Origin of the sequence: Kitasatospora sp. NPDC001540 (assembly GCF_042894345.1) — a bacterium.
Lineage (GTDB): Bacteria > Actinomycetota > Actinomycetes > Streptomycetales > Streptomycetaceae > Kitasatospora > Kitasatospora phosalacinea_C.
This window is the reverse complement of the sequence record NZ_JBIAVO010000007.1, coordinates 88,541-199,449: the sequence shown is the minus strand read 5'-3', so window position 1 is coordinate 199,449 and position 110,909 is coordinate 88,541. Positions and strand designations below refer to the sequence as shown.

The 110,909-nt window shown below is 75.1% G+C and carries 104 protein-coding genes, 6 pseudogenes and 1 riboswitch (2 of these 111 running past the window's edge); of the genes and pseudogenes, 58 read left to right on the top strand and 52 right to left on the bottom strand.

Translation table 11 applies throughout. The annotated features are described in order from the left end of the window. Positions 1-224, top strand: partial view of a cytochrome b/b6 domain-containing protein gene (locus ACFY00_RS12265; protein WP_388030197.1) — the final stretch only. 424 nt of this gene lie to the left of the window's left edge; 224 of the gene's 648 nt are visible here — the last part of the coding sequence; the start codon falls outside the window, past its left edge; it ends in the stop codon at positions 222-224. A gap of 57 nt (positions 225-281) precedes the next feature. Here the strand turns inward: ACFY00_RS12265 and ACFY00_RS12260 are convergent, their stop codons facing one another. From ACFY00_RS12260 to ACFY00_RS12250, 3 genes and pseudogenes are all read right to left on the bottom strand, one after another. After that, complete coding sequence (locus tag ACFY00_RS12260; protein ID WP_388030195.1) at positions 282-992, bottom strand: methyltransferase domain-containing protein; 711 nt, start codon at positions 990-992, stop codon at positions 282-284. Next, complete coding sequence (locus ACFY00_RS12255; RefSeq protein ID WP_388030239.1) at positions 989-1,444, bottom strand: DUF2064 domain-containing protein; 456 nt, start codon at positions 1,442-1,444, stop codon at positions 989-991. Before ACFY00_RS12255 ends, ACFY00_RS12260 begins: the two co-directional genes overlap by 4 nt. A 147-nt stretch (positions 1,445-1,591) precedes the next feature. After that, positions 1,592-2,299, bottom strand: a pseudogene (locus tag ACFY00_RS12250) (glycosyltransferase family 2 protein); the annotation flags it as partial. Positions 2,300-2,480: 181 nt separating this feature from the next. On the opposite strand from ACFY00_RS12250, the gene ACFY00_RS12245 reads away from it, so the two are divergent. Next, a complete protein-coding gene (locus tag ACFY00_RS12245) occupies positions 2,481-3,332 on the top strand; it encodes a response regulator transcription factor (protein ID WP_388030193.1) in 852 nt (283 codons plus the stop codon). Next, positions 3,329-4,477: a sensor histidine kinase gene (locus ACFY00_RS12240; protein WP_388030190.1), complete on the top strand. Its 1,149-nt coding sequence runs from the start codon at positions 3,329-3,331 to the stop codon at positions 4,475-4,477. The genes ACFY00_RS12245 and ACFY00_RS12240 overlap by 4 nt, the downstream gene beginning before the upstream one ends. Before the next feature lie 149 nt (positions 4,478-4,626). On the opposite strand, the gene ACFY00_RS12235 is transcribed toward ACFY00_RS12240, so the two are convergent. Further along, complete coding sequence (locus ACFY00_RS12235) at positions 4,627-5,682, bottom strand: NAD-dependent epimerase/dehydratase family protein (protein WP_388030187.1); 1,056 nt, start codon at positions 5,680-5,682, stop codon at positions 4,627-4,629. Positions 5,683-5,863: 181 nt separating this feature from the next. Between ACFY00_RS12235 and ACFY00_RS12230 the strand changes: the two genes are divergently transcribed. The 3 genes from ACFY00_RS12230 to ACFY00_RS12220 all read left to right on the top strand — a co-directional run bounded on the left by ACFY00_RS12230 (position 5,864) and on the right by ACFY00_RS12220 (position 9,232). Continuing rightward, positions 5,864-6,187 (top strand): putative quinol monooxygenase, encoded by a 324-nt coding sequence (locus ACFY00_RS12230; protein ID WP_388030185.1) that lies wholly within the window; start codon positions 5,864-5,866, stop codon positions 6,185-6,187. Between the two features lie 126 nt (positions 6,188-6,313). Further along, entirely contained in the window at positions 6,314-8,611 is a 2,298-nt protein-coding gene (locus ACFY00_RS12225) for a molybdopterin-dependent oxidoreductase (RefSeq protein WP_388030184.1), read from the top strand. Positions 8,612-8,680: 69 nt separating this feature from the next. Beyond that, complete coding sequence (locus ACFY00_RS12220; protein WP_388030182.1) at positions 8,681-9,232, top strand: EF-hand domain-containing protein; 552 nt, start codon at positions 8,681-8,683, stop codon at positions 9,230-9,232. Positions 9,233-9,430: 198 nt separating this feature from the next. Here the strand turns inward: ACFY00_RS12220 and ACFY00_RS12215 are convergent, their stop codons facing one another. Together ACFY00_RS12215 and ACFY00_RS12210 are read right to left on the bottom strand one after the other, a co-directional pair. Continuing rightward, positions 9,431-10,138, bottom strand: a complete 708-nt coding sequence (locus ACFY00_RS12215; RefSeq protein ID WP_388030179.1) for a response regulator — start codon at positions 10,136-10,138, stop codon at positions 9,431-9,433. Continuing rightward, entirely contained in the window at positions 10,135-11,391 is a 1,257-nt protein-coding gene (locus tag ACFY00_RS12210) for a sensor histidine kinase (protein ID WP_388030177.1), read from the bottom strand. Before ACFY00_RS12210 ends, ACFY00_RS12215 begins: the two co-directional genes overlap by 4 nt. 148 nt (positions 11,392-11,539) lie before the next feature. On the opposite strand from ACFY00_RS12210, the gene ACFY00_RS12205 reads away from it, so the two are divergent. After that, a complete protein-coding gene (locus ACFY00_RS12205; RefSeq protein ID WP_388030176.1) occupies positions 11,540-12,307 on the top strand; it encodes an ABC transporter ATP-binding protein in 768 nt (255 codons plus the stop codon). Next, entirely contained in the window at positions 12,304-14,679 is a 2,376-nt protein-coding gene (locus ACFY00_RS12200; RefSeq protein WP_388030173.1) for an ABC transporter permease, read from the top strand. Before ACFY00_RS12205 ends, ACFY00_RS12200 begins: the two co-directional genes overlap by 4 nt. Positions 14,680-14,695: 16 nt before the next feature. Here ACFY00_RS12200 and dnaE read toward each other — a convergent pair whose 3' ends face one another. Beyond that, complete coding sequence (gene dnaE / locus ACFY00_RS12195; protein WP_388030171.1) at positions 14,696-18,247, bottom strand: DNA polymerase III subunit alpha; 3,552 nt, start codon at positions 18,245-18,247, stop codon at positions 14,696-14,698. Positions 18,248-18,608: 361 nt separating this feature from the next. Here dnaE and ACFY00_RS12190 point away from each other — a divergent pair, with 361 nt between their 5' ends. Next, positions 18,609-19,265, top strand: coding sequence for a DUF4232 domain-containing protein (locus tag ACFY00_RS12190; RefSeq protein ID WP_388030169.1), 657 nt, complete (start codon positions 18,609-18,611; stop codon positions 19,263-19,265). A 178-nt stretch (positions 19,266-19,443) separates the two neighbouring features. On the opposite strand, the gene ACFY00_RS12185 is transcribed toward ACFY00_RS12190, so the two are convergent. Next, positions 19,444-20,595 (bottom strand): PP2C family protein-serine/threonine phosphatase, encoded by a 1,152-nt coding sequence (locus ACFY00_RS12185; protein WP_388030167.1) that lies wholly within the window; start codon positions 20,593-20,595, stop codon positions 19,444-19,446. A 91-nt stretch (positions 20,596-20,686) separates the two neighbouring features. Beyond that, positions 20,687-21,040, bottom strand: coding sequence for a hypothetical protein (locus tag ACFY00_RS12180; RefSeq protein WP_388030165.1), 354 nt, complete (start codon positions 21,038-21,040; stop codon positions 20,687-20,689). A gap of 224 nt (positions 21,041-21,264) precedes the next feature. Between ACFY00_RS12180 and ACFY00_RS12175 the strand changes: the two genes are divergently transcribed. From ACFY00_RS12175 to ACFY00_RS12165, 3 genes and pseudogenes are all read left to right on the top strand, one after another. Continuing rightward, positions 21,265-21,873, top strand: a complete 609-nt coding sequence (locus ACFY00_RS12175; protein ID WP_388030164.1) for a TetR/AcrR family transcriptional regulator — start codon at positions 21,265-21,267, stop codon at positions 21,871-21,873. A gap of 35 nt (positions 21,874-21,908) precedes the next feature. After that, positions 21,909-23,555 carry an acyl-CoA dehydrogenase family protein gene (locus tag ACFY00_RS12170; protein WP_388030162.1) on the top strand — a complete coding sequence of 549 codons (1,647 nt, stop codon included), beginning with the start codon at positions 21,909-21,911 and terminating at the stop codon, positions 23,553-23,555. 72 nt (positions 23,556-23,627) lie between these two features. Next, positions 23,628-23,762 (top strand): annotated as a pseudogene (locus ACFY00_RS12165) (ArsR family transcriptional regulator); the annotation flags it as partial. An 87-nt stretch (positions 23,763-23,849) separates the two neighbouring features. On the opposite strand, the gene ACFY00_RS12160 reads toward ACFY00_RS12165, so the two are convergent. Beyond that, positions 23,850-25,967: a cellulose binding domain-containing protein gene (locus ACFY00_RS12160; protein ID WP_388030160.1), complete on the bottom strand. Its 2,118-nt coding sequence runs from the start codon at positions 25,965-25,967 to the stop codon at positions 23,850-23,852. Between the two features lie 424 nt (positions 25,968-26,391). Then, positions 26,392-27,750, bottom strand: a complete 1,359-nt coding sequence (locus ACFY00_RS12155) for an FAD-dependent oxidoreductase (protein ID WP_388030157.1) — start codon at positions 27,748-27,750, stop codon at positions 26,392-26,394. Between the two features lie 124 nt (positions 27,751-27,874). Here ACFY00_RS12155 and ACFY00_RS12150 point away from each other — a divergent pair, with 124 nt between their 5' ends. Next, entirely contained in the window at positions 27,875-28,234 is a 360-nt protein-coding gene (locus ACFY00_RS12150; protein ID WP_388030154.1) for an ArsR/SmtB family transcription factor, read from the top strand. Between the two features lie 13 nt (positions 28,235-28,247). Here the strand turns inward: ACFY00_RS12150 and arsB are convergent, their stop codons facing one another. Both arsB and ACFY00_RS12140 read right to left on the bottom strand, forming a co-directional pair. Beyond that, positions 28,248-29,357 carry an ACR3 family arsenite efflux transporter gene (gene arsB, locus ACFY00_RS12145; RefSeq protein ID WP_388030152.1) on the bottom strand — a complete coding sequence of 370 codons (1,110 nt, stop codon included), beginning with the start codon at positions 29,355-29,357 and terminating at the stop codon, positions 28,248-28,250. After that, entirely contained in the window at positions 29,357-29,662 is a 306-nt protein-coding gene (locus ACFY00_RS12140; RefSeq protein ID WP_388030151.1) for an ArsR/SmtB family transcription factor, read from the bottom strand. Before ACFY00_RS12140 ends, arsB begins: the two co-directional genes overlap by 1 nt. A gap of 77 nt (positions 29,663-29,739) precedes the next feature. Here ACFY00_RS12140 and ACFY00_RS12135 point away from each other — a divergent pair, with 77 nt between their 5' ends. Then, positions 29,740-30,156, top strand: coding sequence for an arsenate reductase ArsC (locus tag ACFY00_RS12135; RefSeq protein WP_388030149.1), 417 nt, complete (start codon positions 29,740-29,742; stop codon positions 30,154-30,156). 43 nt (positions 30,157-30,199) lie between these two features. Here the strand turns inward: ACFY00_RS12135 and ACFY00_RS12130 are convergent, their stop codons facing one another. From ACFY00_RS12130 to thpR, 4 genes are all read right to left on the bottom strand, one after another. Further along, positions 30,200-31,117, bottom strand: coding sequence for an RNA polymerase sigma-70 factor (locus ACFY00_RS12130; RefSeq protein WP_388030146.1), 918 nt, complete (start codon positions 31,115-31,117; stop codon positions 30,200-30,202). Then, positions 31,114-32,304: an NAD(P)/FAD-dependent oxidoreductase gene (locus ACFY00_RS12125; protein WP_388030144.1), complete on the bottom strand. Its 1,191-nt coding sequence runs from the start codon at positions 32,302-32,304 to the stop codon at positions 31,114-31,116. Before ACFY00_RS12125 ends, ACFY00_RS12130 begins: the two co-directional genes overlap by 4 nt. A 100-nt stretch (positions 32,305-32,404) precedes the next feature. After that, positions 32,405-34,393 carry a hypothetical protein gene (locus ACFY00_RS12120; protein ID WP_388030141.1) on the bottom strand — a complete coding sequence of 663 codons (1,989 nt, stop codon included), beginning with the start codon at positions 34,391-34,393 and terminating at the stop codon, positions 32,405-32,407. A gap of 33 nt (positions 34,394-34,426) precedes the next feature. Continuing rightward, entirely contained in the window at positions 34,427-35,065 is a 639-nt protein-coding gene (thpR, locus tag ACFY00_RS12115) for an RNA 2',3'-cyclic phosphodiesterase (RefSeq protein WP_388030138.1), read from the bottom strand. Positions 35,066-35,164: 99 nt separating this feature from the next. Between thpR and ACFY00_RS12110 the strand changes: the two genes are divergently transcribed. Then, positions 35,165-35,698, top strand: coding sequence for an NADPH-dependent FMN reductase (locus ACFY00_RS12110; RefSeq protein WP_388030136.1), 534 nt, complete (start codon positions 35,165-35,167; stop codon positions 35,696-35,698). A gap of 48 nt (positions 35,699-35,746) precedes the next feature. Here the strand turns inward: ACFY00_RS12110 and ACFY00_RS12105 are convergent. From ACFY00_RS12105 to ACFY00_RS12095, 3 genes and pseudogenes are all read right to left on the bottom strand, one after another. Continuing rightward, positions 35,747-35,890, bottom strand: a pseudogene (locus tag ACFY00_RS12105) (IS5/IS1182 family transposase); the annotation flags it as partial. Between the two features lie 230 nt (positions 35,891-36,120). Continuing rightward, complete coding sequence (locus tag ACFY00_RS12100; RefSeq protein WP_388030134.1) at positions 36,121-37,095, bottom strand: hypothetical protein; 975 nt, start codon at positions 37,093-37,095, stop codon at positions 36,121-36,123. After that, positions 37,092-37,439: a PadR family transcriptional regulator gene (locus ACFY00_RS12095; RefSeq protein WP_388030131.1), complete on the bottom strand. Its 348-nt coding sequence runs from the start codon at positions 37,437-37,439 to the stop codon at positions 37,092-37,094. The genes ACFY00_RS12100 and ACFY00_RS12095 overlap by 4 nt, the downstream gene beginning before the upstream one ends. A gap of 169 nt (positions 37,440-37,608) precedes the next feature. Here ACFY00_RS12095 and ACFY00_RS12090 point away from each other — a divergent pair, with 169 nt between their 5' ends. Then, a complete protein-coding gene (locus ACFY00_RS12090) occupies positions 37,609-38,376 on the top strand; it encodes a hypothetical protein (protein WP_388030129.1) in 768 nt (255 codons plus the stop codon). A 120-nt stretch (positions 38,377-38,496) separates the two neighbouring features. Here the strand turns inward: ACFY00_RS12090 and ACFY00_RS12085 are convergent, their stop codons facing one another. Next, positions 38,497-38,865: a hypothetical protein gene (locus ACFY00_RS12085; RefSeq protein ID WP_388030127.1), complete on the bottom strand. Its 369-nt coding sequence runs from the start codon at positions 38,863-38,865 to the stop codon at positions 38,497-38,499. A 334-nt stretch (positions 38,866-39,199) separates the two neighbouring features. Next, positions 39,200-39,868, bottom strand: a complete 669-nt coding sequence (locus tag ACFY00_RS12080) for a hypothetical protein (protein ID WP_388030124.1) — start codon at positions 39,866-39,868, stop codon at positions 39,200-39,202. Between the two features lie 332 nt (positions 39,869-40,200). Here ACFY00_RS12080 and ACFY00_RS12075 point away from each other — a divergent pair, with 332 nt between their 5' ends. Further along, a complete protein-coding gene (locus tag ACFY00_RS12075; RefSeq protein ID WP_388030122.1) occupies positions 40,201-41,553 on the top strand; it encodes a hypothetical protein in 1,353 nt (450 codons plus the stop codon). A 101-nt stretch (positions 41,554-41,654) separates the two neighbouring features. On the opposite strand, the gene ACFY00_RS12070 is transcribed toward ACFY00_RS12075, so the two are convergent. Further along, complete coding sequence (locus ACFY00_RS12070; RefSeq protein ID WP_388030120.1) at positions 41,655-41,888, bottom strand: GlsB/YeaQ/YmgE family stress response membrane protein; 234 nt, start codon at positions 41,886-41,888, stop codon at positions 41,655-41,657. Between the two features lie 297 nt (positions 41,889-42,185). Between ACFY00_RS12070 and ACFY00_RS12065 the strand changes: the two genes are divergently transcribed. The 5 genes from ACFY00_RS12065 to ACFY00_RS12045 all read left to right on the top strand — a co-directional run bounded on the left by ACFY00_RS12065 (position 42,186) and on the right by ACFY00_RS12045 (position 46,464). Then, the gene (locus tag ACFY00_RS12065; RefSeq protein ID WP_388030117.1) at positions 42,186-43,199 is read left to right on the top strand and encodes a hypothetical protein; all 1,014 of its coding nucleotides are present in this window, start codon (positions 42,186-42,188) and stop codon (positions 43,197-43,199) included. A gap of 136 nt (positions 43,200-43,335) precedes the next feature. Beyond that, positions 43,336-44,124 (top strand): hypothetical protein, encoded by a 789-nt coding sequence (locus ACFY00_RS12060; RefSeq protein ID WP_388030115.1) that lies wholly within the window; start codon positions 43,336-43,338, stop codon positions 44,122-44,124. A gap of 141 nt (positions 44,125-44,265) precedes the next feature. Continuing rightward, entirely contained in the window at positions 44,266-44,778 is a 513-nt protein-coding gene (locus ACFY00_RS12055) for a MarR family winged helix-turn-helix transcriptional regulator (RefSeq protein ID WP_388030112.1), read from the top strand. Next, the gene (locus ACFY00_RS12050; RefSeq protein ID WP_388030110.1) at positions 44,775-45,641 is read left to right on the top strand and encodes an ATP-binding cassette domain-containing protein; all 867 of its coding nucleotides are present in this window, start codon (positions 44,775-44,777) and stop codon (positions 45,639-45,641) included. The genes ACFY00_RS12055 and ACFY00_RS12050 overlap by 4 nt, the downstream gene beginning before the upstream one ends. Next, the gene (locus ACFY00_RS12045; RefSeq protein WP_388030108.1) at positions 45,601-46,464 is read left to right on the top strand and encodes an ABC transporter permease; all 864 of its coding nucleotides are present in this window, start codon (positions 45,601-45,603) and stop codon (positions 46,462-46,464) included. Before ACFY00_RS12050 ends, ACFY00_RS12045 begins: the two co-directional genes overlap by 41 nt. 324 nt (positions 46,465-46,788) lie before the next feature. Here ACFY00_RS12045 and ACFY00_RS12040 read toward each other — a convergent pair whose 3' ends face one another. Then, the gene (locus ACFY00_RS12040; protein ID WP_388030107.1) at positions 46,789-47,262 is read right to left on the bottom strand and encodes a hemerythrin domain-containing protein; all 474 of its coding nucleotides are present in this window, start codon (positions 47,260-47,262) and stop codon (positions 46,789-46,791) included. Between the two features lie 129 nt (positions 47,263-47,391). Between ACFY00_RS12040 and ACFY00_RS12035 the strand changes: the two genes are divergently transcribed. Both ACFY00_RS12035 and ACFY00_RS12030 read left to right on the top strand, forming a co-directional pair. Beyond that, positions 47,392-48,618 carry an MFS transporter gene (locus ACFY00_RS12035; protein ID WP_388030106.1) on the top strand — a complete coding sequence of 409 codons (1,227 nt, stop codon included), beginning with the start codon at positions 47,392-47,394 and terminating at the stop codon, positions 48,616-48,618. A gap of 233 nt (positions 48,619-48,851) precedes the next feature. After that, complete coding sequence (locus ACFY00_RS12030) at positions 48,852-52,313, top strand: carbohydrate binding domain-containing protein (protein ID WP_388030105.1); 3,462 nt, start codon at positions 48,852-48,854, stop codon at positions 52,311-52,313. Between the two features lie 51 nt (positions 52,314-52,364). Here ACFY00_RS12030 and ACFY00_RS12025 read toward each other — a convergent pair whose 3' ends face one another. Then, positions 52,365-52,718 (bottom strand): ester cyclase, encoded by a 354-nt coding sequence (locus ACFY00_RS12025; RefSeq protein WP_388030102.1) that lies wholly within the window; start codon positions 52,716-52,718, stop codon positions 52,365-52,367. An 89-nt stretch (positions 52,719-52,807) separates the two neighbouring features. Next, positions 52,808-53,671 carry an NAD(P)-dependent oxidoreductase gene (locus ACFY00_RS12020; RefSeq protein ID WP_388030100.1) on the bottom strand — a complete coding sequence of 288 codons (864 nt, stop codon included), beginning with the start codon at positions 53,669-53,671 and terminating at the stop codon, positions 52,808-52,810. A 139-nt stretch (positions 53,672-53,810) separates the two neighbouring features. On the opposite strand from ACFY00_RS12020, the gene ACFY00_RS12015 reads away from it, so the two are divergent. Both ACFY00_RS12015 and ACFY00_RS12010 read left to right on the top strand, forming a co-directional pair. Further along, the gene (locus tag ACFY00_RS12015) at positions 53,811-54,359 is read left to right on the top strand and encodes a CGNR zinc finger domain-containing protein (RefSeq protein WP_388030099.1); all 549 of its coding nucleotides are present in this window, start codon (positions 53,811-53,813) and stop codon (positions 54,357-54,359) included. A 43-nt stretch (positions 54,360-54,402) separates the two neighbouring features. Continuing rightward, the gene (locus tag ACFY00_RS12010; RefSeq protein ID WP_388030097.1) at positions 54,403-55,191 is read left to right on the top strand and encodes a helical backbone metal receptor; all 789 of its coding nucleotides are present in this window, start codon (positions 54,403-54,405) and stop codon (positions 55,189-55,191) included. Here ACFY00_RS12010 and ACFY00_RS12005 read toward each other — a convergent pair. Further along, complete coding sequence (locus ACFY00_RS12005) at positions 55,169-55,651, bottom strand: hypothetical protein (RefSeq protein ID WP_388030096.1); 483 nt, start codon at positions 55,649-55,651, stop codon at positions 55,169-55,171. The two genes, ACFY00_RS12010 and ACFY00_RS12005, sit on opposite strands and share 23 nt — an antisense overlap. 199 nt (positions 55,652-55,850) lie before the next feature. Here ACFY00_RS12005 and ACFY00_RS12000 point away from each other — a divergent pair. After that, positions 55,851-55,982: pseudogene (locus ACFY00_RS12000) on the top strand (4-hydroxy-2-oxovalerate aldolase); the annotation flags it as partial. Here the strand turns inward: ACFY00_RS12000 and ACFY00_RS11995 are convergent. Further along, positions 55,983-56,657 carry a (2Fe-2S)-binding protein gene (locus tag ACFY00_RS11995; protein WP_388030095.1) on the bottom strand — a complete coding sequence of 225 codons (675 nt, stop codon included), beginning with the start codon at positions 56,655-56,657 and terminating at the stop codon, positions 55,983-55,985. It lies immediately after the preceding pseudogene. Then, on the bottom strand, positions 56,654-57,466 hold the full coding sequence (locus ACFY00_RS11990) for an amidase family protein (protein WP_388030093.1): 813 nt from the start codon (positions 57,464-57,466) through the stop codon (positions 56,654-56,656). The genes ACFY00_RS11995 and ACFY00_RS11990 overlap by 4 nt, the downstream gene beginning before the upstream one ends. A 122-nt stretch (positions 57,467-57,588) precedes the next feature. Here ACFY00_RS11990 and ACFY00_RS11985 point away from each other — a divergent pair, with 122 nt between their 5' ends. From ACFY00_RS11985 to ACFY00_RS11975, 3 genes are all read left to right on the top strand, one after another. Continuing rightward, positions 57,589-58,560: an aldo/keto reductase gene (locus ACFY00_RS11985; RefSeq protein ID WP_388030092.1), complete on the top strand. Its 972-nt coding sequence runs from the start codon at positions 57,589-57,591 to the stop codon at positions 58,558-58,560. Between the two features lie 553 nt (positions 58,561-59,113). Beyond that, on the top strand, positions 59,114-59,548 hold the full coding sequence (locus tag ACFY00_RS11980; RefSeq protein ID WP_388030089.1) for a hypothetical protein: 435 nt from the start codon (positions 59,114-59,116) through the stop codon (positions 59,546-59,548). Between the two features lie 201 nt (positions 59,549-59,749). Beyond that, the gene (locus ACFY00_RS11975; RefSeq protein ID WP_388030086.1) at positions 59,750-60,493 is read left to right on the top strand and encodes an SOS response-associated peptidase; all 744 of its coding nucleotides are present in this window, start codon (positions 59,750-59,752) and stop codon (positions 60,491-60,493) included. 7 nt (positions 60,494-60,500) lie between these two features. On the opposite strand, the gene ACFY00_RS11970 is transcribed toward ACFY00_RS11975, so the two are convergent. After that, positions 60,501-60,701 (bottom strand): hypothetical protein, encoded by a 201-nt coding sequence (locus ACFY00_RS11970; protein ID WP_388030083.1) that lies wholly within the window; start codon positions 60,699-60,701, stop codon positions 60,501-60,503. A gap of 105 nt (positions 60,702-60,806) precedes the next feature. Between ACFY00_RS11970 and ACFY00_RS11965 the strand changes: the two genes are divergently transcribed. Both ACFY00_RS11965 and ACFY00_RS11960 read left to right on the top strand, forming a co-directional pair. Continuing rightward, positions 60,807-62,054 carry an ADP-ribosylglycohydrolase family protein gene (locus ACFY00_RS11965; protein ID WP_388030080.1) on the top strand — a complete coding sequence of 416 codons (1,248 nt, stop codon included), beginning with the start codon at positions 60,807-60,809 and terminating at the stop codon, positions 62,052-62,054. A gap of 22 nt (positions 62,055-62,076) precedes the next feature. After that, on the top strand, positions 62,077-62,826 hold the full coding sequence (locus ACFY00_RS11960) for an HAD family hydrolase (protein WP_388030077.1): 750 nt from the start codon (positions 62,077-62,079) through the stop codon (positions 62,824-62,826). A 51-nt stretch (positions 62,827-62,877) separates the two neighbouring features. On the opposite strand, the gene ACFY00_RS11955 is transcribed toward ACFY00_RS11960, so the two are convergent. The 5 genes from ACFY00_RS11955 to ACFY00_RS11935 form a co-directional block, all read right to left on the bottom strand. Then, the gene (locus tag ACFY00_RS11955; RefSeq protein ID WP_388030074.1) at positions 62,878-63,399 is read right to left on the bottom strand and encodes a hypothetical protein; all 522 of its coding nucleotides are present in this window, start codon (positions 63,397-63,399) and stop codon (positions 62,878-62,880) included. Then, positions 63,384-63,521, bottom strand: a complete 138-nt coding sequence (locus ACFY00_RS11950; RefSeq protein ID WP_388030072.1) for a hypothetical protein — start codon at positions 63,519-63,521, stop codon at positions 63,384-63,386. Before ACFY00_RS11950 ends, ACFY00_RS11955 begins: the two co-directional genes overlap by 16 nt. Positions 63,522-63,629: 108 nt before the next feature. After that, complete coding sequence (locus ACFY00_RS11945) at positions 63,630-64,028, bottom strand: DUF302 domain-containing protein (protein ID WP_388030069.1); 399 nt, start codon at positions 64,026-64,028, stop codon at positions 63,630-63,632. A 127-nt stretch (positions 64,029-64,155) separates the two neighbouring features. Beyond that, positions 64,156-65,145 (bottom strand): cytochrome c oxidase assembly protein, encoded by a 990-nt coding sequence (locus tag ACFY00_RS11940; RefSeq protein WP_388030068.1) that lies wholly within the window; start codon positions 65,143-65,145, stop codon positions 64,156-64,158. A 122-nt stretch (positions 65,146-65,267) separates the two neighbouring features. Then, positions 65,268-66,014: a metallophosphoesterase gene (locus ACFY00_RS11935; protein ID WP_388030067.1), complete on the bottom strand. Its 747-nt coding sequence runs from the start codon at positions 66,012-66,014 to the stop codon at positions 65,268-65,270. A gap of 114 nt (positions 66,015-66,128) precedes the next feature. Between ACFY00_RS11935 and ACFY00_RS11930 the strand changes: the two genes are divergently transcribed. Continuing rightward, positions 66,129-66,764 carry a CGNR zinc finger domain-containing protein gene (locus ACFY00_RS11930; RefSeq protein WP_388030065.1) on the top strand — a complete coding sequence of 212 codons (636 nt, stop codon included), beginning with the start codon at positions 66,129-66,131 and terminating at the stop codon, positions 66,762-66,764. 171 nt (positions 66,765-66,935) lie between these two features. Here ACFY00_RS11930 and ACFY00_RS11925 read toward each other — a convergent pair. The 4 genes and pseudogenes from ACFY00_RS11925 to ACFY00_RS11910 all read right to left on the bottom strand — a co-directional run. Beyond that, positions 66,936-67,513 (bottom strand): annotated as a pseudogene (locus ACFY00_RS11925) (IS5 family transposase); the annotation flags it as partial. A 44-nt stretch (positions 67,514-67,557) separates the two neighbouring features. Beyond that, positions 67,558-68,949: an FAD-dependent oxidoreductase gene (locus ACFY00_RS11920; protein ID WP_388030062.1), complete on the bottom strand. Its 1,392-nt coding sequence runs from the start codon at positions 68,947-68,949 to the stop codon at positions 67,558-67,560. Between the two features lie 199 nt (positions 68,950-69,148). Further along, positions 69,149-69,274: a hypothetical protein gene (locus ACFY00_RS11915; protein ID WP_388030061.1), complete on the bottom strand. Its 126-nt coding sequence runs from the start codon at positions 69,272-69,274 to the stop codon at positions 69,149-69,151. Positions 69,275-69,413: 139 nt separating this feature from the next. Then, entirely contained in the window at positions 69,414-69,662 is a 249-nt protein-coding gene (locus ACFY00_RS11910) for an SCO4226 family nickel-binding protein (protein ID WP_285739875.1), read from the bottom strand. Positions 69,663-69,813: 151 nt separating this feature from the next. Beyond that, a riboswitch (FMN riboswitch) is annotated at positions 69,814-69,941 on the top strand. A gap of 186 nt (positions 69,942-70,127) precedes the next feature. On the opposite strand from ACFY00_RS11910, the gene ACFY00_RS11905 reads away from it, so the two are divergent. The 9 genes from ACFY00_RS11905 to ACFY00_RS11865 all read left to right on the top strand — a co-directional run bounded on the left by ACFY00_RS11905 (position 70,128) and on the right by ACFY00_RS11865 (position 77,694). Further along, a complete protein-coding gene (locus ACFY00_RS11905; RefSeq protein ID WP_388030059.1) occupies positions 70,128-70,787 on the top strand; it encodes a riboflavin synthase in 660 nt (219 codons plus the stop codon). Positions 70,788-70,843: 56 nt separating this feature from the next. Continuing rightward, a complete protein-coding gene (locus ACFY00_RS11900; RefSeq protein WP_388030237.1) occupies positions 70,844-71,425 on the top strand; it encodes a nicotinamide riboside transporter PnuC in 582 nt (193 codons plus the stop codon). Next, positions 71,422-72,720 (top strand): bifunctional 3,4-dihydroxy-2-butanone-4-phosphate synthase/GTP cyclohydrolase II, encoded by a 1,299-nt coding sequence (locus tag ACFY00_RS11895; RefSeq protein WP_388030057.1) that lies wholly within the window; start codon positions 71,422-71,424, stop codon positions 72,718-72,720. The genes ACFY00_RS11900 and ACFY00_RS11895 overlap by 4 nt, the downstream gene beginning before the upstream one ends. Positions 72,721-72,798: 78 nt before the next feature. After that, positions 72,799-73,290 (top strand): 6,7-dimethyl-8-ribityllumazine synthase, encoded by a 492-nt coding sequence (gene ribH, locus ACFY00_RS11890; RefSeq protein ID WP_388030056.1) that lies wholly within the window; start codon positions 72,799-72,801, stop codon positions 73,288-73,290. 83 nt (positions 73,291-73,373) lie between these two features. Continuing rightward, positions 73,374-73,646 (top strand): phosphoribosyl-ATP diphosphatase, encoded by a 273-nt coding sequence (locus ACFY00_RS11885; protein WP_388030054.1) that lies wholly within the window; start codon positions 73,374-73,376, stop codon positions 73,644-73,646. A gap of 42 nt (positions 73,647-73,688) precedes the next feature. Further along, positions 73,689-74,537: an ATP phosphoribosyltransferase gene (gene hisG, locus ACFY00_RS11880; protein WP_033250628.1), complete on the top strand. Its 849-nt coding sequence runs from the start codon at positions 73,689-73,691 to the stop codon at positions 74,535-74,537. Positions 74,538-74,612: 75 nt separating this feature from the next. Continuing rightward, complete coding sequence (locus ACFY00_RS11875) at positions 74,613-75,074, top strand: PH domain-containing protein (RefSeq protein ID WP_388030052.1); 462 nt, start codon at positions 74,613-74,615, stop codon at positions 75,072-75,074. 236 nt (positions 75,075-75,310) lie between these two features. Further along, entirely contained in the window at positions 75,311-76,648 is a 1,338-nt protein-coding gene (locus ACFY00_RS11870) for a hemolysin family protein (RefSeq protein ID WP_388030049.1), read from the top strand. Next, positions 76,645-77,694, top strand: coding sequence for a hemolysin family protein (locus tag ACFY00_RS11865; RefSeq protein WP_388030048.1), 1,050 nt, complete (start codon positions 76,645-76,647; stop codon positions 77,692-77,694). Before ACFY00_RS11870 ends, ACFY00_RS11865 begins: the two co-directional genes overlap by 4 nt. A gap of 44 nt (positions 77,695-77,738) precedes the next feature. On the opposite strand, the gene ACFY00_RS11860 is transcribed toward ACFY00_RS11865, so the two are convergent. The 4 genes from ACFY00_RS11860 to ACFY00_RS11845 form a co-directional block, all read right to left on the bottom strand. Further along, positions 77,739-78,368, bottom strand: coding sequence for a DUF4230 domain-containing protein (locus ACFY00_RS11860; protein WP_388030045.1), 630 nt, complete (start codon positions 78,366-78,368; stop codon positions 77,739-77,741). Between the two features lie 134 nt (positions 78,369-78,502). Further along, on the bottom strand, positions 78,503-80,344 hold the full coding sequence (locus ACFY00_RS11855) for an AAA family ATPase (protein WP_388030043.1): 1,842 nt from the start codon (positions 80,342-80,344) through the stop codon (positions 78,503-78,505). 306 nt (positions 80,345-80,650) lie between these two features. Further along, complete coding sequence (locus ACFY00_RS11850; protein ID WP_388030042.1) at positions 80,651-81,274, bottom strand: uridine kinase; 624 nt, start codon at positions 81,272-81,274, stop codon at positions 80,651-80,653. A 125-nt stretch (positions 81,275-81,399) separates the two neighbouring features. Beyond that, positions 81,400-81,801, bottom strand: a complete 402-nt coding sequence (locus ACFY00_RS11845; RefSeq protein ID WP_388030040.1) for a hypothetical protein — start codon at positions 81,799-81,801, stop codon at positions 81,400-81,402. Between the two features lie 208 nt (positions 81,802-82,009). On the opposite strand from ACFY00_RS11845, the gene ACFY00_RS11840 reads away from it, so the two are divergent. The 5 genes and pseudogenes from ACFY00_RS11840 (at position 82,010) to fxsA (ending at position 88,138) form a co-directional block, all read left to right on the top strand. Beyond that, entirely contained in the window at positions 82,010-82,450 is a 441-nt protein-coding gene (locus ACFY00_RS11840) for an Lrp/AsnC family transcriptional regulator (protein WP_176185772.1), read from the top strand. A 31-nt stretch (positions 82,451-82,481) separates the two neighbouring features. Beyond that, positions 82,482-84,095, top strand: coding sequence for an amidohydrolase (locus ACFY00_RS11835; protein WP_388030037.1), 1,614 nt, complete (start codon positions 82,482-82,484; stop codon positions 84,093-84,095). 95 nt (positions 84,096-84,190) lie between these two features. Further along, a pseudogene (locus tag ACFY00_RS11830) lies at positions 84,191-85,489 on the top strand (amidase); the annotation flags it as partial. A gap of 262 nt (positions 85,490-85,751) precedes the next feature. After that, positions 85,752-87,413, top strand: a complete 1,662-nt coding sequence (lnt, locus tag ACFY00_RS11825) for an apolipoprotein N-acyltransferase (RefSeq protein WP_388030034.1) — start codon at positions 85,752-85,754, stop codon at positions 87,411-87,413. 137 nt (positions 87,414-87,550) lie between these two features. Then, positions 87,551-88,138, top strand: coding sequence for an FxsA family membrane protein (gene fxsA, locus ACFY00_RS11820; protein ID WP_388030234.1), 588 nt, complete (start codon positions 87,551-87,553; stop codon positions 88,136-88,138). Positions 88,139-88,241: 103 nt separating this feature from the next. On the opposite strand, the gene ACFY00_RS11815 is transcribed toward fxsA, so the two are convergent. The 3 genes from ACFY00_RS11815 to ACFY00_RS11805 form a co-directional block, all read right to left on the bottom strand. Beyond that, positions 88,242-88,616: an RNA polymerase-binding protein RbpA gene (locus ACFY00_RS11815; RefSeq protein ID WP_380241989.1), complete on the bottom strand. Its 375-nt coding sequence runs from the start codon at positions 88,614-88,616 to the stop codon at positions 88,242-88,244. 246 nt (positions 88,617-88,862) lie between these two features. After that, positions 88,863-90,464 carry a hypothetical protein gene (locus ACFY00_RS11810; protein WP_388030031.1) on the bottom strand — a complete coding sequence of 534 codons (1,602 nt, stop codon included), beginning with the start codon at positions 90,462-90,464 and terminating at the stop codon, positions 88,863-88,865. A 133-nt stretch (positions 90,465-90,597) separates the two neighbouring features. Next, positions 90,598-90,792: a hypothetical protein gene (locus ACFY00_RS11805; RefSeq protein WP_014134294.1), complete on the bottom strand. Its 195-nt coding sequence runs from the start codon at positions 90,790-90,792 to the stop codon at positions 90,598-90,600. A gap of 350 nt (positions 90,793-91,142) precedes the next feature. Between ACFY00_RS11805 and ACFY00_RS11800 the strand changes: the two genes are divergently transcribed. The 5 genes from ACFY00_RS11800 (at position 91,143) to ACFY00_RS11780 (ending at position 95,560) form a co-directional block, all read left to right on the top strand. Beyond that, entirely contained in the window at positions 91,143-91,562 is a 420-nt protein-coding gene (locus tag ACFY00_RS11800; protein WP_388030029.1) for an ankyrin repeat domain-containing protein, read from the top strand. Between the two features lie 58 nt (positions 91,563-91,620). After that, positions 91,621-92,127 carry a GNAT family N-acetyltransferase gene (locus ACFY00_RS11795; RefSeq protein WP_388030026.1) on the top strand — a complete coding sequence of 169 codons (507 nt, stop codon included), beginning with the start codon at positions 91,621-91,623 and terminating at the stop codon, positions 92,125-92,127. A gap of 281 nt (positions 92,128-92,408) precedes the next feature. Then, positions 92,409-93,881, top strand: coding sequence for an endo-1,4-beta-xylanase (locus tag ACFY00_RS11790; RefSeq protein WP_388030023.1), 1,473 nt, complete (start codon positions 92,409-92,411; stop codon positions 93,879-93,881). 241 nt (positions 93,882-94,122) lie between these two features. Then, positions 94,123-94,998, top strand: coding sequence for a nucleotidyltransferase domain-containing protein (locus tag ACFY00_RS11785; RefSeq protein ID WP_388030021.1), 876 nt, complete (start codon positions 94,123-94,125; stop codon positions 94,996-94,998). A gap of 28 nt (positions 94,999-95,026) precedes the next feature. Beyond that, entirely contained in the window at positions 95,027-95,560 is a 534-nt protein-coding gene (locus ACFY00_RS11780) for a GNAT family N-acetyltransferase (protein WP_388030019.1), read from the top strand. Positions 95,561-95,574: 14 nt separating this feature from the next. Here the strand turns inward: ACFY00_RS11780 and ACFY00_RS11775 are convergent, their stop codons facing one another. Together ACFY00_RS11775 and ACFY00_RS11770 are read right to left on the bottom strand one after the other, a co-directional pair. Continuing rightward, positions 95,575-96,363, bottom strand: coding sequence for an alpha/beta fold hydrolase (locus ACFY00_RS11775; protein WP_388030016.1), 789 nt, complete (start codon positions 96,361-96,363; stop codon positions 95,575-95,577). Further along, positions 96,360-96,896: a MarR family winged helix-turn-helix transcriptional regulator gene (locus ACFY00_RS11770; RefSeq protein WP_388030013.1), complete on the bottom strand. Its 537-nt coding sequence runs from the start codon at positions 96,894-96,896 to the stop codon at positions 96,360-96,362. The genes ACFY00_RS11775 and ACFY00_RS11770 overlap by 4 nt, the downstream gene beginning before the upstream one ends. Positions 96,897-97,027: 131 nt before the next feature. Here ACFY00_RS11770 and ACFY00_RS11765 point away from each other — a divergent pair, with 131 nt between their 5' ends. The 3 genes from ACFY00_RS11765 to ACFY00_RS11755 all read left to right on the top strand — a co-directional run bounded on the left by ACFY00_RS11765 (position 97,028) and on the right by ACFY00_RS11755 (position 104,039). Then, positions 97,028-97,843 (top strand): SDR family NAD(P)-dependent oxidoreductase, encoded by an 816-nt coding sequence (locus ACFY00_RS11765; RefSeq protein ID WP_388030010.1) that lies wholly within the window; start codon positions 97,028-97,030, stop codon positions 97,841-97,843. A 141-nt stretch (positions 97,844-97,984) separates the two neighbouring features. Beyond that, positions 97,985-102,673 carry a tetratricopeptide repeat protein gene (locus ACFY00_RS11760; protein ID WP_388030008.1) on the top strand — a complete coding sequence of 1,563 codons (4,689 nt, stop codon included), beginning with the start codon at positions 97,985-97,987 and terminating at the stop codon, positions 102,671-102,673. Beyond that, on the top strand, positions 102,660-104,039 hold the full coding sequence (locus tag ACFY00_RS11755; RefSeq protein WP_388030005.1) for a hypothetical protein: 1,380 nt from the start codon (positions 102,660-102,662) through the stop codon (positions 104,037-104,039). Before ACFY00_RS11760 ends, ACFY00_RS11755 begins: the two co-directional genes overlap by 14 nt. Positions 104,040-104,107: 68 nt before the next feature. Here ACFY00_RS11755 and ACFY00_RS11750 read toward each other — a convergent pair whose 3' ends face one another. From ACFY00_RS11750 to ACFY00_RS11740, 3 genes are all read right to left on the bottom strand, one after another. Further along, complete coding sequence (locus ACFY00_RS11750; protein WP_388030003.1) at positions 104,108-104,710, bottom strand: vitamin K epoxide reductase family protein; 603 nt, start codon at positions 104,708-104,710, stop codon at positions 104,108-104,110. A 4-nt stretch (positions 104,711-104,714) separates the two neighbouring features. Continuing rightward, positions 104,715-105,551 (bottom strand): DsbA family protein, encoded by an 837-nt coding sequence (locus ACFY00_RS11745; protein ID WP_388030000.1) that lies wholly within the window; start codon positions 105,549-105,551, stop codon positions 104,715-104,717. 143 nt (positions 105,552-105,694) lie between these two features. Continuing rightward, entirely contained in the window at positions 105,695-106,333 is a 639-nt protein-coding gene (locus tag ACFY00_RS11740) for a hypothetical protein (RefSeq protein ID WP_388029999.1), read from the bottom strand. A gap of 434 nt (positions 106,334-106,767) precedes the next feature. Here ACFY00_RS11740 and ACFY00_RS11735 point away from each other — a divergent pair, with 434 nt between their 5' ends. The 3 genes from ACFY00_RS11735 (at position 106,768) to ACFY00_RS11725 (ending at position 110,641) form a co-directional block, all read left to right on the top strand. Continuing rightward, on the top strand, positions 106,768-108,360 hold the full coding sequence (locus ACFY00_RS11735; protein WP_388029997.1) for a hypothetical protein: 1,593 nt from the start codon (positions 106,768-106,770) through the stop codon (positions 108,358-108,360). Between the two features lie 165 nt (positions 108,361-108,525). Next, entirely contained in the window at positions 108,526-109,806 is a 1,281-nt protein-coding gene (locus tag ACFY00_RS11730) for a cytochrome P450 (RefSeq protein ID WP_388029995.1), read from the top strand. A gap of 61 nt (positions 109,807-109,867) precedes the next feature. Beyond that, a complete protein-coding gene (locus tag ACFY00_RS11725) occupies positions 109,868-110,641 on the top strand; it encodes an SDR family oxidoreductase (RefSeq protein WP_388029993.1) in 774 nt (257 codons plus the stop codon). Here ACFY00_RS11725 and ACFY00_RS11720 read toward each other — a convergent pair. Next, positions 110,601-110,909, bottom strand: the end of a protein-coding gene (locus ACFY00_RS11720) for a hypothetical protein (RefSeq protein WP_388029992.1). It continues 462 nt past the right edge of the window; 309 of the gene's 771 nt are visible here — the last part of the coding sequence; its start codon lies beyond the right edge, outside the window — the gene reads right to left on this strand; its stop codon occupies positions 110,601-110,603. The genes ACFY00_RS11725 and ACFY00_RS11720 overlap by 41 nt on opposite strands.

Sequence of the window (110,909 nt, the reverse complement as noted above, 5' to 3'; positions counted from 1 at the left end):
CGGTGTGGCGCACCGGCGCGACCTTCGTGCACGACTGGTTCGCGTTCGCCGTCGCCGCGGTGGTGCTCGGCCACCTGCGGATGGCGTACCTGGACCCGGAGGCCCGGCGCGGCATGCGCACCGGCACCGTCGACCGCGCCTGGGCCGAGCGCGAGCACCCGCAGTGGGCGGAGCGGGACCGGCCCGCCGTCCGGGACGGGGCCGACCTGACGCCGGGGAGGTGACCGGCCCGCCGCCGGGAAGCGGCCCGACCCGCCGTCAGGGGCGGGGCCGGCCCGCCGTCAGGGACGCTCCAGTGCCAGGAACGAGCGGCCGTGCGAGACCCAGCGCTCGGCCTGCTCCAGGCCGGCGGCCCGGGCGTGCCGCAGCGTCGCGGCGGGCCCGCAGCGGGCCCAGCGGAACGGCGGCCCGGCGCCGTCCGGGCCCTCCACCCGGACGTCCGCCACCTCGTCCACCTCCTGCGCCGCGGTCTCCACCAGCAGCAGGCCGCCCGGGGCCAGCAGGGCGCCCGCCCGGGCCAGCAGGGCGGCCGGGGCGCCGCCGATGCCGAGGTTGCCGTCGGCCAGCAGCACCCCGCCCCAGCGGCCCTCGGCGGGCAGCCGGTCGAACACCGAGCGGCGCAGCGCGAGACCGCCCAGGTGGGCGGTGTGCTCCACCGACGCCGCGCAGACGTCCACCCCGAGCGCGGGCACGCCCGCCCCCAGCAGCGCCGCCACCAGCCGCCCGGGGCCGCACCCCAGGTCCAGCACCGGCGCGGACAGGCCCAGGCAGCGCAGCACCAGCCCGTGGTCCGCCCCGGCGGCGGGCGCGCACCAGCGCTCCACCTCCAGCACCAGCCGCGAACCGTCCGGCCGCCGCAGCCACAGCGGCCCCCGCCCGGCCCGCACCGCCCGCCCGAACGGGTCGTCCACCCAGGGCTCGGCGGCCCGGGATTCGGTGGCCCGGGGCGCGGCGGTCCGGGGCTCCGAGGGCTCCGTGCGGAGGGCGTTCACTCGGCCGCGGGCTGCGCGGCGCGCAGCCGTCCGTGCCGGGCGGCGAAGAGCGTGCCGGGCGCCAGCGCCGCGACCCGGGCGGCGTCGTCCGGCCCGTCCACGTCCAGCAGCGTCGGCAGCTCGCGGACCGCCAGGCCGTGCGCGGCCAGCCGCTCCCGGACGCGGCGGCCGGTCTCGGCGGTCGACATCGGTACGTCGTGCAGCAGCCGGGCGGCCAGGTCCCCGTCCGGGCGGGCCAGGCCGAGGGCCCAGAAACCGCCGTCCTCGGCCGGGCCGAACCAGGCGTCGGCGCCCGGGCGCTCGGCCGCGGACAGCGGCGCGGCGAGGGCCGCCGGGTCCAGCTGCGGGGTGTCCGAGCCGACCAGCAGCGCCGGGGCGTGCGGGGCGAGCCGGGCGGCGTGGGCGAAGGCGGCGGCGATCCGGCGGTCCAGACCGCCCCCGCACTGCGGCACCACCTCCCAGCCCGGCGGCAGCCAGCGGCCCGGGACGCCGTCCAGCACCAGCAGGCGCCGACCGGCCGGGACGCGGGCCAGTGCGGCCAGGGTGTCGGCCAGGGCGGCCTCGGCCAGGTCGGCGGCCTGCTCGGGGGTGAACGCCGGGGTCAGCCGGGTCTTCGAGCGGCCCGGCGCCGGGGCCTTGGTGAGCAGCAGCAGGGTCGGCGGCGGGGCCGCGAGCACCGCGCGCATGTCGCGCACCGCCTGCCGGGTGCCGCGCACCGTCCCGGTCACCTTCGAGCGGCCCGCCCGCGGCCGGTAGTCGACCGGCACCTCGGCGATCCGCATCCCCACCGCCGACGCCGAGAGCACCGCCTCCAGCGGGTAGCCCGAGCGCCGGTCGCCCAGTCCGAGGGCCAGCAGCCGCTCCCGGCGCGCCGCCCGCATCGGCCCCAGGTCGTGCAGGTCGGCGCCGGTCACCGCGCGCAGCCGCCGGGCCAGCAGCAGGTTCGCCAGCCGGGCGTGCGGCGGCCACGCCCCGAACGAGGTCGGCCGCCGCCGCCCCAGCACCAGGTCGGCCGTCCCCGCCGCCACCGGACCGACCACCCGCGGCAGCTGCGCCGGGTCCAGCGACCCGTCGCAGTCCAGGAAGCACACGAACTCGGCGTCGGCCGCCAGCAGTCCGGCGTGGCAGGCCGCGCCGAACCCGCGGCGCGGCTCCGCCACCACCGTCGCGCCCAGGTCGGCCGCGATCCGCGCCGAACCGTCCCGCGAACCGTTGTCGACCACGATCGGCCGCCAGCCGGCCGGCACCCGGCCCAGCACCCAGGGCAGCGCCCGCGCCTCGTCCAGGCAGGGCAGCACCACGTCCACCGAGGACGGGAGAAGAGGAGGAGTCACGACCGCCACGCTAACCACGCCCGCCCCCGCCGCGGCCGAGCCGCGCCCTTACGGAAGTCGTACGGCACGCCCGCCCGGGCGGCGAACCTTACGGAACCCGAACGCGGGCCCGGACCGGGACCGCCGACGCCCCCGCGCTCGTATCCTCGGGCGGGTGAACCCCAGCCCCGCCCCCGCCGAGCCACCGGAACCCGCGCGCATCCTGGTCGTCGACGACGACCCGACCGTCGGCGAGGTCGTGGCCGGCTACCTCACCCGGGCCGGCCACCTGGTCGAGCGCGCCGAGGACGGGCCGCGCGGACTCGACCTGGCCGAACGCCACCGCCCCGACCTGCTCGTCCTCGACCTGATGCTGCCCGGCCTCGACGGCCTCGAAGTGCTGCGCCGCCTGCGCGCCCGCCCCGACCGCGCCGACCTGCCGGTGGTGCTGCTCACCGCCAAGGGCGACGAGGCCGACCGCGTCCTCGGCCTCGAACTCGGCGCGGACGACTACGTCACCAAGCCGTTCAGCCCGCGCGAACTCGTGCTGCGCGTCCAGTCGATCCTGCGCCGCGCCCGCAGCGCCGCCTCGGCCGCCGCCTCCGCCGCCCCGGCGCGGCCGCTGCGCTCCGGCGACCTGGCGCTCGACCCGCGGGCCCGCCGCGCCCACCGGGCCGGTCGCGAACTCCAGCTCACCAGCCGGGAGTTCGACCTGCTCGCGTTCCTGCTCCGGCACCCCGGGACGGTGTTCTCCCGGCAGGAGCTGATGCAGCGGGTGTGGGGCTGGGACTTCGGCGACCTGTCGACCGTCACCGTCCACGTCCGCCGCCTGCGCGAGAAGATCGAGGACGATCCCGGCGCGCCCGAACTGATCAGCACCGTCTGGGGCGTCGGCTACCGCTACGACCCGGCGGGCCCTGCGCAGGCCGACCCGACCGACCCGACCGACCCGGCAGGCCCGGCGTCGGCCGACCCGGCGACGGACGGTACGGCGCCGGGCGGCGCGGGACGGGACGGTGCGGCGTGAAGGACCTGCTGCTGATCGCGCTGTTCGCCGCGCTCGGCGCCGCCGCCGCCGGACTGCTCGGCCTGGCCGCGCTGCGGCTGCTGCGCCGCCGCTCGCTGGCGCTCACCCTGTTCGCCGTCGCCGTGGTCAGCGTCCTCGCCGTCACCTCCGGGACGTTCGCGGTGGCCCGGGCGATGTTCCTCTCCCCCCACGACCTCGGCGTGGTCGTCACCGTCCTGGCGATGGCCTCGGTGGTCGCGCTGCTCACCGCCGCGCTGCTGGGCCGCCAGGTCACCGCGGGCGGCCGGGCCCTGGCGGTGGCCGCCCGCACCGTCGGCGGCGACACCGGGTTCACCCCGCCCGACCGGCCGCTCGGCCGGGAACTCGCCGCCGTCAGCGCCGAACTCGCCGCCACCAGCGCCCGGTTGGCCGAGTCCCGGGACCGCGAACGGGCACTGGACGCCTCCCGGCGCGAACTCATCGCCTGGATCTCGCACGACCTGCGCACCCCGCTGGCCGGACTGCGCGCGATGGCCGAGGCGCTGGAGGACGGTGTCGCCGAGCAGCCCGAGCGCTACCTCGCCCGGATCCGCACCGAGGTGGAACGGCTCACCGGCATGGTCGACGACCTGTTCGAACTCTCCCGGATCCAGGCCGGTGCGCTCTCGCTCAGCCTCTCCCGGGTCTCCCTGCACGACCTGGTCGACGACGCGCTCGCCGGGGCCCACCCACTGGCGCGGCAGCGCGGCGTACGCCTGGAGGGCCGCCGGATCGAACCCGCGCCGGTCGAGGCCGACCCCCGGGAGATCACCCGGGTGATCGGCAACCTGCTGGTCAACGCGATCCGCGCCACCCCGCCGGACGGCGTGGTCGCCGTCTCCACCCACCGGGAGGACGGCGCCGTCGTGCTCGCCGTCACCGACGGCTGCGGCGGCATCCCGGAACCCGACCTCCCCCGGGTCTTCGAGACCGGCTGGCGCGGCACCCCCGCCCGCACCCCCCGCCCGACCGCCCCCGGAACCCCCGCCACGGCCGACAGCGGCGCCGGCCTCGGCCTCGCCATCGTCCGCGGCATCGTGGAGGCCCACGCCGGACGGGCCCGGGTCCGCAACGTCGACGGCGGCTGCTGCTTCGAGATCACCCTCCCGACGGCCCGCCGGGCCTGACGACACGGAGCGCCGAGCAGCGGGGCCGAGGAGGGCGGAACCGACCGGGGCCACCGCCCGGCCTCCCCGGCACCCGTCGCCCGGCCCGGCCGGTGTGCCGGTCCGGTGCCGTCGTCGGTTGCGGGCGGGTCCGTTCCGGGCGGTGGCCGTCAGGTGCGCTGCGGGGCGAGGGCGAACTCGGCCATCCCGATGTCGAACGCGACCCGGGGCCGCCAGCCCAGTTCCGCGCGCAGCCGGCTCGAATCGGCGGTCACGTGGCGGACGTCGCCGAGCCGGTACTCGCCCGTCACCACCGGGGCCGGGCCGCCGTGCGCCGTCGCCAGGGCCTGCGCCAGGTCGCCCACCGTGCGGACCTCCCCGCTGCCCACGTTGTAGGCCCGGGCGCTGCCCGCCGGACGGTCGGGGAGGGCCGCCAGGGCCGTCGCGTTGGCGGTGGCCACGTCCGTGACGTGCACGAAGTCGCGGCGCTGGCCGCCGTCCTCGAACACCAGCGGGGCCTGGCCGCGGGCCAGCGCCGAACGGAACAGCGAGGCCACCCCCGCGTACGGGGTGTCCCGGGGCATGCCCGGCCCGTACACGTTGTGGTAACGGAGCGTCAGGACCCGTCCCCCGCAGGCCCGGGCCCAGGCGGACGCCAGGTGTTCCTGGGCGAGCTTGGTGGCCGCGTACACGTTGCGCGGGTCGGCCGGGGCGTCCTCCGCGACGAGCCCGGGCAGCAGGGGTTCGCCGCACCGCGGGCAGGGCGGCTCGAAGCGCCCCGCGTCGAGGTCCGCGGCCCGCCGCGGGCCGGGGGCCACCGGGCCGTGCGCCCCGCAGCGGTAGGCGCCCTCGCCGTAGACCACCATCGACCCGGCCAGCACCAGCTGCCGCACTCCGCGCCGGGCCATCGCCGACAGCAGCACCGCCGTGCCCAGGTCGTTGCACCCGGCGTACGCGGGGGCGTCGTCCAGGTCGACGCCCAGGCCGACCATCGCCGCCTGGTGGCAGACCGCCGACACCCCGTCCAGGGCGTCCTCCACCGCGGCCGCGTCCCGCACGTCGGCGTGCCGGAACTCCGCGCCCGCCGGGACGGCCGACGGCAGCCCCGACGGGTGCACCGCCGGGAGCAGCGCGTCCAGCACCCGCACCTCGTGGCCGCCCGCGAGCAGCTCTCGCACCACCGCGGAGCCGATGAAACCGGCCCCGCCCGTCACCAGGATCCTCATACCGGCCGACGCTACCCACGTCCGGCCCGGAAACCGCGCAGCCGGTCGGCGGCGTCACCGACCGGTAAGGAACCGGCGGGGCCGCGGCGCCGGGGCGGACACCAACCCGTCCATCGGGCAGTCCAGTGGGATGTCCGGTCGGTAGCTTGGGTGCGAACGGCACCGGCGAAGGGGTGAACGCATGTCCAGCACGACCAGGTTCAGCGTCTACGGACGGATGACCGCCCTGCCCGGGCGGCGCGAGGAGTTGATCGCCCTGCTCCACGAGGGGTTCCGGGCCGGCGGCGACGACGGCGGACTGCTGACCTACACCATCAACACCGTCCCCGAGGACCCGGACACCGTCTGGCTGACCCAGCTGTGGACCGACCGGGAGTCGCACGACACCACCACCCGCTCCGCCGCGGTCGCCGCGGTGACGCGCCGTCTCCCGCCGCTCCTGGCCGCCCCGCCCGAGGGCTCCTACGGCCACGCCGTCCACGTGCACGGCCCGACGGCCGCCTGACGGCCGCCTGACGGGCGCCCGCCCCGCATGCGGGGGCGGCGGCGTGGGGAGACTCCCACCCGGCGGCAGGTCGGGTCCGGGCGGGAGCCCGTACGGGGACGGAGTTGACGCACGGTGGAACGACGCATGTCGGTCGCGACGCACTGGGGCAGTTTCACCGCGGTGGTCGACTCCGGCCGCCTGGTGCGGATCGAACCGCGGGAGGACGACCCCGCGCCGTCACCGATCGGCCCCGGCATGGTGCGGGCGGCCGAGGACGGCGCCCGGGTGCTGCGTCCCGCCGTGCGCAAGGGGTGGCTGGACGGGCTGCCGCGGGCGGGCCGCACGGCCCGGGGGACGGACGCCTTCGTGGAGGTGAGCTGGGACGACGCGCTCACGCTGGTGAGCGCGGAACTGCAGCGGGTGCGGGCGCAGCACGGGGACGCCGCGGTGTTCGGCGGCTCCTACGGCTGGGCGAGCGCGGGCGCCCTGCACGGCGCGCAGGCGCAGCTCCAGCGCTTCCTGGCGCTGGGCGGCGGCTACACCGACTCCCGCAACACGTACAGCACCGCCGCCCTGGAGGTGATCCTGCCGCACGTGATCGGCGGGCACCCGTGGAGCTACCAGTCCCGGATGCCGATGTGGGACGAGATCGCCGAGCACTGCGAACTCGTGGTGGCGTTCGGCGGGTTGGCCCTGAAGAACAGCCAGGTCAACCCCGGCGGCCTGGCCCGGCACCGCACCCGCGACCTGCAGCGCCGGTGCCGCGAGGCCGGGGTGCGGTTCGTGAACGTCAGCCCGATCCGCAGCGACACCGCCGACTTCCTGGACGCCGAGTGGCTGCCCGTCGTCCCCAACACCGACACCGCCGCGATGCTCGGCCTCGCGCACACCATGCTGGTCAACGGCTGGCACGACGAGGACTTCCTGCGCCGGTGCTGCACCGGCTTCGACCGCTTCGCCGACTACCTGCTCGGCGAGGTCGACGGCGTCCCCAAGGACGCCGTCTGGGCCGCCGGGATCACCGGCATCGACCGCGGGACGCTCACCGACCTCGCCCGCCGCCTCACCGCGCAGCGCTCCCTCGTCACGGTCAACTACGCGGTGCAGCGGGCGGACCACGGCGAACAGCCGATCTGGACGTCCGTCGTGCTGGCCGCGATGGCGGGCTCGATGGGGCGGCCGGGCGGCGGCTGGGGCGCGGGCTACGCGACGATGGACGCGACCGGCGTCGCCCCGGGCCGCCCCCCGGTGGCCTCGTTCCCCGGCGTCCCCAACCCCGTCCCGGACTTCATCCCGGTGGCGCGGATCGCCGACACCCTGCTGCACCCGGGCCGGAGCATCGACTACGACGGGCGGCGCCTGACCCTGCCCGAACTCCGGCTGGTCTACTGGTGCGGCGGCAACCCGTTCCACCACCACCAGGACCTGCACCGGCTGGCCCGGGCCTGGCAGGCCCCCGACACGGTGGTGGTCCACGAGGCCTGGTGGAACACCACCGCCAAGTTCGCCGACATCGTGCTGCCCGTGGCCACCGGCCTGGAGCGCGACGACTTCACCGCCGGGTTCTGCGACCCGCACCTCACCGCGATGCCGAAGGTCCGCGAACCGGCCGGCGAGTCGCGCACCGACCACCGGATCTTCGCCGACCTGGCCGCCCGGCTCGGGTACGGGCCGGAGTTCACCGAGTCGCGCGCCGAGGCCGAGTGGCTCCGGCACCTCTACGAGCAGACCGCGGCCGCCCTCGGCGACGGCGCCGCGCTGCCCGGCTTCGACGAGTTCTGGCGCCGCTCCACCGTCGAACTGCCCGCGCTGACCGGGCCGTTCCCCGGCAGCTTCGCGGCGCTGCGCGCCGATCCGCGGCGCTTCCCGCTGCCGACGCCCTCGGGCCGGATCGAGGTCTTCTCCGCGGAGGTCGACTCGTTCGGCTACGACGACTGCGCCGGGCACCCCGCCTGGTACGAACCGGCCGAGTGGCTCGGCGGCGAGGCGGCGCGACGCTTCCCGCTGCACCTGGTCTCCAACCAGCCCGCCTCCCGGCTGCACAGCCAGTACGACAACGGCGGCCGCAGCCTGGAGTCGAAGGTCCGCGGCCGCGAACCCGTGACGCTCAACCCGGCGGACGCCGCGGCCCGCGGCATCGAGGACGGCGCGGTGGTGCGGGTCTTCAACGACCGCGGCAGCTGCCTCGCCGGGGCGGTCCTGTCGGCGGACGTCATGCCGGGCGTCGTCCAACTCTCCACCGGGGCCTGGTGGGACCCGGAGCGGCCGGGCGCGAGCGGCACCCTGGACCGGCACGGCAACCCGAACTCCCTCACCGCGGACCGGCCGTGCTCGCGCCTGTCCCAGGGGCCGAGCGCCCTCAGCGCGCTGGTCGAGGTCGAACTCCACGGCGATCCGCTGCCCGATGTGCTCGCCTTCGTCCCCCCGGAAATCGAACGCTGACCGACGGGTCGGCGCCCCTCCGCCCGGCCGGTTTGACCCGTTGTGACCGGGCGAGTACGTTCCGCAATCGTGACTGCACTTCGCGACCTCAAGTACGGCCAGTGGTTCAGGGGCGCCGACGTCGACAGCGACGGGTTCATCACCCGGCGGGACGTCCGGCTGATGAGCGAGCGCTACGTCGCCGCCCGCGGCGCCGCCCCGGACTCCGCGACCGCCCGCCTGCTCACCGAGCGGATGGACGGCTTCTGGGCGAACGTGATCGCCCCGATGGACCAGGACGGCGACGGGCGGGTCGACCTGCGGGAGATGACCGAGGGCTTCCGGCGCGTCCTGACCGACCCCGCCCTGTACCCGCAGCAGGTCGCGCCGGTCACCGAGTGCTTCTTCGACCTGGTCGACCTGGACGGGGACGGTCGGATCGACCGCTCCGAGTTCCAGCTGATGTTCGACGCGGTCGCGGGCGTCCCCGGCGAGGACTGCGCCGCGGTCTTCGCCGCCCTGGACCTGGACGGCTCCGGCGGCCTGGACCGCGCCGAGTTCCACCGGGCCGTCACCGAGTTCTTCTACGGCGACGACCCCGCCGCCCCCGCCAACCACCTGTTCGGCCGGATCGACGCCTGACGGGCGGTCGGGCGGTCGGGCCCCGGCGGGTGCCGGGGCCCGCTCCCCGCCGTCCCCGCGGTCAGCAGCCGCTGGCGGTGTCCCCGGTGTCGACGGTGCAGGTGTCGTTGCCGGGGGTGTCGCGATCGTGCAGCCGTGGCCGTTGTCGACGGGAGCGCGCAAGTTCCTTGGTGCGCAAGGGAACTGACGGGTCGTCGGTCAGTGGAGCTCTTCGACGGCGCGGCCCGGGGCGACCAGGCCGGTCTCGTAGGCGAGGACGACGGCCTGGACGCGGTCGCGCAGGGAGAGCTTGGCGAGGATGCGGGCGACGTGGGTCTTCACGGTGGCTTCGGAGAGGGTGAGGTGGGCGGCGAGTTCGGCGTTGCTCAGGCCGCGGGCCATCAGCTCGAGGACCTCCTGCTCGCGGGCGGTGAGGGTGCCCAGGGCGCGGTGGCGGGCGGCCCGTTCGGGGGCGGTGGAGCGGGCGGGGTCCTCGCGGCGGGCGAAGCGGGCGACCAGGCGGCGGGTGATCGCGGGGGCGAGGAGGGCGTCGCCGGACTGCACGGTGCGGACGGCGGAGACCAGGTGCTCGGGGGTGACGTCCTTGAGCAGGAAGCCGCTGGCCCCGGCGTCGAGGGCGGCGTAGACGTACTGGTCGAGGTCGAAGGTGGTGAGGACGACGATCCGGGGGAGGTGCTCGCCGCCCGCGGCGAGGATCCGGCGGGTGGCCTCCAGGCCGTCCATCTCGGGCATCCGGATGTCCATCAGGACGACGTCCGGCAGGGTGCGGCGGACGGCCTGGACGGCGGTGGTGCCGGTGTCGGCCTCGGCGGCGACCTCGATGCCGTCGGCGCTCAGGATCATCCGGAATCCGGCGCGCACGAGCGCCTGGTCATCGGCGATCACGACGCGCAGGGGGGTGCTCACGGGGTCTCCAGACTGTTCAGGGGGATCGTTGCCTTGACGCGGTAGCCACCGGTGGGCCGGGGCCCGGCGCGGAAGGTGCCGCCGTGGACCGCGACCCGCTCGCGCAGGCCGACCAGGCCCCGGCCGCCGCCGGTGGACGCGGCCCGGCCGGGGCGGCCCCCGGTGTGGGCGACGTCGACCAGCAACTCCCGCGGGCCGTAGTCGACGCGGATCTCGGCGCGGGCGCCGACGGCGTGCTTGAGCATGTTGGTCAGCGCCTCCTGGACCAGCCGGTACGCCGTCAACTCGACGCCGGGGGCCAGGGGTTGACGTTCGCCGGTGACGTGCAGGCCGACCTCGACGCCGCCCACCCGCATCCGGTCGACCAGGGCGGCCAGCCCGTCCAGGCCGGGCTGCGGGGCGAGCCCGGCCCGGCCGGCCGGGTCCTCGTCGGGGCTGTCCATGGTCAGCAGGCCCATGACGTTGCGCAGGTCGGTCATCGCCGCCCGGCCGCCCGCCTCGATGGCGACCAGCGCCTCCTTCGCGGCGGCCGGGTCCCGGTCCAGCACGACCCGGGCGGCACCGGCCTGGATCACCATCACGCTGACGTTGTGCGTCACCACGTCGTGCAACTCGCGGGCGATCCGGGCGCGTTCGTGCTCCACGGCCTGCCGCAGCGCCTCGATCCGGTCGAGTTCCATGGCCCGCAGCCGGGCCTCGCCCTGCTCGGTGCGGGCCGCCCACAGGCGGTGGCCCCAGGCCGCGGCCGCGACCGGGAAGAGCAGCAGGACACCCGTCAGCCAGTGCGGGAAGTGCGGCAGCTTCGCCCGGTCGAGCAGGGCGACCAGGACCGCGCAGGCGACCGGCACGGCGGCCAGTACGCCCCGCGGGTACGGGCTGTGCGCCAGGGCGCTGTACAGCATGACCACGGTGACCAGGGAGGTCACGAACAGCACGTCGGGCAACGCCCCCCGCGCCAACAGGACGACGCAGCACGCCAGATGGGCGGCCAGCGCACCCAGCGGGGCCCGCCGCCGCCAGGCCGCCGGCAGGGCCGCGCAGGCGGCCGGCAGCACGTCGCCGACCGAGGCGGACGGGACGTCGGGCGGGTCGAGCGCGTAGCGGAGCCCGACCAGGACGAGCGCGGCCGCGAGCGCGGCGTCCAGCAGTCGTCCGCGCCGGGGGAGCGGGACCGGCCGGGTCCGCCCGCCGTCGCCCGCCGCCCAGGCGCGCAGGCGGGCGACGGCGGACGGCGGGCCGTCCGTGGTGTTCAACCTGTACATCTCCCGACTACGTCCCGAGGATGACGGCGGCGGCCGTCCTCCCTGCGCCGTACCGCACCTGCCTCCCGCGGCCGACGTGGCCGACCGCCACCCGACCCTAGCGTGGCGGACGTCGGAAAGGGCCGCGAGGAGGAAACAGATGACGACCGAACCCGTGATCGAGATCAGTGGGGTGACGCGGACGTTCGTGGACGGTCCGGCCGCCCTGCGCGACGTCTCGCTGAGCGTGGACAAGGGGGAGGCACTGGCGATCCTCGGGCCCTCGGGCAGCGGGAAGTCGACCGTGCTCAACATGATCGCCGGGCTGGACCGGCCCGACTCGGGCACCGTCACGGTCGCCGGGGTCCGGGTGGACACCCTGAACGAGGCCGGGGCGGCGCGCCACCGGCGCACCAACATCGGCATGGTCTTCCAGTTCTTCCACCTCCTGGACGACCTGACGGTGCTCGACAACGTCGTGCTGCCCGCCGAGATGACGGGCACCCGGCGCGCCGAGGCCCGGCGGCGGGCGCTCGAACTGCTGGACACGCTGGGCATCGCCGAGCACGAGAAGGCCTACCCGGGCCGGCTGTCCGGCGGCGAGCGCCAGCGCGTCGCGGTGGCCCGGGCGCTGATGAACCGCCCCGCGCTGCTGCTGGCCGACGAGCCGACCGGCGCGCTGGACTCCGCCTCCGGCGAGGAGGTCAAGGCGCTGCTGCGGGACCTGCACGCGGACGGACAGACCCTGGTCGTCGTCACCCACGACCTGACGCTGGCCGAGAGCTGCGCGACCCGGACGGTGCGCATCGTGGACGGCCGGATCGCCTCCGACACCCGCCGCGGCGACGCCCTCCCGACCGCCCCCGCCCCGACCGCCCCCGCCACCTCCGCCCCGGCGGCCGCTCCCACGACGGCGGTGACCCGGTGAGCGCCCTCCGCACCGTGATGCGCGCGGGGGTGCGCCGCCGCCGCGTGCAGACCGTCGTCACCGGCCTGGCCGCGATGATGGCGGTGACCGCCTCGGTGCTCGGCGGCTCGCTGCTGGTGGCCTCCGACGCGCCGTTCGACCACGCCTTCGCCCGGCAGCACGGCCCGCACCTGACCGCGCGGTTCGACGCCGCGAAGGCCGACGCCGCGCAGGTCGGGGCGACCGCCCGCGCCACGGGCGTGACCGCCGCGGCCGGACCGTTCCGGACGGTCTCCACCGACCCGAGCGGCATCCCCGGGCTCGACCTGCCGGCCGGCGTGTCGCTGCCGCCGATGGCGCTGGTCGGCCGGGACGCCCGGGATGCCCAAAGCGGCCAGGTCGACCAGGTCGGCCTGACCCAGGGCCGCTGGGTCTCCGGCCCCGGCCAGATCGTCGTCTCGGCGGACTACCCGGGCCCGCGGCTGTCGGTCGGCGGGAAGATCGCCTTCCCGTCGGCGACCGGCGGCAGCACCGAGCTGGAGATCGTCGGCATCGCCCGCTCGGTCAGCCGCACCGCGGACGGCTGGATCGCCCCCGACCAGGTCGACGGCCTGGACGCGAAGGGCACCGGCGCGGGCTTCCAGATGCTCTACCGCTTCTCCGCGGCGGCCACCGACGCGCAGCTCGCCGCCGACCGCGCCGCCGTCGCCGGACAGCTGCCGGACGGGGCGCTGACCGGCGCCACCAGCTGGCTGAACGTCAAGAACGGCAACAGCAGGAGCACCGGCCTGTTCGTCCCCTTCCTGACCGCCTTCGGCCTGCTCGGCATCGCCATGTCGGTGCTGATCGTGGGCAACGTGGTGGCGGGCGCGGTCGGCTCCGGCACCCGCCGGATCGGCATCCTGAAGGCCGTCGGCTTCACCCCCGGCCAGGTGGTGCGCGCCTACACGGGCCAGGCGCTGGTCCCCGCCGCGGTCGGCACCGCGGTCGGCGCGGTGGCCGGGAACCTGGCGGCCGGGGCGGTGCTCTCCGCCACCGAGCAGGTCTACGGCACCGACTCGCTGACGGTGGCGCCCCGGGTCGACGCGGCGGTGATCCTCGGCACCCTCGCGCTGGTCGCGCTGACCGCCCTGGTCTCCGCGCTGCGCGCGGGCCGCCTGCGGACCGTCGACGCGCTCGCCGTCGGCCGCACCCCGCGCTTCGGCCGCGGCCGGCGGGCCGCCCGGATCGCCCGGGCGCTGCCGCTGCCCCGGGCCGTGACGATGGGTCTGGCGCGGCCGTTCGCCCGCCCGGCCCGGGCCTTCGCCATGGTCGTCGCCGTCCTGTTCGGCGCCACCGCCGTCACCTTCGCCTTCGGCCTGGCCGCCTCGCTGCAGCGGATCCAGGACTCCAAGCGGAGCGTCGCCGACGTGACGGTGCTGGCCGTCCCGCCGCCGATGCCGGGCGCCCCCGCCGGCGGCAACCCGCACCCCGACACCGCCGCGATGGCCAGGGCGATCGAGCAGCAGCCCGGCACCCGGCAGTACTACGGCGCCGCGCAGACCGAGATCACCGCGGCCGGCTCGACCGGCGCCGTCACGGTCACCGCCTACCTCGGCGACTCCTCCTGGGCCGCCCGCCAGCTGGTCGCGGGCACCTGGCTCCACGGCCCCGGCGAGGCCGTCGCCCCCACGCCCTTCCTGACCGCCACCGGCGCCGAGGTCGGCGACACCGTGATGATCACCGACCACGGCACCACCCTGCCGGTGCGGATCACCGGCGAGGCGTTCGTCGCCGACAGCCAGGACATGCGGCTGTTCACCGACGCCGGGACGCTCGCCGCGGCCGAACCCGGCCTGCGCGCCGCCTACTTCCACATCAGGCTCAAGCCCGGCACCGGGACCCAGTCCTACACCGACGGCCTGAACGCCGCCCTGCGGTCCACCGGCGCGGTCGCCCGCGCGGGCGACGACAGCGGCGCCGGCCAGCTGGTCGTCCTGCTGGACGCGCTCACCGGCCTGCTCACCCTGATGCTGGTGGTGGTCGCGGGCCTGGGCGTCCTCAACACCGTCGTCCTCGACACCCGGGAGCGGATCCACGACCTCGGCGTGGTCAAGGCGCTCGGCATGACGCCCCGCCAGACCGTCGCCATGGTGGTCTCCTCGGTGGTGCTGATCGGCCTGGTCGGCGGCGCGGTCGGCGTCCCGCTCGGCGTGCTGCTGCAGCGGATCGTCGTCCCCGCGATGGGCGACAGCGCGGGTGTCCGGCTGCCGGACGCGGTCGTGGACGTCTACCACGCCCTGCCGCTGACCCTGCTGGGCCTGGGCGGCGTGGCGATCGCGGTGCTCGGCGCGACGGCCCCGGCCGCCTGGGCGGCCCGGACCCGCACCGCGGTAGCGCTGCGCACCGAGTAGCGCGGCGACGGTGGCGCTACACGGTGCCCTGCCAGCAGTGCGGGCCGAGGAAGGTCTTGATGTCGGAGGCGAGGCCGTTGTCGGGGTTCACGGTGAAGCCGAGTTCGTAGAGGGTGCTCTTGTCCCAGCCGGTGGTGAGCAGGCGGATGGGGACGTCGCCGGGGTGGGCGAGGAGGGCGGTCCTGAGTTCGGCGACGACATCGGGGGTGAGGCGGCCGACGGGGGCGGTGATCTGGACGGGGGGCTTGGTGCCGAGTTCGGCGGAGGACATGTCCAGGGTGGTGATCTCCTGGCCGAAGATGCTCAGCGAGCCGTCGCGCTCGTTGAGGCGGCCGCGGACGGAGATCACGTTGTCCTCGACCATCTGGGCGGACATCAGCTGGTAGGCGGCGGGGAAGAACAGCACCTCGATCGAGCCGTCGCGGTCGGACAGGGTGATGATCGCCCAGGCGTTGCCGGCCTTGTTGATGCGCCGGTCGACGCCGGTGATCAGGCCGGAGAGCCGGACCTCGCCCTCGGTGCGGCCGGAGTTCAGCAGGTCGACCAGGGAGACGTCGCGGTTCTTGGAGAGGATGTGCTCGGCGCCGTCCAGCGGGTGGCTGGAGACGTACAGGCCGAGCATCTCCCTTTCCAGGCCGAGGAGTTGCTTGCGCGGCCACTCGCGGTCGGTGAGCTGGAAGTCCAGGCCGATGCCGGGGGTGTCGTCGCCGCCGAGCATCGCGAACAGGTCGTCCTGGCCGATCGCCTGCTGCTTCTTGAGGCCGGTGACGGCGTCGATCGCGCTCTCGTGGACGGTGCTGAGCGACAGCCGGGTGTGGCCGAGCGAGTCGAAGGCGCCGGCCTTGACCAGCGAGTCGACGGTGCGCTTGTTGCAGACCACCAGCTCGACCTTGTCGAGGAAGTCGGCGAAGGAGGTGTACTTGCCCTTGGCCTCCCGGGTGGCGACCAGCGACTCGATCACCGGGACGCCGACGTTGCGCACCGCCTTGAGGCCGAAGCGGACGTCGCTGCCGACGGCGGTGAAGTCGACGACCGACTCGTTGACGTCCGGGGAGAGGATCCGGATGCCCATCGCCCGGCACTCGGCCAGGTAGACGGCCATCTTGTCCTTGTCGTCGGCGACCGAGGTGAGCAGCGCCGCCATGTACTCGGCGGGGTAGTTCGCCTTCAGGTAGGCGGTCTGGTACGAGACCAGGCCGTACGCGGCCGAGTGCGACTTGTTGAAGGCGTAGCCGGCGAACGGCACCAGCACGTCCCAGACGGCCTGGATCGCCTCGTCCGAGTAGCCGCGCTCCTTGCAGCCCGCGTGGAAGGGCACGAACTCCTTCTCCAGCACCTCCTTCTTCTTCTTGCCCATCGCGCGGCGCAGCAGGTCGGCCTGGCCGAGCGAGTACCCGGCCAGCACCTGGGCGGCGCGCTGCACCTGCTCCTGGTAGACGATCAGGCCGTAGGTGGGGCCGAGGACCTCCTTGAGGGGCTCCTCCAGCTCGGGGTGGATCGGGATGATCTCCTGCTGGCCGTTCTTGCGCAGCGCGTAGTTGGTGTGCGAGTTCATGCCCATCGGGCCGGGCCGGTACAGCGCGGAGACGGCGGAGATGTCGGCGAACTCGGTGGGCTTCATCAGGCGCAGCAGGGCGCGCATCGGGCCGCCGTCGAGCTGGAAGACGCCGAGGGTGTCGCCGCGGGCGAGCAGCTGGTAGGTGGTGGGGTCGTCGATCGGGATCTTGTCGATGTCGACGTCGACGCCCCGGTTGGCCTTCACGATCTTGATGCAGTGGTCGATGATGCCCAGGTTCCGCAGACCCAGGAAGTCCATCTTGATCAGGCCCATGGCTTCGCACGACGGGTAGTCGAAGCCGGTGATGATGGTGCCGTCCTTGTCCCGCATGTGCAGCGGGATCAGGTCGAGCAGCGGCGTCGAGGAGAGGATCACCGCGGCCGCGTGCACGCCGGTGCCGCGGATCAGGCCCTCGATGCCGAGGCCGGTGTCGATGATCTTCTTGACGTCCGGCTCGTTCTCGTACAGCGAGCGGATCTCGGTGCCCTCGTTGTACCGCGGGTGCTTCTCGTTGAAGAGGTCCGCCAGCGGGACGCCCTTGCCCATCACGTCCGGCGGCATCGCCTTGGTGATCCGGTCGCCCATCGAGAACGGGTAACCGAGGATCCGGTTGGCGTCCTTCACGGCCGCCTTGGCCTTGATGGTGCCGAAGGTGTTGACCTGCGCGGTGTACGCGGAGCCGTACTTCTCGGTGACGTATCGCACCATCTGGTCGCGCTGGCGGTCGTCGAAGTCGATGTCGACGTCCGGCGGGTTGATGCGCTCCGGGTTGAGGAAGCGCTCGAACAGCAGGTCGTGCTCCAGCGGGTCGAGCTGGGTGATGCCGGTCAGGTAGGCGACCATCGAACCGGCCGCCGAGCCGCGGCCCGGGCCGACCGGGATGCCGTTGTCGCGCCCGTACTGGCAGATGTCGGCGACCACGAGGAAGTACGCGTCGAACCCCATCGGGGTGATCACGCCCATCTCCAGCTCGACCCGGTCCAGCACCTCCTGGCTCGGGCTGTCGCCGTAGCGGTGCTGCAGGCCCGCGGCGATCTTCTTGCGCAGGAAGGACGCCTGGGTCTCGCCCTCGGGCACGTCGAACTGCGGCATCCGGTCGACGTAGGTGAAGACCTCCTCGTACGACTCGATCCGCTCGGCGATGGCGAGGGTGTTGTCGCACGCCTCGGGGAGCTCGCGGAACAGCTCGCGCATCTCCTCGGCGGTCTTCACGTAGTAGCCCGAGCCGTTGAACTTGAACCGGTTCGGGTCGTCCTTGTTCTTGCCCACGCCGACGCACAGCAGGCTGTCGTGCGCGTCCGCCTGGTCGGCCGTCACGTAGTGCGAGTCGTTGGTGGCCAGCAGCGGGATGTTCAACTGCTTGGCCAGGCGCAGCAGATCGGCCCGGACGTCCTGCTCGATGGACAGGCCGTGGTCCATCAGCTCCAGGAAGTAGTTCTCCTTCCCGAAGATGTCCTGGTACGCGGCGGCCGCCTTCACCGCCTCCTCGTACTGGCCCAGCCGCAGCCGGGTCTGCACCTCGCCGGACGGGCAGCCGGTGGTCGCGATGATGCCGCCCGCGTTGGCGGCGATCAGCTCCCGGTCCATCCGGGGCTTCATGTAGTAGCCCTCCATCGACGCCAGCGAGGAGAGCTTGAACAGGTTGCGCAGCCCGGTCGCGTTCTGCGCCCACATCGTCATGTGGGTGTAGCGGCCGCCGCCGGAGACGTCCTTGCCGCCCTCGCCGTCCGCGCCGGTCGGCCGCTGGCCGCCCGGCGACCAGAACACCTGCTTCTTCTCGAACCGCGACCCCGGCGCGACGTACGCCTCGATGCCGATGATCGGCTTCACCGCGGTCTTCGCGGCCGCGTGGAAGAACTCGTACGCGCCGAACATGTTGCCGTGGTCGCTCATCGCGATGGCGGGCATGCCCTGTCTCTCCGCCTCGGCGAACAGCTTCCCGTTCTTCGCGGCGCCGTCCAGCATCGAGTACTCGGTGTGGACGTGCAGGTGGGCGAAGCTGTCGGACACGGCGGGTGCGCTCCTCGCGGCGGGACGGACGGAAGACCCCACCCTAGTGCCGCGTCGGCGCGGCGGGGACGCGGAACGGGGGAGGTCGCGGTCAATGGCGTCCGCGTCACAGGTCCGTCCCGGCGGACGGCGCGGGCGGCGGCGGGCTGCGGCGGCGCGCGCCGGGGGTGCGGAGCGGCGTTCGCGCCGGTCGGCGGCGGGGTGCGGCCCGGCCGGGGGCGGGGCGGGCGGCCGGGTCTGTCACAGCCCTGTCCTGGGGCGGGTCGCGGCGCAACGGTTCGGCCCGGCCGGCGGTCCTGGACTTCGTGGACCCGCTCGCACCGAGCGGCCGGCACCGCCGCCCCATCCGGAGGAGAACCCCATGCGCGCCCGCACCCTCGCCCTCACCACCCTGGCCGTCGCGGCCGCCCTCTCGCTCACCGCCTGCCAGGACGACGGCACGGACACCGCCCAGGGCGCCCCGAGCACCGCGGCCACCGCCCCGAAGAGCGCCGCCGCCCCGAGCAAGGCGGCCCCGGCCGCCACGCCCCCGAGCACCGCCGCCCCGGCCGCGAGCACCGGCGGGAGCGGGAGCGGCGCCGGGGCCGGGGCCGGGAAGGCCGCCAAGTGCCGCACCGCCGACCTGACCATCACCGCCGTGGACGCCACCGTCACCGGCGACGGCGAGAACACCGTCGCGGTCGAACTGAAGAACCACAGCGGCAAGGACTGCACGATCGCCGGGTACGCGGGCGTCGACCTGCAGACCTCGGCGGGCGCGCTGTCCGCGCAGCGCTCCGGCGAACCGGTCGTCGCGGCCGTCCTGGAGAACGGCAGGTCCACGTACTTCGGCATCAGCTACCCGGCCAACACCTCGGGCGGCTCCGGCGTCCGGATCACCGGCCTGGTGGTGACCCCGCCGGACGAGACGCACTCCGTCACCCTCGCCTGGCCGGGCGCCGGTTCGCTGCCCGTCACGGACGGCAGCGGCTCGTCGGTGAAGATCGGCCCGGTGGGCAGCGCCGGCCAGGGCGGGTGACGCCCGGCCGTCAGGACACGCTCCCGGGGCCCGCCGTGGACAGGATCGCGGCGGGCTTCCGGTCCGGGTGGACCGCGGCGCGGAAGGGGAGCCCGTTCGACACCGCGAGGTGCGCCGTCGTCCGGGCCCGGACCGTGCTGGGCGGGCGCCGGTCCCTCCCGTCCCGCCCGTCCGGCCCTCAGTCGACGGGGGGAGGCAGGTGCCAGGCCAGGGCGAGCAGGGCCGCGTCGTCCTCGGTGCCGCCCGCGAACGCGTGGGCGTCCCGCTGCAGCCGGTCGACCAGTTCCTGCGGCGGCAGGCCCGCGCAGGCGGCCAGCCGGGCGGGCAGCGGGTAGAATGCGCCGCCGCGGTCGCGGGCCTCGGTGAGGCCGTCGGTGTACAGCAGCAGGGTGTCGCCCGGCGCCAGGTGCGTGACGGGCGCCTCCTCGGGGGCCTCCGCGGGCAGCCCCGTCGGCGCCTCCCCGTCGCGCAGCCCCAGCGGCAGACCCGGCCGCACCGGCAGCTCGCGGACGGCCGCGCCGTGCAGCAGCAGCGGCGCCGGGTGCCCGCAGGACAGCCCGCGGACGGTGCCGTCGGGGGCGGCCTCCAGCAGGAACGCCGTGACGAAGGACTCCGGGTCGGTCAGGTAGCGGCGCAGGCTGGTGTCCAGCCGCCCGGCGAGGGCGGCCAGCGAGGGGGCGTCCAGGACGGCCTCGTGGAAGGCGCCCAGCACCACCGCGGCGGTCGCCACCGCGTCCAGGCCCTTCCCGCGCACGTCGCCGATCAGCGTGCGCAGCCCGGGCGGGGTGTCCGCCACCGCGTACAGGTCCCCGCCGATCCGGGCGTCCCGGGCCGCCGCCCGGTACGCCGCGGCGATCGCGTACGGCCCGACCGCGGCGGGCACCGGCCGCAGCACCGCCCGCTGCGCCGTCTCGGCGACCGTCGCGATGCTCACCAGGCGCGCCGCCGCCCGCTCCCGGTGGCGCACCACGAAACAGCCGAGCACCGCGATGCCGAGGATCACCGCGGTGGTCCCCGCCGCCGCCCCGGCGCGGCCCGGCTCGGTGGCGGTGAACACCCAGCGGGTGCCCACCGCGACGGCCGCCGCCCCGACGATCACGGGTGGCCCGAACGCCAGCGCGACCACCGCGGGCACGGCCACCAGCACGGACGGCAGGTGCCAGGTGGCCGTCCCGTACTGCAGGCCCACGACGAGCCCGTACAGCAGCGCCGCGCCCGCCAGCGCCACCGCGCGCGTCAGCGGCGTCGCACCCCCGTCGCCCTCCCCGGGAAGGCCGTCGACGGGGGCGCCCCCTGCTTCTCCTGCGGCCCTGCCGCCACGAGCGGACACGCCCGACAGTCCATCAGGGAACGCCCTCGGCGGGCCGCTCCGACACGGAGTCGGCCCCGCAACGGTGCCCGCGGTCCCAGGAGCGCCGGCCTCAGGACCGCCGCATCCGCCGGACCAGCAGCCACACCACTACCGCCACGACCACCACGACCAGCAGCGACACCAGCAGGAACCCGATCAGGGCGCCCTTGGACTTCTTCTTCTTTTTCTTCTTCGTCGAGCTCTTCGCCAACGGCACGGCCTCCCGCACCCGCTGCCCGTCCGCCGCCCGGGCCGCGCCGCCGACCGTCCCCGCCACCTCCCCCTGCGGCCCGCCCGCCACCACCTGGGCCGAAGCCGCCCCCACCGCCCGGGGCACCGCCGCCTCCGCCGTCCCCGAGGCCGCCACACCCCCGCCCCCCACCAGCACCAGCGCCAACAGCACGCCCGCCAGACGACTCCTCATCAGCCCCGAACCCCATTCCCGCCAGGCCCCCGCGGCCCTGCGACCGGCCCACTGTGACAGCCCCCGCGCCCCCCACGACAGGGGGCCGCGACGGCCCGTTCCCAGACTGTGACGGTGTAACGACCCCGGTGACCGTTCAGCCTCGGAGGGCGGAGAGGAAGGTGCCCGGGAGGTGGGTGGGGCGGGCCCTTGGCGGAAGCTGTGAATGATGGTTCACTTCTTTCATGGCCTACCGCAAGACCCCAGCCGAGATCCACCGGCTCACCGCCGCCAGGGAGCACCTGGTCGGCTGCGCCACCCAGGTCGTCGCCGAGGTCGGCTGGTCGCAGGCGTCCGTGACCGCCGTCGCCGACGCCGCCGGGATCGCCGCCGGATCGGTGTACCAGCACTTCCCGTCCAAGGCGGCGCTCGCCGTCGAGGTGTTCCGGCGCGCCGCCGGACGCGAGGTCGAGGTGCTCGGCGAGGTCCTGCACGGCCCCGGTGACCCGGTCGAACGGCTCGCCCGCGGCGTCGAGGTGTTCGCCCGCCGCGCCCTGGAGAACCGCGGCCTCGCCCACGCCCTGCTCGCCGCCCCCGCCGAACCCGCCGTCGGCGCCGAACGCCTCGCCTTCCGCCGCCGCTACCGCGCGCTGTTCGCCGAAGTGGTCCACGAGGGCGTCGCCACCGGCGCCCTGCCCGCCCAGAACGGCGAGATCACCGCCGCCGCGCTCACCGGCGCCATCGGCGAGGTGCTGGTCGACCCGCTCGGCGCCCCCGAGGACGCCGACACCGAGGCCCTGCTCGCCGACCTCACCGCCACCGCCCTGCGCTGCGCGGGCGCCCCCCGCCCCTGACACCCCCACCCCCGCCACCCCACCGGAGGCTCCCCGTGCCCGCCAGCCACCCCACCGCCGTCACCCACCAGGTCACCAACCAGGCACCGCCGCTGACCGGCCACGACGTCGCCCAGGACGCCGTCCTGCTGGAGGGCCTCGACCGCGAGGGCGCCGGCTGGCACCGCGAGGAACTGCACCGCCTCGGCCGCCTGGCCGGCAGCGAACAGGCCCAGCACTGGGCCGACCAGGCCAACCGCCACGAACCCGAACTGCGCACCCACGACCGCTACGGCCACCGCGTCGACGAGGTCGAGTTCCACCCCGCCTACCACCACCTGATGGACCTCTCGGTCGGCGCCGGCCTGGCCGGAGCCGCCTGGGCCGACCCCCGCCCCGGCGCCCACGTCGCCCGCGCCGCCGGCTTCATGGTCGCCACCACCCTCGAACCCGGCCACCTCTGCCCCGTCTCCATGACGTACGCCGTCGTCCCCGCGCTCCGCCACGCCCCCGAACTCGCCGCCGCCTACGAGCCGTTGCTCACCAGCCGGACGTACGACCCCGGCCTGCGCGCCCCCGCGGGCAAGCGCGGGCTGCTCGCCGGGATGGGGATGACCGAGAAGCAGGGCGGCAGCGACGTCCGCGCCAACACCACCACCGCCGCCCCGCAGCCCGACGGCAGTTGGCGGCTGCGCGGCCACAAGTGGTTCACCAGCGCGCCGATGAACGACCTGTTCCTGGTGCTCGCCCAGGCGCCCGGCGGCCTGTCCTGCTTCCTGGTGCCGCGGGTGCTGCCCGACGGCGAACGCAACACCTTCCGCATCCAGCGCCTCAAGGACAAGCTCGGCAACCGCGCCAACGCCAGCAGCGAACCCGAGTTCGACGACACCGTGGCCTGGCTGGTCGGCGCCGAGGGCAAGGGCGTGCGCACCATCATCGAGATGGTCACCATGACCCGGCTCGACTGCGTCCTCGGCTCCGCCGCGGGCACCCGCGCCGCCCTCGCCCAGGCCGCCCACCACGCCCGCCACCGGGCCGCCTTCGGCGCCCTCCTGATCGACCAGCCGCTGATGCGCAACGTCCTCGCCGACCTGTCGCTCGAATCCGAGGCCGCCACCACCCTCGGCCTGCGCCTGGCCGGGGCCGCCGACCGCGCCCAGCGCGGCGACGCCGCCGAACGCGCCTTCCTGCGGATCGCCACCGCCGTCGCCAAGTACTGGGTGTGCAAGCGCCAACCCGCCGCCGTCGCCGAAGCGCTGGAGTGCCTCGGCGGCAACGGCTACGACGAGGCCTCCGGCCTGCCCCGGCTCTACCGCGAGGCCCCGCTCAACAGCATCTGGGAGGGCTCCGGCAACGTCACCGCCCTCGACCTCCAGCGCGCCCTGGCCCGCGAACCCGAGACGCTCGACGCCTTCGCCGCCGAGATCGACCTCGCCACGGGCGCCGACCCCCGCCTCGACACCGCCTGGCGCGAGCTGCGCACCGAACTCCGCCCCACCGCGGACGCCCAACCCGGCGCCCGCCGGGTCATCGAACGCGCCGCGCTGGTGCTCCAGGCCGCCCTGCTGGTCCGGCACGCCCCCGCCGCCGTCGCCGACGCCTTCTGCGCCTCCCGGCTGGCCGGCGACCACGGCCTGGCCTTCGGCACCCTCGCCCCGGCCACCGACTTCACCGCCCTGCTCGACCGCCTCCCGGGGGCCTGAGGCCGGCCCCTCCCGGGCCGGGCCCCGGCTCGGGAGGCGGGCGGGCCGACGGAACGTCAGGACGGGGCGGCGGCGCTGCGCGAGGTCGGCGTCACCCGCCAGCGGCAGTACGGCCTCGACCGCCGGAGCCAGGTCCGGGTCGACGACCTGAACGCGCGCTTCCCCGGCCTGTTCGACTTCGTCGCCGCCCGGACCCCGCAGCCCTGAGCGCACGCGGGCGCGGGCCCGGCGAGGAGGTGTCCTACTCCTCGCCGGACCCGCGCCCGGTCGTGCGGTGCTGCGGTCGTGCGGTGGTCAGCTGACGGTGCGGCAGACCGTCCCGTTCAGGCGGAAGACCGTCGGGGACGGGTTGGCGCCGTTGTTGTTGCCGACGAAGCCGAAGTCCGCCGAGTTGCCGCCGTTCGGCACCAGGTGGCCGTTGTAGTCGCCGTTGGTGACCCGGACGTGCTGGCCGGTGCCGGAGACGTTCGCGTTCCACCAGGAGCCGACGGACTGCCCGGTGGAGGGCCAGTCGAAGTCCAGCGTCCAGCCGTTGAGGTCGGCCGGGCCGAGGTTGCTCACCACGACGCTGGCGACGAAGCCGTTGCCCCAGCCCGCGGTCACCTGGTACGTGACGGTGCAGGTGCTGTCGCCGGGGGTGCCGGTGGTGAAGGTCAGCGGGGCGGACGGGCGGGAGAGGTGCCCGGCCTGGTCGCGGGCCAGCACGTTGACGGTGTGCCGGGAGCCGGGCGGCAGGTTGTAGAGGGTGGCGGAGGTGCCGGTGGAGGAGCCCAGCAACTGGACGGTGGCGCCGAGCTGCTCGTACACCTCGTAGCGGTCCACCGCGCCGGTGGCGGCCGGCCAGCTCAGCGCGACGGTGTTGGCGCCGACCGAGGTGGTGCGCGGCGTGCCGGGCGCCCCGACGGTCGCCGAGGACGGGCCGGTGCCGGGCTTCGGGTGCACGGTCAGCACGGTGATCGAGTACGGGGCGAGGGTCGCGGACGCGGCGGTGGCGGTGCCGGTCGCGTCGACCAGGCCGTCGTCGCCGGGCGCCCAGCGCTGCACGGCGGGGGCCGAGCCGTCCGCGGTGAAGCCCTGGTAGCGCAGGTCCACGGTGTGCGCGGCGCTGGAACTCTTGTTCAGCAGCAGCACGCTGAGGTCGCCGTTGGCGCGGAGCACCGCGTGCGAGGAGACCTCGGAGCCGGAGGCCGCGGAGGCCAGCATGGTGTCGCCCGGGTCGCTGAGCGCGCCCAGCGCCTTGATGCCGTGGTACGGCGCGAACGGGGTGTTCACGGCCGGCTCGCAGACGCTGCCGTTGCAGCCGCCGCTGGACAGCAGGCCCATGTCGCCGTAGTCGGTCTCGCCGTTGACGGTGGTGATCGGGCCGACGCCGTTGTGGGTGTCCCACCAGTCGACGCTGAAGACGCCGTTCTCCAGCGCGGTGCTCATCGCCTCGGCCGCGAACAGGCCGTTCGGACGGCTGGTCAGCGCGCCGTTGCCGGAGTCGGAGTTCACCTCGGTCATCGCGATGCCGATCTTCGCCGAGTCGGCGCCCGCGTACCGGTCCAGCAGGTTGCGCACCTCCCGCAGCTCACCGGGCAGTTGCTGCACCGCGGCCAGCGACTGGCCGCCGCCGCCCGCGTTCGGGTACCAGTGCACGCTGACGAAGTCGACGTCGTGCGCGACCGCGGCCAGCACGGTGTGGTTCCAGTCGCCGCTGTCCCCGGACGCGACGATCCCGTCCGGCCAGTTGCCCGGCATGGTCAGCACCGCGCCGATCTTCACGCTCGGGTCGACGGCCTTCATCGCCGCGGCGTACGCCTTGACCTCCCGGGCGTACTGGTCCGGGGTCTTGTCGGCGTGGGTGTCGTTCTCCCAGCCGCTGCCGTAGACGCCGTTGCCGTAGATCTCGTTGCCGATCTCCCAGTACTTCGCCCCGTACCCCTTGGTGACGTTGGCGTACCGGACCCAGTCCGCGGCCTCCTGCGCCGTGCCGGAGCCGTAGTTGGCGATCAGGATCGGCTGCGCGCCGGTCGCCTTCACCGTGCCCATGAACGCGTCGAACCCGGTGCCCGGGGCGACGTAGCCGCCCGGCGCGGTGTGGTCGACCCAGTGGTAGATGTCCGCGTACGAGCCGCCGGGGTAGCGCAGCGCGCCGACTCCCGCGGCCCGGTACAGCGACACCACCTCCGGGTCGTTCATGTGCGAGTCCCAGATCGCGGCGTTGACGCCGAGCGCGCTGGGGCTGACGGTGCCCAGGCCCGCGGCCGCGTTCACCGTCACCGTGGTGTCGCCCGCGGGGGCGGTGTCGGCGGCGGCAGCGGTGACGGGGGCGGACAGCGGCAGCGCGGCGGCCGCGACGGCCAGCACCGCCGAGGCCGTCGCGCCGAGCGGACGGCGGCGGTCTCCGGCTGGTCTCCTGCGGAACAGCATGGGGGGTCGTTCCTCCCAGGTGGGGCGCCGGCCCCGCGGTCGAGCGCATCGCGGAGCCGAGCGGGTGGACGGGGAACCGAACTGTGCGGCCTGCGACCGCGCGGCCGTGCGGTGCCGGGCGGGCAGGTGGGGTGCGGACACGCTTTGGGAGCGCTCCCATGGTGGGAAGGGGCCCTCGGACGTGTCAATCACCCACCGACGCCCGCCCCGGTCCGCCCAGTTCCGGCCCCACCGCCCCGCTGAAACGTTCGCGCCCCGCCGCCGCCCCGACCCGGACGGGGCGGCCACCGCATGCCGGTGCCCTAAGCCGCGAGGGGGCGACCGACCGGTCCTCCGGGCCACCGCGGCGAGGTCTACCGCCGGATTCCCTGACGAGTCGCACGGCACGTCGGCTTCGAACGCCGCCCCCTGCCCGCGGTAGCGGTCAGCAGGTGCCGCCGGGCGTGCGGACGTTGAGGGTGATCAGCTGCGGTACGGCGGGAGTGCCGCAGCAGCCGTCGCTCTGCTCGCCGACGGGTTCGTCGTAGAGTCCGGCGCCGCCGCAGACGCCGGTCTCGGGGAGGGTGAGTTCGACCCGGGCGGCGGCCTCGTGGTCCCCGGCGAGGGCGGCGGCCACCGAGCGGACCTGCTCGTAGCCGGTCAGGGCGAGGAAGGTCGGGGCGCGGCCGTAGGACTTCATGCCGACCAGGTGGACGTCCTGCTCCGGGTGGGCCAACTCTCCTGCGCCGTGCGGGTAGACGGTGCCGCAGGAGTGCTGGTTGGGGTCGATCAGCGGCGCGAGCGCGACCGGGGCCTGGAGGCGGTCGTCCAGGGCGAGGCGCAGTTCGGTGAGGAAGGACAGGTCGGGGCGCAGGCCGGTGAGGACGAGGACCTCGTCCAACTCCTCGGCGCGGGTGCCGTCCTCGGAGACGAGCGTCAGCGTGCCGTCGGTGGACCGCTCGACGGCGGCGGTGCGGAAGCCGGTGAGCGCGGTGGCGTGGCCGTTCTCGACGGCGGCCGCGGCGGCGAGGCCCAGCGCCCCGCGGGCGGGCAGCTGGTCGGCGCTGCCGCCGCCGTAGGTGGAGCCGGTGAGGCCGCGCCGCAGCACCCACACCGCGTGGGTGCCGGGTGCGTCCTGCGCCAGCTCGGCGAGGGCCGCGAGGGCGGTGAACGCGGAGGCGCCGGAGCCGACGACGGCGGTGCGCCTCCCGGCGTGGCGGGCCCGGACGGCGGGGTCGCGCAGGTCGGGGACGCGGTAGGAGATCCGGTCGGCGGCGGCGCGCTCGCCGAGGGCGGGCAGGCCGTCGGCGCCCAGCGGGTTGGGGGTGGCCCAGGTGCCGGAGGCGTCGACGACGGCGCGCACGGGCAGGCGCTCCTCGCGGCCGTCGGCGTGCTCGACGTGGACGGTGAAGGGCTGCCGCTCGCGGTCGGCGTCGACGATCCGGTCCCGCCCGGCGCGGGCGACGCCGGTGACCCGGCTGTCGTAGCGGACGCGCCCGCCGAGGGCGTCGGCCAGCGGCTGCAGGTACTGCGCGACCCAGTCGCCGCCGGTCGGGTACGCGGCGCCGTCGGGGCGGGCCCAGCCGGTGGGGGCCAGCAGCTTCTCGGCGGCGGGGTCGACCACCTCGGCCCACGGCGAGAACAGCCGGACGTGCGCCCAGGCGCGGACGGCGGTGGCGGCCGACGGACCGGCCTCCAGGACGAGCGGTTCGAGGCCGCGCTCCAGCAGGTGGGCGGCGGCGGCCAGGCCGATCGGTCCGGCGCCGATGACGAGGACGGGCAGGCCGGTGGTGTCGGAGGTCATGGCGGTGGGCTCCTCTTCGCGCCGAGCGGTGCGGCAGCGGCCGCGGTCCGCCTGATTCGACAGGTGTCGATGTGCTGTCGCCCTCGACCTTGCCCGTTGGATTGGCGGGTGTCAATATAGACACATGTCGAATTCAAGGGTGGAGCTGCCGGTCCTCGCGCCGGAGGTCGTGCCGTGCTGCCCGCCGCTGACCTCGGCGGAGCTCTCCGAGGCGGACGCGGCGCGGATGGCCGCGATGTTCAAGGCGCTGGGCGACCCGGTGCGGCTGCGGCTCTTCTCGAAGGTCGCCTCGCACGAAGGCGGGGAGGCGTGCGTCTGCGACATCCAGGACGTCGGCGTCTCCCAGCCGACCGTCTCCCACCACCTCAAGAAGCTCCGCGAGGCCGGACTGCTCGCCTCCGAACGCCGCGGCACCTGGGTGTACTACCGCGTCGAGCCGTCCGTCCTCGCGGGCCTGGCCCGACTCCTCGACCTGAACCGCTGACCCGCCCCCGCGGTCAGGCGCTCCGGGCGGTGAACCTCCCGCGCCGGGCGAGCGAGACGTACACCAGGGCGATCAGCACCGGGACTTCGATCAGCGGGCCGACCACGCCCGCGAGGGCCTGGCCGGAGGTGACGCCGAAGGTGCCGATGGCCACCGCGATGGCGAGTTCGAAGTTGTTGCCCGCGGCGGTGAAGGCGAGGGTCGCGGTGCGGTCGTAGCCGAGGCCGAGCCGTCGGCCGAGGGCGAAGCCGCCGAACCACAGGAGCGCGAAGTAGGCCAGCAGCGGCAGGGCGATGCGGGCGACGTCCAGCGGCTGCGAGGTGATCGTCCTCCCCTGGAGGGCGAACAGGATGACGATGGTGAACAGCAGGCCGTACAGCGCCCAGGGCCCGATCTTCGGCAGCAGCTTCGCCTCGTAGCGTTCGCGGCCGAGTCGCTTCTCGCCGAGGCGGCGGGTCAGGAACCCGGCCACCAGCGGGATGCCGAGGAAGACGACGACGTTGAGGGCGATCCTCCCCGTCGAGACGTCGAGGCGCTCGCCCTCGCCGAGGCCCAGCCAACCGGGCAGCAGGTCGAGGTAGAACCAGCCGAGCACGCCGAACATGACGACCTGGAAGACGGAGTTGAGCGCGACCAGGACGGCGGCGGCCTCGCGGTCGCCGCACGCCAGGTCGTTCCAGATGACCACCATGGCGATGCAGCGGGCCAGCCCGACGATGATCAGACCGGTGCGGTACGCAGGCAGGTCGGCCAGGAAGATCCAGGCCAGGGCGAACATCACCGCGGGCCCGACGATCCAGTTGACCACCAGTGAGGCGGCCATCAGGCGGCGGTCGCCGGTGACGGCGTCGAGCCGGTCGTAGCGGACCTTCGCGAGGACCGGGTACATCATCACCAGCAGGCCGAGCGCGATCGGCAGCGAGATCCCGCCGACCTCGACCTCGGCGAGCGCGTCGTCCAACCCCGGAACCAGGCGGCCCAGCCCGAGGCCGAGGGCCATCGCGACGAGGATCCACACCGCCAGGTAGCGGTCGACGAAGGAGAGCCTCCCGGCGACCGACGCCGTTCCTGGACCGGCCTCGGGGGCGGGGGCGGGGGCGGGGGCGGAGACGGTGCGGGCCATCAGCAGGACCTCTTCACGTCGGCGTGGGCGCGGGCGGTGGCGGCGAGGTCGGCGAACCGCGCGGACAGCGACTCCAGCACCTCCGGCCGCAGCCGGTAGTACGTGAAGCGGCCGCACGGCTCGGTGTCCACCACGCCCGCGTCCCGCAGCACCCTGAGGTGGTTGGAGAGGTTGGTCTGGCGGGCGCCGGTCTCCGCGACCAGGTGCGTGGTGCACAGGGTCTCGCGGGCCAGCAGGGTCACGATCCGCAGCCGGAGGGGGTCGGACAGCACGCGCAACAGTTCAGTGTCGACTGACATCACCATGGGCTGATACTTTCACATCATCCACAGCTGATACGTTCTGCGGCTTCCGACACCCCACCGAAGGACCCACCCCCGCCATGACCGCCGCCGCGCCGCGCGCCTCCGTGCTGTTCGTCTGCGTCCACAACGCCGGCCGCTCCCAGATGGCCGCGGCCTTCCTCACCCACCTCGCCGGTGACCGCATCGAGGTCCGCTCCGCGGGCTCCGCCCCCGGCCACCGGGTCAACCCGGCCGCCGTCGCCGCGATGGCCGAGGTCGGCATCGACATCTCCGACCGGCGGCCGAAGGTCCTCACCGCCGAGGCCGTCCGCTCCTCCGACTACGTCATCACCATGGGCTGCGGCGACGCCTGCCCCTACCACCCCGGCACGCACTACCGGGACTGGCCCCTGGACGACCCGGCCGGCCAGGGACTCGAGGCCGTCCGCCCCATCCGCGACGCCATCCGCGCCCGCGTCGAGGAACTCGTCGCCGAGATCGACTCGGCTTCCTGACGGCCGCCCGGGCCCGGGCGGCCGCCGAGGAGCCGATGGGGACTCAGCAGACCTGGTGACGGGTGCCGGCGGCGACGGCGCGGAGCTTGTCCGGGTTGGCCACGTTGTGGACGGCGCAGATCCGGCCCGCCGGGTCGAAGTCGAAGGTCATCGTGGCGATCACCCGGTCCGGAGCGTGGAAGACCAGGCCCGGGCCGCCGTTGACCGAGGTGAGTTCCGCCCGCATCCGTTCCGGTCCGACGCCCTGGTAGGTCGCGGTGCCGAGGGCGGCGAACCAGCGGGCCACGGTCTCCGCGCCGACGACCGGCTTGAGGGCCTGGCGGACCTTGCCGCCGCCGTCGGTCCACAGCGTCACGTCCGGGGCGAGCAGCTCCATGAGGGTGTTGAGGTCGCCGCCCGTCGCCGCCGCGAGGAAGCGCTCGGTGACGTCGCGGCGGCGGGCGCGGTCCGCGGGGAAGCGGGGCCGCCGGGCCCGGACGTGCTCGCGGGCGCGGTGCGCGGCCTGCCGGACCGCCGCCTCGGAGCGGTCCACCGCCTGCGCGATCTCCGCGTGGCTGAAGGCGAAGACCTCCTTCAGCACGAAGACCGCCCGCTCCAAGGGGCTCAGCGTCTCCAGCACGAGGAGCAGGGCCGTCGAGACCGAGTCCGCCTCGACGGCGCCGTCGGCGGTGTCCGGGCCGGTGAGGATCGGCTCGGGCAGCCACGGTCCGACGTAGGCCTCGCGCCGGTGGCGGGTCGAACGGAGCTGCTCCATCGCCAGGTTGGAGACGATCCTGGTCAGGTAGGCCTTGGGGTCGGCGACCCGGGACCGGTCGGCCGCCGACCACTTGAGCCAGGCGTCCTGGACCACGTCCTCGGTGTCGGCGGCGGAGCCGAGCAGGCGGTAGGCGACGGAGAAGAGCAGGGTGCGGTACCGCTGGAAGGCGAGCTGGTCGGGGTCGGTCGGCTGCGGCTGGGTCACTTGGCGCTCCTGGTCCGGGTGTGGCGGCCGCCGTGCGGCCAGAGGGCGCCCGAGGCGGGCACCTTCTTCATGCGGGCGAAGGTCGGCCACGGCGCCGCCGTGACCGCCTCCTTGTACTTCGCGGCCCACCTGCCGGTCAGCACGATCCGGCGCGGGCTGTCGTCGGGGTGGGTGAACTGCACGACGGCGTCGTTCCGGCCCAGGCTGACGGGGGTGTGGTAGTAGCCGAACCGGAAGCGCCGGGGCTCCTTGCCGGCCAGCACCCGCAGGATCGACCGGGCCGCGTGCACGCCGGTGGGCATGCCGCCCTGGCAGGTACCGTGCATCACGCCGTAGCCCTGCCGGACCGCCGCCGCGTCGCCCACCGCGTAGACCTCCGGGTGCGAGACCGAGCGCAGCGCACCGTCGGTGACCACCCGGCCGCGCCCGTCGACGGTCAGGCCCGCGGCGGCGGCCAGCGGCGCGGCCCGGGTGCCGCTGGTCCACAGCACCGCGTCCGCCGGGACGACGGACCCGTCCGCGAGCTCGACGCCGTCCGGCCGCACCGCCGCCACCTCGACGCCGCTGCGCACCCGCACGCCCAGCCGGGCCAGCGCCGCGTCCAGGTGGGCCCGGGCCCTCGGGTGCAGGCCCGCGCCCGGCTCCCCGCGGCCCAGCAGCACCACCCGGAGGGCCGGGTACCGCTCGGCGATCTCCGCGGCGGCCTCGACGCCGGTGAGGCCGCTGCCGCCGACCACGACCGTCCCGCCGTCGAGCCGGGCCAGGCGGTCGGCGAGGAGCGCGGCGTCCTCCGGACCGTCGAGGGTGTGCGCGTGCTCGTCCGCGCCGGGCACGGCCGCGGTGTCCGCGACGCTGCCCAGGCCGTAGACCAGGGTGTCGTACCGCAGGACCCGCTCGTCGTCGACCCGGACGGTCCTCGCGTCGGCGTCCACGGCGGTGACCCGGCCCCGGACGAAGACGGCGCCGGTGCCGTCCAGCAGCTCCGGGATCCTCAGCTCGGCAGTCTCCTGGCCGGTGGCGGTCAGGTGCAGCCGGAGCCGCTCGGTGAAGGTGTCGTGGGGGTTCACCAGCGTCACCCGCAGGTCCCCGCGCTTCCGGGTGCGGGCCGCGAGCTGGATCGCCGCGGAGAGCCCGGCGTAACCGGCGCCCAGGACCAGGACCTCGTGCTGCTGCCTCGTCGCGTCCATCGCTCGCTGCCTCTTTCGTGTCGGTGGCCGCCCGCCTCGCGGACGACCACCGGACGCGAGCTGCCGCCCCGTTCGTGACACGGGGTCGGTGTGACGCCCGTCACCCTGCGGGAAGGGGCGCCGCGTGGTGGTCCGGGCAGGCGAGGGCCCGGTCGATCAGGGCGCGCAGGTCCTCGTCCTGGAGGACGGCCCGGTGGTCCTCGTACGGGGAGAGGCGCTGCTCGGACTGCTGCAGGGAGCACAGGGCCGCCCGGATCGCGGGGGTGATCGCGCCGATCGCGACCAGGCCGCCCAGGGCCCGGGTGAGGGTGCCGAAGCCGGGGGAGTCCGTGGCCGACAGCACGAAGCCTTCGAGGGCCCGGACGGCGGGGGCCTCCTCGCCGGTGATCAACCCGAGGGTGATGGTGGCGGTGAGCCTGATCCAGGGCTCGGTCCCGCTCCCGCAGAAGGGGCGGACCAGGTCGGCGTACGGGGCGGCGGCGCGACCGAAGCGGGCGAGTTCGGCGAACGGGCCGGGGGAGGACGGGGACGCGGCCCGGATCTCGGTGACGACCGAGCGCAGTTCGGCGTCACGGTCCGGACCGATGCGGGCGGCGGCCCGGCTGACGAGGAGGGGGTGGTGGGCCCGGCAGGTGGCGAGGGCGGGGAGGGCGGGGGCGGCGGCCGGGCCGATCGCCTTCAGGACGGCGAGGGCGTCGGAGCCGGTGCGCGGGTCGGAGAGCAGGGGGAGGAGTTCGGGCAGGGTGGGCAGGGCGTCCTCGCCCCAGCAGCGCAGCACGGTGAGGAACGGGCGGGTCGCGCCGCCGTCGGGCCCGCCGTCGCGCAGGGCCGCGCGGATCGCGGGGAGCAGCGCGGGCGCCTGCGCCCGGAGCGGCACCAGGACGTGGGGGATGCCCGGCTGGAAGGAGGAGCGCCGCCCGTCCTCCTCCTGGACGCGGAGCTGTTCGACCAGGCCGGGCAGGGCGCGCGGGTCGCCGGTGCGGACCAGCGCCCAGCGGGCGAAACCGCCGACGGTGCCGCCCAGTTCGGGATCGTCGGCGGTGTCGTCGAGCAGGGCGACGAGCCGGTCGGCGTACGGGGCGGCGGCCGGACCGAGCAGGGCGAGGAGGTGGGCGGCCCGCAGCCGGACCGGGCCGTCCGGGTCGTCCAGCAGGGCGCCCGCGACCGGGAGCAACGCGCTTGCGGTGGAACGGCGTTGGAGGAACTCGCGGCACAGCACGTCGAGGGCCTCCCGGCGTAGCGGGGCGTCGTGGAGCGGGTCGGTCGCCGCGAGCAGGCGCAGGGGGAGGGCGAGGCGGGCGGCGGGGTCGTGTTCCAGGCGTCGGTGGATCCACCGGAACGCGGCCTCGCGGTCGACGGGGAGCGCGTGGTGCGGCCGGTACCAGACCTCGGCGAACCGGTCGCGGAGCGTGGGATCGGCGAACACCTCGACCAGCCGGTCGAGTTGGCGCACCGCCAGATCGCGGTCCAGGGCGGCGGCGACGTACACGGCCGCGGCCCACAGCACCGGGTCGTCGCCGCCCAGCAGCGGTGCCGGCAGCGGCTCCAGCAGGGCGGCGAGGCGGGTGTCCGGGGCGGTCGCGGTCGCGGCGTCAGCGAGTGCGAACAGGGCCGGGAGCCGCACCGCCGGGTCGGGTTCGGTGCGCGGGCGGTCCAGCAGTTCGGCGGGGGAGGCCTCCGGCGGGAGGGTGGCGCGCCGCACCGCCGGGTTCGGGTCGGTGCGCAGGGCGCGGGCGCGGGCCAGGTCCGCCCCGTTCAAAGGGGAGAGGTCCAACGAGGCCAGCAGGGAGGCGAGCTCGGCCCGGGCGACGATCCGCGGATCGGCGGCGAGGGTGACGACGAACGGAAGGGCGACGGCCGCCACGGAGGGGGCGGGCCGACCGGGGAGCGGTTGCAGGTGGCCGAAGAGCGCCGCGCAGTCGGCCTCCGTGGAGCCGGGCCCGGCGCAGGCGATCCGGCGCAGGGCCTGCGGCACGTCCCGGACCGGCCGCGCCGGGTCGGCGGTGCCGAACTCGTGCCAGGCGACCGCGTCCAGCGCTGCCAGGAACGCCGTCGTCCGGGGGAGCCAGTTCTCGTTCGGGTCCGTCACGGCTGCCATTCTCCGGCCGGGCGGCCCGCCCCGTCACCCGGAATTCGCCGGATCCACCGGTCCCGCCGGGTCGGTCGGGACGGTCAGCGGCCAGGAGTCGAGGTCGCGGTAGCGCAGTGGGGCGGGGGTGCGCAGGGGGGTGCTGCCGACGAGGTGGAGGCGGGGGGTCCACCAGGGGCGGCCGGTGAAGTCGGCGAGGGTGGCGGCGCTCGCGGGGATGCCGACGGGGTCGTCGCGGCGGGCGCGGGCCAGGGTGAGGTGGGGGTGCAGGGGACGGTCGCGGAAGGCGAGGCCGTGGGCGCGGACCAGGGCGCGGATGTCGGCGGCGAGGCGGTGCAGCCCGGCGAGGTCGCCGTCGACGCCGCTCCACAGCAGCCGTTCGTCGAAGTGCCCGCTGCCGCGCAGGCCCAGCCGCAGGGCGGGCTGCCCGGCGGCGCGGTCGGCCAGCGCCGCGTGCAGCGGCGGCACGGCGGTGGCGGGGAGTTCGCCGAGGAAGGCGAGGGTGATGTGCCAGTCCTCGATCCGGTTCCAGCGCAGCCGCGGGTGCGCCTCGTACGCGGGCCGCAGGGCGCGGGCGAGTTCGTCCTTGGCCTCGTCGGGCGGGGCCAGCGCCACGAAGACGCGCAGGGTCGGGGGCGCGGGGTGTCCGTCCGGCGGGGGGTGCTCGTCCACCAGGGATTTCTAGCACCCGTCGGCCCCCCGTCGATCCGCGGAGCCCGGCCGGTCGACAATGTGCTCCGGTGGGTGCGGTCGGGGAACGGGGAGAGGCAGATGGAGTTCGTGGGGATCGTCGGCAGCCTGCGCGCGGGATCGATCAACCGGCAGGTGGCGCTGACCGCCGCCGACCTGTGCGGGCCGGGGACGTCCCTCACCCTGTACGAGGGGCTGGCCGGGCTGCCCTACTTCGAGCACGACGTCGAGCTGGCCGGGCCGCCGGAGTCCGTTCTGGACTTCCGGGCCCGGCTGGCGGCGGCCGACGCCGTGCTGATCGCCTGCCCCGAGTACGCGGCGGGCATGCCGGGCGTGCTGAAGAACGCCCTGGAGTGGGTCGTCGGCGGGGGCGAACTCGTCGACAAGCCGGTCGCCGTGGTCACCGCCTCCCCGGCCGTCACCGGCGGCGAGCGGGCCCGGGCCTGGACCACCGAGACGCTGCGGATGATGGGCGCGGACGTCCTGCCCGAGTCGATGTCCGTCCCGAAGGCGGGCACCAGGCTCAAGGACGGCCGGGTCGGCGACGAGACGCTGCGCGAGCAACTGCGGGGCGTGCTGGCGGCGATGGAGGCCGCGGCGCTGACGCGGCGCTGACGCGGAGCCGGGGAGCGTACTCGGTCGTGATCGAGGTGTGCTCCCGGTGAGGTCCTCGATCCGGATCATGGCGCCGCGGAGGTGGCGGCCGGCGAGGCGGCTCTCGGGTGCCTTGTCGTACCGGGTGGCGATGCCCCGCCGGGCCTTCGGCCGGTTGACCGGGCGTTCGACGGTGTTGCGGCCCGTGGAGAGCCCGGCGGCCCTCCACCGCCGGAAGCGGTTGTGGACCGTCGACCCGGCGCCGAACCCGCCCGGCGCCTCCCGCCGCTGACTGCCTGCGCCACCGTTCCGGGTACGGGCCGTACTCGCCGAGCGGCAGGTCCGACTCGTGAACTCCCGCTCGGCGTCAGTCAGTTGTACGCGCGTCACGCGAAATGGTCCACATGGGCTCCGCGGGCCGTGGCGGGGGCGCCGACGGGGGCTCAGGCGGGACGGGACGGTTCGTTCGTCCTGGCCCGGCGGCCGACGTGGGCCGCTGCGGCCAGGGCGGCCGCGACGGCCGCCGGTGCGAGGCAGGCTCCCCCGTACAGGACGACCACGGACAGTCGCTGCGAGCTGTCCGCGACCGCGAGCGCGAGGTTCGTCAGCCAGGGCAGGGGCGCGAGGAGCACCCCGGCGGCCCGGAGGCCGTCGGGACGGCGCCCGGACAGGCGCAGCAGCAGGAGCACGGCGGTCACCGTGCACTGCCAGAGCGTGAGCGTGCTGACGTACGACAGGGGCAGCGGGCCGAGGAACGGGATCCCGTAGCGGATCACCGCGATCATCGGGACCGCGATGCCCAGGGCGAGGCCGACGGCCTCCCGCCTTCCCCGCGCCGTGGTGTCCACCAGGTCGGTCGGCGCGAGGAGGAGCAGCGCGCCGACGATCGCCGGGACGACGATGCAGTAGACCTGCCACAGGGTGTCCACCGGCTCCAGGAGCTGGAGGCCGATGCCGGTGAGCGCGGCGAGCGCCCCGGTGGTGCGGGCCGCCCTCCAGCGGCCCGCGAGGGCGAACGCGAGGGCCAGGAGCCAGGGCAGGCTGTCGGCCAGCAGCAGGACCGCCGCCAGGACGGCTTGGCCGAGGCCGAGGTTGGGGAACGGGTGGCGGATCCGGTGGACCGCTTCGTACGACTGCGCCGGGAGGAAGGCCAGGGCGCGACCGGCGGCGATGGCGAGGGCGAGGGGCGCCGCGCCCGCCAGCAGTCGGCCGGCCGGATCGGTGGGGCCGATGCGCAGTCGCAGCCGCAGGGCGTGCGCGGCGAGGTCGACGTGCTCCCGGAGCACCTCGCGCCGGTTCAGGCCCTCGGTGGTCTCGGCGAGGACGGCGGCGATGTCCTGGCCGTGGGCGGCCCGGTAGCGATCGGGGTAGAGGCGCATCACCAGGCGCCCCGCCCGCGGTACGTCGTGGGTGGTCACGCGAGGGCTCCGTTCGGGCGCAGGCGGGCGACGGTCAGTCGGCGCTCGGCCTCGGAGGCGGCCAGGCGAAGGCGCCGGGCCTCCTCGGCCAGCAGGTCCTGGCCCTGCTCGGTGAGGGCGAAGGTGCGGCGTAGTCGGCTGTCGACCACCTCCTCGCGCTCGATCCGGACCGCGCCTTCGTGGAGCAGCCGGTCGAGCGCGGTGTAGAGGGTGCCGGTACTGAGCCTGGTGCGGCCGCCGGAGATGGCCAGCACCTCCTGGATGATCGCGTAACCGTGCCGGGGGGCATCGGCCAGCGCGGTGAGCACGAGCCTGGTCGGCTCACGGAGTTGACGTTCGGTCATGAGGGGAGCATAGGGCTACTGCCGCCATATGTCGATCATTTACCTATGGCGATCGGGAGTCCCCACCTGAGCGGAGGCGCCGCAACCGCGTGGCGGGCGGGCGCGTCCCCCGTACGAGCGCGGCGGTGCGTCCGTGCACGGGACGGTGAGGAGCGGGGTGGGCCGGTCCATGGCGGAGATGGTGGAGGGCGGCGCGGTCGCGCCCCCGAAGCGCGGGTCGGCCGGTGCGGAGCGGTCCCCTCGGGTGGTGGGCGTGGTGCCGTGGGGTGCGGCGGCGGGCGCGCTCGCCTGGGGCCTGGCAGGGGCCTGGCGAGCCGGGCACGAGGCCAACTACCCGTGGAACGTCTGGACCCCGATCGGGTACGGCGCCGTGAAGGGGGTCTTCCTCGGACTGCTGGCGGGCTGGTGCGCGACTCTGGTCCTCCGGCTGCTCGAAGACCCGGGGCGAGGGGATCCGGCCGGCCCGGCGGCCAGCGGCCCGGCCGCCACCGGCCCGGCCGCCACCGGCGCCCTGCTGGGAGGCCTCGCCCCGGGCACGGTCCGCGATTTCCTCGGGGAGCCCCGTCCCAGGACCCTCTACTACTTCGACGCGCCCCGGCCCGCTGCCGAGTGGTACTGGACGCCGCTGCTCACCGAGTGGCTGACCCAGACCCTGCTGCCCGCCCTCGGATGCGCGCTCCTCCTGGCCGCTGCCGTCCGAGCGCTGGCCCGACTCTCCCGGCCCCGGTCCTCCAACTGGGTCGCCCTCGCCCTCACCGGCACGGGGCTCCTCGTCCTCCCCGCCTGGGCGACCGCGGGCCTGCCTGCCCCGGAGGGCAACGGCGGGCACGTCGACGAGTCGGCGATGGCCACCATGACCGTCTGGGGTGTCGCGCTCGGCGTCATGGCCAGTGCGTCCGTCTCCTTGGTCCGCCTGCGCCGTACATCCCGAGGGTGACCGAGAAGCGATCATCCGACCGGTTCGCGGAGCCGGAGGACCAGGGAAGCCGGGACGACTCCTGCCCGGTGACGGTCGGCACCGACGGCCCGTACCCGAAGCGGCACACCAGCCGCTGTGCTATCCGTCCTGCCCGCGCAGTCGTGCCCTGGCGAACTCCACGGCCTCCAGGAGCCGCTGCTGGTCCTTCTTCTGGGCGCCGGTGAAAGCGACGGCGTGCGGGTGTCGGAAGATCTCCCTCCGCGGCGCCCCCTCGGGGACCGCGTGGTGCCCCGACGCCCCCCGGGTCTCGAAGAACGTGTATCCGTTCAGCCAGGCGGTGGGCGCCTCGGACACCACGTCCACGATGTCGGCCACCGGGATTTCGGTGGTACCGGCGCCCCCGATCCGGGAGAGGAGGGACCTCCGGATCTCGATCGACTCCTCGTTGACGACCACCGTGCCCGGATAGAACCGTATGGAAGTACTGAAGGGGGATGTGACGGCCATTTCCCTGTCCTCGGGCGACGGGCGCGGTCGGGGACCGGGCGAAGTCCGGCGCCCGACCGCGGAGAGCGGTTTTCCTGCGGTCGGAGATTCAGGCGACCGACGCGCCTGGAACGGCGACCTTATACCACTCCGGGCGGAGTCGGCCCGGGAGTTGATCCCGCAGGCGTCCTGCTCCGGTCCGCCCGCTGACCCGGACGAAACGGCCCGGGCCCGCCGGGTCCGCCGGGCGCCGCGTTCGCCCGGTCCCGCCGTCGACCGTCACGTACAGTGCGGCCGAAGGGGGTCCGGAAGGGCCGGGCGTCGCGCGGGCGCGCCCGGCGGGCGGGCCCGGGCGTCAGTGCTCCAGGTCGGCGCGCATCAGGGCGAACTGCTTCGCCGCGTCCGCCGGGGAGCTGGCGGGGAACAGGGCGACCGCGGCGGTGGAGGAGTCGACCCAGCCGCACAGCGCGTCGGCGCCCAGCGGGAAGCACTCCAGGTTGCCGCCGAGCGGGCCCGCCGGGTAGGCGACGGACGCGCCGGGGCTGCCGGTGGAGCCGTTGCCCGTCGCGTAGTCGATCAGGCCGCGCCACAGGTGCTCACGGCGCTTGCTCGGCTCCTCCGGCACCCCGGCGACCCCGACGAACAGCACCGGGCGGGCCGAACCGCCCGCCTTCCGGACGTAGTTGGCCTCCACCAGGGTCATCCCGTCGCGCATCTCGCCCGGGTCCACCGGCACGTCGCTCAGCTGCGCGTCCCCGGTCGCCCGGGTCAGCCCGCCCGCCGTGGCCGCCTCGGTCAGGGTGCGCTTGCCGGGGGCGGCGGACTTCGTCGCAGCGGGCGGGGACTTCGGCGCCGCGGACGGGGAGCCGGGCGCCGCCGGGGCGGAGACGGGCGCGGTCGTCGCGGCGGGGACGGCGGCGTCGCCGTCCGTGCCCTCCGGGTCGCAGGCGGCCAGGGCGAGGGTCGCGGCCAGGGCCGCGGAGGCGAACAGGGCGCGGGCGGCGAACGGTTGACGTCCGGTCATGGCGGTGGTTCTCCCGAGTGCGTGGTGACGTGCGTGGTCGAGTCGGCGCGGGCGGGCTGCTGGACCCGGGCGGCGCCACGACCAGGACGCTACGGGCGCCGGGCGCGGGGGAGCGGCGAAGACGCCGATTCCGGACCGCACCGCTACCGGACGGTGACACGTCGACAATTCGGTGGCACGAGCGGCACGAGTGGCACGGACTGCGCGGCGGCACCGAAAACCGCTTGGCCCGGCGGCGCGCTGCGGCGATGATCGGGCGGGCGCGCGCCCCGGCGGCCGCCGGAACGCCGCGCCCCGAGACCCGAGACCCGGTCGACCCAGGAGGACACTGCGTGCACCCCGATCTCACCAAGGCCCACGAACTGCTCGACGCGGGCGACCCGCAGGGCGCCGTCCGGGAGCTGCGGGCCCGCGCCGACAGCCTGACGGCCGGTGAACTGGCGCCCGCCGTCAGGCAGTTGGCCGAACTGGTGGGAATCGACGAGCTGGCCGACGCCGCCGCCGCGCTGACCGCCGCCCCGTCCGACCCCGGCGCGCTCTACGCGTACGGGTACGCCTGCATCGAGCACGGCCTGTCCGAGTTCGCCGTGCCCGCGCTGCGGCATTCACTGGACGGCGCGCTGCGCGGCGGCACCGCACCCGAGGCCAAGACGGCCGGGGCGGCCAAGCGGCGGCTGTTCGGCCGCTCCCGCCCGGCGGAGCGGGCCGTCGACCCGCGGCAGGTGCTGCTGGAGCTCGCCGTCGCGCTGGAGGACGGCGAGCGGCACGACGAGGCGGTCGACCTGCTCCGGGAGCACCGGGAGATCACCGGCGACTGGCCCGACCGCTACCTGCTGGTGCACAACGCGCTGATGGCCGGGCGGCTCGACCTCGCCCGCGAGGTCTTCGAAGGGCTCTCCGCGCCCGACGACACCTGGCAGCCCGCCGCCGACCGGATCCGCCGCACCCTGGCCCGCGCCGCCGCCGTCCCGCCCACCGGCCCGACCGACCTGCGCGGCTGGCACCACGTCCTGACCGGCGGCCTGCTCGCCACCCTCTCCCCGTACGGCTACGACGCCGGGATGACCGGCCGCTGGGCGTACCTGCAGGGCGGCTGGGACGACTGCCGGCTCGGCCTGGAGCGGCTGCGCACCGTCCTGGCGGCCGCCGGCCGCCGCCCCGCCTCCGTCGCGCTGCTGCCCGACCGCGGCAGCCGGGCGCTCGGCCTGGCCGCCGCCGAGCTGCTCGGCCTGCCCGCGGCCCCGTACCGGCCGGGCACGCCCGACGCGCTGGTCCTCGCGTACGACCTGAACGAGGTGGACGAGGAGGTGCTCTCGGCGCTGCACGAGCGGGCCCCGGGGGAGGTGCTGTACGAGCACGCCACCTGCTGGACGGACACCCCCGCGGTGTCGGCGGACGTCTGCGGGCTGCTGGTGCAGCGGATCGTCGCGCCCTGGGAGCCGCGGATGGCCGTCGGCGAGGACGGCGGCGTCACCCGTTCGCCCGCGGACGGGCGCCCGGCCGAGGAGCTGGCCCGGGAGATCCTGGCCGCCTCCGCCGAGCCCGACGAGGGCGACGGCGCCACGCCGGCCGACCCGCCGGAGGAACTGGCCCGGTTCGCGGCCCGCGCCGCCGCGACCTGGGCGACCGGCCCGCGGGACCGGATCCGCTCCGCCGGACCGGTCCGCAGCTCCCGCTTCGCCTGACCGCGGTCGGGCCGTGCGTCCGGCCCGACCACGGGCCCGGCCCGACCGCACGTCGGCCCGGCCCCCGTCGGACGGGGGCCGGGCCGGACGCGCCGTGCGGGCTACCTGCTGGTGCGGGACCTGCTCCAGGCCGGGGCGACCAGTGCGACGAACAGGACGGCGAACCCGATCTGCAGGAGGTGTCTGATCCAGTCGATCCCGCTGGTGTGGCGGACGCCGATCCAGCCGGACACCAGGTTCCCGACCAGGGCGCCGGCCGCACCCAGCAGCATGGTCAGCCACCAGGGGATGGACTGCGGCCCTCGCAGGATCAGTTTGGCGATCAGACCCAGCACGAGGCCGATCAGTAGAATCCAGATGATTTGGAACATCGAAACCCAGCCTTTCCGGTCGGGCGCCGGCGGCCTGCGACGGTGCGCCGGGCACGGCCGCCGACGGGACGGTCCGCACCAGCCATGATCGCCCGCCCGGGGCGCCCCGGCATCTCGACGATCCCCCGATCGACACGTTTGCAAAGCCCCGGCAAAGGGTAGGGGTACGACCCGAATCGGGGCCCTGGTCGATTGCGCCGCAGTGCGGTGTGGTGGGATAAACGACCTGAACCGACGTCAAGTCCTACGGGGGGACACGGCATGGCAGCGGGCTTCGGCTACGAACTCGGCGAGCTGGCGAAGATCCAGAAGGATTTCCAGTCGATCCAGCAGCGGATGGGCGAACTGTCCGAGCGGACCGGCCGGATCAAGGGCGTGATGGCCAAGGCCGTCGCCACCGACCTCGCGGCCGGCGCCCTCGGCAACGTCATCGGCTTCGGCGTGGTGGTCGCCCAGGTGCGCGAGCGGGTCGAGGCGGTCCAGCAGCGGATGGCGGCCCTGGAGGCCGTCAAGAACGAGCTCACCAAGAACCTCGGCAGCGACGTCGCCAAGCTCGGCACCATCGCCAAGCAGTACGCGGAGGCCGAGCGGCGCGCCCGCGAAGGCCTCGCCAAGCCCGGCCAGGGCGCCCACCCCGGGCAGCCCGCCGCCCCGAAGAAGCCCGGCAGCACCAAGCCCGGCCACGCGCCCAGCGGCCCGAGGAAGCCCGTGGCGACGCCGTCCGGCCCGAAGAAGCCCACCGGCGGCGCGGGCCACGGCGGCGGCCACGGCGGCAACGGCGGCCACGACCCGGTGCCGAGCGTGTCGCACGAGGGCGCGATCAAGGTCAGCCAGGTGACCTACGACGGCGCGGGGAAGTACCGCAGCGGCGAGGCCGCCTGCCGCGAGTACATCGCCCAGGCGCTGGACGCGATGGGCGTCACCGACCCGAAGGCCCGCGCGGCCTGGACGGAGGGCATGCTGACCATCGCCTCCCGCGAGTCCTCGTACAACGCGCCCGGCTCGCAGATCAACGCCTGGGACAGCAACGCCCACGGTGCGATCGTCGGCGACGGCAAGCCCGCGAACTGCTCGCGCGGCGGCTGGCAGTGCATCCCGTCCACCTTCGCGGCCAACCACGTGAAGGGCACCTCCACCGACATCTACGACCCGGTGGCCAACGTCGCGGCGTCCATGACGTACATCCGCAGCAGGTACCACGTCTCGCCGGACGGGCACGACCTGGCGAGCAAGGTGCCGCAGGCCAACCCGCACCACAAGCCGCAGGGCTACTGACCGACCGCGGCCGCCCGTCCCCGGACGGGCCGCCGCGCCCCGCGGCCGCCGCTGCCGCCCCGCGTCCGGTCCTGCCGACGCGGGGGCGGCGTGCGGCCGTCGATCTCCTCCGTCCTCGAACTCCCCAGGGATACACGTGCGTTCGCTCCGTCTCGCCGCCGCCACGGTGGCCTGCCTGTCCGCTGTCGCCCTGCTGTCGGCCTGCGACCCCGACGGCACCGACAGCGGCGACTCCGCCGCCTCCGCCGCCCCTGCGGCCTCCAGCCCGGCCGCGCCGACCTCGGGCGGGGCCAAGTCGCCCGCTCCGGCGAAGAGTTCGGCCGGGGCGGCCGGGGCCGCCGACCGGCTGCCCGCCGGGGTGTGGATCGACCCCAAGGCCGTCCCGATGAACTCCGCGCTGCACTGGAAGGCGCCCGCCTCCGCCGCCAAGCCGCTCGGCAGCAAGGGGCAGCTCCGGATCGAGACGCTCTGCAAGATCCCCCGCGACGCGTCCTTCACCGAGGTCCCGATGGTGGAGACCGCCTCGCTGGGCGCCCCCAGCGGCGACTGGGCGGCCGACGAGACGATCGCCAGCTTCGGCTCCGCGGCGAAGAGCAGCGGCCGGGCGCAGAGCGCGTTCGGCCTGCTGGGCGCCGTCGCGGCCGGGCTGAAGGCCTGCGACACCACCATGCCGGGCGCCACCGTCGCGGTCAGCAGCGACGACAGCACCTTCCTCGCGGCCACCCTTACCGTCCCGACGGCGGACGGCGGCAGCACCGAGGTGCACGAGTACCTGTCGGTGCAGGGCGGCTCGGTCGCCGAACTGACGCTGCGCGCCCAGCTGACCAAGGGCAGCCACCCGAAGACCGCCTGGTCCGCCCCCGCCGACGCCGGGCTGCTGGACACCCTCGGCAAGACGGTCTGCACCGCCCTCGGCGACTGCTGATCCGCCCTGCCCCGCCCCGCCCACCGGGCCGGTCCGCGCACCCGCGGACCGGCCCGCGGCCTTTCCCGGGCCGATAGTTGGTGAGTTCTTGACCTGCGAACCCTCGACGGATGCCTCTCACTCAGAGCTAAAATCGAAGGCGTGAGCGAGCACCCGGAACGGAACGGTCACCCGGAGCGGGACCACGCACGCGGGCCGGACGCCGAGGAGTTCGCCGACCTGCTGGTCGGCATCCAACGGCTGACCCGGCGCCGCCTGCGGGCCGGGCTGGCCGGGCCGCGGCTGCGCGGCGCCCAGGCCGAACTGCTGCGCCTGGTCGCGGACGCCCCGGGCCTGCGGGTCTCGAAGGCCGCCGAGGAGCTGTCGCTGGCCGGGAACTCGGTCTCCACCCTGGTCAACCAACTGGTCGGGCAGGGGCTGCTGCGCCGCGAGACCGACCCGGCGGACCGGCGGGCGGCGCTGCTGTACGCCACCGAGGAGGCCGTCGAACGGCTGGCCGCCTGGCGGCAGCGGCGCACCGAACTGCTCGGCGAGGTGCTGGCGGAACTGGACGGCGCGGACCGGGCGGCGCTGGCCGCCGCCCTGTCCGCGCTGCGGGCGGTCGCGGCGGGGCTGCGCGCCCCCGGGGGCGGCGAGGGGAAGGCGGAGGCATGACCGAACAGGAGCAACCGGCGGTCCGGTGCCGGGAGTTGGCGTACAGCTTCCACCGCGGCCGGGGCAAGGGCCCGGTGGTCCGGGCGGTGGACGGGGTCGACCTGGAGGTGCGCCCCGGCGAGGTGTTCGGGCTGCTGGGGCCGAACGGCGCGGGCAAGACCACCACCATCCGGGTGATCACCACCCTGCTGCCGACGGCGCGCGGCATGGTCGAGGTGTTCGGCCACGACTGCGTGGCCGAACGCACCGAGGTGCGCCGGCTGCTCGGCTACGTCCCGCAGGCGCTGTCCGCGGACGCCGGGCTGACCGGCCGGGAGAACGTCGCCCTGTTCGCCCGGGTCTTCGACGTGCCCCGCGCCGAGCGCGCCGCCCGGGTCGCCCAGGCGCTGGCCGCCGTCGACCTGACCGAGGCCGCCGACCGGATGGCCGGGACGTACTCCGGCGGCATGGTGCGCCGCCTGGAGCTGGCCCAGGCGCTGGTCAGCGCGCCCCGGCTGCTGGTGCTGGACGAGCCCACCATCGGGCTGGACCCGATCGCCCGGGCGGGCGTGTGGGAGCGGGTGGACGCGGTGCGCCGGGCCACCGGCATGACGGTGCTGGTCACCACGCACTACATGGACGAGGCGGACCGGCACTGCGACCGGATCGCCCTGATGGACCGCGGCCGGATCCGGGCGCTCGGCACCCCCGAGGAGCTCAAGGCACGGGTCCGCGCCGAGAGCGCCGACGGCCCGGCCCGGCAGGAGCCCACCCTGGACGACGTGTTCCGGCACTTCTCCGGCCGCGCGCTGACCGACGACGCCAAGGAAGGGGAGTTCTCGGATGTCCGCCGCACCCGCCGCACCGCCAGCCGAGTCGGCTGAACACCCGCCCGCCGGGCCCGAGTTGGACCTGCTGCTGGTGCCGCCGAAGGCCCGCACGGGTTGGCGGCTGGTCCCGGCCCGGGTGGGCGCGATGTGCGCCGTCGAGCTGCAGAAGCTGCGGCACGACCGCACCGAGCTGTACACCCGGGCGGTCCAGCCCGCGCTCTGGCTGCTGATCTTCGGCGAGACCTTCACCCGGCTGAAGGCCATCCCGACCGGCGGCATCCCGTACCTGGACTACCTGGCGCCCGGCATCATCGCGCAGTCCGCGATGTTCATCGCGATCTTCTACGGCATCATGATCATCTGGGAGCGGGACTCCGGGGTGCTCACCAAACTGCTGGTCACCCCGACCCCGCGGGCCGCCCTGGTCACCGGGAAGGCCTTCGCCGCGGGCGTGAAGGCGGTGATCCAGGCCGCCGTGGTGGTGGTGCTGGCCGCGGTGCTGGGCGTCGGGATGACCGCGAACCCGCTGCGGCTGCTGGGCGTCGCGGTGGCGGTGGTGCTGGGCTCGGCGTTCTTCTCCTGCCTGTCGATGACCATCGCGGGCATCGTGCTGACCAGGGACCGGCTGATGGGCATCGGGCAGGCCATCACCATGCCGCTGTTCTTCGGCTCCAACGCGCTGTACCCCGTCGACCTGATGCCCGGCTGGCTGCAGGCCGTCAGCCGGGCCAATCCGCTCAGCTACCAGGTGGACGCGCTGCGCGGGCTGCTCATCGGCACCCCGTCCCACCTGGCCCTGGACTTCGGCGTGCTCGCCCTGGCCACCGGGCTCGGCATCGCCGCCGCCTCCGGCCTGCTGGGGCGCCTCGCCCGCTGAACGGCCCGCCCGGCGGCACCGGGTGCAGCGTCCGCCGCGCCCGGGCCGCCGAGTCGCGCATCGCCCGGCAGGCGGTCCGGCACCCGCCCGAGGTGGTCCGCGGCCCGCTGGGGTGACCCGGCGACGGCCCCCTCGGCAGCGGCCGGTCGCGTCGCGGGCGACCGCGCCCGGCCCGCTCCGCTCCTGCGCGAGGACCGTCACCGGCTCCGGCCCCGTGGCCTTGCGGCCCGCCGTCGGGCGATGAGACGTGCGGTCGGGGGGAAGGGGCCGCCCGGGGAGGCGGGGCCGGACAGGGGCCCGCGACGCCGGGGCCGGACGGGCCGCTCAGCCGGGGCCGGAGGGCCGCCGATCCGGATGGGCCTCCTGCCAGGCGGCCATCGAGGCGTCCCAGTCGGCGGCCGTCAGGGCGATCAGCGAGGCCGGGAACAGGCCGTCCTCCTCCTTGGCGATGTGCTCGTGCAGCTCCTCGAACGCGGTCAGCAGCGCCGCCCGGTCGGTCGGCGACGCGAGGTCGGTGGCGGCGAGCAGCGCCGCCAGCCCGCGGTGCTCGGCCTCCAGGGCGTCGACGTACCCGGCGAACTCCGGGTCCCCGCGCATCACCCGGAACAGCCCGCCCTCCTCGCCCCGCCAGTGCGAGGCCAGCTCGGCCAGCAGCGGCGGCAGCAGCGCCCCCGCGGCGGCGGGATTCCCCGCCTCCAGCAGCCGGGCGATCTCCCCGGTCAGGTCGGTGGCGGCCTCGTGCTCCCGGATGAAGTCCTTGATCAGCGGGATCTCACGGCACCCGCAGTAGTGGCACATCCCGCCAGTCTCACCGCCCCGGCCCGCCCGGACCCCGAACGGCACGCCACCGACGGCGGCGGACGGGGCGCGGCGGGTTCGCCCTCGACTTTGCCCTCGACCTGGTCGAGGGCCCTAGCGTCGGCGGCCATGGGAACCACCGTCACCACCCCCGCCGCGCTGCCCCGGACGTACCTGTGGTGGCTCGCGGGGACGCGCGCCTCGGCCGTCGGGGACGCCGCGCTCGCCACCGCCCTCGGCTGGACGGCCGCCGGGCACGGCGGGGCGACCGCCGGGCTGGTGCTGACGGCGGTCACCGTGCCGCGCACCGCGCTGCTGCTGTTCGGCGGGGCGGTGGCCGACCGGTTCGGGGCCCGGCGGACGGCGCTGGCCGGGGACGGGGCGATGCTGCTGGTCGTCCTGGTGCTGGCCGCGGTCGACCGCACCGCAGGGAGCGCGCCGTGGACGCTGCTGGGCTTCGCCCTGCTGATCGGCACCGTCGACGCCTTCCAACTGCCCGCGAGCGGCGCCCTGCCGCGGCTGCTGGTGGCGCCCGAGCAGGTGCCGCGGGCGCTGGCGCTCCGGCAGGCGGGCGGCCAGGCGGCCGTGCTGCTCGGGGCGCCACTGGGCGCGCTGCTGGTCGGGGCGGCTGGGCTGGCCGCCACCGCGCTGGCCGACGCGGCGACCTTCGCCGCCGTGCTGGCCGTGACGCTGCGGATCCGCCCCTCGGCCGGGCCGCCGCACCCGCCCGCCGACCCCGGCCCCGCCCTCGGCCCCGGCGGGCTGTTCGCGGGGGTGGTCGACGGGGTACGGGTGGCCTGGCGCGGCAGGGTGCTGCGCTCCGCCCTGGCGCTGGCCGCGGTCGCGGCGGCGGGGGTGCTGCCGGTGGTCGCACTGCTGGGTCCGCTGCTGGTGCGCGAGCGGGGCTGGGACGCGGGCGCGGCCGGGCTGCCCGCGGCCGGGCAGGCGGTCGGGATGCTGGTCGCCGCGCTGGTCGCCGCCCGCCGCGGCACCCTGTCCCGCCCCGCGCTGGGCGCCGGTCTCGGCCTGCTGGCCGCCGCCCTCGGCACGGCCGGGCTCGCGGCCGCGGGCACCCCGCTCGCGGCGGCCGCCGCGGCCGCCGCGGTGGGGGCCGGTTCGAGCGGCTTCGCCGTGCACCTGGGGCCGGTCGTCCTGGGCGGGGCCCCGGCGACCCACCTGGCCCGGCTGCAGGCGCTGCTGACGTTCGTGCAGAGCGCGGCCCTGGCCCTGGCCAACCCGGCCTGGGGCGCCCTCGCGGCCGGGTTCGGCGCCCCGGTGGCGCTGCTGGGCTGCGCGCTGCTGACGGGCGCCGCAGGCGGGGCGGCGCTGTTGGTGGCGGGGGCCGGGCGGCGCTGAGGGGGCGACAGCTCCCGCCCCGGGGTTGGTGGTTGCGGAAAGATCTTTCGGCAAGTGGGCGGGATTTCCGCCGGAATGCCCGCCGATGCGCAGCGTCAAGGAGTCTTTACAGGCAGGTCATGCCTCAGTAACCTCCTGGAAGTTCTTGCATGTTCTTGCGCAAGCCACCCCACCCACCCCCTGCCGCGAGGCAGTTCCCCACGCCCGCGGCCCCGGCAGCGAGGGACACCCCCTTGACCAGACGAGCACGGCACCGACGGCGCCCCACCGCCGTCGTGCTCACGGCAGTGGCGGCACTCACCGCCGGTCTGCTGTCCACGAACCCACTCGGCGTCACCGCGAGCGCGGCGACCGGCACCACGGCGAGCGGCGGCAACACGGCCACCGTCTTCTACTACACCAAGACCCGCAACTGGTCGGCGTACGACCTCCACTGGGCCCCGGACGGCGGCACCTGGACCACCGCGCCGGGCACCGCCATGGAGGCGGCCTGTACCGACTGGGTGAAGAAGACCGTCGACCTGGGCGCCGCCACCGGGCTGCAGGCGACCTTCACCAACGGCTCCGGCACCTGGGACAACAACGGCGGCAAGAACTATGTCCTGGGCACCGGCACCGTGGTGGTCAAGGACGGCGTGATCGCCCACAGCGACCCCTGCGGCACCGACAACGGCGGTACCACCACGCCGAGTTCGAGCCCCGCCCCGAGCCAGTCGACGACCGGCGCGAGCACGACCGTCTACTACTACACCAAGACCCGCAACTGGTCGGCCTACGACCTGCACTACGCCCCCGACGGCGGCACCTGGACCACCGCGCCGGGCGTCGCGATGGAGGCGGCCTGCACGGACTGGGTGAAGAAGACCGTCGACCTGGGCGCCGCGAACGGGCTGCAGGCGACCTTCACCAACGGCTCCGGCACCTGGGACAACAACGGCGGCAAGAACTACGCCCTCGGGACGGGCGCGGTGACGGTCAAGGACGGCGTGGTCGGCAGCACCGCGCCGTGCGCCACCGGCAGCCCGAGCCCGAGCCCGAGCCCGAGCCCGAGCGCGTCCGCGTCCGCCAGCCCGAGCGCGTCCGCGTCGGCGAGCGCCAGCCCGTCCCCGTCCGCGAGCAGCAGCGCCCCGGCCGGTAAGAGCGCCACCGTGTTCTACTCGACCGCCGTGGTCGGCTGGAGCATCGTCAACCTGCACTACGCCCCGGCGGGCGGGGCGTGGACGGCGGTGCCGGGCGTCGGCATGACGCTCGCCTGCCCCGGCTGGTACAGGCGGACCGTCGACCTGGGCTCCGCGGCCACCATGGCGGCGACGTTCAACAACGGCAACGGCACCTGGGACAACAACAACGGCGTCAACTACGTCGTCCCGGCGGGCGTCAGCACCGTGCAGAACGGCAAGGTCACCGCGGGCGCCGCCGACCCGTGCGCGGCCGTCGTCCCCGACACCACCGCGCCGGGCGTCCCGGCCGCGGTGAACGCCTCCGCGACCGACACCTCGATCGTGCTGACCTGGGAGCCGGCCACCGACAACGTCGGCGTGACGGGCTACCAGGTCACCCGCAGCGGCGGCACCAAGGGCAGCTCGGTGATCAACGTCGGCTCGACGGTGTACTCGGACACCGGCCTGGAGGCGCGCACCGTCTACACCTACACCGTCAAGGCGCTGGACGCGGCCGGGAACGTCTCCGCCGCCTCCGCCGCCGCGGTCGCCACCACCGGGGACGCCCCGCCCGCCGCCAAGCCCGGCGAGATGATCGGCACCGACCCGCGCAAGGACCCGATCTACTTCGTGCTCACCGCCCGGTTCTACGACGGCGACACCTCGAACGACCGGGGCGGCAACCAGGACGTGAAGTCCGGCAACGCGGCCAACAACGACCCGATGTTCCGCGGCGACTTCAAGGGCCTGGTGCAGAAGCTCGACTACGTCAAGGGCCTCGGCTTCTCGGCGATCTGGATCACCCCGGTGGTCCTCAACCGCTCCGACTACGACTACCACGGCTACCACGGCTACGACTTCTACAAGGTCGACCCGCGGCTGGAGTCGGCCGGCGCCTCCTACCAGGACCTGATCAACGCCGCCCACGCCAAGGGCATCAAGATCTACCAGGACGTGGTCTACAACCACAGCTCCCGCTGGGGCGCCAAGGGCCTGTACGTGCCCACCGTGTACGGCGTCCGGGACGCCCAGTGGTCCTGGTACTACGACGAGAAGCAGCCCGGCTTCGAGTACGACGGCCTCACCGTCGAGCCGAAGAGCGGCAAGTCGTACTACAACGGCGACCTGTGGTCGACCACCCAGCCCAGCGGCCAGACCTGCGTCGGCTGGGGCACCCCGACCCAGTACAAGAGCCCCGAGGGCTACACCATCTACAACTGCCAGTGGCCGAGTCCGACTTCGGGCATGTTCCCGTCGAAGTACTACCACACCTGCTGGATCGGGAACTGGGAGGGCGAGGACTCGCGCTCCTGCTGGCTGGCCGACGACCTGGCCGACTTCAACACCGAGAACGCCGAGGTCCAGAACTACCTGATCGGCGCGTACAACAAGTACATCGACATGGGCGTGGACGGCTTCCGGGTCGACACCGCCGTGCACGTCCCGCGCGTCACCTGGAACCGGCGCTTCCTGCCCGCGATCCAGCAGCGCGTCACCCAGGACTGGGGTCCGGCCAAGGCGCAGAACTTCTTCGTCTTCGGCGAGGTCGCCGCGTTCGTCAACGACAAGTGGAACCGCGGCTCGGTCAACCACTCCGCGCAGTTCTACACCTGGAAGGAGCGCAAGGACTACACCGCCGACGACGTGCAGGCCGCCCTCGACCAGTACAACTACGAGGAGCAGCTCGGCACCGGCAACCAGCCGACGTCCACCAACGCCTTCCTGGACGGCAACACCTACCACGCGCCCGACCACTCGAAGTTCTCCGGCATGAACATCATCGACATGCGGATGCACATGAACTTCGGTGACGCGCACAACGCGTTCGGCAACGGCAAGGACTCCGACGACTCCACCAACGACGCCACCTACAACGTGGTGTACGTCGACAGTCACGACTACGGGCCCAACAAGTCCACCGTGCGCTACACCGGCGGCACCGAGGCGTGGGCCGAGAACATGGCGCTGATGTGGACCTTCCGCGGCATCCCCACCCTGTACTACGGCTCCGAGATCGAGTTCCAGGCCGGGAAGCAGATCGACTGCGGCCCGTCCTGCCCGCTCGCCACCACCGGCCGGGCGTACTACGGCGACAAGATCGCCGGGAACGTGACGGCCAGTGACTTCTCGGTGGTCTCCTCGGCCGACGGGGCCGTCGCCACCACCCTGCAGCAGCCGCTGGTCAAGCAGGTGCAGCGGCTCAACCAGATCCGCCGGGCGATCCCCGCCCTGCAGATGGGCCAGTACTCCACCGAGGGCGTCAGCGGCGGCATGTCGTTCAAGCGCCGCTACACCGACGCCGCCAGTGGCGTCGACTCCTTCGCGCTGGTCACCGTCACGGACGCCGCCACCTTCACCGGCGTCCCCAACGGCACCTACAAGGACGCCGTCTCCGGCGACGTCCGCACCGTCACCAACGGCACGCTCTCCGTCGCCGCCCCCGGCAAGGGCAACCTGCGGGTCTACGTCCTCGACCTGGGCGGCAAGAACGCCGCCCCGGGCAAGGTCGGCACCGACGGCCCGTACCTGAAGTAACGCACCGTCAGCGGGGGCGGCGGGAACTCCCGTCGCCCCCGCACGCGCGGATCAGCGCGGCGACCGGTCGGCCGCGACGGCGCCCCACAGTTCGGCGATCCGGCCCCCGGCGACGCGGAACACCTCCAGCATGGTCGTCCCGGCCCCGGCCGCCTCCCCGCCCCGGTGGACCGTCGAGCGCAGCGCCACCCGGTCGCCGTCCACCAGCACGTCCTCGACGACGGTCCGGATCGCCGGGTCCGCCGCGAACATCGCCGTCCACGCCGCCTTCACGGCGTCGACGCCGCCGCGCAGCGGGTGGCTGTGGAAGTCGGGCGCGAAGATCCGGTCCGCGGCCGCGACGTCCCGGGCGTTGAACGCCTCGTGCATGCGCAGGGCGAGACGACGGGCATCCGTATCCACCACGAGTCCCCCTGTGATCCGTGTGCCGCTGGCCACCGCGCCGGTGTCCGCCGGGTCCCTGTCCGTCGCGTCGGTGTCCGTCGCGCCGGTGCTCACCTCGGCTGCTGCTCGGCGATCGCGGCCCAGTCGTCCGCCGCGCGGCCGTCGGCGATCGCCCGGTCGAACACGCCCGCGAGCAGTTCGCCGAACGGCAGCGGGACGCCCTGACCGGCGGCCGCGTCCAGGGCGAGGTGGAGGTCCTTGCGGCCGAGCACGGTGGTGAACCCGGCGGGCCGGTACCTCCGTCGGGCGATCATCGACCCGTAGCCGGAGTAGACGGGGCCGGGGAAGAGCGTCGAGGCCAGCAGTTCGACGAACTGCTCCGGGTCGGCACCGGCCGCGTCGGCGACGCTGACCGCCTCGCCGAGCGACTGGATCGCGCAGGCGATCAGGTAGTTGCCCAGGACCTTGGCGGTGTTGGCCTGTTCGGGCCGCTCGCCCAGCCGCCAGGTGCGCGAGCCGATCGCGTCGAAGAACGGCTGGACCCGGTCGAGGAGTTCGGGTGCTCCCGCCGCGAGGACGTTCAGCGCACCGGCCTCCGCGACGGCGACCCGGCCGAACACCGGGGCGGCCACGTAGCCGACCCCGTGCTCGGCGTGCGCCCGCGCGGCCCGGCGGCCCAGTTCGACGCTCACCGTGGCCGCGTTGACGTGCACCGCCCCGGGCCGGGCCCGGGCCAGGACGCCGGAGTCCAGGAAGGTCTCCGTGAAGGCGGCGTCGTCGGACAGGACCGAGAACGCCACCGGGCACTGCAGGGCCTCCGCGACGGACGCGGCGCGCTGGGCGCCGTCCCGCACGAGTTCCTCCGCGGGTCCCGCCGATCGGTTCCACACCACGGTCCGGTGCCCCGCCCGCACCAGGTTCCGCGCCATCGCCCGCCCCATCCCGCCCAGACCGACGACCGCGACCTCGCCCATTTCCCGACCTCCCGCATGTGAACCGTCTGCATGTGAACCGTCTGAGACGGTTCACATGATGGCGCGCGCCGACGCCTTTGTCGAACCGGCTAAGCTGGTTCAGCTGGGTTCGTGGTGGTGCCCGCGGAAGGGAGAGGCCGTGGAGGCCCGTCGACTGTTCCGGCTGGACAACGAGGTGCTGGCGTTCCGCTTCACCGCCACGGTGAGCGACCGGGCCGGCGCGGCACCCCGGGAACGGCTCACCGACCCCGGCCGGCTCGCACTCTGGCTGCACGCCGCCGGGCTCGGCGTCCCCGGCGTCTCGCCCGCCGAACTCCAGGACGCGCTCGCCCTGCGGGAGGCGATCTACCGCGCCGGGCTGGCCGTCGCCGCCGCCCGGCACCCCGACCCCGTGGACGCGGCGGCCCTGAACGCGGCGGCCACCGCCGGACGGCCCTGCCCCGGCCTCCGCGACGGACTCGCGGTCTGGCGCCTCGGCTCGGAGGATCCGGTGGCGGACGCGCTCGCCGTGCTCGCCGCCGACGCCGTCCGGGCGCTCGGCGGCCCCGACCGCAGCCGGGTCAAGGCCTGCGAGGGCCCCGACTGCGCGGGCCTCTTCCTCGACACCAGCCGTGGCGCGAACCGCCGTTGGTGCTCCATGAACACCTGCGGCAACCGGGTCAAGAAGGCCCGGCTCGCCGACCGGTAGCCGACCTCACCTCCACGCGGCCCGCAACGGCTAGCGTGTCCGCATGGACGCGCCCCGACACCTGACCGACGACGAGGGCAACCCCGTCCGTCTGCCGCCCGCCGTCCGCCGCGTGGTCTCGCTCGTCCCCTCGCTCACCGAGGCCGTCGCCACCACCGCCCCCGGCCTGCTGGTCGGCGCCACCGACTGGTGCACCCACCCCGCCGGGCTCGACGCGGCCCGGATCGGCGGCACCAAGAACCCCGCGCTGCAAGCGATTCGCGCACTCCGCCCCGACCTGGTCGTCGCCAACGAGGAGGAGAACCGCGCCCCCGACCTGGCCGCGCTGCGCGCCGAGGGCCTCCCGGTGTGGACCACCCGGATCCGCAGCCTCGACCAGGCCCTCGACTCACTGCACCGCCTGCTCGTCGACGCCCTCCAACTCCCTTGCCCCGACTGGCTGTCGGCCGCCCACCGGGCCTGGGACCTCCCGCCCCGGCCCCGCGCCCGCCGCGCGATCGCCCCGATCTGGCGCCGCCCCTGGATGGTCCTCGGTCGCGACACCTTCGCCGCCGACCTGCTCCGCCGCCTCGGCGTCGACCTGCTCCCCGCCGACCACCCCGACCGCTACCCCCGCCTCACCCTCCCCGAACTCCATGCCCTGGAGCCCGAGTTGGTGATCCTCCCGGACGAGCCCTACCGCTTCACCGCCACCGACGGCCCCGAGGCCTTCCCCGCCCTCCCGTACGTCCTGCTCCCCGGTCGCCACCTCACGTGGTACGGCCCGTCGTTGGTGCGGGCCCCGGCCGTTCTCGGTGCCCGTCTGGCCGTCAGCTCGCGCAGTGCGGGTTGACCGCCCAGAAGTAGAGGGTGCCGCCGTCGGGGGCCAGCAGGAAGTGCGGTGCGCCGGAGGAGGATCGGTCGTCCAGGGCCGGGGTGCTCAGCCAGGTGTCGACGGGGTGGTCGAGCAGGGCGGCCAGTTCGGCGGGCGGGCGGTGGTCGGCGGGGGCGGGTGTCCAGGTGGCGGTTCCACGCAGGCGGGCCGCCTCGTCGGCGGACAGGCGGGCGATGCCGTCCAGGGCGTGGTCGGTGGGGCCGGGGACGCGGGAGTTCTGGACGCCGAGGGCGCGGTACGTCCAGTGGACGCTCTCGGCTTCGGCCGGGAGGGTGGCGCACTTCGCCAACAGCTGCGGGTCGGTGCGGACTTCGGCGGCCTGCTGCTTCGGCGCGTCGTCCTGGCCGCAGGCCGTCGCGGCGAGGGCCAGGAGGAGGGCCGGAGCGGCGAGGAGGGTCGTTCGGCGTGCCCTGCGCATGGATCTCCTCGCCTTCCCGGTCCGGCAGTTGCGCCGGTTCTCGTCGCGGGGACGGTCGTGCGGCGCGGTGCGGTTCCGGGTCGGGATCGGTGCGGTCCCGCCGACCGCGGGCGTGACGGTGGCCCGGGCGGTCGACTTCACCGCCCCGCAAGGGCCTTGTGGCGTTCGACGGCGGCCTCGCCGAGGGCGACCCTGGCGCGCCGAACTGGCCGCCCGGCAGCACGGCGTCGACGTCCGCGACATCCTGACGGAGTGCGGGCGCCGCCGCCTGGTAGGCGGCCAGGAGGACCTGATCATCGACATCGCGCTCGACCCGGCCGCCCGCAGCTGATCACCGCCCCGGCGGCCGGGTGAACACGCAGTCACCGCACAGCCCGCCGGACGGCGTCCGGTAGTACAGGCAGCACGACGCCCGGCGGAACCCCAGCGGTCCGCCGGGCGGCGTCACCGCGCCGGTGCCCGCCAGCGCCGGACGCGCCAGCAGCCCGCGGGCCAACGCGGCCGCCGGAGCCCGCAGCCCCGGCACCGACCCCACCTGCCGCGCCGCACCCACCAGCGCGGACGCCGCATTGCCCGCCAACAACCCCGGCGCCACCGGCGCCACCGCCCGCACCGCCGCCGCCAACGGCGCCAACTGCCCGTCCCACACAGCCCGTTCCAGCTCCTCCGGGCCGGCCGCGACACCGCCCGCCGACACCCACAGGTCGAACGGCCCCTGCGGCGGCAGCACGAACCACGCCCCCGCCAGATCCGGCACCCGCCCCGCCGTCACCGCCGCTCCCAGCGCCACCGACCACAGCCGCGCCGCCAACCCCAGGTGCGCCGTCGACGCCGCCACCCGGAGCTCCGCCGTCCCCAGCACCCGGCCCACCTCGGCGATCCGCGCCGCCAACGGCCCACCCGCTCCGTACAGTTCGGTCAGCGGCCGGAACCCCGGCGGCGGGGACGGGTCGGTGCGGACGGCGAAGTACGGGCCGAGCGCGGCCAGCGGGTCGGCGGCCGTCACGGGCGGGCGGGGGCTTGCGGAGCACGGCTGAGGGGCACGACGCGGAGTGTAGTGCGGCGAGACGCCCGGGCCGGGCGGCCGGGCACGGCACCGGCCCTCCGCGGCACGTCGGCGGCGGAGCCCGGCCCGAGTCGGAGCAGGGGCACGGCCGGGCCCGAGCGGCGCCGAACGGCGGCACGCCCACCCACCGCCACGGCAGCCCTCAACCCCCGTCGGCCCGACCCCACCGCCCCGCCAGCGCCGCCAGCGCCGCCGCGACCGGCTCCGCCCAGGCGAGCAGTCGTTCGTCCCCGCCCGCGGGCGCCGCGCACTGCAACCCGAGCGGCAGCCCGCCGCATCCAGCCCGCGCGGCGCGGGCCCGGTCGCGGACGGGGTGATCCACAGGTCGACCCCGGCGTCCGCGGTGCGCCCGGCGAGCCCGTCCCGGAACGCCGCCCGCCGCCGCAGCGCCCGAGCGCGAACTCGGCGGTGACGGCCTTCCCCGCGACCAGCGCCCCGGCCTCGCGCAGCCGGTCCACGGCCGTGGCCTGCGGCCCCGCGAACACCTCGGCGGGCAGGGCGGACCCGGCCCGGGTCGGCAGCCCGTCGACCCGGAGCACGTCCTTGACCGCGACGGGCACGCAGAACAGCGGCGGCCGCCCGCCCGGGGCGCCGAACCGCTCCCGGACGGCCCGCTCCGCCGCCCCGAGCCGCTCCCGCCGGGCGCCGTCCGGCTCCGCCCCGCGGACGAAGGCGGCCAGCGCCGCGTCCGCCGCCTCGATGCGCGCGCACAGCCCCTCGGCGATCCCTGTCCCCGCGTCCGTCCCCATGCCCGTCCTCCCCGGTCGGGCCCCAGGCTGCCACACCCCGCCGCGCGGCTCCCTGGCGCCCACCCCGCCCCGCCGCCTAGGGTCGCCTCCCGGAACGGTCAACACGGCGAGGAGGACCACGGATGCGGTACCGCGCACTCGGGCGCAGCGGCGTCGAGGTGTCGGAGGTCGGTTTCGGGGCATGGGGGATCGGGGCGTCCAGTTGGGTGGGCGCGCGGGAGGAGGAGTCGCTGGCGGCGCTGCACCGGGCGGTCGACCTGGGGGTGAACTTCGTCGACACGGCCCGCGGCTACGGGGAGAGCGAGCGGCTGGTCGGACAGGTGGTGCGGGAGCGGGCCGCGAACGGCGAGCGGGTGCTGGTGGCGACCAAGGTGCCGCCGCTGAACGGTCAGTGGCCCGCCCGGCGCGGCGTCGACCCGGCCGAGACCTTCCCCGGCGCGCACATCCGGGAGAGCCTGCGCACCTCGCTGGCGGTCAGCGGCCTGGAGCGCTTCGACCTGGTGCAGTTCCACGTGTGGAGCGACGAGTGGCTGGGCCGCGGCGACTGGCTGGAGACCGTGCGGGAGCTGAAGCAGGAGGGCCTGATCGGCCTGTTCGGCGTCTCGATCAACGACCACGAGCCGCACAGCGCCGTCGAGTTGGTGCGCAGCGGCGCGGTGGACGCGGTACAGGTGATCTTCAACGTCTTCGACCAGTCGCCGCTGGACGAACTGTTCCCGGCCTGCCAGGAGCACGGCGTCGGGGTGATCGTCCGGGTCGCCCTGGACGAGGGCGGCCTGACCGGCCGGATCACCGCCGACACCACCTTCCCCGAGGGCGACTTCCGCCGCCACTACTTCCGCGGCGACCGGCCCGCCCAGGTCGCCCGCCGGGTCGCCGCGATCACCGCCGACCTGGGCATCGACGACGATCAACTCGCCGGGACCGCCCTGCGGTTCGTGCTCAGCTCGCCCGCCGTGTCCACCGTCATCCCGGGCATGCGATCGGTGCGCAACGTCGAACGCAACGCGGCGGTGGGCGACGGGGTGCCGCTGACCGAGGAGCAGCTGAAGGTGCTCGCCGGGCACCGCTGGGAGCGCAACTTCTACTCCTGATCCTGAGCGGACGTCGCCGACTTCGGCCCCGGGCGTGCCCCGGGAGCAAGGCCCGTCCGGTCACCTGCCGTCGCGATCCAGCCGCTCGGATGCGACCGCCTGGTTCGACCGGCAGCGAGTTGACCGGATGGTCGATCGACGGGGAGCCGCAGAGCCCCGCGGACGGGTGGGACCCGGTGCTCGGCAGGCTCTCCGAGCGCCTGGCCACCACGGCCTCGCCGCTGGAGGCCGACGCGCAGGGGCACCAGTGGAACGACGGCCGGATCGCCGACACGTGGCAGCGGCACGGACACCGACAACGCCGCGAACCTCCACGTCGACCCCGACCACTTCCGCGCCGCCACCGCCGCCGACGACAACCGCAGGGGCGAACCCGATGCCATCGTGCCCGGCCTCTGACACCTGAACGCCGTCCCCCGAAAGAGGCGCTTCGATGCACCAACCGAGCAGTCCTGCCAGGCGCCGCGTCCTGGCGGGCGCCGCCGCCCTGTCCCTGCCACTCCTCCTGGGAGCCTGCGCGAACAGCCCCGACCCGAACGAGCCGCTCCCCGTCATGGCCAAGAGCGACGCCCAGGTCCGGGCGCAGCGCACGACCGAGCACCTGGCCGAGGTCGGCGGTGTCACCGTGGCGCCGGAGTCCATCAAGCCCTACTTCAGCAACTGCGAGGGAAGGAACGGCGAGGTCGTCGAAGACGGCCGGTACACCCTCGCCTACCATGCCGCCGGCACGGTCCCGGTGGATCAGCACCCCGAAACCGTCCGCAAGATCCGGGCCGCCCTGGAGAAGGAGGGCTTCCGCATCACCGGTTACCGCGAGACGGTGGACGGTCGGCCCGACGTGCTCCTGTACGCCAAACACGATGAAGGCCGCTACTTCATCGACGTCGGCACCGGCGGCGGCACCGACCGGCTCACCTTCACCGTCAACACCCGCTGCCTCATGCCCCCCTCCGCCACGGCGCAGCACCAGCAAGCGGTGACCGGGTAGTCAGCACCGCAGCCGCTCACCCCCCCCGGCACCACCGAAAACGGCCCGGCCCGCACGCTCGTCGACACGAGGGCCCGGCCGTCGGCGTGCGTGCCCCAGGCCCACCGCACGCGGACGGAGGGGGTCTCGACGTCCTCCGAATCCGTCCGCACCCGGTGTCGGCGCGTGCGGTTGTCGGGGGTCGGTGGCAGGCTGGGACGCATGTGCGGCCGTTTCGTCTCCACCACCCCCTCCGCCGACCTGGCGTCCCTGCTCGACGTGACGAGCTGGGATCCGACCGAGGCCCTGGCCCCGAGTTGGAACGTGGCCCCGACCGACCCGGTCTCCGCGGTGCTGGAGCGGGTGGACGCCGACACCGGTGAGGTGCAGCGCCAACTGCGGGTGCTGCGCTGGGGGTTGGTGCCGTCCTGGGCGAAGGACCGCTCGGGCGCGGCCCGGCTGATCAACGCCCGCTCGGAGACCGTCGACCAGAAGCCCTCGTTCCGCCGGGCGTTCGCGGCCCGCCGCTGCGTCATCCCCGCCGACGGCTACTACGAGTGGCGCCAGGTGCCCGCCGCCGACGGCCGCAAGGCCTACAAACAGCCGTACTTCCTCTCCACCGGCGCACTCATGCTGATGGCCGGGCTGTACGAGTTCTGGCGGGACGCGAGTCTGCCGGAGGACGACCCGGCGGCCTGGCTGGCCACCACGACGATCCTGACCACCGACGCCACCGACCGGGCCGGACGGGTGCACGACCGGATGCCGATGCTGGTTCCCCGGGCGGAGCTCGACGACTGGCTCGACCCCGCCAACCGCGGCCGCGAGGACCTGCACGAGCTGCTGCAGCGCCCCGCCGACGGCGACCTGCGGGTCCGGGCCGTGCCGACGGCCGTCAACCGGGTCTCCGCCAACGGCCCCGAACTGCTCACCGACGCCCCCGACCCGCTGGGCCTGTCCGACTGACGGAGCGTCAATCCACGCTGCTGTCCGGCCCGTTGGCGATTTCGCGCCGTTGCCGCCTGCGCTGGGCGCGGCGCACCAGCTCGCCCGCGCCCAGCGTGGCCCGGGAGACGGCGCGCACCCAGCCGGGGCCGCCGCGCTCGGCCCACACCACGCAGGCGCAGCCGCCCAGCACCAGCACCAGGACGCCCACCAGCACCGCACCGACCACCGGACACCGCCTTCCACTCGGGGACACGCCCCCCGATCGTGCCAGACCCCGGCCACCCGAACGGCCTTGACACCCGCCCCGCCCGCACGGTTCGGTGGGGCACGTATGACTGACTCCTCCTCGCACCGCGGCCCCGCGTTCGACGCCCTCCAGGGCCTGTCCGTCGGCGACGCGCTCGGCGCCCAGTTCTTCGTCCCCGACACCGCCCGCGCCCACCTCGACGCCCGCACCGCGCCCCCCGGCCCCTGGCCGTGGACCGACGACACCGAGATGGCCTGCTCGGTGTACGCCGCCCAGTACGAACGCGGCAGCGTCGACACCTTCGACCTCACCCACGCCTTCGCCCGCCGCCACGACTTCGACCGCGGCTACGGCCCGGCCGCCAACCGGATGCTGCGACTGGTCCGGGAGGGCGGCGACGCCCGCCGCCTGGCCGCCGAACTCTTCGACGGCCAGGGCTCGTTCGGCAACGGCGCCGCCATGCGGGTCGCCCCGCTCGGCGCCGCGCACGCCGCCGACCCGGCCGCCGCCGTCCGCCCGGCCGCCGACACCGCCGTGACCACCCACACCCACCCGCAGGCCGTGGACGGCGCGATCGCGGTCGCCGTCGCCGCCGCCCTCGCCGTCCGGGCCCGCACCGAACCCACCACGCCCGCACGGTACTTGCAGGACGTCGCCGCCCTCACCCCGCCCGGCACCGTACGCCGCGGCCTGGCCGAGGCCGCCCGGCTGACCGACCGCGGCGACCCCGCCGCGGCCGCCGCCGTGCTCGGCAACGGCAGCCGCACCAGCGCCGCCGACACCGTCCCGTACGCGCTGTGGTGCGCCGCGCACTGGCTCACCGACTACCCGGCCGCGGTGTGGGCCGCGATCGGCGCGGGCGGCGACGTCGACACGGTCGCCGCGATCACCGGCGGCGTGGTCGCCGCCCGCACCGGCACCGCGGGCATCCCCGCCCGCTGGCTGGCCGCCCGCGAACCCCTCCCCGGCTGGGCGTTCCCGCCGCCGCTGCGCCCCGCCCCGCGCCCGCTCACCCCGATGCGGCTGCCCCGGCCCCACCCGGTGCCCGACCTGCTCTGGTCCGACCACCACTGGCAGCGCTACCGCCGCGGCCTGCACACCCCCCCGCTGGCTGACCCGCACCGCCGAGGGCGTGCTCCACCTGCACCGCGCCGACACCGGCGCCGAGACCTGGTCGCTCGCCTTCGCCGCACAGCGCGACGGCTGGCGCCCCGTCGCCGCCCTGGGCGAAGCCCACCCCGCGCACGTCGGCGGGCCCGCGCGCCTGGTCGACGCCCTGCTGGAGATCGAGCAGGACGCCGCCGGGCCCGGCCCCGGGGGCCGGTAGGGTGACGGACGTCCCGAGGAGGCCAGGATGATCGAAGCCGTGCTGTTCGACCTCGACGGCACCCTGCTGGACCACGACGCGGCGGCCGAGGAGGCCGTCCTGGCCGGGGTCGCGGCGGAGCTGGCGCAGCTGGCGGAGCCTTCCGTACACCGCCCCGGCGGCCAACCCGCCCCGTTCGCACCGGAGTTCGACCGGGACGAGGTGCTGCGGTTCTGGCGCCGGGTCGAGCGCACCGAGTACGACCGCTACCTGGCGGGCGAGTTGACCGTCCAGGAGCAGCGCCGCGCCCGGGCGGTCGCACTGGCCGCGCACCTCGGCCTCGGCCGGTGGACGGCCGAACGCGCCGACGCCTGGTTCGCCGGCTACCTGCGGCACTACCGCTCTTCCTGGCGCGCCTTCCCCGACGTCCCGGACGCGGTACGGGAGTTGGGCGCCGGTCGGCGGCTCGGCGTGATCACCAACGGCGAGGGCGAGATCCAGCGCAGTAAACTGCACGCCATCGGCCTCGGCGCGCTCGCCCCGCACACCACCGCCTCCGGCGAGACCGGCCGCCCCAAGCCCGACCCGGCGATCTTCCACCTCGCCTGCCGCGCCCTCGGCACCGCCCCCGCCCGCACCGCGTACGTCGGCGACCGCCTCGACCTGGACGCCCGGGGCGCCACCGCCGCCGGACTGCTCGGCATCTGGCTCGACCGCACCCCGGCCCCGGACGGCGAACCGCCCGCCGACGTCCCCCGGGTGCGCTCCCTCGCCGAGGTCGCCGCCCTGCTCGGCTGAGCCCGGAGGATCCGTGTCCGTGTCCGGGCCCGTGGGCTCGGGCCCGCCGGGTCAGGCCAGCCCCGCCGACCGCAGCAGCCGGTACCAGTCGTCCGGTTCGTCGGGGGTGCCCTGGACGAGGTCGAGGTAGCGCGGGGAGGCCGCCCACACGGTGAAGAACTCCTCGACGCCGTCGGCGATCCGCTCCAGGCGGCAGCCCGTGTACCAGACGAGGCCCTCCTCGGGCACCCGCCACACGCTGCCGTCGGTGCGGTCGTACAGCAGCGGGTTGCCGTGCACCTCGCCGAAGAAGTGGAAGTGCGAGGCGTCCGCGAGGGTGCCACCGCCGGGGAGGGCGGCGCCCACCAGGTTCTCCTGGCCCTGGCGCCAGGGCAGTTGGCCGCTGCCGAACACCTGGCCGGTGGGGCCGAAGCAGGGCCCGTCCGTCAACTCCAGCAGCGCCGCGACCGGCCCCGGCACCTCCGGGCCCAGCACCCCGGCAGCCACCCCCGGCGGGAGCGAAGGCGTCCACAACTCCTCCGCGTCGCGGTGCCGTTCCAGCGTCTCGCGCAGCAGCGTCAGTTCCGGCGCCACAGCCGGGAGAACCACGACCCGGAGCCGGACCCGGCCGTCTCCGCCTTCGCGGCCCCGCCGTCCACCGCGCACGAGCAGCGCTGCGACTTCGGGACGTCGGCCAGGACCTGTTCGACGTGCATGCCGCACCCGGCGAAACCCGGCTTGCCGCAGGACCTGCAGGTGACGCGACGACACATGGGAGTGCTCCTGCTCCGGAGGGGGGTGAACGGGGTGGGGTGGCCGGTCGCTCAGTCGCCCAGCGAGGCGAGGGCCGCGCGCAGGCGGTCGGCGGCCTCGTCGGCGACCTCGGCGAGTTCGGGCCGTCCGCTGAACCGCACCATCAGCTGCGGGTCCACGGCCTCGACCAGGACGCCCTCGGGGACGGCGCGCAGCACCACGTTGCAGGGCAGCAGCAGGCCGATCCGGCGGTCGGCCTCCAGGGCGCGGTGGGCGATCGGGGGGTTGCAGGCGCCGAGGACCAGGTAGTCCTCCAGCTCGACGCCGAGCTTGGCGCGCAGGGTGGCCGTCAGGTCGATCTCGGTGAGGACGCCGAAGCCCTGCCCGGCGAGGGCCGTGCGGACCTGCTCGGCGGCCTCCGCGAAGGGAGTGTCGGTGAGGATGGCGGTGATGCCGGGCGTGTGCGCCATGTCGTCGAACCTCTCTCGTTCATACCCCCCTAGGTATCCAACCGTACGCCCGGTGCAACCCGGGGACCCGCAGGCGCATTCCCGTGGCGCGGCGCCCCGGCCCGTGAACTGCGCCGCACCGTCGGGCTCAGCCCCCGTAGCGGTGGCGCAGGCGGGGATCGTCCAGCCACCACGGCCGCTCCCCGGCGGGGGAGTCCGCCCCGTCCGCCTCGACCCGCCCCGTCCGCGCCCGCTCGGCTTCCCGCGCCCGCTCGGCCGCGTCCAGCGCCGCGTCCACCGCCGCCGTCTCGGCGCGCCCGGTGACGACCATCCGGCGGATCAGCGCGCACAGGAAGGGCAGGCCGACCAGGTCGCCGAGGATCCAGATCGCGTTGCCCCCGACGAACTGGTCCCGGGCCGGGCTCGGCCCCCAACTGCGGGCCAGCCCCGCGTAGTACGGCTCGGCGATCACGTGTCCGCCGTACAGCAGGACGAGTGCGAGGGCCGCGTCGAGGACCACCTCCACGAAGGTGATCACCACGCCGATCAGCAGCGGGTACGCGTGCGCGACCGGGTCCAGCTGCAGGCGCGGCCAGAAGTAGAGCAGGCCCAGCAGGACCGGCAGCAGGTGGAAGCCGGCGTTCCAGGCCGGGCTGGTCAGGGTGTGCCCGTAACAGGGCGTGAAGTACAGCAGCCAGGGCGGCGCGACCAGCAGCGCGGTCGACACCAGTGGGAACATCAGCACCCGCGAGACCCGCCCGGACAGCGCCGCCCGCAGCCGCCCGCGGCCCGCCTCCGGCAGCGCCGCGGCCAGCAGCGAGACGGGCGCGCCGAGCGCCAGCAGCATCGGGACGAGCATCAGCAGCAGCACCAGCTGCACCGCCCGGTCGGTGAACAGCACCCGCTCGTACACCCCGAGGCCCGAGCAGGTGGTCCAGACCCAGACCGCGAGCCCGCCCAGGAACGCCACCGTGCGGTACCAGGGCCAGCGGCCGCCCCCGCCCGCCCGGTGGCGGCGCGCCCCCGCCAGGTAACCGGCCGCGAGCGCGACCGACAGGGCGAGGACCACGGGCTCCGGGGTCCAGCTGTCGGCCAGCGCCGACCAGTGCCAGGGCGCGACGGCCGCGGGGTCGGTCATGCCGGCGGGTCTCCTTCGGGCGGTTCCTGGGGCGGACACCAATGTTCTACACCGCTGTAGAACCTACCGACCGGCAGGGCCCCGGCCAAACCCGCCCGGCGCGCAGGCGGGGGGCGGGGCGCTCAGAGCACGACGCGGTAGTGCGTGGTGAGCCGGCGCTCCTCGTCCAGGACGTGGTAGGCGAGCGCGGGCGGCTGGTCACGGCCGATGAAGTCCTCCGTCTCCCAGGGGAGTTGGAGCGTCCAGGTGATGGCGGGCCCGACGATCAGCGGCCGTCCGGCGAAGGTCGACGCGGCGGCGGTGTGGGCGTGCCCGGTGATCAGGGCGACGACCTCGGGGTGGGCGTCGAGCAGTGCGGCGAGCTCCTCGGGCCGCTGCAGGGCGTACGCGTCGGGCAGCGGGTGGTGCAGGGCCACCGGCGGCTGGTGGAAGGCGAGCAACGCCGGTGTGCCGGGCGGGAGTTCGCCCAGGGTGCGGTCGATCCAGGCCAGCGTCGCGGGCTCCAGCAGGCCCTCGTCCCGCCCCGGGATCGTCGAGTCGGCCATCAGGATCGCGGTGCCGCCGACCAGGTGCACCCGGTTGACCGGCGCGGTGTCCGGCTCCTCGCCCAGCAGCGCCTTGCGGTAGGCGGGGCGCGCGTCGTGGTTGCCGGGGCAGTGCAGGACGGGGAAGGGCAGGTCGGCGAGGAGTTCGGCCGCCTCCCGGTACTCGTCCTCCGCGGCGTGGTCGGCGATGTCGCCGGTGACCAGCAGGGCGTCGACGGGGCGGGCGAGGCCGCGCAGGTGGCGCACGACGCGGGCGGCGCGCTCGGTGGCGCGCTCGGTGCCGTCGAGGTGGAGGTCGCTGATCTGGGCCAGCAGCAGGGTCATCGGGCTCCTTCGCCACGTCCTAATGTTTTGCTTTCTCTTTGGCATTAGGGACTCTAGGGTGGGGGCGATCCGCTCGGCAAGGGAGAACGCGGGCGGCAACGGCGAGGAGGGACCATGGCGAACGACGACGGCGCGCGGCAACAGCACCGCCCCGCACTGGACTTGGTGGGCACCATCCGCCACGACGGCAACGGCGGCGTGCTCGACGACCTGGCCGAACCCGCCGACGCGGCCGCCTGGCTCGCCGAACACGCCGAACGCTTCACCGGCACCGCCGAAATCCCGCCCCTGGACGAGGAGTTGCACGCCGAGCTGATCGCGCTGCGCCGCGCCGCCCGCGCCCTGTTCGCCCGCGCGGTCAGCCCCGGCCCCGCCAGCCGCGCCGACGCGCACCGGCTGATGCCCGCCGACCGGGCGCTGGCGCAGCTCAACGCCGCCGCCGCGCTCGACCCCGTCGTCCCGCAACTGGACTGGGCCGCCGACGAGTCCCCGGCCCGGATCCGCCCGATCTCCACCACCACCGACGCCCGGGCCCGCCTGCTCGCCGCCCTGGCCCGCGCCGTCGTCGACTTCCTGGCCGGCCCCGACCGCCCGAACCTGCGGGCCTGCCAGGCCCCGCGCTGCGTGCGCTACTTCGTCAAGGCGCACGGCCGCCAGGAGTGGTGCAAGACCTCCTGCGGCAACCGCGCCCGGGTGGCCCGCCACTACGACCGGCAGCGCACCGGCGCGACGGCGACGGCGGAGGGCTAGGTTCGAAGGGCAGGGGGGATGGCTGAGGCGTGGGACCGACTTCGGGCGATCATGGGGGAGCCGCTCTACGTCCCGGCCCGGGTTCCGTGGGAGCTGGCGCCCGTTGAAAGGGGTGTCCAACTCCCTTCGGATTACCGGGCGTTCATTGATCTGTACGGCCGGGCCGCGTCACCGCCTGCGCTTGTTGACGGACCGTTCGACGGTGTTGCGCTGCTTGTGGGCATCATGGTCGAACGCGGGTGGGGGGCCGCCCCGGCTGCCGAACCGTTTGCGGTCGGCGGCCTGGTCGGCGGGCTGCGGAATCACCGCCCGGATCCCGCGACGCCGCAGGTGGGGCCGGATCGCGCGGGACGAATGGGCCTTGTCCGCCAGGACCGCGTCCGGCGTCGTGCGCGGTCGGCCGACTGGCCGGGGCACCCGGATTCGCGCCATGACCTGCCCGAACGCCGGCGCGTCGTCGGCCTGGCCGGGCGTGAGGTGGAAGGCGAGCGGGCGGCAGCGCCCGTCGGCGGCCAGGTGGATCTTCGTGGTCAGCCCGCCGCGGGAGCGTCCGAGGGCAGGGTCGGCCGGCTCGCCGGCCGGAGCCCCTTCTGCCGGGCCCCGGCGGCGTGCCGGTGGGCGCGCACGACCGTCGAATCGACCGCCACCACCCAGCCCAGGTCGCCCAGGGCGTCGGCCTGGGCGAGTAGGGCGGTGGACACCTTCCCCCACGTGCCGTCCAGCGCCCGCATCCGCAGCCGGTCGTGGGCGCCCTCCCGGGACCCGAGCCGGTCCGGCCGCGCGCCCACCCGCGTTACCGCAGGTTGTTCCGCTCCGCCGCCCGGTCGCTGCGCGAGGCGTCCAGCATCCCCACCCGCTCGACGACCTTCACCCGCTCGCGGCCCTCGGCCGCGCCGAGGGCCTTCTCGTGGGCGTCCAGGTGGTGCCACCCCTCCCAGGTGGTGAAGTCGACGCCGCGGCCGCGCAGGAAGTCGACGACCGCGTCCTCGGACGGCTCGGCCGCCTCGCGCAGCAGGCCCGCGCCGTGGTCGGCGACCAGGCAGGCGACGGTCTCGTTGGCGTCGCCCTTGGTGTGGCCGATCAGGCCGACCGGGCCGCGCTTGACCCAGCCGGTGACGTAGACGGACGGCAGGTGGGCGCCGTTCTCCTGGACGCGCCCGGCCACGTGCGGGACGGTCGCGCTGAGGGCGTCGAACGGCAGCTTGGGCAGTTCGTCGGAGCGGTAGCCGACCGCCCGGTAGACCGCCTGGACGGGCCACTCGCGGTAGCTGCCGGTGCCGACGGTGTTGCCGGTGCCGTCGAGCGCGGTGCGCTCGGTGCGCAGCGCGACGACCCGGCCGTCCTCGCCGAGCACCTCGACCGGGTTCTCGAAGAAGTGCAGGTGGATGCGGTGCGGCCGGTCGCCGACGTCGCGGATCGCCCAGTTCTCCAGCGTGGAGGCGACCATGTCGGCCTGCTTGTTGGCGCGCCGGGTGGCGATCGAGCCCTCGTCGTAGTCGATGTCCTCGGGGTCGACGATCACCTCGATGGTGGGGGAGTGGTCGAGTTCGCGCAGCTCCATCGGCGAGAACTTGGCCTGCGCGGGCCCGCGCCGCCCGAACACGTGCACCTCGACGGCCCGGTTCGCGGCCAGACCCTCGTACACGTTCGGCGGGATCTCGGTGGGCAGCAGCTCGTCCGCGGTCTTGGCGAGGATCCGGGCGACGTCGAGCGCGACGTTGCCGACGCCGAGGACGGCGACCTGCTCGGCCTCCAGCGGCCAGGTCCGCGGCACCTCGGGGTGGCCGTCGTACCAGGAGACGAAGTCGGCGGCGCCGTACGAGCCGTCCAGCTCGATGCCGGGGATGTTCAGGTCGCGGTCGGCCTCGGCGCCGGTGGCGAAGACCAGGGCGTCGTAGAAGCGGTGCAGCTCGTCGAGCGAGAGGTCGCCGGGGTAGTCGACGTTGCCGAGCAGGCGGACCTGCGGCTTGTCGAGGACCTGGTGCAGGGCGGTGATGATGCCCTTGATCCGGGGGTGGTCGGGGGCGACGCCGTAGCGGATCAGGCCGAAGGGGGCGGGCAGGCGCTCGATCAGGTCGATCGAGACGCCGGGGGCGGCGGCCAGCTCGGACTTCAGCAGCGCGTCGGCGGCGTAGATCCCGGCGGGGCCGGAACCGACGATGGCCACCCGGACGGGGCGGGGCATGGGCAGGTACTCCTGTTCGACTCGGGGCGCGTACCGCCCAGCCTTCCGGCCGGCGCCCGCGCCCGGTACGGGGCTCCGGCTTATGTCGTCATAAGCCGGAGCTATGACCCCCCAAAGTTCCGCCTATGCGAGAACCCCGTCCCCCCAGCATGCACCAGCCCCCGCCGAACCCCGCCCCGGGGTCCGACCCCGCCCCCGCTCACTCGTAGCGCAGCCGCAGCGACTCCTCCTCCGCGGCCAGCACCTGCTCCAGGGGCAGCGCGGGGTCCCCCGGGCGGGGAGGGTGATGTCGGCCGAGCCGGGCGCCGCCTCGGCGGGCAGCCACTGCCTGCGCCGCACCAGTTCGCTCGGCTGCTCGTACAGGGCCCGCAGGCGGGCCGGTTCGCGGATCGCGTCCGCGGCGAGGGCGTCGAAGATCACGCGACCCGACGCCACCGCCGCTCACGCACCGGGCCGGACAGGACCTAGACCTGCAGCGGCACCGGGTGCACCTCGTCCGCCGGGTGCCCGGTCCGCTCGTGCACGCGCTGCACGGCCTCCCGGGTCGGGGCGGAGGACAGGCAGTAGACGGTGCCCGAGTCCGGGTCGGCCCAGGCCTGCCGGAACTCCACGCCCTCCTCGCCCTGCACCGCGAGGTCCGCCTCGTGCGCGGCCTTCAACTGTTCGGCGGTGATGCCCGCCATTCCGTGGTGGACGTCCATGAACATCGCCATCGCGGCTCAACTCCTCGGCCGGGAGCCCTCCGTACGGAGAACTATTCCCTCCCACCGTGCGCCGCGGACGTGAACCAGGCCACAGGACGCGTCCTTGCGGCCCGACCACCGGCGCGTGCAACAATGTGGGTGCAGTAGATCAGTGACGTTCAGCGCACTCCGGGGTCGGTGAAAATCCGAACCGGCGGTTACAGTCCGCGACCCGTCCGCAGCCAGCGGTCGGTTGACCAGGTGAAATTCCTGGACCGACGGTTAAAGTCCGGATGGGAGGCGTGCGCGGCGGACGAAGCGTGTCAGCACCGCGGCCCACCCGAGGGCCCGGGGTGCGAGGAGCAGGGCGGCAGCGAACCCGTGCCACGGCGAGGAAGCCGAGGCGCCCCGGGTGCGCCCCGTCGGGCATGCGTCCGCAGTCAACTCCCATGAGCCGCCCCGGAGTCCGCGCCCCGAAGCGCGAGGAGAACCCGGGTGTTCACCGGCATCATCGAAGAGCTCGGCGAGGTCGTTTCCATCGAGGAGATCGGCGAATCCTCGCGCATCCGCCTGCGCGGCCCCCTCGTGACGGCCGACGCCCGGCACGGCGACTCGATCGCGGTCAACGGCGTCTGTCTGACCGTCCTCGACGACAACGAGCAACTGGCCGCCCGCAGCGGCGAGTTCAGTGCCGACGTGATGCGCGAGACGCTGCGGCGCTCCAGCCTCGGCGTGCTGCGCCCCGGCTCCCGGGTCAACCTGGAGAGGGCGATGGCGCTCGGCGCCCGGCTCGGCGGCCACCTGGTGCAGGGACACGTCGACGCCACCGGCACGCTGCTCTCCCGCGCGCCCGGCGACCTCGATGCGGACGGGAATCCGCGCTGGGAGGTGCTGCGTTTCAGCCTGCCGCAGCCGATCTCGCGCTACCTGGTGGAGAAGGGGTCGATCACCGTGGACGGAGTGAGCCTCACCGTCGTCGAGGCCGCCCTCGACTCGTTCACCGTCTCGCTGATCCCCGCCACCCTCGCCCTCACCACGCTGGGGGCCAAGCAGGTCGGCGAGCCCGTCAACCTCGAGGTGGACGTCCTCGCCAAGTACGTCGAGCGGCTGCTCGACACCCGTGCGCTGCCCGACACCCTGGGGGGTACCAAGTGAGTGCGATCCGTGACCTGGCCTTCACCGCCTTCGGCGAGCAGGTGAAGGTCGCCGACATGGTCGGCAACCTGATAGGGCTCGGCGCCCTGGCCCTGGGCTGGCGCCGCTCCGTCCTCACCTGGCCCGCCCAGCTGCTGGCCGGTGCGGTGCTGATCACCGTCTTCCTCGGCGGTCAGGTGCCCGGCCTGATCGGCAAGCAGGTGATCGTCATCGTCGCCGCGCTCTGGGGCTGGACGCAGTGGAACCGCGGGCGCCGCGACACCGGCGAGGTCGCGGTCCGCTTCGCGACCTGGACCGAGCGGGCCGTCCTGGTCGCCGCCACCGCGGCGGGCACCGCCGCCGTCGCCGCGCTGTTCGACGCCTTCCCGAAGCTGTCCTGGAACCCGCTGCTGGACGCGTACATCTTCGTCGGCACGCTGGCCGCGATGTACGCCCAGGCCCGCGGCTGGGTCGAGTTCTGGTTCGCCTGGATCGCCGTCGACCTGGTCAGCGTCCCGTACTCGTACACCCACGGCTACGTCTTCTCGGCCCTCACCTTCACCGTCTACTTCGTCCTGGTGGTGGCCGGCCTGGCCAGCTGGTGGACGAAGGCCCGGGCCACCCGCCCCGCCCCGCTCGCCAAGGGAGCCACCGCATGAGCACCGAGCCCGCCGACCAGCCGCTGCCTGCCGACCAGCCGCTGCCCGCCGAGCCGTTCGCCCTCGACCCGGTCGAGCGCGCGATCGCCGACATCGCGCTCGGCCGCGCCGTGATCGTGGTCGACGACGAGGACCGTGAGAACGAGGGCGACATCGTCTTCGCCGCCTCCGCCGCCACCCCCGAACTGCTGGCCTTCACCGTCCGGTACTCCTCCGGCGTGATCTGCGTGCCGATGACCGGCGAGGAGCTCGACCGGCTGAAGCTGCCGCCGATGACCCGGGTCAACGAGGACCGCAAGGGCACCGCCTACGCCGTCTCGGTGGACGCCCGCGACGGCGTCTCCACCGGCATCTCGGCCGCCGACCGGGCCCGCACCGTCAAGCTGCTGGCCAGCCCGGGCACCGAGCCGGCCGACCTGACCCGCCCCGGGCACGTCTTCCCGCTGCGCGCCGTCGACGGCGGCGTGCTGGTCCGCCCCGGCCACACCGAGGCCGCCGTCGACCTGGCCCGCCTGGCCGGGCTCGCCCCGGCGGGCGGCATCGCCGAGGTGGTCAACGACGACGGCACCATGGCCCGCCTCCCCGAACTGCACGCCTTCGCCCGCGAGCACGGCCTGGCGATCATCTCGATCGAGGACCTGATCGCCTACCGCCGCCGCACCGAACTGCACGTCGACCGCGCCGCCGTCACCCAACTGCCCACCGAGCACGGCACGTTCACCGCCGTCGGCTACCGAGGCACCATCGACGGCATCGAGCACCTGGCCCTGGTGGCGGGCGGTCTGGACGCGGACGGCCGGCTCCCCGACGGCGAGGACGTCCTCGTCCGGCTGCACTCCGAGTGCCTGACCGGCGACGTGTTCGGCTCGCTGCGCTGCGACTGCGGCCCCCAGCTGCACGCCTCGCTGGCCGCCGTCACCGAGGCCGGCCGCGGCGTGGTGCTCTACCTGCGCGGCCACGAGGGCCGCGGCATCGGCCTGGCCCACAAGCTGCGCGCCTACCAGCTGCAGGAGCAGGGCCTGGACACCGTCGACGCCAACCTCGACCAGGGCCTGCCCGCCGACGCCCGCGACTACTCGATCGCCGCGCAGATGCTCACCGACCTCGGCGTGCGCTCGCTGACCCTGCTCAGCAACAACCCGGCCAAGCAGACCGCGCTCACCGAGCACGGCCTCAAGGTCGCCGCCCGCCGCCCGCTGCCCACCGCCGCGGGCGAGCACAACCTGCGCTACCTGCGCACCAAGCGCGACCGGATGGGCCACGACCTGCCGTGGCTCGACGACGACGGCAAGTAACCGCACCAGCACCAGCACCAGCACCAGCACCAGCGCCCGCACCCGCGCACCGACACCGAACGAACAGAGGAAGACGCCATGGCCGGCCACGGAGCCCCCGTCCTGTCCCCCGAGAGCCTGGAGAACACCGCCGACCTGCGGGTCGCGGTCGTCGCCGCCCAGTGGCACGAGCAGGTGATGAACGGGCTGCTGGACGGCGCCCGGCGCGCCCTGGAGGAGCTCGGCGCGGACGGCGGCGCCACCGTGGTCCGCGTCCCCGGCACCTTCGAGCTGCCGGTCGCCGCCAAGCGGCTGGCCGACGCGGGCTACGACGCGGTGGTGGCGCTGGGCGTGGTGATCCGCGGCGGCACCCCGCACTTCGACTACGTCTGCCAGGGCGCCACCCTCGGCCTGACCCAGGTGTCGGTGGACACCGGCGTCCCGGTCGGCTTCGGCGTCCTCACCTGCGACACCGAGCAGCAGGCCCTGGACCGGGCCGGGCTGCCCGGCTCGGCCGAGGACAAGGGCCACGAGGCGGTCACCGCCGCGGTGGCCACCGCGGCCGCGCTGCGCGCGGTGTCCAAGGCGTGAGGCCGCGCGGCCGTCCATCCGACTGTCCACGGTGCGAAACCGTTTACCGTCCGTCAGCCCGCACCCCGTAAGGTGGGCCCATCATGGCTTCCAAGACATTCGAGGAGCTCTTCGCCGAGCTCCGGCAGAAGGCCGCCACCGGCGACCCCGCGACCTCCCGCACCGCCCAGCTCGTGCAGCAGGGCGTCCACGCGATCGGCAAGAAGGTCGTCGAGGAGGCCGCCGAGGTCTGGATGGCCGCCGAGTACCAGTCGCCCGAGGAGGCGGCGGAGGAGATCTCGCAGCTCCTCTACCACGTCCAGGTGATGATGCTCGCCCGCGGGCTGACGCTCGAAGACGTCTACAAGTACCTCTAAGCCCCACCCACATTGATCGCCAACGCGAAGGGTTCGCCTCTCATGCTCCGCATCGCCGTCCCCAACAAGGGTTCGCTCTCGGGTCCCGCGGCGGAGATGCTCCATGAGGCCGGCTACCGGCAGCGCAAGGAGGCCAAGGAACTCGTCCTGGTCGACCCGGACAACCAGGTCGAGTTCTTCTTCCTGCGCCCGCGCGACATCGCCGTGTACGTCGGCTCCGGCCGGCTCGACGTCGGCATCACCGGCCGCGACCTGCTGCTGGACTCCGCCTCGGAGGCCGAGGAGGTGCTCGCGCTCGGCTTCGCCGGGTCGACCTTCCGCTTCGCCAAGCCGGTCGGCACCGAGCTCTCCGACGTCCGCGACCTGGACGGCCTGCGGATCGCCACCTCGTACACCGGCCTGGTCGAGCAGCACCTCGCCGAGCACGGCGTGAAGGCCACCGTCACCAAGCTGGACGGCGCGGTCGAGACCGCCGTGCACCTGGGCGTCGCCGACGTGATCGCGGACGTGGTGGAGACCGGGACCAGCCTGCGCAACGCGGGCCTGGAGGTGTTCGGCGACCCGATCCTGGTCTCCGACGCCGTGGTGATCCGCTCCAAGGGCGCGGGCGAGGACGCCGCGGTCGAGCAGTTCCTGCGCCGCCTGCAGGGCGTGCTGGTGGCCCGCCGCTACGTGCTGATGGACTACGACATCCGCGCGGAGAAGGTCGGCGAGGCCGTGGCCCTCACCCCGGGCCTGGAGTCGCCGACCGTCTCGCCGCTGCACACCGAGGGCTGGGTGGCCGTCCGGTCGATGGTGCTCCGCAAGGAGGCCCAGCGGATCATGGACGACCTGTGGGCGATCGGCGCCCGCGCCATCCTGGTCACCAACATCCACGCCTGCCGCATCTGACCCGCCACCGGGCGCGGGGCCGCCACCCCCGGCCCCCGCCCGGCCCGCGGCCCCCGTCCCGCCCTGGAGCCACCCGTGTCCACCCCCGCCGCCACCGCCCTGCCCGTCACCTGGGCGCCCCGCCGCAACCGCGCCGTGCTCTACCCGCTGTGCGCCGTGCTGGTGGTGCTGTTCTCGGTGCTCGCCGTCGCGCTGCCGGAGAGCTGGCAGTTCAACGACCGGGCGATGATGGTCTGCTCCGGCCTGCTGTTCGCCGCGGTCGCCCTGATGCTGGCCCGCCCCAAGGTGGTCGCCGACGAGGCGGGCCTGACGGTGGTCAACTTCGTCCGCAGCCGTCGGCTGTCCTGGGCCGAGGTGGTCCGGGTCAACCTCCGGGCGGGCGACCCCTGGGTGGTGCTCGACCTCGCCGACGGCACCGCGCTGGCCGCCGTCGGCATCCAGCCCGGCGGCGGGCGCGCGCAGGCCGTCGCCGCCGCCCGCGCCCTGCGCGACCTGGTCGAGCAGCACGGCACCGCGGCCCGGGAGCAGCGGGCCTGACCCGCCCCGGCGGGCCGCCCGGCCCTGACACGCCACCGGACGGACGGGTCGAACAGGGCCCCGGGAAGCGTTCGGGTATCGTCTACGCTGGTAAAACCGCGGCAAAGCCCACCCGAGAACCGGGCTCCCCGCGTCCGCCCGCGACCAGAGGAGTGACACCTCCCCTCGATGGACGATCCGTCCGGTAGTACCCGCGCCGCCGCGCACGTTTCCAGTCAGGGAAGGCGGGCGGCCCGATGACCACCGCCTGGCTCCTGCTGCTCGCGGCCCTCCTGCTCATCCTCGCCAACGGCCTGTTCGTGGCCGCCGAGTTCGCGTTCGTGACCGCGGACCGCGGCACCGTGGAACGCGCCGCGGCCGACGGCGACCGGCGGGCCAAGAGCCTCTCCAAGGCCCTGCACAAGCTGTCCTTCCAGCTCTCCGGCGCCCAACTCGGCATCACCATCACCTCGCTGGTGGTCGGCATGCTCGCCGAACCGGCGCTGTCCGTCCTGCTCACGCCGGTGTTCACCGCCGTCGGCCTGCCCGACTCGGCGGCCCGCGGCACCGCGGTGATCGTCGGCCTGGTGCTGGCCACCGTGATCCAGATGGTGATCGGCGAACTCGTCCCGAAGAACTGGGCGATCTCCCGGCCGCTCCAGGTCGCCTACGCGGTGGTCGGCCCGCAGCGCGCGTTCTCCGCCGCCTGCCGCCCGCTGATCGCCTTCCTGAACGGCTCCGCGGACCGGATGGTGCGCGCCCTCGGCGTCGAACCGCAGGAGGAGCTCGGCCACGCCCGCACCGCCGACGAACTCGTCGCGCTGGCCCGGCACTCGTACCAGGCCGGCGTGATGGACGAGCAGTCCGCGACGCTGTTCGTCCGCACCCTGGGCCTGCGCGAGCTGACCGCCGAGTCGGTGATGACCCCGCGGATCGACGTCGCCGCCCTGCAGGAGGACGCCACCGCCACCGACGTGCTCAACCTGACCCGGGCCACCGGGCTGAGCCGCTTCCCGGTGTACGCCGACAGCCTCGACGAGGTCACCGGCACCGTCACCCTCAAGGACGCCCTCGCCGTCCCCGCCGGTCGGCGCGACCGCACCAGGGTCCGCCACCTGGCCGCCCCGCCGCTGCTGGTGCCCGAGACCATGCCCGTCGAGCGGCTGCTCGACCTGCTGCGCGGCCGCGAGCCGATGGCCGTGGTGGTCGACGAGTACGGCGGCACCGCGGGCGTCGCCACCATCGAGGACATCGTCGAGGAGGTGGTCGGCGAGGTCCAGGACGAGCACGACCCCGCCGACACCCCCGACCTGCGCCCGCTCGCCCCGCGCGACGGACTGCCGGTCTGGGACGCCGACGGCCGGGCCCGGCTCGACCAGCTCGCCAAGATCGGCCTGAACGCCCCCGACGGCCCGTACGAGACGCTCGGCGGCCTGCTCGCCGACCTGCTCGGCAAGCTCCCCGCCGTCGGCGAGCGCGCCCACCTGCCCGGCTGGGAACTGACCGTGACCGCCGTCGACCGGCACCGCACCAGCCGGGTCGAGATCCGCCGGATCCCCGAGGACGACCACGAGGACCGGGAGCACCACCGATGAGCGCCCTGCAACTCGCCTTCTCGCTGCTCCTGCTGCTCGGCAACGCCTTCTTCGTCGGCGCCGAGTTCGCCGTCATCTCGGTGCGCCGCAGCCAGATCGAACCGCTCGCCGAGGCGGGCGACAAGCGCGCCCGCACCGTGCTGCACGCGCTGTCCAACGTCTCCGCGATGCTGGCCGCCGCCCAACTCGGCATCACCGTCTGCTCGCTGCTGCTGGGCGCGCTGGCCGAACCCACCATCGCGCACCTGCTGGAGCCCGCCTTCCACGCGCTCGGCGTGCCCGACTCGGCGATGCACCTGCTGAGCTACGTCATCGCGCTGAGCATCGTGGTGTTCCTGCACATGGTGATGGGCGAGATGGTGCCGAAGAACCTGGCCCTGGCCGGCCCGGAGAAGGCCGCGCTCTGGCTCGGCCCGCCGCTGGACCGCCTGGCCCGCCTGCTCGCCCCGTTCATCGCCTTCCTGAACGCCTTCGCCAACGGCGTGCTGCGGCTGTTCCGGGTCGAGCCCAAGGACGAGGTCGACTCGGTCGCCACCAGCGAGCAGCTGCTGCTGATGCTCACCGACTCCGGCGAGGCCGGGCTGCTCGACGACAGCCGCCGCGAACGCCTGGAGGACGCCCTGGAGATGGGCAGCCGCCCGGTCACCGAGGTGCTGCTGGCCCCCGAGCAACTGGTCACCGTCGGCCGCGAGGTCACCGGCGAGGAGATCCAGCGGCTGGCCGTGCGCACCGGTTTCTCCCGCTTCCCGGTCGCCGACGAGCAGGGCACCGTCCTCGGCTACCTGCACGTCAAGGACTCGCTGGAGGCCGACGACCTGACCGCGCCCGTCCCGGCCCGGCTGTGGCGGCCGATCACCGTGCTGCGCTCCGGCCTGCGGCTGGACGACGCGCTCGCCGCGATGCGCCGCGCCGCCGCCCACCTGGCCGCGGTGGTCGACCCGGACGGGCGCCAGCTCGGCCTGGTCGCCCTGGAGGACGTGCTGGAGGAACTGGTCGGCGAGGTGCACGACCCCGACCACCGGCCGCCCGCCGCCGCCCAGCGCTGACGCCCGGCCCCGTGACCGCACGGCGCGGTCACGGGGCCGGGGCGCTACGCCACCTCGATCGTCACCGAGGTGAAGCCGAGCGAGCCCAGCAGGCCCGACAGCATCGCCTTGGTGTTCTCCTCCGCGGTCTTCGGCAGCTCGGTGTCCTTGGCCGCCTTGTCGATCTTCTCGACGGCCAGCAGCTCCACCTTGTGCTGGTCCTCGGAGGTGCTGGAGGAGAACAGGTCGCCGAGCCGGTCGAACAGGCCGCGCTCCTGCGAGTACATGTAGGAGTTCTTGACGTCCAGCGCCGCCCCCGCGAGCTGCCCGTGCGGGATGGTGATGGTCACCGTCCGCCGGTCCTCGGAGACCTTCACCGAGTCCGGCCCGAGCCTGCCGAGGTCCACGTACGCCTCGACGCTGCCCGCGCCCACGTACAGGCTGCGGGTGCCCAGGATCGCCGACGGCAGGAACTTGGCCTCGTTGGCGAGGTCCACGATGACCTGGAAGTTGCCGGTGGCCGCGTTGTAACGGCTCATCTTCTGGATGGACTTGAGCACCACCGGCTGGCTGCGGTCCACGGTCTTCTCGGCGAACGGGTTGGGGACCCCGGGCAGCCAGCCCAGGTTGGCCATCCCCAGGAACAGCGCGAGGATCACCGCCAGCGTGATCGGCAGCGACAGGTACCAGGGCACCCGGCGTCCGCCGCCCGCCCGGCCGCGCGGCTCCCGGTCGTCCCGGGCCCCGCGGAGCCCCCGCGTCCCTTCTTCGTCTCTCGGCGTCGGATCCTCGTCGTCCGCCCGGCCCGCGCGGGACTTCCCGGGGCCCTTCACTGCCGACCCTCGATCAGCTCCCCGTACGCCTGCAGCAGGTCCGGCAGGCGCAGCGTCGCGAGGTCCTCCCGGGAGGGCGTGCCGCGCTGGCCGGACAGCCGCAGGTCGCGGTAGGCGCAGGACTTCTCGTACAGGGTGCGGACGAAGCGGCCGTTGCCGAGCTGGTCGATCCAGCCCTCGGCGACGACGTGCCCGCAGATCGAGGACAGCTCCTCGCGCGCGTCCACGTCCCAGTCGTCGCCGTCGGCCTGCGCCAACTTCAGGCCGATGTCGGTGAGTTCGGCGGGCCGGTAGGAGGGGAAGTCGACCCGGGTGGTGAAGCGGGAGTTCAGGCCCGGGTTCGTTGCCAGTAGTCGATTCATGCCGTCCGGGTACCCCGCGAGGATGACGACCAACCTGTCCCGATTGTCCTCGGCCCGCTTGAGCAGCACCTGCAGCGCCTCGTCGCCGTACGCGTCGCCCTTGCTGTAGCCGGAGTTGGCCAGTGAGTACGCCTCGTCTATGAACAGCACGCCGTCCAGCGCCGAGTCGATCAGCTCGTTCGCCTTCACCGCGGTCTGGCCCAGGAACTCGCCCACCAGGTCGGCCCGTTGGGCCTCCACCAGGTGGTCGCCGGAGAGCAGTCCGAGGGCGTGGAAGACCCGGCCGAGGATCCGCGCGACCGTGGTCTTGCCGGTGCCCGAGGGGCCGGAGAACACGAAGTGCCGCTTCGGCGGCTGCACCGGCAGCCCGCGGTCCGCGCGCAGCCGTGCCATCCTCAACTGGGCGGACAGCGCCCGTACTTGGCGCTTGACCGGGTCCAGGCCGACCATCGCCTCCAGCTCGGCCAGCGCCCGGTCCAGCTCCAGCCGGGCGGCCGGGGCCGGGTTCGGCCCCGCGGGCGGAACGGCCTGCGCGGCGGGCCAGTTGGCCAGTCGCGGCGGCGCCGTCGCGGGCCCGGCCCGCTCGGCGAGCTGGGCCCGGCCCGGCTCGGCGGCGGCCGGGCCGTCGTCCTCCTCCTCGGCGCAGCCCTCCGCGCTGACCCCGCCGGAGCCGCCGCGGAACTCCACCGGCTCCAGCTCCTCCAGCGCGCCGCCGCCGGACGGCGCCGCCACGCCCCGGTACTCGCCGAACGCCTCGCCGTCCAGCAGCCCGTCCTCCGCGGCGATCGCCGCCAGCCGCTGCTCGGCGTCCATGAACGCCGGGTCCGCCCGGTGCACCGCCCGGTACAGCGGGAGCGCCGCCGCGCTGCGCCCGGCCCCCTCGTACGCCCGGGCCAGCCAGTAGCGCAGCTCCTTGCGCTGCGGCTGCTCGGAGCGGCAGCGCGCCAGCGAGGCCGCCAGCGGGCGCTGGGCCTGCGCGCACATGTCGAGCCGGACACGGGCCATGCCCGCGAACAGGCCCGCCTCGATGCCCAGCAGCGGGTCGTCCAGCAGCCGGTCGGTGTCCCGGATCAGCTGCTCCCAGTCCTTGAGCAGGTAGGAGCGGCAGGCGTGCAGGAATCGCACCGCGGGCTCCCGCTCGGGCGGCGGACAGGCCGTCAGGGCCTGCTCCAGCTCGGCCAGGTGACGGCCGTCCAGCCAGTGCGAGGCGTGCGCGAGCGCGAGGTCCTGCGGGGTCTCCAGCACCGGCTGCACCCACCAGCCCAGCCAGTACCAGGAGCTGAGCGGGCGGCGGTGGCGCTCGCGCTGCTCGCCGAAGCGGTCCCGGTGCCGGTGCATCGCCAGCAGGGCGCCCGCGGTGTCGCTGCGCAGCGCGTGCAGGCCCAGCCAGGCGTCGGCCATGCCGGGGTCGACGTAGACCGCGGCGCGGAACTCCTCCTCCGCGCGGGCGTACGAACCGGCCGTGTAGGCGTCCATGGCGCGCGACCAGGCGCGGTCGGCGTCCGGATCCGGACCCCCCGCCGCGGGACCCTTCCCGCCGGAACTCTCCACCGTCACTGACGCCCCCCGCCAGACCTCGGGGCGCTCCTCTGCGCGCCTGCGTGGCATGGTACCGGCGCGGCGCTGATCCGTAAGGGTGCCGCGCGGCTCGAATGGCGCGAGACGATCGCTCACCGGCGCGCGGGACGGGAGGCAGGACGGCGCCTCCGGCTCACGGGGGAACAAGCCGGAGGCGCCGTGTCTGTGGTTGCGGATTCAACTGATTTCCGCGACACGCAGAACTTAGATCCTGGTGACGTCGCAGGTCAAGGGGGGTCTGCCCGGTTCACTCAGGGTGCTCCGGAGGATTCGCCCGGTGACCCCGTCGACCCGGACGTGCGCGTGCGGACGGCTCGGGTCCGCCGCGAAGTGGGCTTGCTCCGCACGCGACCAACCGGCCCAGAACTCGGCCAGTTCCGGACCGTCCCGCAGCTCCCCGCGGGCCCGCGCGGCCGCCTGGTCCAGTTCCATCCACAGCAGCGCCGCCAACCGCGGCCGCACCGCCCGCCGGCCCGCGCCCACCCCCTCCAGCAGCACCACCGGCGCCACCGGCACCTCCCGGACGGCGCCGAACTCCCGCGCCGTCCAGTCGTACACCGCGTGCCGGGCCGCGACCCCGCGCGCCAGCGGCTCCAGCACCTGGGCGCGCAGCCGCCCCGGCCAGCCGAACGGCTCCCGGTGCGTGGCCAGGTCGTCCAGGTGCACCACGGGCGCGCCGCCGAGCGCGGCCGACAGCCGCCCCGCGAAGGTGGTCTTGCCGGAGCCCGCGTGCCCGTCCACCGCGACCAGCCGCACCGGACCGAGCGAGGGCGGCAGCGCCAGCAGGCTCGCGGCCAGCGCGGACAGGTCGGGGGAGTGGGCGTCCATCCGGCCAGCGTACGGGGGCCGGGGCCGCGGTCGGCGGGGGGCGATCCCGGAGGGCACCGCGTGCGGCGCCCTCGCCGGGACGTCGGGCCGTCGGGGACGGCCCGGTTCCTCGGGTGCGCGCGGGCTCAGGCCGCGCGGCGGTCGCGCTGCGCGGGCACCGACGCGCGCACCGCGCGGTGGGCCCCGGCGTGCGAGAACGGCTGGGTGCGCCAGTCCAGCGCCGTCGGCAGCGTCAGCAGGTTGTCCAGGCCGTCCTGCTCGGGCTGCTCCTCGCACTCCGGCAGGTCGGCGGTCGGCGCGCCGGTGCCCCGGCAGATCGCGGGCTGGAAGGGGTTCCACGCGGAGGTGAGCACCGCGTGCTGCGGCAGGCGCTCCTCGTCCCCGATCAACGCGATCGGGCGGTCGCACGCCGGGCAGTGCACCCGGACGATCTCCCAGGTGTCGGCCGCGCCCGGGTCCGTCCCGAAGGAGGCCTCGGGCGCGCCGGGTTCGTCCTCGACGTCGGGACGCTGGTCGGTGGAAGGCATTCTGATCCCCCTAGGATCGGGCCGGAGCCTCTCGTTGTCCGGGCCACCAGCAGCACTTCCCCATGACGGGCCGTCATAACCCTGCACTCCGGCGCACGGTGATGCATTCCCTGTGTTCCTCGCCACATTCCTTTGGCATGTGCCCCCCGGATGCGCCCCCGGTGAGCTGTCTGCACAGCCCGCCCGCGATCGAGTAGGTTGACGCCTTGTGGAGGAACTCGACCAGCGCATCGTCCAGCTGCTGCTGCAGGACGGACGGATGAGCTACACCGACCTGGGCAAGGCCACCGGCCTGTCCACCTCGGCCGTGCACCAGCGGGTGCGCCGCCTCGAACAGCGCGGCGTCATCCGCGGCTACACCGCCATCGTCGACCCCGAGGCGGTCGACCTGGCGCTCACCGCGTTCATCTCGGTCAAGCCCTTCGACCCCAGCGCCCCCGACGACACCCCCGAGCGCCTGGTCGGCCTCCCCGAGATCGAGGCCTGCCACAGCGTCGCGGGCGACGAGAACTACATCCTCAAGGTCCGCGTCCCCGGCCCCGGCGACCTGGAGGACCTGCTCGCCCGGATCCGCTCCGCCGCGGGCGTCTCCACCCGCACCACCGTCGTCCTCTCCACCCCGTACGAGGCCCGCCCCCCGAAGCTCTGACCAGGCCGTCCAGGGTGCGAGACTGGTCGCCATGACCGAACGCACCGACCGGACCGTGCTGCTGCGCGGCGGCAACGTCTACAGCCCCGCCGACCCCTTCGCCACCGCCATGCTGGTCGAGGGCCGGCACGTCGCCTGGGTCGGCAGCGACGGAGCCGCCGCGGCGTACGCCGACACCGCCGACGAGATCGTCGAACTGGACGGCGCCCTGGTCACCCCCGCCTTCGTCGACGCCCACGTGCACGCCACCTCCACCGGCCTCGCCCTCACCGGACTCGACCTCACCGGCAGCCCCTCGCTCGCCGAAACCCTGCGCCGCACCGCCGAGTTCTGCGCCCCCTACACCGGCGGCGCGCTCATCGGCCACGGCTGGGACGAGACCCGCTGGCCCGAGCACCGCGCCCCCGCGCTCGCCGAACTCGACGCCGCCGCCGGGGGCGCCCCGCTCTACCTCTCCCGCACCGACGTCCACTCCGCCCTCGCCACCAGCGCGCTGCGCGCCCTCGTCCCCGGCCTGGAAACGCTCCCCGGGTACGACGCCACCGGCCCGCTCACCCGGGACGCCCACCACGCCGTCCGGCAGGCCGCCCTCGCCCACCTCACCGCCGAGCAGCGCCGCGCCGCCCAACTCGCCACCCTGCGCCGGGCCGCCGAACTCGGCATCGGCACCCTGCACGAGTGCGCCGGACCGCAGATCTCCTCCGCCGAGGACCTCGCCGCGCTGCTCGCCCTCGCCGCCGAGAGCGACGGCCCCGAGGTGTACGGCTACTGGGGCGAACTCGGCCCCGAGGGCATCGAGACCGCCCGGCGCCTCGGCGCGGTCGGCGCGGGCGGCGACCTGTTCGTCGACGGCGCCCTCGGCTCGCACACCGCCTGCCTGCACGACCCGTACAGCGACGCCCCGCACACCGGCGTCGCCTACCTGAGCGCCGCCCAGATCGCCGACCACGTCACCGCCTGCACCGAGGCCGGCCTGCAGGCCGGGTTCCACGCCATCGGCGACGCCGCGATCGGCGCCGTCGTGGCGGGCGTGCGGGCCGCCGCCGACAAGCTCGGCCTGGAGCGGGTCAAGGCCGCCCGGCACCGGGTCGAGCACGCCGAGGCGCTGACCTACGAGACGCTCGCCGCGTTCGCCGAACTCGGCCTCACCGCCTCCGTCCAGCCCGCCTTCGACGCGGCCTGGGGCGGCCCCGACGGCATGTACGCCGAGCGCCTCGGCGCCGAGCGCGCCGCCGCCCTCAACCCCTTCGCGGCGATGCTGCGCACCGGCGTCCCGCTGGCCTTCGGCTCCGACGCGCCGGTCACCCCGCTCGACCCGTGGGGCACCGTCCGGGCCGCCGCCTTCCACCGCACCCCCGAGCACCGGATCTCGGTGCGCGCCGCCTTCACCGCCCACACCCGCGGCGGCCACCGCGCCCTGGGCCACGACGCCGACGGCGTGCTCGTCCCCGGCGCCCCCGCCTCCTACGCGGTCTGGGCCACCACCGACCTGGTCGTCCAGGCCCCCGACACCCGCATCGCGGGCTGGTCCACCGACCCGCGCTCCGGCACCCCCGGCCTGCCCGACCTCACCCCCGGCGAGCCGCTGCCCACCTGCCTGCGCACCGTCGTCCGCGGCCGCACCGTCCACCTGCTGGACGCCTGACGCCCCGACGCCCCGGTGGGCCGGACATTCGTCCAAGACCCGAGGCGGACGGGACGCGCAGGGTGGTGGGCACCACGCGAGGAGAGGACAGCGCGATGCCCACCGACCCGTTCGACCCCTTCACCCCGGCGCTCGACCTCGCCGCGGCCGTCCGCCGCCGCGAGCTCGGCCCGGTCGAGCTCGCCGAGGCCTACCTGCGGCGCGCCGACCGCCTCGACCCGGTGCTCAACGCCTTCTGCTTCCGCGACGACGCGGCCGTGCTGGCCGCCGCCCGGGCCGCCGAGCGGCGGGTGCTGGCGGCCGGGAAGGGCGAGCGGCTGCCCCCGTTCCTGGGCGTGCCGCTACCGGTGAAGGACCTCGCGGACGTCGCCGGGTGGCCCACCACCCACGGCTCGCTCGCCACCCCGCGGGAGCCCGCCACCGCCACCGACCCGGCGGTGGGGCGGCTGCTGGCAGCCGGGTTCGTGCCGATGGGCAAGACCACCACCTCCGAGTTCGGGGTGCTGCCGTTCACCGAGAGCCCCGCCCTCGGCGTCACCCGCAACCCGTGGGACCCCGACCGCACCCCCGGCGGCTCCTCCAGCGGCGCGGGCGCCGCCGTCGCCGCCGCACTGGCCCCGCTCGCGCACGCCGAGGACGGCGGCGGGTCGATCCGCATCCCCGCCTCCTGCACCGGCCTGGTCGGCCTCAAACCCACCCGCGGCCGGGTCGCCGGGGCCACCGTCCTGGTCGAGGGCCTCGCCACCGGCGGCGCCGTCACCCGCACCGTCGAGGACACCGCCGCCGTCCTGGACGCGCTGGCCCGGCACGACCCCGGCAGCTGGTGGTCCCCGCCCGCCCCCGCCCGCCCGTACGCCGCCGCGCTCGAACAGGCGCCGCCGACCGGCCTGCGGATCGGGCACCTCACCGACTCGCCCGTCGACGGGATCGCCGTCGACCCGGCCTGCCGCACCGCCGTCGAACGGGCGCTGCACGCCCTGGAGCACGCCGGGCACCACCTGGTCGACACCCCGCTGCCGCTGCCGCCCGCCGCCGACCTGGTCGCCGCCTTCACCGCGATCTGGAACACCGGCGCCGCCGCCGTCCCGCTCGCCGACCCCGACCTGGTCGAACCGCACAACCGGGCGCTGCGCGCGGCCGCGCACGCCGTCGACTCCTGGGCGTACGCGCAGGCCGTGCAGAGCGCCCAGCGGCTCTCCCGCCGCCTGGTCGAGGGCTTCCTCGCCGGGTTCGACCTGCTGGTCACCCCCACCATGGCCTGCCTGCCGCCGCGGATCGGCGCCTGGCGCACCGGCACCGCCGCCGACCCGGCCGCCGCCGTCCGCAACTCCTACCCGATGGGCGTCTTCACCTCGGTGTTCAACGTCACCGGCCAGCCCGCGATCTCGCTCCCGCTGCACCGGGACGCGGCCACCGGCCTGCCCGTCGGCGTCCAACTGGTCGCCGCCCCTGGCGCGAGGACCTGCTCCTGCAGGTCGCCCGCACCCTGGAGGAGGCGCTGCCCTGGGCCGGGCACCGCCCGCCGGTCGGCCGCTGACGGGCCGTCGGCCGGACGGGGCGCCCGGGGGAGTGAGGTACCTTTCCTGGGACGTCGAACGAGGTCGGACCCGTGCCCCGCGCGCGGGGACGGCCCCGAGGTAGAGAGGTGGTGCGCAGGTGGCACTGCCGGTTTCGCAGGAGCAGCCCGAGCAGCAGGAGCAGCCGGTGGCCGGGGCGGGCCCGCAGCCGCCGGAGACCGCGTCCGCGCCCGGCCGCCGCAGGGCCTGGTGGGCCCGGACCGGCCTGGCCGCGCTCTCCGGCCTCGCGCTGGCCCTCGCCTTCCCGCCGTTCGACGTGTGGCCGCTGTCGATCCTCGCGGTGGCCGCCCTGGCCCTGCTCACCCGCGGCCGCACCGCCCGGCACGGCGCCTGGCTGGGCTTCGCCCTCGGCGTGCCGTTCTTCGTGGTGCTGCTGTCCTGGCTGCGCCCGGTCGGCTGGGACGCCACCGTCGGCCTGTCGCTGATCGAGGCGCTGTTCCTGGCCCTGATGGGCGCCGGGGCGGCGCTGACCTCGAAGCTGCGCGGCTGGCCGCTGTGGGGCGCGGCGCTGTGGGTCACCCAGGAGTGGATGCGCGACCGGCTGCCGTTCGGCGGCTTCCCGTGGGGCCGGCTGGCGTTCGCCAACACCGCCAGCCCGCTCACCCCGCTGGCCGCGCTCGGCGGCGCCCCGCTGGTGACCTTCGCGGTCGCGGGCAGCGGCACCCTGCTGGCCTGGGCGGCGCTCGGCGCCGCCCGCGCCCGCCGCACCGACACCGAACTGCCCTGGCGCACCGCCGTCGGCGCGGTGGGCGCGCTCGCCGTGGTGCTGGTCGGCTACGCGGTGCCGGTGCCGACCTCGGCCGACGACACCGTCAAGGTCGCCCTCGTCCAGGGCAACGTGGACCGCCCCGGGATGGACTTCCTGGGCCGCCCGATGGAGGTGCTGGACAACCACGCCACCGCCACCGAGAAGCTCGCCGCGGACGTCGCGGCCGGCAAGGTCGCCAAGCCCGACGTGGTGATCTGGCCGGAGAACGCCTCCGACCTGGACCCGTTCACCGACCCCGCCGCGCGCGCCCGGATCGACGAGGCGGTCAAGGCCGTCGGCGTGCCCACCCTGGTCGGCGCCCTGGTCGACGGCCCCGACGCGCAGCACGTCCAGAACGAGGGCATCGTCTGGGACCCGGCCACCGGCCCCGGCGCCTCCTACACCAAGCAGCACCCGGTGCCGTTCGGCGAGTACGTGCCGTTCCGCACCGAGCTGTCCAAGGTGATCAGCCGCCTGCAGCGGGTCGCCCGGGACTTCTACCCCGGCACCCACAACGGCGTGATGCAGCTGGGCCCGGCCCGGATCGGCGACGTCATCTGCTTCGAGGTCGCCTACGACGAGATCGTCCGGGACGCCGTCGACCAGGGCGGCCGGGTCATCGTCGTGCAGACCAACAACGCCACGTACAACAACACCGGCCAGACCGAGCAGCAGCTCGCGATGTCCCGGCTGCGGGCCGTCGAGCACGGGCGGGCGGTGCTGATCGCGGCCACCAGCGGCGTCTCCGCGGTGATCGCCCCGGACGGCAGCGTGCAGCAGCGCACCGGCGAGATGGAGCAGGCCGTGCTGAACGCGGTGGTGCCGCTGCGCGACGGCCGGACGCTCGCCGACCGGGTCGGCGCCGGGCCGGAGTGGGTGCTCGCCCTCGGCGGCGTGCTGGCCTGCGCGTTCGCGGCCACCGGCGCGGTGCGTCGGCGCCGGGCCGGGCGCCCGGCCGCGGACGGCGGGCGCGAGGTGCCGCACACCGTCTGAGCAGCGACGGGCCGACGGCCCCGGGAGCGCGCGGCGGAACACCGCGCGTCCCGGGGCCGTTGTGCTGGGTGGTGCCGTGGACGCGGCCGGGCAGGCCGGTCGCCGCGGAGAGCACCGCGATGGAGTGGATCCCTACCGTGTCCCAGCAAGCAACCCCGGCCCGCCCGGCCCGCCGAGGCAGGCTCGCCCGCACCGTGCCGCTGCTGGTCGTCGCCTGGCTGGTGCTGGAGATCTGGCTGCTCACGGTGGTGGCCGGGTGGATCGGCTGGTTCCTGACGCTGCTGCTGCTGGTCGGCGGGGTGTTCCTCGGCGCCGCGGTGGTCAAGCGCGCCGGGGTCCGGGCCTTCCGGGCGGCCGTCGAGCTGTCCAAGGACCCGCAGTCCGCGCAGCCGCAGACCGGCACCTCGATGACGGTGCTGGCGGGCGTCCTGCTGATGGTCCCCGGCTTCCTGTCCGACCTGCTGGCCGTGACCTTCCTGCTGCCGCCGACCCGCGCGCTGTGGCGCGTCGTCGGCCGCCGGATCACCGGCTCGGCGCTGCGCTCCACCGCCCCGGTCGGCGCGGACCGGTTCGCCGACGCGATGAGGCTGCAGGAGCAGCTGCGCATCCACCGGCCCGACGGCAAGGTCGTCCAGGGCGAGGTCGTCGACCCGCCCGCCGGGCCGCGCGGCGGCTCCGGCCCCTCCGGCCCGGACACCGGGTACCGGCCGCCGATCGCGCCCTGACGGGCCGTCCGGCCTACAGGTGCGGGAACAGGCGCGGGAACGCCGAAGGGCCCCGGTGGGAACCGGGGCCCTTCGGCGTCGGTGCGGTTGCGGCGCCCGCTCGTCAGGCGGACTTGCGCGAGTCGCGCGGGTGGATCGCCAGGTTCATCCCGCCCGAGCGCAGGACGGCCAGGCGCTCGGCCAGGACCTCCTCCAGCTCCTCGCGGGTACGGCGCTCCATCAGCATGTCCCAGTGGGTGCGGGTGGGCTTGGTCTTCTTCTCCTCCGGCTCCTCACCGTCGAGGAGGGCGGCCTCCTGGCCGCAGAAGCGGCACTCCCACACCGCGGGGATCTCCGCCTCGACCGAGAACGGGACCTCGAAGCGGTGTCCGTTCTGACATGCGTACTCGACGGTCTGGCGGGGTGCCAGGTCAATGCCGCGGTCGGTCTCGTAGCTGGTCGCCCCGAGTCGCGTGCCGCGGAGAGCTCGCTCGCTCATGAATCGTGCCTCCCGGGCTTCTTGCCCACAGGACTAGTGGTCGCTGTCTTCGTCGCTGGGTCCAACGCTCGACCTCCGACGAAGATTCCCGTCGGGACATACGTCGCCTGTCGTGCCGCCCCTGTTTGTACCCATGGTGGCCCGTTTTGTCACATCTGAGCGGTGTTATCACCCGGCGTGTCACATTTTGTGCACGTGTGGTCCGCCGAATTCCGCCCGGACGACCGACCCTTCCGTCGGACCCTCCTACCAGACCGGACGGGGGCGGCCCGGCGCGGACTCCGCGGCGGGCGCCGGGTCCTTGGCCAGTTCCGCCCGGGCCGGTTCCACCAGCTCGGCGACCACCGGCGCCGGGGCGGGCGCCTCGGTGCGGGTGTCGCGGTGCGGCAGCAGCGCCACCACCGCGTCCCGCAGCGGGGCCGGGGCGTCCTCGTCCAGCGGGTCGACGGTCACCGGGACCTGCAGCCGGACCGGGGCGGCGGTGCCGATCCGGGCGTAGCCGCGGCCGGGCGGGGTGTGCGCGGCGGGCGCGATGTCCAGCGGGCCGCCCAGCGCGGCCGCGCCGGAGTCGGCGTTCACCGGGCCCAGCACCACCCGGGCGCGGGTGCAGGTGCGCACGGTGGGGGAGATCCGGTCGCGGGCGTCCAGCGCGTCCGCGAACACCACCGTCACCCGGGCCGCCCGGCCGTGCCGCAGCGGCACCTCCAGCAGCTCCTGCGGATCGGTGCGGCCCTCCGCGTGCGCCAGCTCCGACAGCTCGGTCAGCCGGTCCAGCAGGATCCACAGCGGCCGGGTCACGTCCGCGGGCGCCGCCAGCCCGTGGTGCCGGGCCGCGTTCAGCGCCACCAGACGCCGCTCGGTCTCCTGCGCGCACCACTCCAGCGCCGCCAGCGCCCCGTGCAGGCTGGTCTCCACCGTGTGCACGCCCGGACGGTTCACCAGGCAGGCGTGCTCGCCGGTGCTGGCCCCGTCCACCACCACCAGGTCGCCCAGCGGCAGCGCCTGCAGCGCGATCGAGCGCAGCAGCGTCGAGGTGCCGTGGCCCGGTGCGCCCAGCGCCAGCAGGTGCGGCTCGGCCGAGCGCGGACCGACCCGCCAGACCACCGGCGGCTGCTGCTCCGTCACGCCGCCCTGCTCGACCGGGATGGTGCGGTGGCTGCCCGCGCCGTCGGTGAAGCCCAGCACGATCTCGCCCGGCGCGGTCACGAAGCGCTGTGCCGCGATGTCCGCGGGCAGCGGGGCCAGCGCCGACACCCGCAGCCGGTTCAACTCCTCGTCCCAGTCGAAGCGGTACTCCCGCGAGCGCCCCGCCTTGCCCTGCACCACCTGCTCGATCCGGGCCCGGGCGGTCGGCTCGGTGTCGGTGAAGTACGCCGGGTAGGCGATCTCCAGCGCGGCCAGCCGCCCGTCCGCGTCGAACTCCCAGCCGCCGAACGCCGCCTTCCAGTCGCCGTCGACCCGGTACAGCGCGCCCGGGTCGTCGTAGCCGCCGAAGTACGGGGTGAGCGCCGCGTACAGGGCGGGCAGCTTGACGTCGACCGGGTCCGGCGCGGGCTCCGCCGGGGCCTTGGGGGTGCGGCCGACCCAGGCTGCCGAGGCGAGCACGGCGACGATCGCCAGCAGCGGGCCGTGCGGCAGCAGGAGGACGCCGAGCACCACGGCCGCGCCGACCAGCAGCGTCGGACCGCGCCGCTCCTTCGGGGTGGCCGTCCAGCGGGCCTTGGCCCAGTCGGCGTGGCGGCGCAGGCCGCGGCCGATCAGCGCCAGCGGCGCGAACACGTCGGCGGCGTGGTCGCCCGCGCTGCGGGCGAGGTCGCGGCCCCGGGTGAAGTGGCGGGTGAGGGACATGCGGGCTCCGGAGGGCAGGGAGGGCAGGGGACGGGAGCGGGGCCGGCCGGGGGGACGACCGGCCGGGGGAGGCTGGCAGAAGGCCCGGGGCGGTGGGGATGTCCGCGCCCGGGCCGTGAGGAGCAGGGACCGCTCAGAACTTCAGGCCGCCGATCAGGCTGGCCAGGCTCGCGCCGCCCGCCTGGATGCTCGGGGCGATCGAGGAACCCGCGACGTAGAAGCCGAACAGCGCGCAGACCAGGGCGTGCGAGATCTTCAACCCGTCCCGGCGGAAGAAGAGGAAGGCGATGACGCCGAACAGGACGATGCCGGAGATGGAGAGAATCACGGGATTGCTCCTCACGAGGGGCGGGGACGGTGTAACGGAAAGTGCCTCAATGGTGACAAGAAGTAATAGATGATGGGGTGCGGCAAACGGGTGGATCTCACCCGGGCACCCGGATCGGCGGTATACGTCCCGCGGCGCGGTGACGCCCGGGGCCAGTGGATCGCACCGGCGCGGTCAGGCGTCCCCGCGCCGGGCGCGGCGGCGCCCCGCGCACCCGGAATTCCCCCGAACGGCCCCGCCGCACCACGCCGCACCGGGGCGCCGGGCCGTCCGCTAGCGTTCGCGGTGGCACGACCAGGACGAGCAGCGGCCCCGCACGGCCGCCCCACCCGGAAGGCGGAACACTCCTCATGACCGACCCCACCGCGCAGGCCGACGGCCCCACGCAGGACGACGCCGAGGTCATCGCCCTGGCCGGCCGGCTCTTCGACGCCGCCCGCACCGGCGACGCCCCGCTGCTGGCCGCCTACCTCGACGCCGGGACGCCCGCCGACCTCACCAACGACCGCGGCGACACCCTGCTGATGCTCGCCGCCTACCACGGCCACGCCGCCGCCGTCACCGCCCTGCTGGAGCGCGGCGCCGACGCCGACCGGGCCAACGACCGCGGGCAGACCCCGCTGGCGGGCGCCGTCTTCAAGGGCGCCACCGAAGTCGTCGAGGCGCTGCTCGCCCACGGCGCCGACCCGCACGCCGGGACGCCCTCCGCGTTGGACGCCGCCCGGATGTTCGGCAAGGACGACCTGGTCGCCCGCCTCACCCGCCCCTGAACCCGGGGCCCGGGCCCGCACCCCGCCGCCGGAGTGCGGGCCCGTACCCTTGGGCGCCATGGAGATCCGCACCACCGGCTTCGGACACCCCGACGCCCAGCAACTCGCCGCCGACGTCCAGCAGGAGTACGTCCGCAGGTACGGCGACGGCGACCAGACCGCCATCCACGCCGACCACTTCGACCCGCCCGCCGGGCTGTTCGTGATCGGCTACCAGGACGGGCGGCCGGTGGCCTGCGGCGGGTGGCGCGCCAAGGAGCGGGACGAGGACGGCCTGCGCGACACCGACGCCGAGCTCAAGCGGATGTACGTCGTCCCCGAGGCGCGCGGCCGGGGTTACGCCCGCGCCGTGCTGCGCCACCTGGAGGCCACCGCCCTCGCGGCCGGGCGCACCCGGCTGGTGCTGGAGACCGGCACCCTGCAGCCCGAGGCGATCGCGCTGTACGCCTCCGAGGGCTACGCCGAGATCCGCAAGTTCGGCTACTACAAGGACCACGAGCAGAGCGTCTGCATGGGCAAGGAACTCACCGCCGTTCCCGCCCGGCAGCCCGCTGACGTGCGGTAGCGCTGTAACTTTCGCATCCGCCGGGCCGGTTGCGGCGGGGGGGGGGGGGGGGGGGGGGGGGGGGGGGGGGGGCGGCGGGGCCGGGGGGGGGGGGCCGCGGCCGCCGCGTCGTTTTCGGGGAACCGCCGCAGGTCGGGGCGGTGGGTGTCGAAGGACGGTCGAACGGGCGTCGAAAATTTCGGCGCCGGGCAGGTGGCGGGCCCCCTCCGGGCCTCCGTTGCCGGGCCCGCGCGCCCCGCCGTACGGTCCGTGCACCCCACCCACCCCCGGAAGGACGAACCATGGCTGCACAGTTGCGCGCAGCACGCCGACCCGGGCGCGCCCTCGCGGCGCTCGCCCTCGCCGCCGCCGGCGGACTGCTGGCCGCCGCCACCGTCGGCAGCGGCCCCGCCGGAGCGGCCGGCACCACCCTGCGCGACCTCGCCGAGGCCAAGGGCAGCTACTTCGGCACCGCCCTCACCCAGTCCAACCTGAGCAGCTCCACCATCACCGCCATCGCGGGCACCCAGTTCGACATGGTCACCCCCGGCAACGAGATGAAGTGGGACACCACCGAACCCTCCGCCGGGAACTTCAACTTCGGCCCCGGCGACCAGATCGTCTCCTTCGCCAAGGCCCACAGCATGCGGGTGCGCGGCCACACCCTGGTCTGGCACAGCCAGCTGCCCAACTGGGTCAGCAGCCTGCCCACCAACCAGGTGCAGGCCGCGATGGAGAAGCACATCACCACCGAGGCCACCCACTACAAGGGCCAGGTCTACTCCTGGGACGTCGTCAACGAGCCGTTCAACGAGGACGGCACGCTGCGCACCGACGCCTTCACCAACGCCATGGGCCCCGGCTACATCGCCGACGCGCTGCGCACCGCGCACGCCGCCGACCCGAACGCCAAGCTCTACCTGAACGACTACAACATCGAGGGCCTGGGCGCGAAGAGCGACGCCATGTACCAGCTGGTCTCCTCGCTCAAGCAGCAGGGCGTGCCGATCGACGGCGTCGGCTTCGAGAGCCACTTCATCGTCGGCCAGGTGCCCAGCAGCCTGAAGGCCAACATCCAGCGCTTCACCGCGCTCGGCGTGAACGTCGCCATCACCGAGCTGGACGACCGGATGCCCGTCCCGGCCAGTGCCGCCAACCTCGCCCAGCAGGCCACCGACTACGCCTACGTGGTCAACTCCTGCCTCGCGGTGAGCGGTTGCGTGGGCGTCTCGCAGTGGGGCGTCGGCGACCCGGACTCCTGGATCCCGGGCTTCTTCTCCGGCTACGGCGCGGCCACCATGTACGACGACAACTACCAGCCGAAGGCCGCGTACAACGCGACGGTGACGGCGCTCGGCGGCTCCGCCTCGCCGTCCCCGTCCGGCTCCACCTCGCCGTCGGGCTCGCCGTCCCCGTCGCCGTCCTCCTCCGCCTCGCCGTCGGTGCCGCCGACCGGCGCCGCCTGCAAGGTCAGCACCCAGGTCAGCGCCTGGAACACCGGCCTGACCGAGAACGTGACGATCACCAACACCGGCGGCAGCGCCGTGAACGGCTGGTCGCTGGCCTTCACGCTGCCCGGCGGGCAGACCGTCACCAACGCCTGGAACGCGACCGTCAGCCCGGCCACCGGGCAGGTCGCCGCGAGCAACCTGTCGTACAACGCGGCGATCCCGGCCGGGGGCTCCACCAGCTTCGGCTTCCAGGCCAACCACACCGGCAACGCGGCCGCCGCGAGCGGCTTCGCCCTCAACGGGGTGGCCTGCACGGCCGGTTGAGCCGGGGCCGGACGGGAGCGGGGCCGGGCACGACGGGGGCGGCCCCCGGGACCGTCCGGGTCCTAGCCGGGCACCTCGCGGGTGGTGGCCGGCAGCGCGGTGGGGGCGGTGCGGCGCCCCCACCGCGCGTTTTCGCGTTCCGGCGCCGGGCCCGTCCGGGTGTTGCGGTTGCTCGGGGGCGGCGGCCGTCCGGGGGAAAACGGCTGGCGGTAGAGGGGGCGGTGCGGCATCGTGGCGGGCGATGACTGAGCACGGTGGTGGAGCGACGGCCGCGGCGGGCGAGGGCGAGTTGGGGGAGGGAGAACTCGACCGGATCGCCGGGCGGTTGGCGCGGGTCGGCGGGATCGTCGGGGTCTGCCTCGGCGGCAGCCGGGCGCGCGGGGCGCACCGGCCCGGCTCCGATTACGACCTCGGCCTGTACTACCGCCCCGGCGAGCTCGACACCGGGGCCCTGCGGGAGTTGGCCGCCGAACTGTGCGGGCGGCCGGTCGAGGTCACCGAGCCCGGCGGCTGGGGCCCCTGGGTGGACGGCGGCGCCTGGCTGGACCTCGGCCCGGCCCGGGTCGACTGGCTGTACCGGGACGTGCGGCGGGTGCGCCACCACGCCGCCGAGGCCCGGGCGGGCCGCTACGTCACCGGCCAGCAGGCCGGGCATCCGTACGGCGTGCCCTCCTACGCCTACCCGGGCGAACTCGCGCTCGCCCGGGTCCTGGCCGACCCCGAGGGGGAGTTGACCGCGCTGCAGGCCGAAGTCGCCCCGTTCCCGCCCGCGCTGGCGCGGACGCTGGAGTCGGACGCGGCCTGGGAGGCGCCGTTCGCCCTGGTCAACGCGCGCAAGGGCGCCGCCCGGGGGGACGCCGGGTACGTCGCCGGGTGCCTGTTCCGGGCCGTCGGGCTGCTGGTGCACGTGCTGCACGCGCGGGCCGGGCAGTGGCTGGTCAACGAGAAGGGCGCGATCGCCTCGGCCGGTCGGCTGCCGTGCGCACCACCGGAGTTCGCCCGGCGCGCCCAGCGGCTCTTCGCCCCCGGCGGCACCGACCCGGCGAGCCTGGCCGCCGTCCTGGACGCGGCAGACGCGCTGGCCGCCGAGGTACTGGCCGGTGCGGCTCGGGGTTGAACGGCGTTCTACGAGAGAGGAATTCACCATGACGGTTGTCGAACTGACCACGTCCAGACTGCGGTTGCGCCAGTGGCGGGACGAAGACCTGGACCGGTGGGCGGAGTTGAACGCCGATCCGGAGGTGCGACGCTACTTCGGCACCCTGCTCGACCGGCAGCAGTCGGCCGCGTCCCTGGAGCACTTCCGGGCCGAGCTGGCGGAGCGCGGCTGGGGTTGGTGGGCGGTCGAACTCCGCTCCGAGCGGCGGTTCCTGGGCTTCGCCGGGCTCGACCCGGTGGACGCGGAGATGCCCTTCGACGGCGTCGAGGCCGGTTGGCGGCTGCACCGCGACGCCTGGGGCCACGGCTACGCCACCGAGGCCGGACGGGCCGTACTCACCTACGGTTTCCAGGAGTTGGGGCTGTCGGAGATCCTGGCGGTGATCGCCGAGGCGAACGAGCCCTCGCGGGCGGTGGCGCGGCGGCTGGGCATGGCGCACGACCCGGCGGAGGACTTCCTGGACCCGCAGGTGGAGTCCGGGCCGGGGCGGCGTGCGGTGGTGTACCGGCTGCGGGGCTGAGTGGGGGCGAGCGCTCAGCCCGGCTCCGGCAGGAGGTGCCGGTGGGCGCGGCGCAGCAGGGTGGCGAAGCGGTCCGGGTCGGTGAGGCTGAGCAGGTGGCCGCCGCGGGTGTGGAACAGCCGGGCGGGGGTGCCCGCGGCCCGGACGGCGGCCAGGAAACGGCGCTCGTCGGCGCGGAACGGCAGGTCGGAGCGGCCGTTCAGGAAGAGCGTGGGGGCGGTCAGCCGGGCGGCCAGGGCGAGGAAGTCGTGGCGGCGCAGCTCGGCGACGCCCTGGGTGAGCGCGGGCAGGTGGAAACCCCCGGCCAGCACCGCCTCGGCGGACTCCGGCGGCAGCATCCGGCGCATCGCCCGGGCCTGCAGCCGGGCCGAACGCTCGGGCCCCAGGCGGTCGTTCAGCCGCCCGACGGCGGCGTACAGGGCGGGCAGCGGGCCGCTGGTGCGGGCGGTGCAGCCGTGCAGCAGCAGCGCGGCCGCCTCCCCGGGGTGGCGGGCGGCGTGGGCGAGCGAGACGTACCCGCCCAGGGACAGGCCGACCAGCAGCGGGGGCCGTCCGGTGGCCTCGCGGGCCTCCCGGACGGCCCGGTGGACGGCGGCGACGGCCGCGTCCAGGGTGAACGGGTGCCCGGTGAGGGCGCCGTGACAGGGCAGGTCGGGGGTGCTGACCCGGAAGTCGGGGACGAGCCGGTGGACGTGCGGGCGCCACATCGTGGCGGACAGCCGGATGCCGTGCACCAGGACCAGCGGGGGAGCGGTGTCGGGCCCGGAGACCGTGAGCCCGGCGGCGGGGCGGCGGGTGCTCACGGGGCGTCCGCCGGCCGGGCGGCGGCGGACTCGGCGGCGGGCTCGGCCGGGGTCGCGTACTTCGCCGCGGCCGCCAGCATGTGCTCCTGGACGAGGCCCAACACGTCTGCGGCGCGGCCGAGTTGCTCCGGGGGCGTGGTGTCGAAGGCCTCGGCGAGCAGGTCGCAGCGGGCCGCCCGGATCCGGGCCAGCGCCCGGCGGCCCTCCTCGGTGATCGCGATCACGCCGGAGCGGCCGTCGGACGGGTCGGTGCGGCGGACGACCAGCGCGTCGGCGCGCAGGCGGCGCAACTGCAGCGAGGCCGTCGAGACGTCGATGCGCAGGCACTCGGCGAGGTCCGACACCCGCATCGGACCGGCCGCCGCGAAGTGCTCCAGCAGCCGCAGCGCGCTGGACGGCAGGTCGTACCCGGCGAGGCGGGCCACCTCGGCGCGGACGTGCTTGCTCTCGCTCCACCGGACCAGCGCGGACAGCGCCGTCTCCAGCCGCGCCAGCTCCGGGGCGGCGGACGGCGGGGTGGGGGTCGCGGTCACCCGCCCAGCGTACCGGGCCGGTCGGCCCGCGCCCGGCGGCCGGGCAACTCGCCTGTCGAGCAGGGCGGTTGCCCGCGCCAACGGGTAGATGCTTTGATGCATCAAAACACTCGGGGGTGTGGAGGGGAACCATGGCCGCAGCAGTGATCACCGGCGGGACGGACGGCATCGGCCGCGCCCTCGCCACCACCTACCTGGACCGCGGACACCACGTCCTGATCGTCGGCACCGACCCGGCCAAGGGCGCGGCGTTCCGGGCCGAGGCCCACCGGCGCGGCGCCGGGGAGCGCGCCCACTTCCTGGCCGCCGACCTCAGCCTGGTCGCCGAGAACCGCCGCCTGATCGACCACGTCGCCACCCACCACCCGGCCGTGGACCTCCTCGTCCTCGGCGCCCGCTACCACCGCTCCACCCGGGCCGAGACCGCCGACGGCCTGGAGAGCAACTTCGCCCTCTTCTACCTCAGCCGCCACCTGCTCTCCCACGGCCTGCTGCCCCAACTCCGGCGCGCCGAACGCCCCGTGGTCCTCAACTTCGGCGCCGTCGGCCAGGGAGGCCCCGTCCGCTGGGACGACCTCCAGCTGCGCCGCGACTACCCCGGCACCGGCGCCCTCGGCCACGGCGGAGCCCTCTGCGACCTGCTCGCCGCCCACCTCGCCCACCTGCACCCCGACGTCCACCAGGTCGTCAACCACCCCGGCGTCACCGCCACCGGCTTCGCGGGCGAGTACGACCCCGCCACCGCCGCCCACGTCGACCGGCTGCGCGTCCACGGCAAACCCGTCAGCACGGCCGTCGCCCAGATCCTCCCGCACCTCGACGCCCCCGGCCCCGGCCTCACCGCCGTCCTAGAGGGCCGCCGCGTCCGCACCGACACCCCCGCCTTCGACCTGGTCGCCGCCCGCCGCCTGCACGCCGTCACCGAGCAGCTCCTCGCCGCACTGTGAACCGGGGCCGCCCGCGCCGGCCCCCGGGCGAAATGCCGCGAGTTCGACACTCCGGGCAGCGCGGCGGTCGATACTGACGGGGCGTCACGCAGATCGGTGGCGCCCGTGCGGACGTCGGTACTGCCGCGAAGGGACCTGGACGTGATCGAGGGGCGATATGTCGGGATCGGGGTCGGCGACTACACCGGAGGAGCCCACCGGAACCTGGCCCACGCCGCGGACGACGCGGTGGCGCTCCGGGAGGTGCTCGGCGACTCCCTCGTCGGGGAGCCGCTGGTCAATCCCGACGAGTCGGAGCTGAGGGCCTTCCTCAAGTCGCTCAAGCGCTCCATGCCCGAGGGCGGCCCCCTGATCGTGCTGTGGTCCGGTCACGGGTTCCTCGCGCCCGGCGGCCTGCGGCTCCCGGCGACGGACAGCGGCGCGGACCCGGACGACGGCTTCGCGGTCGCCGACGTGGTCACCCCCTGCGCCCTGTCGGGGGCGAACCAACTGCTGTTCGTCTTCGACACCTGCTTCGCCGGTGAGGCGGTCGCCTCGGGCGACCTCGCCACGCAGATCCTCCGGGAGACGGAGCCGGCCAAGGACGTGTGGGTGGGAGTGATCGGCTCCTGCCTGTCCGTGGAGACGGCGCGCGACGGGCTCTTCGGGCAACGGCTGCGGAAGATCGTCGGACACGGTCCGGACACGCCGGAGTTGCGGGTGCGCTGGTCCCCGCACAACAGGTACGTCCGCGGGGACGACCTCTGTGACGCCCTGCTGAAGGAGTGGGGGAGCAGCGTCCAGTCGCCGGACTACCAGAGCCGGGGCAACGCCTGGTGGATGATCCCCAACCCCCTGTACCGGCCCGGAGCGCCGGAGCGCGTGGTCGAACACCTGCTCCGGGCCGCGCGCGGCGGCGCGCCGTTGGACGAGCGGTCGTGGTTCACCGGGCGCACCCGGGAGGTGGACCAGGTCGTCGCCTGGGTGCACCGCAGGAGCCCGGGTCTGCACGTCGTCACCGGATCGGCGGGAACCGGGAAGTCGGCGATCGTGGGACGGGTCGTCAGCCTGGCGAACCCGGAGGAGAGGCGACGGCTGCTCGCCGAGGGACGCGCCCGGGAGCACGCCCTGCCGGAGGAGCGCTCCGTCCACGCGCACGTGCACGCCCGCGGTCTGACGGCCGACCTGGCCGCCCACCTCCTGGGGGAGCAGTTGGTGCAACGGCGGGTGCTGCGGCCCCAGGAGATGCGGCGCAACGCGAGCGAACTGGTGGGACAGGTGCAGCGCGCGGTCGAGGACGGGGCCCCGCCCCCCGTCGTGGTGGTCGACGGGCTGGACGAGGCGCGCGGGGAGGCGTTCTCGATCGCCGAGGACCTGCTGACCCGCCTGGCCAAGCACGCCGTGGTGATCGTGTCCACCCGGGAACGGCGGCGCGACGACGGACAGCCCTCACTCGTGGAGACCCTGGCGCCCGAAGGCGCGGACGTGGACCTCGACGATCCCGCCGTCCAACAGCGGGGCCGGTCGGACCTGGCCGACTACGTCCGGCTCCGCCTCGGCGGGGTCGACCCGCGGATGAACGCCGAAGCCGTCGCCGCCCACGTCTCCGGGCAGGCCTCCGACAGTACGCGGCACCCCTTCCTCCTCGCCCGACTGATCGCGGACCAGCTCAGCGCGGCCCCGGTGGACACGTCGGTGCCGGGATGGGAGAACCTGGTCAGCCGCTCGATCGAGGGGGCCCTCGACACCGACCTGAACGACATCGCTCCGGCACCGCACCGACAGGGGGCACGGCAACCGGCGCCGGCCGAACTCGCCAGGGCGGTCCTGCAGGCCCTGACCTGGAGCTACGGTGCCGGGCTGCCGGAAGGGGAGTGGCTGTGCGTCGCCAACGCGGCGCCACCGGAGGGCATCGAGATCACGCGGGAGGACATCACGTGGGTCCTGGAGCAACTCGGCCGGCACGTCGTCCAGGACGGCGAGGCCGGTGCCGCGGTGTACCGGATGGCCCACCAGAGCCTCGCCGACCACCTGCGGCCGCCCCACCGCGGCTCGCCCGAGCAGCCATTCGACCCGACCGCCCCGGCGGTCGCCCGAGCGTTGACCGACCGGTACCGCGCCCTGCTCGACGGCGGAATCCCGGCGGAGGAGGCGGGGTACCTGTGGCGCTACGCGTGGAGGCACGCGGCGGATGCCGGTCTGCCCGGTCTGGAACTGTTGGGATCCCTGGCGGGGAGCGCCTCGGCCCTGCGCCCGGACGTCGCCATGGCGTCGCTTCTCATCGCCAACCAGTTCAGTCATTGGGGCTTGCGGGTGGAGGCGGTGCCGCTCACTGAGGAGGCTGTACGTCTCTACCGGGAGTTGGCCGAGCAGAACCCGGCCCTCCTCCCTGACCTCGCCGGTTCGCTCACCTACCTTGGCGTCCGTTACGGCGAGGTGGGCTTGCGGGTGGAGGCGGTGCCGTTCGCCGAGGAGGCTGTTCGGCTCTACCGTGAGTTGGTCGAGCAGAATCCGGCCTACGTTCCCAGCCTAGCCGGTTCGCTCACCCACCTCGGAGTCCGCTACGGCGAGGTGGGACGGCGGGTGGAGGCGGTGCCGTTCGCCGAGGAGGCCGTCCGCCTCTACCGCGAGTTGGTCGAGCAGAGCCCGGCCTACGTTCCCAACCTCGCCGGTTCGCTCACCAATCTCGGTGCTTGTTACGGCGAGGTGGGGTGGTGGGCGGAGGCGGTGCCGCTCGCCGAGGAGTCCGTCCGCCTGCGCCGTGAATTGGCCGAGCGGAACCCGGCCTTCCTTCCTGACCTCGCCAGCGCGCTCAACAACCTCGGCGTCCGCTACGGCGAGGTGGGACGGCGGGCGGAGGCGGTACCCCCCATCGAGGAAGCCGTCCGCCTGCGCCGTGAATTGGCCGAGCGGAACCCGGCCTTCCTCCCTGAGCTCGCCAGCGCGCTCAACAACCTCGGTGCCTGTTACAGCGTGGTGGGGCGGTGGGCGGAGGCGATGCCCTCCGCCGAGGAAGCCACCCGTCTCTACCGCGAGTTGGCCGAGCGGAACCCGGCCTACGTTCCCAGCCTCGCCGGTTCGCTCACCAACCTCGGTGCTTGTTACGGCGAGGTGGGGTGGTGGGCGGAGGCGGTACCCCCTGCGGAGGAAGCCACCCGTCTCTACCGTGAGTTGGCCGAGCGGAACCCGGCCTACGTTCCCAGCCTCGCCGGTTCGCTCACCAATCTCGGTGCCTGTTACGGCGAGGTGGGGCGGTGGGCGGAGGCGGTGTCGCTCGCCGAGGAGTCCGTCCGCCTGCGCCGTGAGTTGGCCGAGCGGAACCCGGCCTTCCTTCCTGACCTCGCCGGTTCGCTCAACAACCTCGGCGTCCGCTACGGCGAGGTGGGGCGGTGGGCGGAGGCGGTGCCGCTCACTGAGGAGGCCGTCCGTCTCTACCGGGAGTTGGCCGAGCGGAACCCGGCCTTCCTTCCTGACCTCGCCGGTTCGCTCAACAACCTCGGCGTCCGCTACGGCGAGGTGGGGCGGCGGGCGGAGGCGGTGCCGCTCACTGAGGAAGCCGTCCGTCTCTACCGGGAGTTGGCCGAGCAGAACCCGACTCTCCTTCCTGACCTCGCCGGTTCGCTCAACAACCTCGGCCTCCGCTACGGCGTGGTGGGGCGGTGGGCGGAAGCGGTGCCCTCCGCCGAGGAAGCCGTCCGTCTCTACCGTGAGTTGGCCGAGCAGAACCCGACCCTCCTCCCTGACCTCGCCGGCTCGCTCACCAACCTCGGCGCCTGCTACGGCGAGGTGGGGCGGAAAGTGGAACCGGTGTGGGAAGAGGTACTCCGAGGGCTGGACCCCCGAGCCGTGGCGTACCTGCTGTTGGCCCGAGCGTCGGCAGCCGAGCCCGGGGACGCCGATGCGGCGACCTGGCTCGCCACGGCCTCGGCGGCCGCACCGGACGACCCGGCGCTCACCGCCGCCCTGCGCGAGGCGGGCCGTCGGCACCGTGCCGCCGCCCCCGGAGGTTTCGACGAAGCCTGGTCCCGCCGCACGGGAGCAGAGCCACCTGGGTGGCTCTTCCTGGACGTCGCCCTGCTGGAGTCGGCGCAAGCCTGGGTGTCGACCGAGACGTACGAGGCAGAACGCGACCACCTCGCGGCGCACCCCGAACTCCTCGGGCCGGACGCCGACGTCGCCGTGGACGAAGCGCTGCTCGCCGTCGGGGACGAGGAGGGGGAGCGGTACCGGCAGTTGCGTGAGGCCGCCAAGGAGGAGGGCGTGGCGCGGGCGTACCGTCCGCTCCTGCTCTCGGTCCTGGCCCTGGAGTTCGCGGACTCGGACCCGGCCGCTCAACGCAGGCTCCTCGGCGAGCGCGGCGAGGACCTCGCGGACGACACCGTACTGGCCACCCTCGCCCAACTCGCCGTCGACGCCGCCCCGGAGCCGGCTCCCGGTCCCGTCCGCGCGCGGAGCCTCATCGAGCTGGCCGGGCTCGGCGAGCACGAGGCGGCCCTCGCGGCGCTGGAAGACCCGTCCCACTTCCCGGAGTTGTTGCAGGCCCTTGCGCGGCGCCCGGCCGTGCGCGCGCTGGAACCGGCCGCCCGCCTCGCGCTCACGGCCGCCACGGATCCGGACGCCGAGGCCACGGCCACCTTCTACCTGGCCGTCGCCGCAGCCGCGCGGGGCGAGCGCGAAGAGGCCGGCCGGTTGCTCGGTTCGGCGCACCGGCTCCGGCCGGACGCGGCAGCGGGGTGGATCGCCGAGCTCGTCGACATCGCCGGCCGCCACCCGGCCGTGCTCCCGCTCATCACCCAGCTCGCCGGCAAGCCCCGGACCGATGCCTCGGAGGCCCCCGATGCCCACCACTGACCTGGTCGTCGTGCTGCCCGGAATCATGGGCAGCACGCTGCGGAACGCCGACGGACTCGTCTGGGCCCCGTCCGCCGGATCCGTCCTGCGGGCCGTCAAGACCTTCGGCCGGTCCGTCACCCGCCTCCGGCTCCCGGAGGGGATCGGCGACGAGCACCCGGACGACGGCGTGCGCCCCGTGGCCCTGATGCCGGACCTGCACGCGCTCCCGGGCCTGTGGACCCCGGTGAAGGGGTACGACCTGCTCCTGAAGCGGCTGCGCTCCCTCGGCTACCGCGAGGACTCCGGCGACCCCGACGCCCCGCCCGGGAACCTCCTGCCCTTCCCCTACGACTGGCGCCTGTCCAACCGCTGGAACGCCCGCCGCCTGGCCACCGTGGTGGAGCCCGCGCTGGAGCGCTGGCGGGCCCAGGGAGGCCGGTACGCCGACGCCGAGGTGGTGTTCGTCTGCCACTCCATGGGCGGCCTGGTGGCCCGGTGGTACGTCGAACGGTGCGGCGGTGCCGAGATCACGCGCAAGGTCGTCACCATGGGCACCCCGTACCGCGGCGCCGCCAGGGCCCTCGAGCAGCTCGTCAACGGCGTCCACCAGGGCATCGGCCCGCTGTCCCTGAACCTCACCGCCTTCGCGCGCAGCCTGCCCTCCCTCCACCAACTGCTGCCCGAGTACGCCTGCGTCGAGCACCGGGGCGACCTCGCGAAGATCACCGAGATCGACGTGCCCGACCTGGACGGGGGACGGGCGGCGGACGCCCTGCGCTTCCACACCGACCTGCGCGACGCCGAGGCGGCCCGGCCCGCCAGCCTGGCCGCGACCCACGCGATCGTCGGGATGCAGCAGTCCACCCCCACCACCGTGCGGCTCGCCGACGGCCGCGTCGTGCCCCTCGACGGCTACCGGGACCAGGACCTGTTCGGCGACTCCACCGTGCCCCTGGTGGGCGCCTGCCGCAGCGACGTGCCCATGGACAGCAACACCCTCCGCCGCATCCCCGACAAGCACGGGAACCTCCAGCGCAATGCGGCCGCCCTCGACGAGCTCGAAGGCGTCCTCACCGCCACCGACATCGCCGTCCGCGCCCCGAAGACCGTCCACCTGCGGGTGGACGCCCCCGAGTTGCTCACGGCCGGACAGGACCTGACCGTGCGGATCACCGCCCTCGACGACCGGAGGCACACCGTACGACTCACCGTCACGGACGAGGCGGGACACCTGACGGAAGCCCGGGTCGTCGCGGTGGGGCGGGGCACCGGCGCCGTCGTCATCGACGGCCTCCCGCCGGGCGCCTACGCGGTCGACGTCGCAGGAGCCGCCCCCCACTCGCCGATCGCCTCCGTGAGCAGTGACGTGCTCGTCTGGGAGTGAGGACGGCCCGCGCTCGCCGACGGCCCCCAGCTGCGGAAGCGCAGGTGGGGGCCGTCGTGCCGGCCGGGTCAGAGCAGGGTGGACCAGTAGTACCAGAAGCGGTTGAGGATCAGCAGGGCGATCACCAGGTAGGCGCCGACCGGGACGAGCCACTGGAAGCGCAGCGCGGCGAGGCGGCGGAGGGCGGGCGGGGCGGGGAGGGTGCCGGTGCGGAGGTTGTGGACGGTGGTGTACCAGAAGGCGGTGACGACCACGGCCCAGACGACCATGCAGTAGGGGCAGAGGGCGCCGATCTCGTACAGGGCCTGGTCGATCAGCCAGGCGACGAAGCCGAGGCCGAGCAGGGTGCCCGCCTGGAGGGAGAGCCAGAACCAGCGGCGGTACGCGGCGCCCGCGAGCAGGCCCGCGCCGACGGCGGCGAGGGCGGCGAACGCGGCCAGGCCGATCAGCGGGTTGGGGAAGCCGAAGGCCTCGGCCTGGGCGGTGCGCATGATCGAGCCGCAGCTGATGACCGGGTTGATGTTGCAGCTGGGCCGGTAGGCCGGGTTCTCCAGCAGCTTGAGCTTGTCGAGGGTGAGGACGGCGGAGGCGGCCAGGCCGATCAGGCCGGTGACCAGCAGGAGCCAGGCGTAGCCGCGGGAGGCGGGGACGGGGGTGCGGGCGGGGGTCACCGGGTCACCCGCCGACGGTCTGCCGGACCAGGGCGGTGAACTGCTCGCCGCTGAGCGGCTTGCCGTCCTGCCCGATCACGGAGAGGGTCTTGCCGTCCAGCTCGACCGTCGGGGTGCCGGAGACGCCGCTCCTGTTGAACGCGGTGGAGACCTTCGCGGCCCAGCCCTTGTAGGTGCCCTCGGTGACGGCCTTGGTGAACGCGTCGGTCTTCAGGCCGGGCACCTGGCCGGCCAGGTCGAGCAGGTGGTTGACGTCGCCGAAGCCGTCCTCGCTCTCGGCGGGCTGGTTGGCGTACAGGACGTCGTGGAAGGCCTTGAACTTGTCGACGCCCTCGTTTAGCGCCGCGCCCGCCGCGGCCAGCGCCGTCCGGGAGCCCTTGCCGCCCAGGTTGTTGTCCAGGAACGTGGCCAGGTGGTACTCGATCTTGTAGTCGCCCTGGTCGGCGAGCTGCTGGACGCTCTTCCCGGCCGAGGTCTCGAAGGCCCGGCAGACCGGGCAGCGGAAGTCCTCGTACACCGACAGGGTGTGCGGGGCGTCGGCCTTGCCGTACACGACGACGGTGTCGTCGGCGGTGGAGACGTGGGCGGGTGCGACGGCCGACGCGGCGGAGCCGTCGTCCTCCGAGCCGGTGGAGACCGCGAGGGCGGTGCCGCCCGCGACCACGGCCACGGCGGCGGCGATCGACACGCCGACGGTCAGGCCGCGGCGGCGCTTGGCGGCCCGGGCCTCGGCCTGCTGGGCCTGCTTGAGGCGCTCGCGGGCGGTGGTGTTCCGGTGCGGGTCCTGGTTCTTCGGGGTGCGGTTCTTCGGGTTCTTCGGGTTCTTCGGGGTGCTGGTCATGGTGTCCGTCGTCTCCTCGGCACCGCGCGGCGGCGCCCGTCGCGGCCCGTACGGGGACGGGGGCGCGGCGCGGCCGGGTGCTGGTCGGGAAGGGGGAGGGGCGCGCGGGCGCCCGGGACGGAACGCGTCCGGGTGACGGTCCGTCAGCTGGCGAGGGCCAGCCGCGGGGGACCGCGACGCGGAGCGGGGGAGAGCAGGAGGACCTGCGGACGGCGGGCCGCGGGTTCGGTGCCCGGGGACGGCAGCAGCGCGGCCGGGCAGCCCGGACGCGCGGCCAGCAGCAGGGCGCGCCACGGGGCGGGCAGCAGGCGGGCCAGGGCGGCCAGCGCCTCGGTGACACCGGTGACCGCCGCGTCCGCGAGCCGCAGCCAGGCCGCGGCGGCCAGCGCCAGCGCCAGGTGCACGGCCAGCACCAGCAGGCGCAGCAGTCCCGCCGAGCCGTGCGTCCACTGCGCGAACAGCTCCGAGCCGCTCACCGAGTCGCCGCCGCAGACCAGCAGGTCCACGCTCCGGGCGGGCCGCGCACAGGCGTCCTGGCCGAGGTTGAACGCGGTGTTCAGCAGCAGCTCCACCGGCACCAGCACGGAGGACAGCAGCAGGAAGCGGTGGCGCGCCCCGTCGAGGAGCACCGCCAGCAGGAAGACCGCGGCGCTCGCCGCCGCGACCAGGGTCAGCGGCAGGGCGCGCCCGGTGATCGCCACCTGGCCGAACGCGGCCAGCGGCACGGCGAGCGCGGTGAACACCGCGCCCCGCAGGGCCTTGGTCGCGTGGAAGCCGGTCATGGTGAAGGAGTATGGCACGCCGAAGGCCCCCGGGACGAGGGTCCGAACGTCCCCGCCATGACCGCCCGAACGGTGAATAAGCCCTGCATAAAGGGGGTGCGGGGCGGGTGGGACACGGGCGGCGCGGGGTGCGGGCCCCCGGCGGGCGCGGCGTATTCCGCCGGGCGGCGGCGGGACGCTGAGAGATCTCTCACCCGCGGCGCCGCGGTCCCGGTGCGGGCGGCGCGGTCCCGGCGAGGACGGGGCGGGGCGGGAGCCACTCCACCGCCTACCGGTGGTCCGCCGCGTTCTTCGCCGTCGGCCCGGTCGTCACCCTCCCGCTCCACCGCCCCGGCCCGTCCGCGCCGCACAGCGGCGAAGCGCCTGCGGTGCACCTGCGGGCGGTGCCCGGTGACCGGTGTCCGTGACCGGCCGGGGCGTGACAGCATGGCGCGGTGAGTGAGCCGGAAGAGGCAGGCGCCGACCTGCTGCGTGGCGTGGTGGCCAACCCCCGGGCCGGGACGGCCGTGCTGCGGAGGCTGCTGGTCCCCGCGGGGCGACCCGCCTGGCAGGGGTTCGGGCTGCGGCCGCTGCCCGCGGACTTCGTCGAGCTGGCGCTGGACTGCCCGGAGCGGGGCGTGCGCAGCGGGGTGGCGCGCAACCCCTGGCTGGCGGACGAGCACTGCCTGCGGCTGGCCCGCGACCCCGTGGACCTGGTGGCGCTCCAGGTGGTGGGCGGCCGCAGAGCCCGGCTGCGCCCGCGGCCGCTGCCCGACGAGGCGGTCGAGCTGGTGCTGCTCGGGACCTTCCCGCGCGAGACGCACCTGCTCACTCAGAACGAGATCCTCGGCGAGATGCACGGGGTCGGCATGATCAGGAACGCCTTCCGCCGCCGGATGGCCGACCACCCCGAACCCGAACTGCGTCTCCAGGCGTGCCCGTTCATCGGCGCACTGCCACCGGGGCAGCGGGCCGCGCTGCTCGCCGACCCCGACCCCCGGGTCCGGGCCGCGGCCGAACGCGCGACCGGGCCGCGGCACGTGACGCCGCAGGAGTGGGGGCGGATCACCTCGGAACGGGAGCGCTCCTACCTCTACCAGGGCAGTGCCCTGCCGCTCGAGGTGATCGCCGACGCGCTCGCCGAGCGCCGGAGCCTCCCCGCGCTCGCCGGCAACCCGCACCTGCCGCCGGAGGCCGTGCGCACCCTCGCCGCCGACCCGGACCCGGCCATCCGATCGAGGATCGCCCGACACCCCGCGCTCGCCCCCGAGTCGATGGCGCAGCTCGCCGCCGACCCCGACCGCGAGGTGCGCCACCGGCTGGCCGGACACCCCGGCCTCACCCCCGACCTGATCGACCTCCTCGCCGCGGACCCCGATCCCGAGGTCGCCGCCCGGGCCGCCGCCGACCCCGCGCCGCGCGACCCCGCCCGCGGGCGGGTGCTGGACGAGACCTCGCCCCGGGAGAGCCCGTACGGGTACCGCAGGGCCGACTTCGGGGACCTCGACGAACCCCTCGACGTCCCCGACCCGGCCTGGTACCTGGCCAGCGCCACCTCGCCGCTGCCGCTGCTGCGCCGCGCCGCCGCGACCTGCCCCCACCTGGACGGGCCGACGGTCCACCGGCTCGCCGCGGACGAGGACGAGCAGGTGCGCGACCTACTGGCCCTGCACCACCTCGACGCGCCGCCCGCGCTGCTGCTGGACGCCTACCTGCGCCACCCCGCGCACCGGGAGCGCCTGCGGGCGCGCCCCGCCTTCCCGCGGGCCGGGCTGCCCGCCGGACTCGCCCGCCACCCGGACCGGCAGGTGCGCGAACTGGCCGCCGGGGACCCGGAGTTCGACGGTGACCTGGAGGCGCTGCTGGCCGACCCGGAGCGGGCCGTCCGGCTGGCGGCCGCCGCGAACCCGCGGCTGGGGGCGGAGCGGGTCGCCGAGCTGCTCGCCGACCCGGAACTGCGCGAAGGGGCCGCCGCCAACCCGCAGTTGGGCGAGGAGCGGCTGCACGAGCTGCTGGACGGGGTGCTGGGGGAGCGGCGGTCGGGGTGAACGGGGGAGCGCCGGGGCCCGGACCCGGGGCCCGGACGTGCGCGGGTGCGCGGGGTGCGCCCCGCGGGCTCCCGGCAGGGGCCGGGACGCGGGCGGCGGCGGTCTGACCCGGCGTTAGGGTGGTCGGTGTCCGTACCGCTCGACCCCGCACGGCAGGAGACCGCCTTGGCCACGGCCGCGACCAGTGTCCTTCCCGAACTCGATGCCGAGGCGCTCGCCCGTTGGCGGGCCGGAGGCGGGCGGGTGATCGAACTGATGTCCATGGCGCGGGAGTTGGGGCCGGTCGCCGGGTTCAGGATCGGGGAGCGGAAGGTCGTCCTGGTCACCGGGGCGGCACAGGTGCAGCAGGTGCTGGCCAAGCAGCCGGACGACTACGTCAAGCGCGGGCACCGGGTCAAGCCGCTGCTCGGGGACGGGCTGCTGTGCGCCGCGGGCGAGCCGTGGCGGCGCCAACGCAAGCTGCTGCAGCCGCAGTTCACCGTCCGGGGGATCCGGGCGTACGAGCCGCAGATCCGGGCCGGGGTGGCCGCCGCCGCCGCGCGCTGGCAGGAGGCGGCGCGCAGCGGGGAGGTCCGGGAGATCGACGCCGACCTGCGGTACTTCTCGCTGGACGTGATCTGGCGCTCGCTCACCGCGCACCCGCTCGACCAGGAGACCCACCGGCGGCTGGTCGCCGCCAGCGAGGGCTTCGCCGCGATCCCCGCGTTCGCGCCCGCCACCGGTGACACCACCCTCGACTTCACGGAGGCCAACGAGCAGGTCGACCGGGTCGCCGAGCGCGCCATCGCCCTCGCCGGGGAGGCCGAGGAGCCCGGACTGGTGCAGGTGCTGCTCCGGGCGGCCGCCGAACTGCCGGACCACACCGAGCGGTTGGTGCGCGACGAGCTGATGACGCTGGTGGTGGCCGGGTACGAGACCACCGCCACCGCGCTCAGCTGGCTGTTCCTGCTGCTCGACGCCCACCCCGAGCAGCGGACCTGGGCCCTGGCCGCCGGACCGGCCGGGTCCGCCGAGCGGACGGCCGCGATCCGGGCCCTGGTCGACGAGACGCTGCGGCTGTACCCCGTCGCCTGGCTGATGCCCCGGTACGCCGCCGAGGACGGGGAGTTGGACGGCCTCCCGATCGAGGCCGGGACGACCGTGCTGCTCTCCCCCTACCTGACGCACCGCGACCCGCAGCTGTGGCCGGAGCCGGAGGAGTTCCGCCCGCAGCGCTTCCTGGACGCCGAGCGGCGGCCCGCCCCCGGCGCGTACTTCCCGTTCGGCCTCGGGCCGCGGGCCTGCCTGGGGGCGCAGTTCGCCGTCCGCGAGATGGTGCTGCTGCTGGAGGAACTGCTGCCCGCGTACCGGGCGGAGATCACCGAGGCCCCGGCGGAGACCGCGTACCGGCTCACCGTGCACCCCGACGGGCCGGTCCGGGCCGTGCTGCACGCCGAGGGGGAGTAGGAGGGGCAGGGGCGGAAAACGGTTTGTCAGGCTGGCTGACGAACTGTCAGGATCGGCGGCCGTGAAGGAGACAACGGACCCTGCCGCCCGCCCCGTCGCCCTGGTCACCGGCGTCGGCCGGACGATCGGCATCGGCGCGGGCATCGCCGAGCGGCTCGCCGCCTCGGGGTGGGACATCGCCTACAGCTACTGGACGCCGTACGACGCCCGGATGCCCTGGGGCGTCGAGGACGGGGCGGTGGAGGCCGTCGGTGCGCTGATCGGCGCGCACGGGGCGCGGCACCTCGCGGTGCCCGCCGACCTGGCCGACCCGGCCGCGCCCGGGCGGCTGTTCGACCGGGTGGAGGCCGGGCTGGGGCCGGTCACCGCGCTGGTGATGAGCCACGCCGAATCCGTCGACTCCGGGCTGCTCGACACCACGGTGGAGAGCTTCGACCGGCACTTCGCGGTCAACGCCCGGGCGAGCTGGCTGCTGATCCGCGAGTTCGGCCTGCGCTTCACCGGCGCGTTCGGCACCGGCCGGATCGTCGCGCTGACCAGCGACCACACCGTCGGCAACCTCCCCTACGGGGCCAGCAAGGGCGCCCTGGACCGGATCACCCGCGCCGCCGCCCGCGAACTCGCCCACCTCGGCGTGACCGCCAACGCGGTCGACCCCGGCCCGACCGACACCGGCTGGATGAGCGAGGCCCACCGGGCCGACATGGCCGCGCACACCCCGTTGGGCCGGATCGGCACCCCGCGGGACGCCGCCCACCTGATCGACTTCCTCTGCTCGCCGCAGGGCCAGTGGGTCAACGGCCAACTCCTGCAGAGCAGTGGCGGGTTGAAGTAGCGGCGGGCCGAAGCGGCGAAGGGGCGGCGGGGTGGTCGGCGTCAGGCGGGCTGCTCGGTCGCGGCGCGCAACTCGCGCGTGCGGTCGGCGAGTTGCTCGGGCGTGAGCTCGCCGGTGCGGTCGGCCAGGGCGCCCAGGGTGCTGCCGTCCGCCCAGGAGCAGACCGCCGACTCCGCACCGGGATCGCCGATCCTCGCGCAGACGACCGTGCCGCCCAGCGGGCCCGGGGCGTAGGTCCGCTGCCGACCACCGGCGTGCCGTCCCGCAG

What these genes read in the sequence shown, in the direction of transcription:
- ACFY00_RS12235 (WP_388030187.1), bottom strand. Translation starts at nt 5,682, where the DNA reads ATGAGGATCCTGGTGACGGGCGGGGCCGGTTTCATCGGCTCCGCGGTG.
- ACFY00_RS12230 (WP_388030185.1), top strand. Translation starts at nt 5,864, where the DNA reads ATGTCCAGCACGACCAGGTTCAGCGTCTACGGACGGATGACCGCCCTG.
- ACFY00_RS12225 (WP_388030184.1), top strand. Translation starts at nt 6,314, where the DNA reads ATGTCGGTCGCGACGCACTGGGGCAGTTTCACCGCGGTGGTCGACTCC.
- ACFY00_RS12205 (WP_388030176.1), top strand. Translation starts at nt 11,540, where the DNA reads ATGACGACCGAACCCGTGATCGAGATCAGTGGGGTGACGCGGACGTTC.
- ACFY00_RS12190 (WP_388030169.1), top strand. Translation starts at nt 18,609, where the DNA reads ATGCGCGCCCGCACCCTCGCCCTCACCACCCTGGCCGTCGCGGCCGCC.
- ACFY00_RS12180 (WP_388030165.1), bottom strand. Translation starts at nt 21,040, where the DNA reads ATGAGGAGTCGTCTGGCGGGCGTGCTGTTGGCGCTGGTGCTGGTGGGG.
- ACFY00_RS12175 (WP_388030164.1), top strand. Translation starts at nt 21,265, where the DNA reads ATGGCCTACCGCAAGACCCCAGCCGAGATCCACCGGCTCACCGCCGCC.
- ACFY00_RS12160 (WP_388030160.1), bottom strand. Translation starts at nt 25,967, where the DNA reads ATGCTGTTCCGCAGGAGACCAGCCGGAGACCGCCGCCGTCCGCTCGGC.
- ACFY00_RS12155 (WP_388030157.1), bottom strand. Translation starts at nt 27,750, where the DNA reads ATGACCTCCGACACCACCGGCCTGCCCGTCCTCGTCATCGGCGCCGGA.
- ACFY00_RS12150 (WP_388030154.1), top strand. Translation starts at nt 27,875, where the DNA reads ATGTCGAATTCAAGGGTGGAGCTGCCGGTCCTCGCGCCGGAGGTCGTG.
- arsB (WP_388030152.1), bottom strand. Translation starts at nt 29,357, where the DNA reads ATGGCCCGCACCGTCTCCGCCCCCGCCCCCGCCCCCGCCCCCGAGGCC.
- ACFY00_RS12140 (WP_388030151.1), bottom strand. Translation starts at nt 29,662, where the DNA reads ATGGTGATGTCAGTCGACACTGAACTGTTGCGCGTGCTGTCCGACCCC.
- ACFY00_RS12135 (WP_388030149.1), top strand. Translation starts at nt 29,740, where the DNA reads ATGACCGCCGCCGCGCCGCGCGCCTCCGTGCTGTTCGTCTGCGTCCAC.
- ACFY00_RS12125 (WP_388030144.1), bottom strand. Translation starts at nt 32,304, where the DNA reads ATGGACGCGACGAGGCAGCAGCACGAGGTCCTGGTCCTGGGCGCCGGT.
- ACFY00_RS12110 (WP_388030136.1), top strand. Translation starts at nt 35,165, where the DNA reads ATGGAGTTCGTGGGGATCGTCGGCAGCCTGCGCGCGGGATCGATCAAC.
- ACFY00_RS12095 (WP_388030131.1), bottom strand. Translation starts at nt 37,439, where the DNA reads ATGACCGAACGTCAACTCCGTGAGCCGACCAGGCTCGTGCTCACCGCG.
- ACFY00_RS12090 (WP_388030129.1), top strand. Translation starts at nt 37,609, where the DNA reads ATGGCGGAGATGGTGGAGGGCGGCGCGGTCGCGCCCCCGAAGCGCGGG.
- ACFY00_RS12085 (WP_388030127.1), bottom strand. Translation starts at nt 38,865, where the DNA reads ATGGCCGTCACATCCCCCTTCAGTACTTCCATACGGTTCTATCCGGGC.
- ACFY00_RS12080 (WP_388030124.1), bottom strand. Translation starts at nt 39,868, where the DNA reads ATGACCGGACGTCAACCGTTCGCCGCCCGCGCCCTGTTCGCCTCCGCG.
- ACFY00_RS12065 (WP_388030117.1), top strand. Translation starts at nt 42,186, where the DNA reads ATGGCAGCGGGCTTCGGCTACGAACTCGGCGAGCTGGCGAAGATCCAG.
- ACFY00_RS12050 (WP_388030110.1), top strand. Translation starts at nt 44,775, where the DNA reads ATGACCGAACAGGAGCAACCGGCGGTCCGGTGCCGGGAGTTGGCGTAC.
- ACFY00_RS12045 (WP_388030108.1), top strand. Translation starts at nt 45,601, where the DNA reads ATGTCCGCCGCACCCGCCGCACCGCCAGCCGAGTCGGCTGAACACCCG.
- ACFY00_RS12040 (WP_388030107.1), bottom strand. Translation starts at nt 47,262, where the DNA reads ATGTGCCACTACTGCGGGTGCCGTGAGATCCCGCTGATCAAGGACTTC.
- ACFY00_RS12035 (WP_388030106.1), top strand. Translation starts at nt 47,392, where the DNA reads ATGGGAACCACCGTCACCACCCCCGCCGCGCTGCCCCGGACGTACCTG.
- ACFY00_RS12020 (WP_388030100.1), bottom strand. Translation starts at nt 53,671, where the DNA reads ATGGGCGAGGTCGCGGTCGTCGGTCTGGGCGGGATGGGGCGGGCGATG.
- ACFY00_RS12010 (WP_388030097.1), top strand. Translation starts at nt 54,403, where the DNA reads ATGGACGCGCCCCGACACCTGACCGACGACGAGGGCAACCCCGTCCGT.
- ACFY00_RS12005 (WP_388030096.1), bottom strand. Translation starts at nt 55,651, where the DNA reads ATGCGCAGGGCACGCCGAACGACCCTCCTCGCCGCTCCGGCCCTCCTC.
- ACFY00_RS11990 (WP_388030093.1), bottom strand. Translation starts at nt 57,466, where the DNA reads ATGGGGACGGACGCGGGGACAGGGATCGCCGAGGGGCTGTGCGCGCGC.
- ACFY00_RS11985 (WP_388030092.1), top strand. Translation starts at nt 57,589, where the DNA reads ATGCGGTACCGCGCACTCGGGCGCAGCGGCGTCGAGGTGTCGGAGGTC.
- ACFY00_RS11980 (WP_388030089.1), top strand. Translation starts at nt 59,114, where the DNA reads ATGGCCAAGAGCGACGCCCAGGTCCGGGCGCAGCGCACGACCGAGCAC.
- ACFY00_RS11975 (WP_388030086.1), top strand. Translation starts at nt 59,750, where the DNA reads ATGTGCGGCCGTTTCGTCTCCACCACCCCCTCCGCCGACCTGGCGTCC.
- ACFY00_RS11965 (WP_388030080.1), top strand. Translation starts at nt 60,807, where the DNA reads ATGACTGACTCCTCCTCGCACCGCGGCCCCGCGTTCGACGCCCTCCAG.
- ACFY00_RS11960 (WP_388030077.1), top strand. Translation starts at nt 62,077, where the DNA reads ATGATCGAAGCCGTGCTGTTCGACCTCGACGGCACCCTGCTGGACCAC.
- ACFY00_RS11950 (WP_388030072.1), bottom strand. Translation starts at nt 63,521, where the DNA reads ATGCACGTCGAACAGGTCCTGGCCGACGTCCCGAAGTCGCAGCGCTGC.
- ACFY00_RS11945 (WP_388030069.1), bottom strand. Translation starts at nt 64,028, where the DNA reads ATGGCGCACACGCCCGGCATCACCGCCATCCTCACCGACACTCCCTTC.
- ACFY00_RS11940 (WP_388030068.1), bottom strand. Translation starts at nt 65,145, where the DNA reads ATGACCGACCCCGCGGCCGTCGCGCCCTGGCACTGGTCGGCGCTGGCC.
- ACFY00_RS11935 (WP_388030067.1), bottom strand. Translation starts at nt 66,014, where the DNA reads ATGACCCTGCTGCTGGCCCAGATCAGCGACCTCCACCTCGACGGCACC.
- ACFY00_RS11930 (WP_388030065.1), top strand. Translation starts at nt 66,129, where the DNA reads ATGGCGAACGACGACGGCGCGCGGCAACAGCACCGCCCCGCACTGGAC.
- ACFY00_RS11920 (WP_388030062.1), bottom strand. Translation starts at nt 68,949, where the DNA reads ATGCCCCGCCCCGTCCGGGTGGCCATCGTCGGTTCCGGCCCCGCCGGG.
- ACFY00_RS11910 (WP_285739875.1), bottom strand. Translation starts at nt 69,662, where the DNA reads ATGGCGATGTTCATGGACGTCCACCACGGAATGGCGGGCATCACCGCC.
- ACFY00_RS11900 (WP_388030237.1), top strand. Translation starts at nt 70,844, where the DNA reads ATGGTCGGCAACCTGATAGGGCTCGGCGCCCTGGCCCTGGGCTGGCGC.
- ACFY00_RS11895 (WP_388030057.1), top strand. Translation starts at nt 71,422, where the DNA reads ATGAGCACCGAGCCCGCCGACCAGCCGCTGCCTGCCGACCAGCCGCTG.
- ribH (WP_388030056.1), top strand. Translation starts at nt 72,799, where the DNA reads ATGGCCGGCCACGGAGCCCCCGTCCTGTCCCCCGAGAGCCTGGAGAAC.
- ACFY00_RS11885 (WP_388030054.1), top strand. Translation starts at nt 73,374, where the DNA reads ATGGCTTCCAAGACATTCGAGGAGCTCTTCGCCGAGCTCCGGCAGAAG.
- hisG (WP_033250628.1), top strand. Translation starts at nt 73,689, where the DNA reads ATGCTCCGCATCGCCGTCCCCAACAAGGGTTCGCTCTCGGGTCCCGCG.
- ACFY00_RS11870 (WP_388030049.1), top strand. Translation starts at nt 75,311, where the DNA reads ATGACCACCGCCTGGCTCCTGCTGCTCGCGGCCCTCCTGCTCATCCTC.
- ACFY00_RS11865 (WP_388030048.1), top strand. Translation starts at nt 76,645, where the DNA reads ATGAGCGCCCTGCAACTCGCCTTCTCGCTGCTCCTGCTGCTCGGCAAC.
- ACFY00_RS11855 (WP_388030043.1), bottom strand. Translation starts at nt 80,344, where the DNA reads ATGGACGCCTACACGGCCGGTTCGTACGCCCGCGCGGAGGAGGAGTTC.
- ACFY00_RS11850 (WP_388030042.1), bottom strand. Translation starts at nt 81,274, where the DNA reads ATGGACGCCCACTCCCCCGACCTGTCCGCGCTGGCCGCGAGCCTGCTG.
- ACFY00_RS11845 (WP_388030040.1), bottom strand. Translation starts at nt 81,801, where the DNA reads ATGCCTTCCACCGACCAGCGTCCCGACGTCGAGGACGAACCCGGCGCG.
- ACFY00_RS11835 (WP_388030037.1), top strand. Translation starts at nt 82,482, where the DNA reads ATGACCGAACGCACCGACCGGACCGTGCTGCTGCGCGGCGGCAACGTC.
- ACFY00_RS11815 (WP_380241989.1), bottom strand. Translation starts at nt 88,616, where the DNA reads ATGAGCGAGCGAGCTCTCCGCGGCACGCGACTCGGGGCGACCAGCTAC.
- ACFY00_RS11810 (WP_388030031.1), bottom strand. Translation starts at nt 90,464, where the DNA reads ATGTCCCTCACCCGCCACTTCACCCGGGGCCGCGACCTCGCCCGCAGC.
- ACFY00_RS11800 (WP_388030029.1), top strand. Translation starts at nt 91,143, where the DNA reads ATGACCGACCCCACCGCGCAGGCCGACGGCCCCACGCAGGACGACGCC.
- ACFY00_RS11795 (WP_388030026.1), top strand. Translation starts at nt 91,621, where the DNA reads ATGGAGATCCGCACCACCGGCTTCGGACACCCCGACGCCCAGCAACTC.
- ACFY00_RS11790 (WP_388030023.1), top strand. Translation starts at nt 92,409, where the DNA reads ATGGCTGCACAGTTGCGCGCAGCACGCCGACCCGGGCGCGCCCTCGCG.
- ACFY00_RS11785 (WP_388030021.1), top strand. Translation starts at nt 94,123, where the DNA reads ATGACTGAGCACGGTGGTGGAGCGACGGCCGCGGCGGGCGAGGGCGAG.
- ACFY00_RS11780 (WP_388030019.1), top strand. Translation starts at nt 95,027, where the DNA reads ATGACGGTTGTCGAACTGACCACGTCCAGACTGCGGTTGCGCCAGTGG.
- ACFY00_RS11765 (WP_388030010.1), top strand. Translation starts at nt 97,028, where the DNA reads ATGGCCGCAGCAGTGATCACCGGCGGGACGGACGGCATCGGCCGCGCC.
- ACFY00_RS11755 (WP_388030005.1), top strand. Translation starts at nt 102,660, where the DNA reads ATGCCCACCACTGACCTGGTCGTCGTGCTGCCCGGAATCATGGGCAGC.
- ACFY00_RS11745 (WP_388030000.1), bottom strand. Translation starts at nt 105,551, where the DNA reads ATGACCAGCACCCCGAAGAACCCGAAGAACCCGAAGAACCGCACCCCG.
- ACFY00_RS11740 (WP_388029999.1), bottom strand. Translation starts at nt 106,333, where the DNA reads ATGACCGGCTTCCACGCGACCAAGGCCCTGCGGGGCGCGGTGTTCACC.